Origin of the sequence: Nocardia sp. NBC_01499 (assembly GCF_045040275.1) — a bacterium.
Classification (GTDB): Bacteria; Actinomycetota; Actinomycetes; order Mycobacteriales; family Mycobacteriaceae; genus Nocardia.
This window is the reverse complement of sequence record NZ_CP109426.1, coordinates 6837615-6952957: the sequence shown is the minus strand read 5'-3', so window position 1 is coordinate 6952957 and position 115343 is coordinate 6837615. Positions and strand designations below refer to the sequence as shown.

General features: G+C 63.9%; 107 protein-coding genes and 2 pseudogenes (2 of these 109 cut by a window edge). 62 read left to right on the top strand and 47 right to left on the bottom strand.

Annotated elements, in window-relative coordinates:
- On the top strand, positions 1 to 1153 hold the 3' portion of the coding sequence (locus tag OG203_RS31820; protein WP_405160921.1) for an acetyl-CoA C-acetyltransferase. Its footprint begins 68 nt before the window's first position; 1153 of the gene's 1221 nt are visible here — the last part of the coding sequence; its start codon lies beyond the left edge, outside the window; its stop codon occupies positions 1151 to 1153.
- Between the two features lie 68 nt (positions 1154 to 1221).
- Here the strand turns inward: OG203_RS31820 and OG203_RS31815 are convergent, their stop codons facing one another.
- Both OG203_RS31815 and OG203_RS31810 read right to left on the bottom strand, forming a co-directional pair.
- Positions 1222 to 2082, bottom strand: a complete 861-nt coding sequence (locus tag OG203_RS31815; protein ID WP_405160920.1) for a Bax inhibitor-1/YccA family protein — start codon at positions 2080 to 2082, stop codon at positions 1222 to 1224.
- Between the two features lie 124 nt (positions 2083 to 2206).
- Positions 2207 to 3358, bottom strand: a complete 1152-nt coding sequence (locus OG203_RS31810) for a class I SAM-dependent methyltransferase (protein ID WP_405160919.1) — start codon at positions 3356 to 3358, stop codon at positions 2207 to 2209.
- A 264-nt stretch (positions 3359 to 3622) separates the two neighbouring features.
- Here OG203_RS31810 and OG203_RS31805 point away from each other — a divergent pair, with 264 nt between their 5' ends.
- The 4 genes from OG203_RS31805 to OG203_RS31790 all read left to right on the top strand — a co-directional run bounded on the left by OG203_RS31805 (position 3623) and on the right by OG203_RS31790 (position 6123).
- Positions 3623 to 4270, top strand: a complete 648-nt coding sequence (locus OG203_RS31805; protein ID WP_405160918.1) for a hypothetical protein — start codon at positions 3623 to 3625, stop codon at positions 4268 to 4270.
- Positions 4249 to 4833, top strand: a complete 585-nt coding sequence (locus OG203_RS31800) for a hypothetical protein (protein WP_405160917.1) — start codon at positions 4249 to 4251, stop codon at positions 4831 to 4833. Before OG203_RS31805 ends, OG203_RS31800 begins: the two co-directional genes overlap by 22 nt.
- Positions 4834 to 4893: 60 nt before the next feature.
- Positions 4894 to 5421, top strand: a complete 528-nt coding sequence (locus OG203_RS31795; protein ID WP_405160916.1) for a DUF6153 family protein — start codon at positions 4894 to 4896, stop codon at positions 5419 to 5421.
- Between the two features lie 84 nt (positions 5422 to 5505).
- Positions 5506 to 6123, top strand: coding sequence for a DUF305 domain-containing protein (locus OG203_RS31790; protein ID WP_405160915.1), 618 nt, complete (start codon positions 5506 to 5508; stop codon positions 6121 to 6123).
- Between the two features lie 75 nt (positions 6124 to 6198).
- On the opposite strand, the gene OG203_RS31785 is transcribed toward OG203_RS31790, so the two are convergent.
- The 5 genes from OG203_RS31785 to OG203_RS31765 form a co-directional block, all read right to left on the bottom strand.
- A complete protein-coding gene (locus OG203_RS31785) occupies positions 6199 to 6960 on the bottom strand; it encodes an alpha/beta fold hydrolase (protein ID WP_405160914.1) in 762 nt (253 codons plus the stop codon).
- Positions 6961 to 6991: 31 nt separating this feature from the next.
- Positions 6992 to 7429, bottom strand: a complete 438-nt coding sequence (locus OG203_RS31780; RefSeq protein ID WP_405160913.1) for a hypothetical protein — start codon at positions 7427 to 7429, stop codon at positions 6992 to 6994.
- 106 nt (positions 7430 to 7535) lie between these two features.
- Positions 7536 to 7853: a hypothetical protein gene (locus OG203_RS31775; protein WP_405160912.1), complete on the bottom strand. Its 318-nt coding sequence runs from the start codon at positions 7851 to 7853 to the stop codon at positions 7536 to 7538.
- Between the two features lie 23 nt (positions 7854 to 7876).
- Complete coding sequence (locus OG203_RS31770) at positions 7877 to 8212, bottom strand: hypothetical protein (RefSeq protein ID WP_405160911.1); 336 nt, start codon at positions 8210 to 8212, stop codon at positions 7877 to 7879.
- 135 nt (positions 8213 to 8347) lie between these two features.
- A complete protein-coding gene (locus OG203_RS31765; protein WP_405160910.1) occupies positions 8348 to 9769 on the bottom strand; it encodes a three-helix bundle dimerization domain-containing protein in 1422 nt (473 codons plus the stop codon).
- 388 nt (positions 9770 to 10157) lie between these two features.
- Between OG203_RS31765 and OG203_RS31760 the strand changes: the two genes are divergently transcribed.
- The gene (locus OG203_RS31760) at positions 10158 to 10961 is read left to right on the top strand and encodes an SDR family oxidoreductase (protein ID WP_405160909.1); all 804 of its coding nucleotides are present in this window, start codon (positions 10158 to 10160) and stop codon (positions 10959 to 10961) included.
- A gap of 151 nt (positions 10962 to 11112) precedes the next feature.
- Positions 11113 to 11937 carry a transglutaminase domain-containing protein gene (locus tag OG203_RS31755; protein WP_405160908.1) on the top strand — a complete coding sequence of 275 codons (825 nt, stop codon included), beginning with the start codon at positions 11113 to 11115 and terminating at the stop codon, positions 11935 to 11937.
- A gap of 39 nt (positions 11938 to 11976) precedes the next feature.
- Here the strand turns inward: OG203_RS31755 and OG203_RS31750 are convergent, their stop codons facing one another.
- Positions 11977 to 12927: an SDR family NAD(P)-dependent oxidoreductase gene (locus OG203_RS31750; protein WP_405160907.1), complete on the bottom strand. Its 951-nt coding sequence runs from the start codon at positions 12925 to 12927 to the stop codon at positions 11977 to 11979.
- 194 nt (positions 12928 to 13121) lie between these two features.
- On the opposite strand from OG203_RS31750, the gene OG203_RS31745 reads away from it, so the two are divergent.
- Complete coding sequence (locus tag OG203_RS31745) at positions 13122 to 13979, top strand: helix-turn-helix domain-containing protein (RefSeq protein ID WP_405160906.1); 858 nt, start codon at positions 13122 to 13124, stop codon at positions 13977 to 13979.
- On the opposite strand, the gene OG203_RS31740 is transcribed toward OG203_RS31745, so the two are convergent.
- The 3 genes from OG203_RS31740 to OG203_RS31730 form a co-directional block, all read right to left on the bottom strand.
- Positions 13976 to 15190 (bottom strand): alpha/beta fold hydrolase, encoded by a 1215-nt coding sequence (locus OG203_RS31740; protein ID WP_405160905.1) that lies wholly within the window; start codon positions 15188 to 15190, stop codon positions 13976 to 13978. The genes OG203_RS31745 and OG203_RS31740 overlap by 4 nt on opposite strands.
- Before the next feature lie 94 nt (positions 15191 to 15284).
- The gene (locus tag OG203_RS31735; RefSeq protein WP_405160904.1) at positions 15285 to 16907 is read right to left on the bottom strand and encodes a DUF885 family protein; all 1623 of its coding nucleotides are present in this window, start codon (positions 16905 to 16907) and stop codon (positions 15285 to 15287) included.
- Positions 16908 to 16967: 60 nt separating this feature from the next.
- Positions 16968 to 18032, bottom strand: coding sequence for a glycosyltransferase family 4 protein (locus OG203_RS31730; RefSeq protein ID WP_405160903.1), 1065 nt, complete (start codon positions 18030 to 18032; stop codon positions 16968 to 16970).
- A gap of 245 nt (positions 18033 to 18277) precedes the next feature.
- On the opposite strand from OG203_RS31730, the gene OG203_RS31725 reads away from it, so the two are divergent.
- From OG203_RS31725 to OG203_RS31705, 5 genes are all read left to right on the top strand, one after another.
- A complete protein-coding gene (locus OG203_RS31725) occupies positions 18278 to 19471 on the top strand; it encodes a glycosyltransferase (protein ID WP_405160902.1) in 1194 nt (397 codons plus the stop codon).
- Positions 19468 to 20478, top strand: a complete 1011-nt coding sequence (locus OG203_RS31720) for a glycosyltransferase (RefSeq protein ID WP_405160901.1) — start codon at positions 19468 to 19470, stop codon at positions 20476 to 20478. Before OG203_RS31725 ends, OG203_RS31720 begins: the two co-directional genes overlap by 4 nt.
- On the top strand, positions 20478 to 21791 hold the full coding sequence (locus OG203_RS31715) for a glycoside hydrolase family 130 protein (RefSeq protein WP_405160900.1): 1314 nt from the start codon (positions 20478 to 20480) through the stop codon (positions 21789 to 21791). The genes OG203_RS31720 and OG203_RS31715 overlap by 1 nt, the downstream gene beginning before the upstream one ends.
- 117 nt (positions 21792 to 21908) lie before the next feature.
- Complete coding sequence (locus tag OG203_RS31710) at positions 21909 to 23231, top strand: glycoside hydrolase family 1 protein (protein WP_405160899.1); 1323 nt, start codon at positions 21909 to 21911, stop codon at positions 23229 to 23231.
- Positions 23232 to 23245: 14 nt separating this feature from the next.
- Positions 23246 to 24187, top strand: a complete 942-nt coding sequence (locus OG203_RS31705; RefSeq protein WP_405160898.1) for an esterase/lipase family protein — start codon at positions 23246 to 23248, stop codon at positions 24185 to 24187.
- A gap of 52 nt (positions 24188 to 24239) precedes the next feature.
- Here the strand turns inward: OG203_RS31705 and OG203_RS31700 are convergent, their stop codons facing one another.
- Both OG203_RS31700 and OG203_RS31695 read right to left on the bottom strand, forming a co-directional pair.
- Entirely contained in the window at positions 24240 to 25859 is a 1620-nt protein-coding gene (locus OG203_RS31700) for an MDR family MFS transporter (RefSeq protein ID WP_405160897.1), read from the bottom strand.
- Positions 25860 to 25871: 12 nt separating this feature from the next.
- Positions 25872 to 26495: a TetR/AcrR family transcriptional regulator gene (locus tag OG203_RS31695; protein ID WP_405160896.1), complete on the bottom strand. Its 624-nt coding sequence runs from the start codon at positions 26493 to 26495 to the stop codon at positions 25872 to 25874.
- A 255-nt stretch (positions 26496 to 26750) separates the two neighbouring features.
- On the opposite strand from OG203_RS31695, the gene OG203_RS31690 reads away from it, so the two are divergent.
- Entirely contained in the window at positions 26751 to 27155 is a 405-nt protein-coding gene (locus OG203_RS31690) for a hypothetical protein (protein WP_405160895.1), read from the top strand.
- Between the two features lie 84 nt (positions 27156 to 27239).
- Entirely contained in the window at positions 27240 to 27794 is a 555-nt protein-coding gene (locus OG203_RS31685) for a hypothetical protein (RefSeq protein WP_405160894.1), read from the top strand.
- A gap of 12 nt (positions 27795 to 27806) precedes the next feature.
- Here the strand turns inward: OG203_RS31685 and OG203_RS31680 are convergent, their stop codons facing one another.
- Positions 27807 to 29141, bottom strand: coding sequence for an aspartate aminotransferase family protein (locus OG203_RS31680; protein WP_405160893.1), 1335 nt, complete (start codon positions 29139 to 29141; stop codon positions 27807 to 27809).
- 86 nt (positions 29142 to 29227) lie between these two features.
- On the opposite strand from OG203_RS31680, the gene OG203_RS31675 reads away from it, so the two are divergent.
- Together OG203_RS31675 and OG203_RS31670 are read left to right on the top strand one after the other, a co-directional pair.
- A complete protein-coding gene (locus tag OG203_RS31675) occupies positions 29228 to 30157 on the top strand; it encodes a LysR family transcriptional regulator (protein WP_405160892.1) in 930 nt (309 codons plus the stop codon).
- A 238-nt stretch (positions 30158 to 30395) separates the two neighbouring features.
- Positions 30396 to 31124: a C40 family peptidase gene (locus OG203_RS31670; RefSeq protein ID WP_405160891.1), complete on the top strand. Its 729-nt coding sequence runs from the start codon at positions 30396 to 30398 to the stop codon at positions 31122 to 31124.
- A 231-nt stretch (positions 31125 to 31355) separates the two neighbouring features.
- On the opposite strand, the gene OG203_RS31665 is transcribed toward OG203_RS31670, so the two are convergent.
- The gene (locus tag OG203_RS31665; RefSeq protein ID WP_405160890.1) at positions 31356 to 32099 is read right to left on the bottom strand and encodes a glutamine amidotransferase; all 744 of its coding nucleotides are present in this window, start codon (positions 32097 to 32099) and stop codon (positions 31356 to 31358) included.
- 263 nt (positions 32100 to 32362) lie between these two features.
- Entirely contained in the window at positions 32363 to 33118 is a 756-nt protein-coding gene (locus OG203_RS31660) for a serine hydrolase (RefSeq protein ID WP_405160889.1), read from the bottom strand.
- Positions 33119 to 33829: 711 nt separating this feature from the next.
- Here OG203_RS31660 and OG203_RS31655 point away from each other — a divergent pair.
- The gene (locus tag OG203_RS31655) at positions 33830 to 34279 is read left to right on the top strand and encodes a hypothetical protein (protein ID WP_405160888.1); all 450 of its coding nucleotides are present in this window, start codon (positions 33830 to 33832) and stop codon (positions 34277 to 34279) included.
- Between the two features lie 104 nt (positions 34280 to 34383).
- Here the strand turns inward: OG203_RS31655 and OG203_RS31650 are convergent, their stop codons facing one another.
- The 7 genes from OG203_RS31650 to OG203_RS31620 form a co-directional block, all read right to left on the bottom strand.
- Positions 34384 to 35673 carry a glycosyltransferase 87 family protein gene (locus OG203_RS31650; RefSeq protein WP_405160887.1) on the bottom strand — a complete coding sequence of 430 codons (1290 nt, stop codon included), beginning with the start codon at positions 35671 to 35673 and terminating at the stop codon, positions 34384 to 34386.
- Between the two features lie 105 nt (positions 35674 to 35778).
- A complete protein-coding gene (locus tag OG203_RS31645) occupies positions 35779 to 36825 on the bottom strand; it encodes an ABC transporter ATP-binding protein (RefSeq protein ID WP_405160886.1) in 1047 nt (348 codons plus the stop codon).
- Positions 36825 to 37904 (bottom strand): ABC transporter ATP-binding protein, encoded by a 1080-nt coding sequence (locus OG203_RS31640; RefSeq protein ID WP_405160885.1) that lies wholly within the window; start codon positions 37902 to 37904, stop codon positions 36825 to 36827. The genes OG203_RS31645 and OG203_RS31640 overlap by 1 nt, the downstream gene beginning before the upstream one ends.
- Positions 37901 to 38881, bottom strand: coding sequence for an ABC transporter permease (locus tag OG203_RS31635; RefSeq protein WP_405160884.1), 981 nt, complete (start codon positions 38879 to 38881; stop codon positions 37901 to 37903). Before OG203_RS31635 ends, OG203_RS31640 begins: the two co-directional genes overlap by 4 nt.
- An 85-nt stretch (positions 38882 to 38966) precedes the next feature.
- Complete coding sequence (locus tag OG203_RS31630) at positions 38967 to 40742, bottom strand: ABC transporter substrate-binding protein (RefSeq protein WP_405160883.1); 1776 nt, start codon at positions 40740 to 40742, stop codon at positions 38967 to 38969.
- A gap of 47 nt (positions 40743 to 40789) precedes the next feature.
- A complete protein-coding gene (locus OG203_RS31625; protein WP_405160882.1) occupies positions 40790 to 41797 on the bottom strand; it encodes an ABC transporter permease in 1008 nt (335 codons plus the stop codon).
- A gap of 378 nt (positions 41798 to 42175) precedes the next feature.
- The gene (locus OG203_RS31620) at positions 42176 to 42478 is read right to left on the bottom strand and encodes a hypothetical protein (protein ID WP_405160881.1); all 303 of its coding nucleotides are present in this window, start codon (positions 42476 to 42478) and stop codon (positions 42176 to 42178) included.
- Between the two features lie 44 nt (positions 42479 to 42522).
- Between OG203_RS31620 and OG203_RS31615 the strand changes: the two genes are divergently transcribed.
- Positions 42523 to 42696 carry a hypothetical protein gene (locus tag OG203_RS31615; RefSeq protein ID WP_405160880.1) on the top strand — a complete coding sequence of 58 codons (174 nt, stop codon included), beginning with the start codon at positions 42523 to 42525 and terminating at the stop codon, positions 42694 to 42696.
- Positions 42697 to 42755: 59 nt separating this feature from the next.
- Here OG203_RS31615 and OG203_RS31610 read toward each other — a convergent pair whose 3' ends face one another.
- From OG203_RS31610 to OG203_RS31600, 3 genes are all read right to left on the bottom strand, one after another.
- Positions 42756 to 43979: a glutamate ABC transporter substrate-binding protein gene (locus OG203_RS31610; RefSeq protein WP_405160879.1), complete on the bottom strand. Its 1224-nt coding sequence runs from the start codon at positions 43977 to 43979 to the stop codon at positions 42756 to 42758.
- Between the two features lie 195 nt (positions 43980 to 44174).
- Positions 44175 to 44942: a hypothetical protein gene (locus tag OG203_RS31605; protein ID WP_405160878.1), complete on the bottom strand. Its 768-nt coding sequence runs from the start codon at positions 44940 to 44942 to the stop codon at positions 44175 to 44177.
- An 18-nt stretch (positions 44943 to 44960) separates the two neighbouring features.
- The gene (locus tag OG203_RS31600) at positions 44961 to 46274 is read right to left on the bottom strand and encodes an urea ABC transporter substrate-binding protein (protein WP_405160877.1); all 1314 of its coding nucleotides are present in this window, start codon (positions 46272 to 46274) and stop codon (positions 44961 to 44963) included.
- A 256-nt stretch (positions 46275 to 46530) separates the two neighbouring features.
- Here OG203_RS31600 and arfB point away from each other — a divergent pair, with 256 nt between their 5' ends.
- Positions 46531 to 46959: an alternative ribosome rescue aminoacyl-tRNA hydrolase ArfB gene (gene arfB, locus OG203_RS31595; protein WP_405160876.1), complete on the top strand. Its 429-nt coding sequence runs from the start codon at positions 46531 to 46533 to the stop codon at positions 46957 to 46959.
- Between the two features lies 1 nt (position 46960).
- Here arfB and OG203_RS31590 read toward each other — a convergent pair whose 3' ends face one another.
- Complete coding sequence (locus tag OG203_RS31590) at positions 46961 to 48049, bottom strand: NADH:flavin oxidoreductase/NADH oxidase (protein ID WP_405160875.1); 1089 nt, start codon at positions 48047 to 48049, stop codon at positions 46961 to 46963.
- A complete protein-coding gene (locus OG203_RS31585) occupies positions 48046 to 48855 on the bottom strand; it encodes an alpha/beta fold hydrolase (protein WP_405160874.1) in 810 nt (269 codons plus the stop codon). Before OG203_RS31585 ends, OG203_RS31590 begins: the two co-directional genes overlap by 4 nt.
- Positions 48856 to 48953: 98 nt before the next feature.
- Between OG203_RS31585 and OG203_RS31580 the strand changes: the two genes are divergently transcribed.
- From OG203_RS31580 to OG203_RS31565, 4 genes are all read left to right on the top strand, one after another.
- The gene (locus tag OG203_RS31580; protein ID WP_405160873.1) at positions 48954 to 49526 is read left to right on the top strand and encodes a TetR/AcrR family transcriptional regulator C-terminal ligand-binding domain-containing protein; all 573 of its coding nucleotides are present in this window, start codon (positions 48954 to 48956) and stop codon (positions 49524 to 49526) included.
- Between the two features lie 626 nt (positions 49527 to 50152).
- Complete coding sequence (locus tag OG203_RS31575) at positions 50153 to 51259, top strand: ABC-three component system protein (RefSeq protein WP_405160872.1); 1107 nt, start codon at positions 50153 to 50155, stop codon at positions 51257 to 51259.
- The gene (locus OG203_RS31570; RefSeq protein WP_405160871.1) at positions 51256 to 51732 is read left to right on the top strand and encodes an ABC-three component system middle component 2; all 477 of its coding nucleotides are present in this window, start codon (positions 51256 to 51258) and stop codon (positions 51730 to 51732) included. The genes OG203_RS31575 and OG203_RS31570 overlap by 4 nt, the downstream gene beginning before the upstream one ends.
- A gap of 8 nt (positions 51733 to 51740) precedes the next feature.
- The gene (locus tag OG203_RS31565) at positions 51741 to 53597 is read left to right on the top strand and encodes a hypothetical protein (protein ID WP_405160870.1); all 1857 of its coding nucleotides are present in this window, start codon (positions 51741 to 51743) and stop codon (positions 53595 to 53597) included.
- Between the two features lie 67 nt (positions 53598 to 53664).
- On the opposite strand, the gene OG203_RS31560 is transcribed toward OG203_RS31565, so the two are convergent.
- Genes OG203_RS31560 through OG203_RS31545 form a run of 4 tightly spaced genes read right to left on the bottom strand, consistent with a single transcriptional unit; the run spans position 53665 to position 61385 of the window.
- A complete protein-coding gene (locus tag OG203_RS31560) occupies positions 53665 to 54405 on the bottom strand; it encodes a M48 family metallopeptidase (RefSeq protein WP_405160869.1) in 741 nt (246 codons plus the stop codon).
- A 5-nt stretch (positions 54406 to 54410) separates the two neighbouring features.
- A complete protein-coding gene (locus tag OG203_RS31555) occupies positions 54411 to 57728 on the bottom strand; it encodes a type I restriction endonuclease subunit R (protein WP_405160868.1) in 3318 nt (1105 codons plus the stop codon).
- Positions 57729 to 57742: 14 nt separating this feature from the next.
- Positions 57743 to 58942, bottom strand: coding sequence for a restriction endonuclease subunit S (locus OG203_RS31550; protein ID WP_405160867.1), 1200 nt, complete (start codon positions 58940 to 58942; stop codon positions 57743 to 57745).
- A complete protein-coding gene (locus OG203_RS31545; RefSeq protein ID WP_405160866.1) occupies positions 58935 to 61385 on the bottom strand; it encodes an N-6 DNA methylase in 2451 nt (816 codons plus the stop codon). The genes OG203_RS31550 and OG203_RS31545 overlap by 8 nt, the downstream gene beginning before the upstream one ends.
- Positions 61386 to 61851: 466 nt before the next feature.
- Between OG203_RS31545 and OG203_RS31540 the strand changes: the two are divergent.
- Positions 61852 to 62206, top strand: a pseudogene (locus OG203_RS31540) (ATP-binding protein); the annotation flags it as partial.
- Complete coding sequence (locus OG203_RS31535; protein ID WP_405160865.1) at positions 62203 to 62403, top strand: hypothetical protein; 201 nt, start codon at positions 62203 to 62205, stop codon at positions 62401 to 62403. The pseudogene OG203_RS31540 and the gene OG203_RS31535, both read left to right, overlap by 4 nt.
- Before the next feature lie 23 nt (positions 62404 to 62426).
- Here the strand turns inward: OG203_RS31535 and OG203_RS31530 are convergent, their stop codons facing one another.
- Complete coding sequence (locus OG203_RS31530) at positions 62427 to 62816, bottom strand: hypothetical protein (protein ID WP_405160864.1); 390 nt, start codon at positions 62814 to 62816, stop codon at positions 62427 to 62429.
- Positions 62813 to 62959 carry a hypothetical protein gene (locus OG203_RS31525; RefSeq protein ID WP_405160863.1) on the bottom strand — a complete coding sequence of 49 codons (147 nt, stop codon included), beginning with the start codon at positions 62957 to 62959 and terminating at the stop codon, positions 62813 to 62815. Before OG203_RS31525 ends, OG203_RS31530 begins: the two co-directional genes overlap by 4 nt.
- Before the next feature lie 1075 nt (positions 62960 to 64034).
- Here OG203_RS31525 and OG203_RS31520 point away from each other — a divergent pair.
- From OG203_RS31520 to OG203_RS31455, 14 genes are all read left to right on the top strand, one after another.
- Positions 64035 to 64928, top strand: coding sequence for a BTAD domain-containing putative transcriptional regulator (locus OG203_RS31520; protein ID WP_405160862.1), 894 nt, complete (start codon positions 64035 to 64037; stop codon positions 64926 to 64928).
- 92 nt (positions 64929 to 65020) lie between these two features.
- Entirely contained in the window at positions 65021 to 65884 is an 864-nt protein-coding gene (locus tag OG203_RS31515) for a phytanoyl-CoA dioxygenase family protein (protein WP_405160861.1), read from the top strand.
- Entirely contained in the window at positions 65881 to 66660 is a 780-nt protein-coding gene (locus OG203_RS31510; RefSeq protein WP_405160860.1) for a transketolase, read from the top strand. The genes OG203_RS31515 and OG203_RS31510 overlap by 4 nt, the downstream gene beginning before the upstream one ends.
- Positions 66657 to 67619, top strand: coding sequence for a transketolase family protein (locus tag OG203_RS31505; RefSeq protein WP_405160859.1), 963 nt, complete (start codon positions 66657 to 66659; stop codon positions 67617 to 67619). Before OG203_RS31510 ends, OG203_RS31505 begins: the two co-directional genes overlap by 4 nt.
- Before the next feature lie 41 nt (positions 67620 to 67660).
- On the top strand, positions 67661 to 68689 hold the full coding sequence (locus OG203_RS31500) for an inositol-3-phosphate synthase (protein WP_405160858.1): 1029 nt from the start codon (positions 67661 to 67663) through the stop codon (positions 68687 to 68689).
- Positions 68686 to 69474: an HAD family hydrolase gene (locus OG203_RS31495; protein ID WP_405160857.1), complete on the top strand. Its 789-nt coding sequence runs from the start codon at positions 68686 to 68688 to the stop codon at positions 69472 to 69474. Before OG203_RS31500 ends, OG203_RS31495 begins: the two co-directional genes overlap by 4 nt.
- 4 nt (positions 69475 to 69478) lie before the next feature.
- Complete coding sequence (locus tag OG203_RS31490; RefSeq protein WP_405160856.1) at positions 69479 to 70594, top strand: nucleotidyltransferase family protein; 1116 nt, start codon at positions 69479 to 69481, stop codon at positions 70592 to 70594.
- Between the two features lie 62 nt (positions 70595 to 70656).
- Positions 70657 to 71649: a hypothetical protein gene (locus OG203_RS31485; RefSeq protein WP_405160855.1), complete on the top strand. Its 993-nt coding sequence runs from the start codon at positions 70657 to 70659 to the stop codon at positions 71647 to 71649.
- Positions 71646 to 72434: an SDR family NAD(P)-dependent oxidoreductase gene (locus tag OG203_RS31480; protein ID WP_405160854.1), complete on the top strand. Its 789-nt coding sequence runs from the start codon at positions 71646 to 71648 to the stop codon at positions 72432 to 72434. The genes OG203_RS31485 and OG203_RS31480 overlap by 4 nt, the downstream gene beginning before the upstream one ends.
- A 34-nt stretch (positions 72435 to 72468) precedes the next feature.
- Entirely contained in the window at positions 72469 to 73608 is a 1140-nt protein-coding gene (locus OG203_RS31475) for a hypothetical protein (protein WP_405160853.1), read from the top strand.
- 3 nt (positions 73609 to 73611) lie between these two features.
- Positions 73612 to 74715, top strand: a complete 1104-nt coding sequence (locus OG203_RS31470) for a hypothetical protein (RefSeq protein ID WP_405160852.1) — start codon at positions 73612 to 73614, stop codon at positions 74713 to 74715.
- Complete coding sequence (gene asnB / locus OG203_RS31465) at positions 74664 to 76448, top strand: asparagine synthase (glutamine-hydrolyzing) (RefSeq protein ID WP_405160851.1); 1785 nt, start codon at positions 74664 to 74666, stop codon at positions 76446 to 76448. Before OG203_RS31470 ends, asnB begins: the two co-directional genes overlap by 52 nt.
- Before the next feature lie 260 nt (positions 76449 to 76708).
- Positions 76709 to 76984, top strand: coding sequence for a histidine phosphatase family protein (locus OG203_RS31460; protein WP_405160850.1), 276 nt, complete (start codon positions 76709 to 76711; stop codon positions 76982 to 76984).
- The gene (locus OG203_RS31455) at positions 76917 to 77192 is read left to right on the top strand and encodes a hypothetical protein (protein ID WP_405168203.1); all 276 of its coding nucleotides are present in this window, start codon (positions 76917 to 76919) and stop codon (positions 77190 to 77192) included. The genes OG203_RS31460 and OG203_RS31455 overlap by 68 nt, the downstream gene beginning before the upstream one ends.
- On the opposite strand, the gene OG203_RS31450 is transcribed toward OG203_RS31455, so the two are convergent.
- The 4 genes from OG203_RS31450 to OG203_RS31435 all read right to left on the bottom strand — a co-directional run bounded on the left by OG203_RS31450 (position 77189) and on the right by OG203_RS31435 (position 81062).
- Entirely contained in the window at positions 77189 to 78163 is a 975-nt protein-coding gene (locus tag OG203_RS31450) for an aminoglycoside phosphotransferase family protein (protein WP_405160849.1), read from the bottom strand. The two genes, OG203_RS31455 and OG203_RS31450, sit on opposite strands and share 4 nt — an antisense overlap.
- Positions 78160 to 78795, bottom strand: a complete 636-nt coding sequence (locus tag OG203_RS31445) for an AAA family ATPase (RefSeq protein WP_405160848.1) — start codon at positions 78793 to 78795, stop codon at positions 78160 to 78162. The genes OG203_RS31450 and OG203_RS31445 overlap by 4 nt, the downstream gene beginning before the upstream one ends.
- Positions 78796 to 78797: 2 nt before the next feature.
- Positions 78798 to 79748, bottom strand: a complete 951-nt coding sequence (locus tag OG203_RS31440; protein WP_405160847.1) for a hypothetical protein — start codon at positions 79746 to 79748, stop codon at positions 78798 to 78800.
- Positions 79749 to 79832: 84 nt separating this feature from the next.
- Entirely contained in the window at positions 79833 to 81062 is a 1230-nt protein-coding gene (locus tag OG203_RS31435) for a methionine adenosyltransferase (protein WP_405160846.1), read from the bottom strand.
- 380 nt (positions 81063 to 81442) lie between these two features.
- Between OG203_RS31435 and OG203_RS31430 the strand changes: the two genes are divergently transcribed.
- The 5 genes from OG203_RS31430 (at position 81443) to OG203_RS31410 (ending at position 86325) form a co-directional block, all read left to right on the top strand.
- The gene (locus OG203_RS31430; protein WP_405160845.1) at positions 81443 to 82900 is read left to right on the top strand and encodes a class I adenylate-forming enzyme family protein; all 1458 of its coding nucleotides are present in this window, start codon (positions 81443 to 81445) and stop codon (positions 82898 to 82900) included.
- Positions 82893 to 84131, top strand: coding sequence for a type III PLP-dependent enzyme (locus OG203_RS31425; RefSeq protein WP_405160844.1), 1239 nt, complete (start codon positions 82893 to 82895; stop codon positions 84129 to 84131). The genes OG203_RS31430 and OG203_RS31425 overlap by 8 nt, the downstream gene beginning before the upstream one ends.
- Complete coding sequence (locus OG203_RS31420; protein WP_405160843.1) at positions 84128 to 85330, top strand: acyl-CoA dehydrogenase family protein; 1203 nt, start codon at positions 84128 to 84130, stop codon at positions 85328 to 85330. Before OG203_RS31425 ends, OG203_RS31420 begins: the two co-directional genes overlap by 4 nt.
- Before the next feature lie 79 nt (positions 85331 to 85409).
- Positions 85410 to 85676 (top strand): phosphopantetheine-binding protein, encoded by a 267-nt coding sequence (locus OG203_RS31415; RefSeq protein ID WP_405160842.1) that lies wholly within the window; start codon positions 85410 to 85412, stop codon positions 85674 to 85676.
- Between the two features lie 133 nt (positions 85677 to 85809).
- A complete protein-coding gene (locus OG203_RS31410; protein WP_405160841.1) occupies positions 85810 to 86325 on the top strand; it encodes a response regulator transcription factor in 516 nt (171 codons plus the stop codon).
- Positions 86326 to 86735: 410 nt separating this feature from the next.
- Here OG203_RS31410 and OG203_RS31405 read toward each other — a convergent pair whose 3' ends face one another.
- The 3 genes and pseudogenes from OG203_RS31405 to OG203_RS31395 form a co-directional block, all read right to left on the bottom strand.
- Entirely contained in the window at positions 86736 to 86972 is a 237-nt protein-coding gene (locus OG203_RS31405; RefSeq protein ID WP_405160840.1) for a glycosyltransferase family 87 protein, read from the bottom strand.
- Between the two features lie 46 nt (positions 86973 to 87018).
- Positions 87019 to 87138, bottom strand: a pseudogene (locus tag OG203_RS31400) (hypothetical protein); the annotation flags it as partial.
- A 255-nt stretch (positions 87139 to 87393) separates the two neighbouring features.
- Positions 87394 to 88188: a histidinol-phosphatase gene (locus tag OG203_RS31395; protein WP_405160839.1), complete on the bottom strand. Its 795-nt coding sequence runs from the start codon at positions 88186 to 88188 to the stop codon at positions 87394 to 87396.
- 201 nt (positions 88189 to 88389) lie between these two features.
- Between OG203_RS31395 and OG203_RS31390 the strand changes: the two genes are divergently transcribed.
- The 8 genes from OG203_RS31390 to istB all read left to right on the top strand — a co-directional run bounded on the left by OG203_RS31390 (position 88390) and on the right by istB (position 97891).
- On the top strand, positions 88390 to 90189 hold the full coding sequence (locus tag OG203_RS31390) for an ABC transporter ATP-binding protein (protein WP_405160838.1): 1800 nt from the start codon (positions 88390 to 88392) through the stop codon (positions 90187 to 90189).
- Entirely contained in the window at positions 90186 to 92024 is a 1839-nt protein-coding gene (locus tag OG203_RS31385; protein ID WP_405160837.1) for an ABC transporter ATP-binding protein, read from the top strand. Before OG203_RS31390 ends, OG203_RS31385 begins: the two co-directional genes overlap by 4 nt.
- Positions 92024 to 92761: an SDR family NAD(P)-dependent oxidoreductase gene (locus OG203_RS31380; protein WP_405168065.1), complete on the top strand. Its 738-nt coding sequence runs from the start codon at positions 92024 to 92026 to the stop codon at positions 92759 to 92761. Before OG203_RS31385 ends, OG203_RS31380 begins: the two co-directional genes overlap by 1 nt.
- A 305-nt stretch (positions 92762 to 93066) precedes the next feature.
- Positions 93067 to 93684 carry a histidine phosphatase family protein gene (locus tag OG203_RS31375; protein WP_405168064.1) on the top strand — a complete coding sequence of 206 codons (618 nt, stop codon included), beginning with the start codon at positions 93067 to 93069 and terminating at the stop codon, positions 93682 to 93684.
- A complete protein-coding gene (locus OG203_RS31370) occupies positions 93617 to 94063 on the top strand; it encodes a phosphotransferase (RefSeq protein ID WP_405160836.1) in 447 nt (148 codons plus the stop codon). The genes OG203_RS31375 and OG203_RS31370 overlap by 68 nt, the downstream gene beginning before the upstream one ends.
- A 133-nt stretch (positions 94064 to 94196) precedes the next feature.
- On the top strand, positions 94197 to 95054 hold the full coding sequence (locus tag OG203_RS31365) for an aldo/keto reductase (protein ID WP_405160835.1): 858 nt from the start codon (positions 94197 to 94199) through the stop codon (positions 95052 to 95054).
- Positions 95055 to 95529: 475 nt separating this feature from the next.
- On the top strand, positions 95530 to 97071 hold the full coding sequence (gene istA / locus OG203_RS31360; protein ID WP_405159507.1) for an IS21 family transposase: 1542 nt from the start codon (positions 95530 to 95532) through the stop codon (positions 97069 to 97071).
- 64 nt (positions 97072 to 97135) lie between these two features.
- On the top strand, positions 97136 to 97891 hold the full coding sequence (istB, locus tag OG203_RS31355) for an IS21-like element helper ATPase IstB (RefSeq protein ID WP_405159506.1): 756 nt from the start codon (positions 97136 to 97138) through the stop codon (positions 97889 to 97891).
- Between the two features lie 40 nt (positions 97892 to 97931).
- On the opposite strand, the gene OG203_RS31350 is transcribed toward istB, so the two are convergent.
- On the bottom strand, positions 97932 to 98069 hold the full coding sequence (locus tag OG203_RS31350) for a hypothetical protein (protein WP_405160834.1): 138 nt from the start codon (positions 98067 to 98069) through the stop codon (positions 97932 to 97934).
- Positions 98070 to 98593: 524 nt separating this feature from the next.
- Between OG203_RS31350 and OG203_RS31345 the strand changes: the two genes are divergently transcribed.
- Positions 98594 to 100060, top strand: coding sequence for a condensation domain-containing protein (locus tag OG203_RS31345; protein WP_405160833.1), 1467 nt, complete (start codon positions 98594 to 98596; stop codon positions 100058 to 100060).
- Positions 100061 to 101531: 1471 nt separating this feature from the next.
- Here OG203_RS31345 and OG203_RS31340 read toward each other — a convergent pair.
- From OG203_RS31340 to OG203_RS31320, 5 genes are all read right to left on the bottom strand, one after another.
- Complete coding sequence (locus OG203_RS31340) at positions 101532 to 101801, bottom strand: integrase core domain-containing protein (protein WP_405168063.1); 270 nt, start codon at positions 101799 to 101801, stop codon at positions 101532 to 101534.
- A 181-nt stretch (positions 101802 to 101982) separates the two neighbouring features.
- Positions 101983 to 103014, bottom strand: a complete 1032-nt coding sequence (locus OG203_RS31335; RefSeq protein WP_405160832.1) for a tyrosine-type recombinase/integrase — start codon at positions 103012 to 103014, stop codon at positions 101983 to 101985.
- Positions 103011 to 104237: a tyrosine-type recombinase/integrase gene (locus tag OG203_RS31330; protein ID WP_405160831.1), complete on the bottom strand. Its 1227-nt coding sequence runs from the start codon at positions 104235 to 104237 to the stop codon at positions 103011 to 103013. Before OG203_RS31330 ends, OG203_RS31335 begins: the two co-directional genes overlap by 4 nt.
- An 84-nt stretch (positions 104238 to 104321) precedes the next feature.
- Positions 104322 to 104963 carry a DDE-type integrase/transposase/recombinase gene (locus OG203_RS31325; protein ID WP_405160830.1) on the bottom strand — a complete coding sequence of 214 codons (642 nt, stop codon included), beginning with the start codon at positions 104961 to 104963 and terminating at the stop codon, positions 104322 to 104324.
- A complete protein-coding gene (locus OG203_RS31320) occupies positions 104960 to 105256 on the bottom strand; it encodes a transposase (protein WP_405160829.1) in 297 nt (98 codons plus the stop codon). Before OG203_RS31320 ends, OG203_RS31325 begins: the two co-directional genes overlap by 4 nt.
- Before the next feature lie 130 nt (positions 105257 to 105386).
- Between OG203_RS31320 and OG203_RS31315 the strand changes: the two genes are divergently transcribed.
- The 8 genes from OG203_RS31315 to OG203_RS31280 form a co-directional block, all read left to right on the top strand.
- Positions 105387 to 106277 (top strand): TauD/TfdA dioxygenase family protein, encoded by an 891-nt coding sequence (locus OG203_RS31315; protein ID WP_405160828.1) that lies wholly within the window; start codon positions 105387 to 105389, stop codon positions 106275 to 106277.
- Positions 106274 to 106945 carry an FcoT family thioesterase gene (locus tag OG203_RS31310; protein WP_405160827.1) on the top strand — a complete coding sequence of 224 codons (672 nt, stop codon included), beginning with the start codon at positions 106274 to 106276 and terminating at the stop codon, positions 106943 to 106945. The genes OG203_RS31315 and OG203_RS31310 overlap by 4 nt, the downstream gene beginning before the upstream one ends.
- On the top strand, positions 106882 to 108480 hold the full coding sequence (locus OG203_RS31305) for a long-chain-fatty-acid--CoA ligase (RefSeq protein ID WP_405160826.1): 1599 nt from the start codon (positions 106882 to 106884) through the stop codon (positions 108478 to 108480). Before OG203_RS31310 ends, OG203_RS31305 begins: the two co-directional genes overlap by 64 nt.
- Positions 108481 to 108485: 5 nt before the next feature.
- The gene (locus OG203_RS31300) at positions 108486 to 108725 is read left to right on the top strand and encodes a phosphopantetheine-binding protein (RefSeq protein ID WP_405160825.1); all 240 of its coding nucleotides are present in this window, start codon (positions 108486 to 108488) and stop codon (positions 108723 to 108725) included.
- Positions 108692 to 110515 carry a condensation domain-containing protein gene (locus tag OG203_RS31295; protein ID WP_405160824.1) on the top strand — a complete coding sequence of 608 codons (1824 nt, stop codon included), beginning with the start codon at positions 108692 to 108694 and terminating at the stop codon, positions 110513 to 110515. Before OG203_RS31300 ends, OG203_RS31295 begins: the two co-directional genes overlap by 34 nt.
- A complete protein-coding gene (locus OG203_RS31290; protein ID WP_405160823.1) occupies positions 110460 to 113117 on the top strand; it encodes a thioester reductase domain-containing protein in 2658 nt (885 codons plus the stop codon). The genes OG203_RS31295 and OG203_RS31290 overlap by 56 nt, the downstream gene beginning before the upstream one ends.
- 74 nt (positions 113118 to 113191) lie before the next feature.
- Positions 113192 to 114169, top strand: coding sequence for an ABC transporter substrate-binding protein (locus tag OG203_RS31285; protein ID WP_405160822.1), 978 nt, complete (start codon positions 113192 to 113194; stop codon positions 114167 to 114169).
- A 675-nt stretch (positions 114170 to 114844) separates the two neighbouring features.
- A protein-coding gene (locus OG203_RS31280; RefSeq protein ID WP_405160821.1) for a transposase crosses the window boundary here: on the top strand, positions 114845 to 115343 show its 5' portion. The gene runs 14 nt beyond the window's last position; the window shows 499 of its 513 coding nt (coding positions 1-499); its start codon is at positions 114845 to 114847; the stop codon falls past the right edge of the window.

The window sequence follows — 115343 nt, the reverse complement described above, 5'->3', positions numbered from 1 at the left end:
CGACATGCGGCCCGACGACCTGACCACCCAGATCGTCCGCGCGGCGCTCGACAAGGTGCCCGCCCTTGACCCCGCCCAGATCGATGACCTGATTCTCGGCTGCGGTTCCCCCGGTGGCGAGTCGGGCTTCAATATCGCCCGCATCGTCGCGGTCCAGCTCGGCTACGACTTCGTGCCAGGCACCACGGTGCACCGCTACTGCGCGTCGTCGCTGCAGTCCACCCGGATGGCCTTCCACGCGATCAAGGCCGGCGAGGGTCACGCGTTCATCTCCGCGGGCGTCGAGACGGTGTCCCGGTACAAGAACGGTTCCGCCGACAGCTGGCCGAACACCCAGAACGAGCTGTTCGCCGAGGCGCAGGCGCGCACCGCGAAGGCCGCCGAGGGCGGCGCCGGCATCTGGCACGACCCGCGCGAAGACAACGTGGTCCCCGACGCCTACATCGCGATGGGCCAGACCGCGGAGAACGTCGCGAGCTTCACCGGCATCACCCGCGAGGAGCAGGACCGCTGGGGCGTCCGGTCGCAGAACCGGGCCGAGGAAGCGATCGAGAACGGCTTCTTCGAGCGCGAGATCACCCCTGTCACGCTGCCCGACGGCTCGGTGGTGTCCAAGGACGACGGCCCGCGCGCCGGCGTCACCTACGAGGCGGTCAGCAAGCTGAAGCCGGTGTTCCGTCCCGACGGCACCGTCACCGCAGGCAACTGCTGTCCGCTCAACGACGGCGCCGCCGCGCTGGTCGTCATGAGCGACACCAAGGCCAAGGAGCTCGGCCTCACCCCGCTGGCCCGCATCGTGTCCACCGGTGTCTCTGGCCTGTCCCCGGAGATCATGGGCCTCGGCCCGATCGAGGCGTGCAAGCGCGCCCTCGCGCTGGCCGGCAAGTCGATCGACGATATCGACCTGGTCGAGATCAACGAGGCGTTCGCGGTGCAGGTGCTCGGCTCGGCCCGCGAGCTGAAGATCGACGAGGACAAGCTGAACGTCTCCGGCGGCGCCATTGCGCTCGGCCACCCGTTCGGCATGACCGGTGCTCGCATCACCACCACGCTGATCAACAACCTGCAGACCTACGACAAGCAGTTCGGTCTGGAGACCATGTGTGTCGGCGGCGGCCAGGGCATGGCGATGGTTATCGAGCGCCTGAGCTGAGATAAGCAATACGCAGGGCGGTCACCGGGCTTCCGGTGACCGCCCTTTCTCGTCGAAACCCGTTGCGCTTAATCGTTGTTGAAGTAGCTCAGCAGTCGAAGGATCTCGACGTACAGCCACACCAGGGTGACGGTCAGGCCGAGCGCGACGCCCCAGGCCGCCTTCTCCGGCGCCTGTGCGCGGATCAGCTGATCGGCGGCGTCGAAGTCGAGCAGGAAGCTGAACGCGGCGATCGCGATGACCACCAGGCTGAAGACGATCGCGAGCGGGCCACCGTCGCGCAGGCCGAGGCCGCCGGAGATGAAGAAGCTGGCGATCACGTTGCCGATGACGAGGACGAGCACGCCGATCATGGCGCCGACAACCATCCTGGTGAAGCGCGGCGTGACGCGGATCGCGCCGGTCTTGTAGACGACCAGCATGCCGGCGAACACACCGAATGTGCCGAGCACGGCCTGCGCGATCATCGCGCTGCCGCCGACCCCGCCGAACGAGATGTTGGTGAACATGAACGACAGCGCACCGACGAACAGGCCCTCGAACACCGCGTACGAGAGCACGATGACCGGGTTGTCCATCCGCCTGGTGAACGTGGCGAACAGCACGAGCCCCAGGCCGATCAGGCCGCCGCCGAGGACGAACAGCGTGGCCAGCGAGTGGTTCGCGTTGGTAAGGCCGTAGGAGATGATCGCCGACAGCGCGAGCACACCCAGCGTGACGGCCGTCTTGGTCACCACGTCGTCGATGGTCATCGCGCGGGTGTCGGTGGGCTGCTGGTATGGCTGCGGCTGCTGGTATTGCTGGCCGTATTGATTACCGAACTGCTGGCCCATCTGGCCAGCACCGGTCACGCCTGACCCGAAGTTGGCGTAGCCACTACCCTCTTGCCGAGGCAAGTTTCGGAAAACCGGATTGCTTGTGCTACGCACTTGCGTCCCTTTCTGGTCGGTGCCGCTGTTCATCGAGTTCTCACTCGAGAACCAACTGCTAGGTCCAACGTGTGCTGCCCGGCGCTAGTTCCCGAGGGCCGCGCCGACGCGGACAATTCGGACTCTACCGCTGCTGCGCGTCGTGCAGACCACGCACGGATCGAGTGACCGTGAATTTACGGTTGCGGCCGACCACGTCGGTGCGGCCGACCATCCGCTCGATCACGCCACGGTAGTTCAGATGTGAATTGAATACCGTCCACAGTTCACCACCGGGGCGAAGCACCCGGCCGGTCTCGGCGAACATCTTGATCGCCGACCCGGTGTGCACGGCGGCGCCGACATGGAAGGGCGGATTGCACAGCACCAGGTCGGCGCTGTTGTCGGCGGCCGAGGACATGGCGTCGTCGCGCACCACCGTCACCCGGTCGGCCACCCCGTTGACGGCAACCGTCGCCCTGGCCGAGGCCACCGCGGCCGCCGACTGATCGGTGCCGAGCACCCGCAGCGCGGGCCTGGCCTTGGCCAAGGCGACGGCCAGTAGCCCGGTGCCGCAGCCGAGGTCGACGGCTTCGCGGGCATCGGGTTTCATCCACTTCAGGTGCTCGAGCAGGAACCGGGTGCCGATGTCGAGCCTGGCGCCGGAGAAGGCGGCGCCGTGCGCGACCACGTCGAGGCCGAGGTCGTCGAGCCGGTCGCGCACCGGGAACGGTGGCTCGCCGACCGGTTTCGGCCCGCTGACCAGCAGCGTGCGCGATTTCTGTCGGCCGCGGCTTGCCCTGACCTCGGAAAACGATTGCGCCAGAATGTCGTTCATCGATTTCGTCAGGTACTTGTCCCGGCCGCCCGCGAACACCACCACCTCGGGATCGGCGTAGCGGGCGATGGCGTCGGCGACCTCGGACAGCCCGGCCAGGGCCTTCGGCAACCGCAGCAGCACCACGCGGACGCCGTCGAGCAGCTCGCGGCCGAGCGGGTACGCGGTGTAGCGGTCGGTGAATCCGAGCGCGCGGGCATTGTTGGCCAGGGCGAGTTCGCCGGTCAGCAGATCCTGATACGTGCGGACGCCGCGCAGGTCGTGCGCCGCGACCGCGCCGATGGTCAGCGCACCGTACGCGTCGCCGAGGATAGCTACCTTTCCGCTATCTATGTTGGCGAGCGCGTCATCGGCGACGTCGAGGATCAGCCGATCGGCGGCATCCACAGCGTAGAGGTTTAAGGCCTCCACATCTGGATAGCGCCGCAGTCGGCTCAGTACGTCCTCGATATCTGCCACGCCTCAAGTGTGCTAGATCGTTGCCCCACGGTCGCAACGGGCCCGGCAAACCGGCGCCAGCAAACCGCACAGTCTCATCTGGATTGTTCCAAATAGCCTGCGCCACAATGGATTCAGCCTAACTGGCACCTGCTTCTCGGCCCGCGAACCGCACCGCGTGCCCGACTCCACCCACTCCTGGACCGAGCGGACTCCCGCTGTCCGGCCCTTGCCGAAGCGATAGATGGGCCAGCCCGCGATGGTGATTTGGCCTGCGCCATCAGCATGTTCGACGAAGCCGACGAGTTGGGGATCAACGCCCGTCCCGAACCCGGCTCGCCACGCCGCGCGATCCGCGGTGGCCACATCGCGCCACAGTCACCGACGCACTTAGACCCGGACGGCGTCGCGGTGCCATTTATCGAACCGGTACGGCGCGCGGTTCGTGGCCGGAACGTATTGTCCGACAGCGCTATTGTTCGCGATGCAGAGCTGAAAGACATCAGTGCCGGTCGGCGCAGCGCCGATGGAGATATCGGCCTGTCCCGCGTCTCGGCGGGCGCCTGGCCCTGCGACGCCGCCAGTGGAGGCCCCACCTCGCCCGCGACCAAGGTCGAGACCGCCGAGGCCGGCGCCGCCGAGAGCGCGAGCGTCAGCGCTTCCGCACTCACTCAGCAAACCGCCGAGAATCACCGAGATACCGGCGAATGGCATCTTGGCTCGCCGGAAGTGCTTGGTCGACAGCAATTCTCAGATCCGCCGGATCGATCGATGACGCGCGATTCGCGTCCGGTCATCGACGGCAACGAGGCAGACCGCCGACCGGCTCACCCGACTGGACATCCGATGGCAAACATCGAGAAACCCGTAAATCCCGCGAGATGCCCCGGTCGACGTTTACCATCAGCCCCATGCGTAACAGGATGGTGTTGACCATCGCCGCCGTGACGGCACTGCTCGCGGGCTGCGGCGACGACGGCTCCAGCACGAGCACCCCTGTCGCCACCCCCGTAACCCCCTCGACCACCGGCACCCTGGCCGAGGCGCCGAACGCCCCGCGCGACGCCATGCCCAAGCGCGGCACGGCATCCGGCGACGCGGGCCTGACCGTCACCAACATCCGGATCGGCCACCAGCCCGGCTTCGATCGCGTGGTCTACGACCTCGGCGGCACGGGCACCCCCGGCTGGATCGTGCAATACGCCGACCGGGCCGTGCAGGACGGCAGCGGCAAACCGATCGACGTGGCCGGGAAGTCGATCCTGGAGGTGCAGATCCTCGGCTCGGCCTACCCGTTCGACAGTGCGGTGGCGCCGTACGCGGGGCCCGATCCCGCGACCGAGCCGAGCGCCCCCGGCATCGCGGGTGTCTATCGGAACACCGTGTTCGAAGGCACCACACAGTCGTTCATCGGCGTCAATGCCGACCGGCCAGGGTTCATCGTCACCACGCTGAACAATCCGACCCGACTGGTCATCGACGTCGCCACCCCGTAGGTACCCGTACCGCCAGGGGGTATCTGAAACTGGCCGGACCGCCGTCACTACACTGGCCGCGTGGTCGAACAGCACCTGCCGCTCCGCGCAACCGGGCTCGCCCGCGCGCTCGGCCTGCTGGTACTGCTCGCCGGAATCGTGGCGATGCACTCGGCGGTGTTCGCGATGCATGGCCACGCGGCCGCTTCCGATCATGGCGCGATGGCGAGAGCGGGCGGCACCGTTCGGATGCCCGTCGTCTCGACCGGCACCAACCCGATGACGATGCCTGTCGGCCACGGTATCGACGCTGACACAACCGCCCAACTTCCGATGGCGACCGGTATCACCGCGGCCCTGCCCGATCATGGTGCGCCAGACCAGGATTGCGCGGGCGACGGATGCGGCGGCAGACACGGCGCGATGCACGGCTGCGTGTTCATCCTTGCCGCCGCCACCCTGTTGTTCGCGCTGGTGCTGCTGTATCGGATGACCGTCGATCGGCCGGGCAATGGTGTTGCGCGGCTGCGTCATCGGCGGCCACAGCGAGAACGGTCGCCACCGTGGACCGTGCTCTCACTGGCCGAATTGTCGATTCTGCGGATCTGACAGGCATGCGGCGACCCGCTCGACGGTCGCCGGAGTTCGCCGTGCCTGAAACCCAGTAGTCCGCAATTCACAAGGAGCACAACCATGTTCATCACCCGTACCCGCGTCACGTCCGTCATCGCGGCGAGCACAGCGGCCGCCGCCCTCGTTCTCGCGGGCTGTAGCGACAACGACGCCATGTCCGGCATGGAGCACGGCACGTCGAGCACGCCTGCCGCATCGAGCACGCCGGCGGCCCGCACCGACTTCAACGACGCCGATGTCACCTTCCTGCAGATGATGTACCCGCACCACGCGCAGGCGGTCGACATGGCGAAGCTGGTGCCGGGCCACAGCCAGAACCAGCAGCTGCTGACCCTGGCCGCGAACGTGGAGCAGGCCCAGGCACCGGAGATGCAGCAGATGAGCACGCTGCTGCAAAGCTTCGGCAAGCCCGCTCCGACCGCGAGCGGACACGAAGGGCACACCATGCCGGGCATGATGAGCGCCGACCAGATGAACGCTCTGCAGGCCGCGTCCGGCCCCGACTTCGACCGGCAGTGGCTGACCATGATGATCGAGCACCACACCGGCGCGCTCGACATGGCCGAGCCCGAGCTCGCCAACGGCACCAACGCCGAGTCGAAGGCGTTGGCCCGCAGCATCATCGACAGCCAGCGCGCGGAAATCGACACCATGCGCGCCATGCTCGGCCAGAGCTGATCCGAGGTCCTGTCGCACCGGGATACCCCTCCGGCCTCGGTGCGACAGGGACCGATCGCCGTGGCCGAGCGGGTGTTAAGGCATACCGCCGCGCTCGAAGAACTGCGTCAACAGCGCGTTGAACGGCGCACCGGTGTCCGGCACCAAGTGACCCATCCCCGCACACACCGCGCGTTCGGCACCGGTCTGTTCGGCGATGGCGTCACAGATGATCTCGTCCGACTCCCCGTGCCCACCGGAGATCACCAATATGGGAAAGCCCGCCGCCCGCAGCCGATCCAAGGGCGGCGCCGCCTCATCCGGCGGTCGCGCACCCTGTAGCCGCCGCATCCCGTCGACCAGCACCGGCGGTATCGCGTCGCCGAGGGTGACGGGTGCCCCGACGACGTCGAAGAATCGGGGCAATGCCACTTCCGGCGGCAGTTCGACGGCCTCGATCAGCGCACGCGTCGCGGCGGCCACCGTGTCGACAACCGGGTTTCCCCTGGCGATCCGGTACAGCGGTGGCTCGACGATGGTGAGCGATCGAACGTGCTCGGGTCGCTGCGCGGCGGCGTACATCGACACGATCGCGCCGTAGGACAGCCCGACGAGGTGAACCGGCTGGTCGAGCAGCTGATCGGCGATCAGCCGCGCGTCCTCCTCGAAATCCTGGCGCGCCGTGGCCGGTGTGCCGCCGTGGCCTGGGCGGTCCGGCGCGAGTACGGTCCACCGGTCGGTCAGCGGGCGTTGCGCGCGCCAGGCTTCGCGGCCGCCGAGGATCCCGCCGTGCACCAGCACGACCGGCGGCCCGGCACCCCACCGGTGCACATGCAGCCGGACATCGGAATTCGTCATCGATCTCCTTCTCGACCGGATCTGTTGACCGTTACCGAGGCGCGGTAGGCGGTCCGCACTTCTCCATGTTCACCTGGGTCATGTGCAGGCTTGCCTGCGCGATGTCGGGACCGACGGTGTCGATCGTGCCCTGTCCCTTCGAGATTGCCCGGTAACCCGCGCTGATCTTCTCGATGTCGCCGGTCACCTCGGGTGGCGCGATGGTCTTCACCTGGTCGAACTGGTCGGCCGTCTTGGCGTAGTCGGCCGGGGTGATATCGGACTTCGAGCTCAGTTCGCGTGTGCTGCGCGACAATTGGAGCATCGACTGGCAGTAGTCGCCCGGCGCGGCGGGTCCCTGCGCCGCCGCCGCGGCGGAGTTGCTGGTCGCGGGGGTGGCCGCGCTGTCGCTCTTGTTGTCGGAGCAGGCCGCGCCCGCGGTCGCGACGAGGGCGGTCAGCGCGATCGTGCAGAGTGTTCGGCGATTCATGGACGGTTCCTCCGAGTGTTGATGACCTGTGCTGCCGTCGATACTTCGGGGTGGACGTCTCACCGGCCTTTCACCCGCGTCTCGAGGACCTACCGCTGCCGGTAGATCACCGATCGAGCACGCGTCGCAGCACCTGAATGAGCTCATCCGTCGGATCAGCACCGATCGTCGGCGCCCGCCAGACGATAACCTGGTCGGGGCGTACAAGCACGGCGCCATCGGTGTCGATGCCGACCCGCCCCTGCCACTCGGGTGCGTCGATCACGGTGGCCGCGAGCGGGATTCCCAGCCGCGCCGCCGCTTCATCGGCCGCACGCACCCATGCCGCGCCGCCTGGACCGGCCAGCACCGCGAACTCCGATCGCACGAGATCGAGGGGTGAACAGGCCGACCGCCTCGGCTGTGTGCTCGACGGAATCGCCACGCGCGCAGTGGGAATCGGCTAGCTCACTCGCCGGGACGTTCGATGACCTGCCAGGCGGGTGCGTCCGCCGAGGCCGGAATGGTTCGCGCGCGCTTGCGCACCTGCTCGAGCACGACGAGCGCCGCGCCCGCGAGCAGTATCAGTACGGCGAAGATCGTCACGACCAAAGCCGCGGCGCCGAACCCCCACATCGCCACCACCGCGGCGGCACCGGCGACGACCACGCCGATGAACAGCAAGCCGAACCCGGCCCAGTTCCGGGTGTCCGCCATTGTCTCGCCCTGCTGCGGCTCCGTAATGCGGGTGATGTCCGGGGCGTCATCGAGCGGCGGAATCTCGTACGGACCATCCACTGTCATGCTGCTTACCTCACGCCGCGATACCGGCTGGTCGGCCGGTGCCTGATGCGACAAGTATGCCCCGATTGCCTCATCCGAAACTCGGTGCCGCGACCCTCGTTGGCGGGCAGGGCGTTTCGCCGTGCGGCGGCACAATCAATTGTAGGACTTGCCGACTCCGTCGAGCAGTCGCTCCAGCGTGTCGAAGGTGGGGGTGGTGATCACGTCGATGAGATCGGCGGCGACCGGGATCTTGTGGTCGGTGGTCACCGCGGCGAACTGGGTGGCGTCGTTGGTACGGAAACCGTGCACCGCGGCGAGGCGTTGCAGGTCGGGGTCGGTGGACAGCAGGCGGCCGATCCGGTCGCCCGCCTCGCCCAACGGGACAAGCGTGTGCCGGGACAGAATGGTCGGCGACGGGTACAGCAGCGTCATATCGGGCTTGATCTGGCCGCGCACGGTGGCGTCGACGAACTGCGACTCATAGATCCAGACCAACGGCGTCGGGCCCATGCCCGAGGCGAGGTAGGCGTCGAACGGACCCTCGCTGCTGCTCTGGGTGTAGCCCTGCCCGACGAAAAGCCTTGACACCGTGGGGATTACATCCTGTTCGGCGGAGGTTCCCTGCACGATCGTGTTGTTGTTCGCGACATAGCCCGCGATGGCAAGATACATCGCCGCCGAGTTCGAGCTGCGTGGGTCGGTCGTGGAGATCAGCACATTCTTGCGAACCGGATACGCGGTGTTGTCGCCGAGCTGGTCCCACCGCGTGTTGTTGCCGACCATCCGCAGATAGGGCGCCATATCGAAGGTCGATACCGGACCCCGGTGCACCACACCGGCTTTGGCGAGCAGGTCGGCGATCGGCGTGAACGTGGCGATCGCCATCGGCGACGAGAACGGAATGTATTTCGCACTCACGTTGCGCTGCCGCTGAATTCGCTCGGCCGCCTGCTCACTCGACGGAAACGCGAAATCATACTTCCCGAGATCCACCGAGGTCGCGATCTCCCGCGACCCCGCCGAATCGACCTCGACCTTCACCCCACTGCGCGCAAGCACCTCGGCGACCTTCGGATCCTGGAAGAACGACATTTTCTCGGATCCGACCACGCCACGCACCAGCGCGAGCGACGAAACCCCCGGCGCCTCGGTCGGTGCGGCGCTCGGCCGGCGCACCGCGAGCGCCACCGTAACAACGGTCACCACAACCAAAGCCGCCACCACCGCGGCGACGGCCGCCGAAACCAGACGCTTATTCGTCAGCCACGTTTCCCGCAGCGCCCCCGGCAACCGACCGTCCCCCGAATCGGCCTTGTGCTTCGCGACCCGACGCGTTCTCCCGGTATCCGGCTGCGTGACCGCGGCCGCCGCGTCCGAACGCTCCAGTTCCCGACGAGCCGACCGCTCCACCAGAATCGGCACGAACTGCCGAACCGGATGCCCCTCGAACCGCCTGCGCGCCCGTCCCACCACCGCGTCGATGTGCTGCACGGAGTAGCTGCCGCCAAAGTTTTCGACCAACCGCTCCGTCAGCTGACGAATCGCCTGTTCCTCACGAACAGTGTCGACAACCACAACATTCTCCTCGGCATCAGGCGCCCAACAAGTCCCAACGACAGCACTCCAACCCCATCGCGCCCGGCCACCCTAGCCCCATCCCACCCACCCCGACACCCACCCAAAAACCACCCCTGACCACACATCTCCCGCCCCCCACACCACCCGCCGGCGCCCCAACACGGAGTCACCCCAGATCAGAGCACCGCTCCCCACCCACCGCCGAAAATGACCAGCACCACCACCCACTGACCAGCCCACCCACCCCACCCACAGAATTCAATACAACCTCGCCAACCCGCCACCCCCCGTTGCGCTGACGTTTGCCCCCGCCAAAATGCTCGGCTTCATAGACGGTGATTGAAAGGGCTATGGTCGGCTGGAGTCGCTGACTAAGGAGATGGTTATGCCGCGCACTGCTGTTGTTACCGGTGCTTCGTCCGGGATCGGGAAGGCGACGGCCGCGGCGTTGGTGGCGCGGGGGTATCGGGTGATCGGGACTAGCCGGAAGCCTGAGGGGGTTGGTGACGAGGCGCGGGTGGCGGGGGTGGAGTATCGGGCGCTCGATTTGACCGAGGCCGGGTCGATCGACGCGTTCGTTGCCGGGCTCGGGGACGTCGACGTGCTGGTCAACAATGCCGGTGAGAGTCAGGCGGGGCCGTTGGCGGAACTGCCGACGGATGCGATCGAGCGACTGTTCCGGCTGAATGTGCTCGGGCCGGTCACGCTCACCCAGGCGGTGTTGCCGGGTATGCGGGAGCGCGGGTTCGGCCGGGTGGTGATGGTGGGGTCGATGATCGCCAGCTTCCCGATGCCGTACCGGTCGTCGTATGGGGCGACCAAGGCCGCACTGAAAGGCTTCGCGGTGGCGGCGCGATTCGAGGAATCACCGTTCGGGGTGTGGATCAGCACCGTAGAGCCGGGCCAGATCAACACAGGCCTGCGCGAACGCCGGACAAAATACCTGACCGAAGGCTCGCCCCACACCACCGACTTCACCACATTCATCGCGAAATTGGATGAGGCACAAGGAAAAGGCATCACTGCCGAACGAGTTGCCGACACCATCGTCAACGCCATCGAAGCCGACCGCCCCCGCCCCCTCTACGCCGTCGGCAGCAACGCCCCCCTCATGTTCGCAGTACGCAGACTACTGCCCCGCACCATGATGGAACGCCTCATCGCCCGCGCCCACGGCCTCTCGCGATAGCACCCAGCCCGTCCCAACCTGCCCCCGCCACATCCAATGCGGCTCAACTTGTCCATCTCGCCGGGAGTTGTTCGCACCATCTACAAAGCTGTTGAACAGTGAGCAAGAATCACCTACGAAACGTCGTTGATGGTTGCTTACGATCGACGGCATGGCTGTGGCGATCGACTACAAGGTTTCGGGGCCGTTGACAGGCCTGAGTGAGGTCAATCCGGTAGCGGTGGAGGGGGTTCCGGGGGATGTTGTCGGGATCTGTCGTCTTGCGCCGGGGCTGGTCATTCAGCCCGGGGATGCGCGGAGGCTCGGGTTGCCTGCGGATCGGTTGTCGGAGAATCAGATTCGTCCGGTCGGCGGGCTGGTCGAGGCGATTCTGGCGCTGAATCCGGCACCTTTGAGTGTTGGTAGGGAGCCGGAGCAGCGGGTGATCGGCACGTGTCGTCATTTCGCGGTGATCAGCTGTGCGTTGCTGCGCTATCGGGGGATCGCGGCGCGAGTTCGGTGTGGGTTCGCTACCTACTTTCAGCGTGGGCAGGGGCTTGATCACTGGATCACCGAGTATTGGCATGCGGATGAGGGGCGGTGGGTGCGGATCGACTCCGAGATACTCGGTCAATCGACGCTGGAGTGTCCCGAGGACCTCAGGGCCGGTGAGTTTCTCAGCGGTGGCGAGGCATGGATCGCGTTCCGGGAGGGGCGCATCGACGCCGATTCGTTCGGTGTATACGGGACCGAGAATTGGGGACCGGCCGAGATTCGGGGGAACGCGGTGAAGGATCTCGCCGCGTTGAACAAGGTCGAGATGTTGCCGTGGGACGTGTGGGGGCGGATGGAAGCGGCCTACAACGGCCAGACCGGTGCGGACTATGACGAGCTTCTCGACACCGTCGCCACCACCACCGCCGGTGATGATCTCGCCGCCATCGCCGAGCTCTACGCGCACGACGAGTTACGGGTGCCGCCCGAGCTCATCCGCTGACGGGATCGAACGCGCAGCGGCGCAAAGCAACTGGCGCACTCAGGGTTTGCGGCCGGCGCCCGCCAGGAGGCGCTCGCTCAGCGACCACAATCGATCGGCGCGGTCGGGGTCGACGGCGTAGGGCAGATAGTGGCCGGGTGGTGGATTGCCGTCCTCGGTCCACGGGGTGGCGACGGCGCAGTCTTCGAGGTAGTTGCCGCCGATCAGCTCTGGCGCCACGGCAGCGAACACTGAAGTCGCGGCACCCTGCTCGGGAGTTCGCCACCCGGGCGGGATGGCGCCGCGGCGGCGCAGCGCGGGCCAGCCAGACGCGGCGAGTTGCTCAGGGTCGAGGTGACGCTGCAGGCCGGTCACGATCCCGCCGGGCATCACGGCGTTCGCGGTAATACCCTCGGCGCCGTAGCGAGCGTGCAGGCCGACCGCGAGCAGCGCGCACGCCGTCTTAGACTGCCCGTACGCCTGCCACGGATCATAGTGGCGGTGCAGGTAATTGGGGTCCGCGAAGTCGATATCGCCGCGGCGGTGGGCGCGTGAGGTCAGTGACACCACCCGCGCCGATCCTGCCGCGCGCAGCGAGGGAAGCAGGCCCATCGTGAAGGCGAAATGGCCGAGATAGTTGACGGCCAAGTGGGATTCGAAACCGTCGACGGTGCGCCGCAGCGGTATCGCCATGATTCCGGCGTTGAGAACCAGGATGTGCAGGGGCTTTCCGGTGGCCGCATGCTTGTCCGCCCACGTCGTCACCGACTCCATCGATGCCAGGTCCAACGGGCGAAACACGATGCGGTCGTTGCTCGTTGCCGCCCGCAGCGCGGCGACGGCGGCCTTCCCGGCGACCCGGTCCCGACTCGCGAGCACCACCCGCGCACCCGCCGCGGCGAGCGCCCGCGCGGTCTCGAACCCGAGCCCGGCGGCACCGCCGGTCACGATGGCTTCCTTCCCGGTCAGGTCATGACAGGCGACCACCTCGAGCGCTGTCGGCATCGTCATCGGGTCAACCACCTTGCAAATCGTGCGATGGGCGAAGGCATTTCGGTCCGCGCCGGGACCGTTCGGGATGTCATCATGTCCCGAGCCTGCTGCTCGACATGCCCACGGAGAAGGTGGCATCACTGCTGGTAGTGCGTTGCCTAGCAGTGACACGACCACCCACGACCGCGACACCCGGTGACACACTGAATGCCATGGCGCAGGCACCCTTCGATGGCACACCGCTCGGCGAATTCCTGCGAGCCCGCCGCGCTTTACAGCACCCCACCGATCTCGGTCTGCCCGCTGGCACCGGACAGCGCCGCACCCCCGGCCTGCGGCGCGAGGAATTGGCCGCGCTAACCGGTATCAGCATCGATTACTACATCCGCCTCGAACAGGGCAGGGAAACCAATCCGAGCCCGGCGGTCCTCGACGCACTCGCCCGCGCACTGCGCTTGGACGACGAATTGACCACGCACCTGTTCGCCCTCGCCGACCACGCGGCGGGCCGCGGCCGACGGTACCGGGCCGAACCGGCGGTACGACCGGGCATCGCGATGCTGCTGGAAACCGTGCGCCCCTGCCCCGCCTACGTCCGCAACCGCACCAACGACATCATCGCCAGCAACCCCGAGGGCCTGGCCCTGCTCGCCGGGATCGATCAATGGCCGCCGAAGCAACGCAACACCACCCGCTACACGTTCCTGCATCCGGCCGCCCGAATCCTGTACGACAACTGGGATTACGCCGCAGCCGCCAGCGTCGCCCAGCTGCGCGCCGCGGTCGCCGCCGACCCGGCCGACCCGCGCCTCACCGAACTGGTCACCGAACTCACCACGGCGAGCGCGGAATTCACCGCGCTATGGTCCCGCCACGATGTTCGCCGCCGATACACCGACCGAAAGACGTTCCACCACCCCGACATCGGCACGATCACCTTCGTCTACGAGACACTCGACCTCGGCACCGACGGCCACCGCCTCGCGCTGTATCAAACCGCGCCGGGTACTCCGGATCATGAGGCCATGCGCCTGCTCGCCCTCTCGGCACGCACCGACGAGTCGAGTTAGCTGGCGGGCACCTGCTGCTGGAACCAGGCCAGCACCTGCGGCACGGCAACGCGACCGGACGTGGTGTGGTCGATAGTGCCGAGGTTCTGCAGGGTGGCATTGTCGCTGTGCAGGGCTTGCAGGCAGTGCTCGGCATTGGCGTAGGGCACGTTGCGATCGGCGGTGGCTGCGTAGAGGTGGACCGGAACGCGCGGGGTCCAGTCACAGGTCCCGTCGCTGTCGGTCATTGCCTTCAGCGCCGCGCCGGTGGGGTGGGTGGCCAACTCGATGAACCGCGGCGTCAACAGCAGATCGGGGGTGATGGGCAGCTTGGTGGCGATGGTGAGTTCGTTGCGGGTGCCGTCGAAGAGTCCCTCGATCTTCCCGGCGTACGGCTCACGGAAGGCTTCGGCGGGGTCGTCATAGAGGTGGTAGATCCGGTTCATCGCGGTCAGCCAGTACGCGAAGTAGAACACCGCGGGACCCGGCGCGACCCGCCCATCGAGACCCGCGGGGGTCTCGACGTCCCGGAGCGCGTAGGGCCCGCTGACCGGCGCCAGCGCGGCGAGACCGAAACCAGGCACCTCCCCCGCCTGCAACGCCTTGCCGAATGCCATTGCGGCATGGCCTCCTTGCGAGAAGCCGGATACGAGCAGGTCGCCGTCGAGTTCTCGATGCTGTTGCGAGGCAATGGTTTTGGCGGCGAACAGCAGATCGGCCGATGCGCTCACTTCGGTCGGCGCGTGCGTGTACGGATGACTCCCCGGCCCGTCACCGAGCCCGAGATAGTCCGGGGCGATCGCCGCATACCCGGCTGCGGCGAACATGACGGTGCGCGCCTGATCGGGTCGGCTGTCGCTATTCACCGACGGCGCATCGCTTTTCAGCGTCAGCGTGCCGTGCTCGAAGGCGACCGTGCGTAACCGAGGCGACGCCGTGCGCGGCAGCACGACCAGCCCGCTCGCGGTGGTCGACTCGCCTTTCGCCCCGATGGTGCGGTAGTCGACGCGATAGGCGTCGACGCCGTTGCGCACGGGAGTATCGAAGCTTTCCTTGGCGAGATAGGCCACGGTCGCCTCGGCCGACAACTGCGCGACCGGCGTCGTGGACACCACCGTGCCCCGTTCGCCTTCCCCTGGCGCGCTGACCTGCTTCGTCTCGGCCGCACAGGCACTGGCCCCGCACAGCAGGACGAGCACACCGACCATGGCGAAACGTCGCGTCGTGAACATGCGGTACCGGCTCCTTCGCTGGCGCGCACCGCGGCTACTGACGACACGCTGCGGCACGTTCTCCCCACTATGCCCGCGATCTCCGCGACAGGGCTTATCCGGCGAGCCGGTCCGCCTCGTCGAGGTGGTCGCGCAGGCCGAGCAGTTCCCAGCGCTGCAACGACAGCGGCACATTGCCTTCGCGCCACAGCCGGTCGTTGAACTCCTTCAGGTCGAACTTCTCCCCGAGTTCGCGCACGGCCGTGCCGAGCAGATCCTGGATCTGCAACTTGCCGATCTGGTAGCTCAACGCCTGCCCGGGATTGCCCGCGAAGAACACCGCTTCCTCCCACGCCGTCTCGCGGTCCATCGGCACGGCGACCGCAAGCCGATCGGTGGCCTCGTCGATGGAGAGTTCGCCGAGCGCGAGCGCGATATCCACCTCGACGCGTAAAGCCCGCAGCCGCATGGCATTTGCCACGAAGATCGCACTGGCCGGTGCCTCGTCGAACAATCCGGCGTGCAGCATCAACTCCTCGTAGTTGAACGCGATCCCCTCGTTGGGCACCGAGTCATAGAACCGGCGCCGCGCGGGATTGTCGTGATGCCAGCCGATCGCGACCTGCTGGGCATGTACTCCCTCGTGCACGATCGCGGTACGCGCGTCGAACGCGGCGGCACGATCGAAGTACGGCAGATCCGGGTGCGGGGTCGGGACATACCGAGTGGCGTCCTCGTCCATCCGGGACGGGCCGGTCAGATCATCGGTCACCCCGAGCCAGGTCAACGGCTCGAGATAGGGCGGACGAGGCGCGAATCGATAGTGCCGCAAGCTCTCCGGCTGACTCAGCAAGCCGCGCTCGTCGGCGAACTCACGCACCGCGCGCTCATCGACGGCTTGGCGCCGCACATGCTCGCCCACATCGGCGGGCAGCGGCGGCGCGGGCGCATCTCGATGTCTGGTGCGCAGCTGGGTCTCAAGTGCGACGGCCCGATGCCACTCCTGACGCCCCATCTCGCGCAACCGCTGTGCCGAATAAGGCAGCAGCGCAACGCGATGCAGGAAGTAGGCCAGCGATTCCGGTCCGACGGGCTCGACCTCGCCCAGTGACGGCAGCTGCTCGTCCAGCCAATCCCGGTACGCCGCAACGGCATCGGCGGCAACCCGGGTCGCCGCGGGCAACTCGGCCGCGTACTCGTCCGGCAGGAACGGAACAAGCGCCGTCATCGCGGATTCGAGCGATCCTGCCGTCTCGTTCAACAGCCGCAGTGTGCTGCGCGCGAACGGTGCGCCCGCATGGCCGGTGAGATTCTCTCTCGCCTGCTCGAGTACGAGCGGAACATGCCGCAACAGCGCGCTGACCTTCGCGGCCCGCGCGGTGTCGAACGGCGACGATACGAGCAGTTCGATATAGATCGGGCCGAGGCTCTGTTGAACATAGAACCCGGGATCGCGCTCCCAGGCCCGGATCAGCTCGAGCTCCCAGCGAACCTTGGCGAGCGCCGAGCCGAGCAGCCTACCGTCGACCCGCACCGCGACCGGCTCGTCGGACAGGTCGAGCTCGCGGTGCCTGCGGGTCAGCTCGGCGAGCACCTCCCTGCGCTCCGCGATCGCCTTCGGCGACCAATCGGGCAGCCAGCCGTCCGGCCGCTGTACCCGTGGCAGATCGTCGCTGGAGTCCGGCAGTGTAGCCAGCCGCCAGTTCCAGAACTCTTCGGCAAGCTTCGCTAGACCCATGCCCGCACAATACAATTCGCGCCAGCGACCGGCCAGCCGTTAGATGCTGGGGAAGGCCTATTACAGCCCGGCGTGTGAGAACAACCCGGGCGAGCCGATGCCCTGCTGCTGCGGTGTCGCGGGCACGATGGTCTCGAACAGCGCGAGGTAGTCGTCGATCATTCGGTCGGCGCTGAACCGCGCGTCCACGTCGTCGCGGGCGGCACGCCGGTCGAGCTGATCGATCTTGGCCAGCGCGGCGACCGCGCCGTCGACATCGGTGACGAGGAATCCGGTGACACCGTCGCGAATGATCTCCGGCATCGATCCCAACGGCGTTGCGATGACCGGTGTTCCGGTCGCGAGGGCCTCGACCACCGCGAGACCGAACGGTTCGGCGAAACCGATCAGATGCAGCAGCGCGCGAGCGCCGCCGAGCAGTTCGTCCCTGCGCTGCGGGCCGACCGGGCCGACGTAGGTCACGCCGGGGTCGGCGAGGTGCGGCTCGACCGCCGTGCGGAAGTACTCCTCGTCCTGAATCACGCCGGCGATGATCAACGGCAGCCCGGTGAGCCTGGCCACCTCGATTGCCAGGTGCGTCCCCTTGTCGGGGTGAATTCGGCCGAGAAAGAGCAGATATTCACCATGCTCGGGCCGAAATGTGAACTGCGTTGTGTCGATACCGTGATGAATTGTCGCCGCATAGCGCAGCGCCGGGTGCCGGTCGGCATCGCTGATCGCCACATAGTGGGCGATATCATCGAATGCCTTATATACGGGCACAATTTTCGGCGAGGAAAAGCCGTGGATCGTGGTTACCATCGGGGTCGACACAAGGCGGCTGTAGGTCAGCGGCATGAAGTCGAAGTGGTTGGCCAGCACGTCGAACTCGCCAGCATGCCCGAATGCGGTCGAATTGTGCAGCGCCTCAGCGACTTTCGCGTCAGCGTCGGCCGTCTCCTCGTAGCCCGACGGCACCGGCGCGACCAGCCGCGCCGACGTCTCGGAGTCCCCGGTGGCGAACAGTGTGACGTCGTGTCCCCGCGCGACGAATCCCTCGGCCAGGGTTGAGGCGATGTGCTCCCACGGTCCATAGTTCTTCGGTGGCGTGCGATGGGCTACCGACGCGATTACGCCGATCTTCATAAAATCCTCGATTACTGGCGAATTAACCGCCGAGAGCCGCCTCCGATCGGGCGGACTTGATGCAACGACCATATCACATCGACCCCGCGTGACCTGGGTGTTACTATCGAGGCCTAGTGGTCGATCCGCCCGTGTCGTGCTCCGGAGTGGATTCTCAAGCGCTTCAGCGCGACACGATTCAGCCAATTGAGTGGCTGCAGACAGCGGCACCGTCGGCGCTGGCTCGAATCAGAAAGGCTGACGTTGTGTCAGTTCGGTCTTACGGCGTTCTGAGCACCTATCCACCGACCCAGTGCGGGTTGGCCACTTTCACCGACTCGCTGGTCGGCGCGCTGGCCATGCCCACCGAAACCGGTTTTGCGACGGTCGATTTCGGTCAGGGTGGCACTGCCGCGCGCACCGTGGGCGTTGTCGCCGTTGTCGACAGCCCCGAGCCTGGCCTGCCGTCGCTGGTGACCCATCAGTGGGAACGCAGTGACCGCCGTGGCGCCGTCACCGCGGCCGCCGCCCTCAACCGCTTCGATGTCGCGATCATCCAGCACGAATACGGTATCTACAGCGGGCGTGACGGCGTCGACATACTAGAAGTCGTTCGCGCTCTTCGAGTTCCGGCCATCGCGGTACTACACACCGTACTCGTCACCCCGACCGCGCAACAGCGGATGATCCTGGAAGAGCTGGCCCGCCGCTGCGCCGCGCTCGTCACCATGACCGAGACGGCCCGCCAGCGCCTGATCGAGCACTACGCGGTCGACCAGTCCAAGGTCCGGGTGATCCCGCACGGCGCCACCGAGCATCGCCCCGGGCCGCACAGCCTCCGGCATCAGCCGATCTCGCGTACCCCGGTCATCCTGACCTGGGGCCTGCTCGGCGAGGGCAAGGGCATCGAATGGGGCATCGACGCGATGGCCCACCTGGCCGATCTGCGCCCGGCCGCGCACTACCGGGTGGTCGGGCAGACCCACCCCAGGGTGCTCGCCCGGCACGGCGAGTCCTATCGCACCGGCCTGGTCAGCCGGGCCGCGCGGCGCGGTGTCGCCAATGCCGTGCACTTCGACGCCCGCTACCTGTCCAGCGACGAGCTGCACCGGCTGATCCAGCAGGCCGATGTCGTGCTGTTGCCGTACGACTCGCGCGAACAGGTGACATCGGGAGTTCTGATAGAAGCCGTCGCAGCGGGTAAACCAGTGGTATCGACGGATTTTCCGCACGCGCGGGAACTGCTGTCGAGCGGCGCCGGTCTCCTTGTCGATCGCGAATCACCGACCGCCATCGCGTCCGCGCTGCGCAAGGTGTTCACCGAGCCCGGCTTGGCGGCCCGCATGAGCGCCGAAGCGAAACGCATTGCACCAGACCTACTCTGGCCAGCAGTGAGCAGGAAATACCATGCGCTTGCCGCAGAGACGCTGCAAGCCGATGCGAAGTTGGCGACAGCATGAGTGAGACCATCACCATCTCGTACGCGCACCTGGTGCGACTCAGCGATGAAGTCGGGATCTTCGAGCACGCGAAGTTCACCACGCCGCGCCTGGAAAACGGTTACTGCGTAGACGATGTCGCGCGTGCGCTCGTCGTCGTCGTCCGTGAGCCGGAGCCGACCGAGGAGCTTGACCGGCTCGTCCAGATATACGCGCGCTTCCTCTTCGACGCGCTCACCGAGGACGGCCGCTGCCACAATCGTCGCGGCACGGATCGGAACTGGCAGGACGAACCGAGCATCGAGGATCACTGGGGCCGCGCCCTCTGGGCGCTCGGCACCCTCGCCGCCCGCAGGCCGGACCTGGCCGAAAAGGCGTTGGCGCACTTCACCATCGGCGCCAAACAGCGCTCCCAGTTCCCGAGGGCGATGGCCTTCGCCGCACTCGGCGCGGCCGAGGTCGTGCGCGCCGATCCCGGAAACCTCACGGCCCAAGCGCTATTGGCCGACGCCGCCAAGCTGATCGGCCCGCCGACCCGTCGTCTCGACTGGCGCTGGCCCGAGCCGCGGCTGCACTACGCCAATGCCGTGCTTGCCGAAGCCCTTCTGGTCGCCGGTGCCGCGCCGGGCCAGGGCCGCACGCACGCCGACGGACTCGCGATGCTGCGCTGGCTGCTCGAGACCGAGACCGCAGGCGACCATCTGTCGGTCACCCCGGTCGACGGCTGGGCGACCGGGGAGAAGCGGCCCGGTTTCGACCAGCAGCCGATCGAGGTCGCGACCCTGGCCGACGCCTGCGCCCGCGCCTACGACGACACCAAGGACTATCACTGGAAGGACGCGGTCATGCTCTGCGAGGCCTGGTTCCGCGGCTCCAACGATGTCTCGACACCGCTCATCGACCCGGTCAGCGGCGGCTGCTGCGACGGACTGGAGCCGACCGGAAGAAACGAGAACCAAGGCGCCGAGTCGACCCTCGCGCTGATCTCGACGATGCAACAGGCCCGTCGCCTGCAACAGGCGGCCTAGTGACCGACACCTCGGCGGTAACCTCAGCTGACCTGGCCCGCCGGGGTGGTCAGGCGCTGTTCCCCGATGGGAGCCGGGTCTTGGCCAGGCTGTTCCAACCCGGCCAAGAGCTACTCGGACATGGCATTTCGCGCGCGGAGGCGATCATCGCGCGGGTGCTGCGGCTGACCGACGCGGACGTGTCGAGCACCCTGACGTCCGCGCTGCGCCGGTTCGGCAACCGGCACCGTGACATCAACGCGATCTTCGCCGCGCACTGCGCGATCGTCGAGCATCTGCTGCCCGAGGGGATCACCCCGGAACGGCGCCTGCTCGTCGGCGCGTGCTTCACCCAGGAGTACGCGGTCGAGGCGGCGGCGCTGTTCAATCCGTCGATGGTCGCGCACCCGGACCAGACCGGGCTCGCCCCAGGCGAATTGCGCTTCGTCATGAGCGTGCGCGCCCTCGGCGAGGGACATATCTCGAGCATCGAGTTCCGCACCGGCGTGCTCGCGCACGGTGATTCGATCCGGGTGAACACGCCGACACCGTTCCTGGCGACCGGCCGGATCACCCTGTCGACGGCCGGAAACTACACGGTGACCTTCCCCGCCGACCGCCCGATGTCGGAGCGGATCCTCTTTCCGGCCAGCCCCGACGAAAGCCACGGCATCGAGGACGCGCGCTTCACCCGGTTCACCGAAAGCGACGGGACGGCAACGTATTACGCCACCTACACCGCGTTCGACGGCGGCCGGGTGGCCGGGCGACTGCTGCACACCAACGATTTCGTCACCTTCGACAGCATCCGGCTCGACGGTGCGGGAGCCACCGACAAGGGCATGGCGCTGTTCCCGCGGCAGGTCGACGGCCGCTATCTGATGCTGTCGCGCTGGGATCGGGAAAACATCAGCGTGGTCAGCTCGCCGGACGCGCTCGCGTGGCGCGACCCGGTCACCATCTATCGGCCGACCAAGCCCTGGGAGCTGATCCAGCTCGGCAATTGCGGGCCGCCGATCGAAACACCCGGCGGCTGGCTGGTTTTGACGCACGGCGTCGGACCGATGCGCACCTACGGGATCGGCGCGATCCTGCTCGACCTCGACGACCCGACCCGGGTGATCGGCGCACTACGTCAGCCGCTGCTGGCACCGACAGAGGGGGAACGCGACGGATACGTGCCCAATGTCGTGTACTCCTGCGGCGCGCTGGTCCACCAGGGCACCCTCGTCCTGCCCTACGGCTGCAGCGACTCGGCCATCAGGTTCGCGTTCGTTGACATGTCGGCGCTGCTCGAGCGACTGACGCACGAGGGCCCGCCGACGAGCTGGTAACCGCCGGTGTGGCTCGGCGGCCGAGGTGGCCGGGGTAGCCGCGATGTACGGTTTTCCTTCGGGGCCGACCGTGCCGTGGTCCCCGCTTGTCACCACAACGAACGGGAGCACCACCCGATGCGACTCCGTCTCCGCGGCCTCGGCCTGGCCGCCCTCGCGGCCGTCACGGTCCTGACCGGGCTGTCGGCCTCGGCCGCCGCCCGCCCGGAACCGCCCGCGCAGGTCGCGCCGCTCGGTTCGGACTTCCTGTGGGGTGTCGCCGCATCGGGGTATCAGTCGGAAGGGCATGCGCCGGACAGCAACTGGAGCCGCTACGGCGCCGCGGGCAAAACCGATGACCCGTACCGTGATTCGGTCGACTTCTACAACCGCTACGCCTCCGACATCGACCTGGCGGCCGGGCTCGGCGTCAAGGTGTACCGGATCAGCGTCGAGTGGGCGCGGGTGCAACCACAGCCCGGCGTGTGGTCAGCGGAGGGATTCCGCTTCTACGACAACGTGCTCGCCAAGATCACCGCCGCCGGGATGCGGCCGATGATCACCCTGGACCACTGGGTGTTCCCCGGCTGGGAGGTCGACCGAGGCGGCTGGCACAACCCGGACATGGTCGAGGACTGGCTGGCCAACGCGCGCACCGTGGTCGACCGCTACGCGGCCGCCGACCCGCTCTGGGTGACCTTCAACGAGCCGACCTTCTACGGCCTCAACGAGCTGCGCCACGGCGGCCTCCCGGCCACCGACGTGCCAGGCATGCAGGACCGACTCGCCCAGGCGCACAACGCCATCTACGACCACATCCACCAGGTGCAGCCCGGCGCGATGGTGACAAGCAATGTCGCCTACATCCCCAGCGGTGAGGACGCGATCAATAAGCCGTTCGTCGACAAGATCGCCGCACGGCTCGACTACATCGGCATCGACTACTACTACGGCATGTCGCCCGACACCGCGACCTCGATGGTGCAGAACTTCAGCCAGCTCTGGAACAACCCGCTGCAGCCGGAGGGTATCTACTATGCCCTGCAACACTATTCGCGCGAGTTCCCGGGCAAGCCGCTCTACATCGTCGAGAACGGCATGCCGACCGAGAACGGCAAGCCACGCGCCGACGGCTACACCCGCGGCGACGACCTGCGCGACACGATCTACTGGATCCAGCGCGCGAAGGCCGACGGCATGAACGTGATCGGCTACAACTACTGGAGCCTCACCGACAACTACGAATGGGGCAGCTACACACCGCGCTTCGGCCTGTTCACCGTCGACGTGCTGACCGATCCGAACCTCACCCGTCGGCCCACCGACGCCGTCGGCGCCTACACCGACATCACGCATTCCGGTGGCGTCGCGGCCGGCTACCGTCCCACCAAGGCACCACAGCCTTGCTCCCTGGTCGATGCCGCAGCCAGCTGCCTCGACCCGCTGACCGTGCCGCGCTGATCAGAAGGATGTCGATGGATACGAAATGGCGTCGTCTGACGGCGGCAGGCGTGGCGGCGGGCATATTGACCGGAATCTGCGCCCCGACGGCGCAAGCGGAAGCTTCCGACCAGACTCCGAACCAATCGACAACGGCCGCAAGCGATATCGCCGGGGGCAAGGATCCGGACGGCAGCGTCCCGCCCGCAGGCTCCGACGACTGGACCTGCCAGCCGACCGCCGCACACCCGCGACCCGTCGTACTGGTCCACGGCACCTGGGCCAATCAGAACGACTGGAACATGCTCGCCCCGCAGCTGAAAAGCGAAGGCTACTGCGTCTTCTCGCTGAACTACGGCCGCGATACCTCGAGCGTGCTCGGCACGATCCCCGGCATGTACGGGGTCGCCGACATCCGCGTCTCCGCCAAGGAACTCGCCGCCTTCGTCGACCGGGTGCGCGCCGCGACCCATGCGGCGAAGGTCGATCTCGTCGGACATTCCCAGGGCGCGTTGATGTCTCGCCAGTATCTGCGCTTCGAGGGCGGCGCCGACAAGGTCGGCCGCCTGATCTCGCTCGCGGGCACCAACCACGGTTCCGCCATGCGTGGCGTTGCGGGTCTGCTCCCCGCCGGCAGCGCGTACTCGGGTTTCTCCGCCGGACTAGCCGGGATCGCCGGAACCGCGGCCGCGCAGCAGCTCGTCGGCAGCGACTTCTTGCAGGCCATCAATGCCGCCGGTGACACCGACCCCGGCGTCTCCTACACCGTGCTAGCCAGCACCTTCGACGATGCCTCCACCCCGCCGCAAGCCACCTTCCTGCAAGCGGGCCCCGGCGCGACGGTGGACAACGTGTGGGTCCAAGACTTCTGCCGCACAGACACTTTCGAGCACGCCACCCTCCCGCAATCCCCCACCGTCGCCTACATCATCAAGAAGGCACTCGACCCGGCATACACCGGCATACCCTGCCCCTGATACACCGCCGGGCGGTAAGGCTGTTGCCCTACCGCCCGAATGTGCTTGGTACTCAGCTGTGTTCGGTGACGAGCCGAGGATCCGGCTCATCGCCCTTGCCCAGCGTCGTCTCCTCCAGCACCGCTTCGCCGCGGGCCACCATGCCCGCCTCGTCGGAGAGCTTCAACTGCGGAATGAACAGCGCGAGCACGAAGATGATGATCGCGCCGGGGATCAGGTACCAGAAGCCGGGCACCAGCGCGTGCACGTAGGCGCCGACGATCGCGTCGTGCAGTTCCGTCGGCAGGTTCTTCACCACCGACGGCACCAGCGCGCCAGGGTCGAGCTTCGCGGCCGCCACCTGCGGCATATGCGACAGGAACGCGTCGGTGAGCCCCTCGGTCAGTCGGCTGGTGAAGATCGAGCCGAAGATCGCGACACCGATCGCGCCACCCATCTCACGGAAGTAGTTGTTGGCGCTGGTCGCGGTCCCGATCTGGTTGGGCGCCACGGCATTCTGCACGACGAGCACGATGATCTGCATGATCAGGCCGAGGCCGCCGCCGATCACGAACAGCATCGCCGAGACCACCCACATCGGGGTGTGCGCGCTGAGCTGGGTCAACCACAGCAGGCCTGCCAGCATGAGCAGCGCGCCGATCGGCGGATACATCCGGTAGCGGCCGGTCTTGGTGATGGTGGTCATCGACCCCATCAGCGTGATCATCATGCCCGCCATCATCGGGATCAGCAGCAGGCCGGAGACTGAGGCGGATGCGCCGGTTGCCATCTGCAGGTAGGTCGGGATGAATCCGATCGCGGCGAACATGACCAACCCGACGAGCAGACCGATCGCCGAGGTCAGCACGAAGGTGCGATTACGGAACAACCACAGCGGCAGCATCGGCTCCTCGGCGCGCGATTCCACCATGACGAAGGCGGCAACCACGACAACCAGCGCGGCGATCATCGCCACAATCGTCGCCGAACCCCACGCGTACTGCTTGCCACCCCAGTCGGTGATCAGGATCAATAACGTTGTCGCGGAAGACATCAGCAGCACACCGAGGTAGTCCGGCTTGGTCTTGGGCCGATGGCTCGGCACGCTCAGGTAGCGGAAGGCGACGAACAGCGCGGCGATACCGATCGGCACGTTGATCCAGAAGCACCAGCGCCAGCCGAGCGTGTCGGCGAAGAAGCCGCCGAGCAGCGGTCCGGCGACCGAGGTGATACCGAAGACGGCACCCATCGGCGCCATGTACTTGCCGCGATCCTTCGCGGGCACCACATCGGCGATGATGGCCTGCGCCAGGATCATCAGGCCACCGCCGCCGACGCCCTGCAGACCGCGGAAGACGATGAACTCCCAGAAGCTGGTCGACGCGGCGGCACCGACGGACGCGGCGGTGAAGGCGGTCACCGCGAACAGGAAAAGCCAACGCCTGCCGAACATGTCGCCGAATTTGCCGTAGATCGGCATCACGATGGTGGTGGCGAGCAGGTATGACGTCGCGGTCCACGCCATGTGCGAGACGCCGCCGAGTTCGCCGACGATAGTCGGCATCGCGGTGCCGACGATCATCTGGTCGAGGCTGGCCAGGAACATGCCGGCGATCAGCGCGGAGAAGATGAGCCAGATACGTTTCTGGGTCAGGACAATGGGGGTGGGCGGCGAGTCAGCCGTCGTGGTCATCGGGCATGTCTCCTATTTCTCGGCAGGCTTGTCGAACAGCCGGGCGGCCATCGCGCAGTGCTCGTGTATCGCCGCGGTCAGCGACCTGGTCGTGTCCTCGGTCACGGAGACGACCGCGCGGGTGGTGAGGGTGGTCATGACTCCCGTTGCGAGCGAGGTGAATTCGGGGGAAACCGGCGCACCTGCCCGCGCGGACAGCAGCTCGCCGATGACGGCTTCCTGCCTGACGCCTGCGGCCATGAAGGCCGCGAGCACCCGAGGTTCGGTTTTGATGAGCTCGACTACCAGCGAAATGGCCTCGCGCACTTCCTTTTCCGGCTCGAAGGCGGAGGAGAACATCCGGGTGAGGTCTTCCATCAGGATGCCGCTCGGCCCACCGGCGATGAACTCTTCGCGCGATTGCGGTGTGCCGATCTCCTCGATCGGGCCGACCACCGCGTCCAGCTTGGTGTCGTAGTAGTTGAAGAACGTGCGCGGCGAGACCCCGACGACCTTGGCGATGTCCTCGATGGTCGTCGCGTCGATCCCGCGCTCGACCGCCAACCGCCGCGCGGCCATACACAGGTCGAGCAGGGTTTGGCGCTTTTTCTGGGCGCGGAGACCGGTCGGCGACTCCCCGCGCGTGGATGCTGGCATGGCAAGAATTTAACACAAACTGCAAAATTTCAGGCAGTGCAATTTTCTGTGATGGTGCTCACCCGGCAGCCCGATCGGGTAACCGGCCCGAGCCGAGACGGCCAGCATCTACTACCGACATGCGTGACTCAGCTCACCAATGCCAGCACATATCCTCTAATAAGCAGCTTCTCAGGTTCGTAACCTACTGTTCATCTCAGTAGATGAGCCGGTTCAGATCACCTGAGCTCATCAGACCAGAGAGGCAATGAGGCCATGGCGCGACGTGTATTTCCCGTGCAATCACTCAGCACCGGCGGCTACCGCCGTTCGATCGCAGCGTTCGCGCTGATCCTCGGCGGCGTCGTCGCCGCGACGGCGCTCACCTCCGGTGTCGCGATCGCGGACCCCGGCGGACGCTCGGACCACGCACCCGGACGCGGCACCCGAGGGGACACCACCGGCGCGCACCACATCGACCCCTCCGGCTATCACCACACCGATGCCAACCCGCTGCGGCAGAACGAGCATCAGAACTCCTTGCGCGACTACCGAAGTCAGCAGAACCCGGCCGAGTCCACGGCGAACCGCGGCAACGGCGATGCCACGACCTGGACCGCCGTGCCGCGAGCCGATGGCGACGGCTGGGTTGTCTGCCGCGCCAATGCCAGCTGGTGCTGACGACTCCGAATCTGCTGCAGCACTTCGTATTACGGCTCGATCGCCGATGGACGCGATCGGCCGGAGATGGAAAGAGAGACGTCGATGAGAACTGTCAACGGCCCCGGGACCACCACGCGCAGCGCGCGGACGAAAGCACTCACCCTGCTCTCGATCGCCGCGATAACCGGCGGCATCACCTTCGGTGCCGGAACGGCAGCCGCCAGTGATGCCCGAACGACTGCGGCAGGCACTGGCGCGCAATGTCTTTGGGCGGCCTCCGCGCATCCGCAGGGCTCGACGGTCACCGCAGGCGGCCAGACCTACCAGTGCACGACCGACCGCGGCGCACCGTATTGGCGGCAAGGACCGGCGGCGAGCCGCTCGAGCACCGTGCCAAACCCCGGCTCGTACACCAATCCGACGGGCCAGTTCAGCGCGGGCGCGCGGCAACCGGGAACGGAATACAACGACTACTGCGTCGGTGGCCAGCTCATCGAAGGCAACGAGGACGTCTACCAGGTGGTCGCGGACCGTTCCGGCACGCTGTACTGGAAGGCGGCCGCACCGATCTCCCAGTGGGCCTTCGACTCCGATGCGGCTCGTCCCGGCCCGTCCTCGCGCTCCGCGAGCCTGTGCATCGACGGCAACCTGACCTGATTCAGGCCGCCGTCACAGTCGCCCGGCCGCGTCGCCGATCGCCTCATCGAGGATGGCCAGGCCGAGAGCGAGTTCGTCTTCGGTGGCGGTCAGCGGCGGGGCGATGCGGAAAACGCCACCCATGCCGGGCAGCTGCACGATATTCATGTGCAGGCCCAACTCCAGGCAGCGGCGGGTGACCTGCGCGCCGAGTTCGTCGGAACTCCGCTTGGTCTCGCGGTCGACGACCAGCTCGAGTCCGGCGAGCAGGCCGCGACCGCGGATGTCTCCGACGACGTTGTGCCGCTCGGCAATTCGCTCCAGACCGTGCCTCAGGTAGGCGCCGAGTTCGGCGGCACGTACCTCGAGACGGTCGCGGATGAGCACGTCGAGCACGGTGTTGCCGACCGCGGCGACCAGCGGGTCGGCGACATGCGTTGTCAGGAAAAGGAACCCGCGATCGTGCGCCTCCTGCTCGATCTCGGCGCTGGTCAGCACGGCCGCCAGCGGCAGTCCGGCACCGAGCGTCTTGGACAGGGTGAGGATGTCGGGCACGATGCCGTCGCGCTCGAACGCGTACCAGGATCCGGTGCGGCACAGGCCGGTCTGCGCTTCATCGAGGATGAGCAGCATGCCGCGTTCGTGGCACCTCTGCCGCAGTGCGGCGAAGTAGCCCGGCGGCGGTTCGATGACCCCGCCGGAGCTGAGAATCGGCTCGACGATGCAGGCCGCCAGGCTGCCGACCGATTGCGCGTCGATCAGGTCGAAGGCGAAGTCCAGCTGGCGGCGCCAGTCGAGTTCGCCGGTGGCCGTTGTGAAATCGGGACGGTAGGAGTGCGGCGCCGGGATGGCGAAGTTACCCGGTGCGGCCGGGCCATAACCTTTGCGGCCCGCACTGTAGGTCGCGCCCGCCGCGGCCTGGGTCATGCCGTGCCAGGAGCGGGCGAACGAGACGATCTCGTGTTTACCGGTGACCAGCTTGGCCATCCGGATCGCCGCCTCGTTCGACTCGGCGCCGGTGGTCAGCAACAACGCCTTGTCCAGCGGAGCGGGCAAGGTGCCTGCCAGCCTGCGGGCCAGGTCGACGACCGGGCGGCTGAGCATGCCGCTGAACAGGTGGTCGAGTTCACCGACCTGGCGGCGGACCGTCGCGACGATGTCCGGGTGCGAGTGCCCGAGGATCGCGCTCATCTGACCGGACGTGAAATCCAGTATCTCCCTGCCGCTTTCGGTGTACACGAAGCTACCCGCGGCGCGGGTGATGATCTCGGGGGTGAAGGTGCCCGCGCCCGCGTAGCGCACGAGGTGGCGGTCGGTGTCGGCCCAGAAGTCGTCGGTGGACCGCGCCGTGAAAGTGGGGGAAGCCATGTTTCGACGGTAAGTGCGGCGCGAGCGACACGTCCATCTCACAATTCCGGCTGTGCTGTTCGGCTCAGCCGTACAACAATCGAGAGATGCTGAACCCTTGGCGGCTGCGTCTGCTCAGCCAGCTCGATTCCCTCGGCACCGTCCGCGCAGTGGCGCAGGCGGCGAACCTGAGCGCGTCCAGCGTGTCCCAGCAGCTCGCGGTGCTTGAGGCGGAAACCCGCACGCAGCTGCTGGAACGCACCGGCCGCCGGGTCCGGCTCACCCCCGCCGGGCTGATCCTGGCCCGCCGCGCCAGAGCCATCCTCGACCACATGGGCACCGTCGAAGCCGAGCTGCGCGGCCTCGGCGCCGAACCGGCAGGGCTGGTCCGGCTCGGCGCCTTTCAAAGCGCCATCCACTCACTGTGTGTGCCAGCGGTGACGCGGCTCGCGCGGACCCATCCGCACCTCGCGATCGAGCTGCACGAGCTGGAACCGCACGAGAGCATGCGCGCGCTGCGGGTCGGTGACGCCGACATCATCATCACCACCACCGATTTCGTGGAGCAGCCGCTCGGCTCCGACATCGATATCGTGCCGCTGGCCGCCGACCCGATCGTGCTCGTGCTGCCGCCAGGCCGGGCCGCCCGCGGACCGGCCGACCTCGCCGCGTACGCCGACGAGCCGTGGGTATTCGATACGCCGAAGTCCTATATGGCGAAGCTGGCGACCCGGCTCTGCCGCGAATCGGGATTCGAGCCGAGAATCATCTGCCGCTTCAGCAACTACATGATGACGCTGCAACATGTCGAGGCCGGACTGTCGATCGCGCTGCTGCCCGCGCTCGCCGTCGATCCGCGCTATCGCGTCGCGACCAGGGAGCTGGCGAGTCCGGTCACCCGGACGATTACCGCCGTAATTCGGCGCGGCACACCCCCGCGTGCGGCCGTCAATGTGGTGCTCGATGCCCTGCGCGGACACGGCGATCTACCGGGCACGACCGGGCCTATCGACGGCCGAAAACGATCTAACGAATAGCGCTTTCCAATAACGATTGGATATATAGTTACCGTTTCGTTATTACTTTTCAGTGTGTCAGAATTTTGTTCGAACACGCTTGTGTCGAAGGATGGAAATCGGATCCGCTTGGACTGACAGATCACCGTGATGTTCTCGAATCGTATTCGGAGACTTTGGTGAAGTCCGGTACGCCAGTATGTGCGGCGCTGCATGGCCGAGCCAAGGCCTCCGAAATGACCATCGGAGGACCTGAATCATGGCATCGAAGACCGACGACGACGTCCGAAGTACCCGCTCGCTGCGGCGGGTGTTCTGGTGGACACTCGCGGCAGGCGCGGCATTCTCCGGCGCACTCCTCTTCTCCGCCGCGGAAGCATCGGCCCAAACCGTGACCGTTCCCGGCATCGGAAGTTTCGACGTTCCGAACGAAATCTCCGTTCCCCCTGGCATTCCCGGCATCCAGATCTCGGTGCCGCCGCAGGAGAGCGCGCCATCCGCTGCTCCCTCCCGAGCCGAGTTCTCCGCTCCCGGAAACGGATTCGCCCTCCCCGACATTCCGGGCCTCGAATACTCCGGCCTGGCAGGCATTCCCGGCATCAAGGCGCCGAACACGTTGCACCCGCAGGTCGCACCGATGAAGACGACCGGCGATGTCGCCGTCGAAGCGGCCCGCGCCAAGATCGGCTCCAGCTACGGGACCTCCGCCGGGCCTGATGTTTTCGACTGCTCGGGTCTGGTGCAGTGGTCCTACCAGCAGGCCGGTGTCTCGGTCCCGCGCACCAGCTACGACCAGCTCGCCGCCGGAACCCCGGTGGCCAAGGACGATCTGCGCCCCGGCGATCTGGTGTCGTTCTACGGCGGCGAACACTCCGCGCTCTACGCGGGCGACGGCAAGGTCATCCACGCCTCGACCTACGGCACCGGCGTCGTGGAATCCCCGATGTCGTCGATGCCGTACGCGGGGGCCTGCCGATTCCGCAGCTAGTCTTTCGGCTCGTCCGCGGGTGCGGACGGGGCCGGAGCAGCGGCTATCCGAATGACACCGGCATCGAGGTCGAGTGCGAGCCGGGGACTGTGTGACTGTCCATCACTGTCCTCGCTGCCCTCGTCGCCCAGCTTCTGACCCGGAAATAGTTCGCCCATGACGCCCATAACTCCACCATAGACCCGCCAGATAACGACGGTCCTGCTATGCCAGGCATTCAACCGCGAGCGACTAGCGCGGATCGCTCCGATACCTGGCGACGAATCGGCGCAATATCTCTTTAGGGCTGATGATCGCTTCCCGGTGGCCGAGCGCGGTGAGGTAATCCGCCTCATCCGGGTCGAAATAGCCTGCGTGCCGGTAGGTTTCGATGCGCAGCGCGAGTCCGTCGCCGTCGAGCTCTGGGTGAAACTGGGTGGCGTAGACGTGCTGGCCGACCCGAATCATCTGCACCAGGCAGTCGGCGGAGGTGGCGAGCAGCACCGCGTTCGGCGGAACCTCTTGACACGCTTCCTTGTGCCCGACGAACGCCCGGAACGACTGCGGAATCCCATGCAGCAGCGGATCTTCGGCCGCTTGGTCGGTCAGTTCGATGGTCTGCGCGCCCGGTGACTCGGCGTATCGTTCGCCGCTGACCGTGCCGCCGAGCGCGTCCGCCAGAATGCTCAATCCGTAGCAGGCACCCAGATACGGGAAGTCCCTTGCGACAATCTCGATGAGCAGCTTCTTCAGTCCTGGCTCGAATCGCTGCTGGTAACCGTATTTCTCGGTCTCCGGGCGGCCGACATTACTCGGCCCGCCGCCAACGATCACCGCCGAGAAATCATCGAGCGACAAGTCGGGAAGTCCCTGGTCCATCTGCACCCGCACCACGTCGGCGACGTCGAGCTCGCCCGCCCGCAGCACAGCGTGATATTCGTCATCCGCCGCGGGGCGCTCGGGCCGCAACTGGAGCAAAAGGCAGGGCTTGGGCATGCACAGATTGTGCAAGATCGGCACCCACCGCAGGGAGAGTTACGTCGACCGAGGGCGAGTCAAGGCTGTCGATCGTTTGAATGTCGGTCATATAACCGATACCCGAGACCCGCCGCGACTGACAGGATCATCGAGTACGACGAATTCTCTCTACGCGACTGAAGCCGGGTACCGAGGGGTTTCATCGGCATCAGTGCGGCAGCCGCAACCCCTGAGCCCTGCGGCTGCCGCTCTGCCGCTTGGTGTGGTTCCGGTTTACCGTCTCAGAGTCCGGGCTGGTCGATCGTGCCGCGCAAGACGCCGATTCCGGCGGTCAAGGCGGAACCTCCTGTGGTCCAATCTATTCCGGCGGGCTGCGAGGTCAGTACGACCACCACGTATGGCAATTGCTGGGTCGAGGGTGGGCCGACCAGGCCGGTGGTGTCCAGGGTTGTCGAGGCGTCCAGCGCCATCCAGCCCTGCTTTACCGCCCAGTTGTCGTCGGTCAAGCCATCCGGGATGCCGAAGTACTGGTCGGTGCCGTCCGCGGCGATCTCGCTGGTGGCGCGCAGCGCACCGATGACAAGAGACCGGGACGGCTCGGGGACGCTGGTGGTGAGGTAGCGGTAGATGGTGACGACATCGCGTGCGGTGGTCAGTGTCTCGCCCCACTGCTCCGGGTCGTCGGGCGGCTGAGTTCCTGGCAGGCCGATCAGGTCGATCATCCGGCTGACGATCGCGTCGCCGCCGTTGTCGTCCCACAGGTCGTCGGCGATGTTGTCGTCGCTGGCGGACAACATCGTGCGCAGCTGTGCCGCGGTATCCGAATCCGGTTGCCAGCCTTGTTGGTTCAGCGCGTCGAGCGCGATCAGCAGCTTGACCACCGATGCGGTGTAGAACTGCTGATCGAGGTTCTGGCCGACAAGCACTGCGCCGGAACTGATGTCGGCCACATCGATGCCGACCTGCGTGCCCGGTGAGACGGCCTGAATCGCCGATTGCATCCGCTGTGCCAGCGCCGCGGACGACGCGGACGACACGACCGGCTGCGTGTAGGTGGCGGGCGAGGCGTGCTGAGCCGGTGTCCCGCTAACCGGCGTCAGCGCGGCCGTCGGGGTGCCTCCGGCTGGCGCCGTTGCCGCCGGGAGCGCCCGGTCTTGTGCACCGGCTACGGCCAGCGGGGCTGCTACTAACGCCGATATCGCAACTGCCGCTACACATCCGGCGGTTAGCGGCACCCGCCCCCAGTTCGATCCCATATCTATTTAGACCATGCCGGGCTGGTGAAACCTCGAGGGGCCCTTGGCAATTAGCTGTGACCCAGTGCCGTCACACGGAACGGTCCGCGCCGCTCATCGATATCGGCTCTCTCGAACCCCATCAGCACACCGTCGGCTAACCGCACCGAGCGGCGACCACTCGAGGTCGAAACGCGAATCCCCATGTCCGCAGCCAGAGGTATCGACTCAGGGTCGAGTCCGTCCAAAGGATGACACCGACAGCGACCACGGGGCGATGCCACGGGCGGGCGAACCGCGCAGAATCGCTGGTGCGGCTCGCGATCACAAGGTTCCTGTAGGGAAACCCTTAGCCGCAGCGGATTTGATGCACAGGTGCGGATGTACGGTTGTCCGTCAACCGCGGCCGAGTCTCGACGATACGGCCCGAAACGCCCGCACAGCGATGCGATAGCTCGATCTACATGGTGAATGGAGAAGACAGTGCCCGCGACGTTTCCGAGGTCCGTCACCGTGGCGACACCTGACGAAGTGCAGGACTACCGCCGCCGCGGGTGGACCGTCGCCGAAACCACCAACGGCGTATGCCTGATCACCGACGAGCAGGTAGCGGCCGTCGAGCTCACCGGGGACCTGGCCGCCGGCGTGCGCCGATACCTGCGGGCGAACAACCTGTCCGGCCCGGTCATCGAGATTCCGGGCGCACAGCGCCGCGAGATTCACCTGGTCGTCGGCGTCGCCAAGGCGGCGATGGCGATCGAGGCGCTACGCGGCGCTGGCGCGACCGTGCACACCGACGGCGCGAGCATCCCGCTGCCGCCGACCAGGCTGTCGACCGGCTCGGCGCGCTGGGATATCTCCCCCGCTGAAGCCCGCTGGGTGCCACCGGTCGTCGCGCTCGCCGCCGCGCTGCGCGCCACTGCCCCGAGCCGCACCGCTCGCCTCACCGAGGTGGCCTGCTGACAGCAGGCGAGAACTCAGCTGCGGCAGTGCTTCTCGTCCGCGGCCGACATCGCGGTCGTCCGGTGGAGGATCAGTCCCGATCGAGACATGAGTCGCACCAGCGACTAGACCTGTGCGTCGGCCACGTCGGGTGACGGCTCGCGGGTCGTCGATCTGCGTAGGGCTATCGCGGTCGCCGCGAGCAGGGCGACGGTGAGCCAGATGTAGGCGTTGCGATAGAGCGTCGTCGGATGGTTGTTGTTGGCGAAGTCGAAGACGCTGACCAGCGTGGGATCGAAAAAGGCAAGGACACCGCTGGATACGACGAGCGCGGTCGCCAGGAAACCGAGCGGTGCGACGAGACCACCGCGGCGCAGTGCCAGATCGCCGAGGCAGATCAGCAGCGGTGCGAGGAAAACCCAATGGTGCACCCAGCTGAAGGGTGAGACCGCCGTCATGGTGACACCAACGCACACCACCGCGGCCAGTTCACGCCCGGTCTGCGACAAGCGCCGCGCGAGATACAGGCAGACCGCCGCCATGAGCCCGGCACCGGCCAGCCAAATCAGTTGGTGCGCACCACCGACGCCGACCAACCGCGCAATCATGCCGCGCAATGATTCGTTCGACAGGTTGTCCGGGATGCCGACGCGTTCCGGGTCGATGAAGGCGCCGCTCCAGAACGTCAGCGAATCCTTCGGCAGCACTGCGAAACCGATGACCAGTGTCGCGGCGAATCCGCCGACCGCCATGCCCGCGGCCCGGTAGCGCCGGGTAACAAGCAGGTAGAGCACGAAGAACGCCGGTGTCAGTTTGATGCCCGCCGCGACGCCGGTCAGCACGCCTTTCCACCGCGACGTGTCCGGCAGTGCCATATCGGCGATGACGATCAGCAGCAGGAAGATATTGACCTGACCGAAGGCCATCGTCATGCGGATCGGCTCGCACCACAGCAGCAGTCCGGCAATCGCGACGGCCGCTATCGCCAGTCGCCGATCACGCCGGTAGCCGAGCATCGACAGCGCCACCAAGCACGAGACGACCAGCATGACGAAATTGCCGAAGCCGCCGACGAAGGTGTACAGATCACCGTGTATCCAGCGCAGTGGGACGAACAGCATCGCGGAGAACGGTGTGTAGACGAACTCCCAGACGCCTCGGGTGTTGCCGAGTAGCGGAGTGTCATAGACCGAAACATGATGGCTCACCCGGTCTCCGGCGATCTGATAAACGCTCAGATCGATCAGATGCAGCAGCACCTGCCGATGCTCGACCACCTGCACCAGGTAGTACACGCCGGCAACGACTCCAGCTACCACGATCGACCAGAACGCCAGCGGCGCGATAGTGCGGGGTACCGGGGCTTTCGGCGCGGCGGAGGACGCTTCGGTGCTCTCGACCGTCGTTATCGACAAACTAACTCCCAAGCAATCGGACTCCGTTCGCGCCACCCCACGCTAGCGGCACCTTCGCGCGCACACCACCCACCGCCGGAACTGGGTATACCCCCACCCACCAGATCAGGCGACCACGTGGCGTGGTTCGGGGAAGTGGCAGGCCGCTTGGTGGCCCTCGGTGGAATTGGCTAGTTGGATCAGCGGGGGTTCTTGTTCGGCGCAGATGTTTTCGGCCTTCCAGCAGCGGGTGCGGAAGCGGCAGCCGGATGGGGGGTTGATGGGGGAAGGGACGTCGCCGGTGAGGCGGATGCGGTCGCGCTGTTTGGCGCTGTCGGGATCGGCCTCGGGCACCGAGGACAGCAGTGCCTGGGTGTAGGGGTGGTGCGGGCGGTCGTAGAGGTCGGCGCGGTCGGCGATCTCCACGATCTTGCCCAGGTACATGACCGCGATGCGCTCGCTGAAGTGGCGCACCACGGCCAGGTCGTGCGCGATGAAGACGAAGGCGATGCCGAGCTCGCGCTGCAGCCGCTGCAGCAGGTTCACCACCTGTGCCTGGATGGAAACGTCCAGCGCGGACACCGGTTCGTCGGCGATGATCAACTTGGGGTCGAGCGCCAGCGCGCGGGCGACGCCGATGCGCTGGCGCTGCCCGCCCGAGAACTCGTGCGGAAAGCGGTTGTAGTGCTCGGGATTCAGGCCGACCGTCTCCAGTAGTTCCCGCACCCGGTTGCGTCGCCCGCCGGGCGGGTTGATGCCGTTGATCTCCATCGGCCCGGCAATGATCCTGCCCACCGTCTGCCTCGGGTTCAGCGAGGAGTACGGATCCTGGAAGATCATCTGGATCTCGGACCGGATGGGCGCGAGCTCGTGCCGAGACCGGTGGGTGATGTCCTGACCGCGGTAGGTGATGGAGCCTGCCGTCGGCTCCAACAGCCGGGCCAGCGCCCGCCCGGTGGTCGACTTGCCACAACCGGACTCGCCGACCAGCCCGAACGCCTCGCCAGCGGACACGCTCAGGTCGATGCCGTCCACCGCGCGAACCACCTCGGTGGTCCGTTTGAACAGGAATCCGGAGCGGATGGGGAAATACATTTGCAGCCCGGTGGCCGTCAGCAAGGGTCCGTCGCCCGTGGGCCGCGACGTCGGCAGGTGCAGAGTCTGTTCGGTCATCATGCCTTTCCGATCCCGAGCGTCGGCTGGACCACGTCGAGGAAGACGCGGTCGGATTCCTCGGTGGTCAGGTGGCAGGCCGAGCCGCGTCCCGTGGCCGAGCCGAGCTCGGGCCGTTCGCTCGTGCAGCGCCCGTCTGCCACGCGGTCCACGTAATCGCACCGAGGATGGAACGGGCATCCGGACGGCACGTCGATCAGGCTCGGCGGCGTGCCGCGCACCGGAGTCAGCGGCGTGTCCACGTCCCCGCCCAGGTGCGGGATCGAGGACAGCAGGCCCCAGCTGTACGGATGCCGTGGTCGTTGGAGCACCTCGCGTACGGTGCCCCGCTCGACGCACCGGCCCGCGTACATCACGAGCACGTCGTCGGCCATCTGCGCGACAACGCCCATATCGTGGGTGATCAGGATGATCGCCGTGTTGAACTCGGCCTGCAATTCCCGCAGCAGGTCCAGGATCTGCGCCTGCACCGTCACGTCGAGCGCAGTCGTCGGCTCGTCCGCGATCAGCAGGTCCGGGTCACAGCAGAGCGCGATGGCGATCATCACCCGCTGCCGCATGCCGCCGGAGAACTGGTGCGGGTACTCGTCCACTCGACGCTGCGGCTGCGGTATGCCGACCTTGGTCAGCATCTCGATGGCCCGCGCCCGCGCCCGCTTCTTGGTCGCGCCGGTGTGCCTGCGGTATGTCTCCATGATCTGATCGCCGACCGTGTAGTACGGCGACAGCGCGGTCAACGGATCTTGGAAGATCATCGAGATCCGCTTGCCACGGAACCGCCGCATGGTTCGCTCGTCCGCCCCGGCCAGGTCGGTCCCCTCGAACAGGATCTGCCCGCCGATCGTCGCCCGCTCCCGGTTGTGCAGGCCGAGGATGGCCATGGTCGACACGCTCTTGCCCGAGCCGGACTCGCCGACGATGCCGAGGGTCTTCCCCCTGGCGAGGTCGTAGGACAGCCCGTCCACCGCCTTGACCATGCCGTCCTCGGTGCGAAAGTGCACGAGCAGATCCCGCACCGACAGAATGGTGTCTTGGCTGGACATGTCACGCTCCAGATTCGTTTCGACGGTCGCGGTCATGACAGCCGCACCCTCGGGTCGATGAACGCGTACACAACGTCCACCACGATGTTGGCGACCACGACGGCGGTCGCGGCAAGCAGCACAACGGCCATCATCACCGGAAGGTCGGAGTCCTGCACGGAGTTGACCGCCAGCTGACCGATCCCGGGCAGATTGAACACCGTCTCGGTGACCAGGGCCCCGCCGAGCAGTACGGCGATGTCAAGTCCGAGCAGGGTGGCGATCGGGCTCATGGTGCCGCGAAAGGCGTGCTTCAGATAGAGATTCGCGCTGCCCATGCCCTTGGCACGCACCGTGCGGATGTAGTCCTCGTTCATCACCTCGACCATGGAGGAGCGGGTGAACCGCGCGTAGGCCGCGGCGGTGATGATGGCCAGGCAGACCCAAGGCAGGAACAGCCCGGTCGCCCATTTCACCGGATTGTCGAAGAACGAGGTGTAGGCGGGCACCTTCATGAGGTGCGTCGAATACACGAAAATGAATAACAGAAACGGTCCGAGTACGAAGATCTGCTGCGCGCCGCCGACCACCGCGAAGCCCATGGCGGCCTTGTCGGTGAACTTCCCTTTGCGCAGCGCGGCCAACAGGCCGAGGCCGATACCGACGACAAGGAACATCACGACCGCGCCGACGGTCAGCGAGAACGTGACCGGGATCCGGTCGAGGATGGTGTCGAGCACCGGTCGGTGATTGTGGAACGAGTAGCCGAGGCACGGAGCCGAGCACTGGGTGTCGGCGATGGTGCGGCCCGCGAAGATCCCGGCGAGGTAGATAAGGAACTGCTGCCAGACCGGTTTGTCCACGCCCAACTGGTGTGCGACGGCGGCGATGAGCTCGGGCGAGCAGGTCTTTCCACAGGCCAGCCTGGCGACATTGTTGCCGGGGGCCACGTAGAACATCATGAAGGTGACCGCGCAAATGATCAGCAGGATCACAATGCCGCCGAGGATCCGGCGAGTGAGGAAGGCCAGCATGCGGACGTGTCTCTCTGGAGGGGGTGGCGGCCGAGCCGGGTGACGGGCAGTCCATCACCCGGCTCAGGACCTCATCAGTCGTGCGCTACTTCTTGAGGTAAACGTTCAACAGGTCGAGGCTGGAGCTGAGCGCGTCCATCCGCGCCCCTCCGACCTTCGAGCCGAACATCACCTGCTTGCGCGCGTACACCACCGGAATCGCTGCCGCATAATCCTTTTGGATCATCTGGTCCAGCGGCATGTACTGCTTGCCCTGTTCGTTGATGTCCTGGATCGACTGGACTCGGTTGATCTCGTCGTCGACCTTCGGTTCCTTGAGCTGGGCTACGTTGTTGCCACCCTCGGTGGCCGCCCCGCTGTAGTACAGAGCGCTGTACACGGTCCGGTTGGTCGGCCAGTCCGGGCTCCACTGGTACCAGATCAGGTCGTACGGGTTGGCCAGGTGCCGGACGGCGTCGTAGAAGCCCTTGTCCGGCACCGGGTTCAGATTGACCTTGAATCCGGCGGCCTCGAGCGCACGCTTGATCGGGGAGCCGATCCGGTCGGCGGTCGGGGTGGTATCCCAGGCCACGTTGATCGGGGTGCCGAGTTTGCCTGCGGCGGTGAGGATCTGCTTCGCCTTCTCCGGATCGCCGTTATCGCCGGCGCCGAACGGGTTCGGCTGCGGCGAATAGCCGACCGAGGTGCGCGGACTGAGCGTGGTGGCGACATTGCCGTAGAAGGGGCCACCCTGCGTGGTGATCATGTCCTGCTTCGGGAACGCGATGGCAAGGGCCTTGCGCACGTCCAGGTCGGTGACCCGGGCGTTGTTGATCATGAAGGCCACCACCGCGCCGGTCTCGTTGTCCATCACGCGCTGCTTCAGGTTCGGATCCTGCATGATCGCCTGAACCTGGTCGGGGTCGACGCCGCCGTAATAAGCGGCCGCGTTCGGGTCGGTGTCCGCCTTCAGCTGATCGGTCTCCTGCTTGGCCTTGACGCCGAACTGGAAGTGGATCTGGTCAACGTACTGATGCCGGACCGGGTCGGTCTTCGGATCCCAGTTCGGGTTCTGCACCAGGGTCAGCGTCTTGTCGACCTCGTGGCCGCCGATCTTGTACGGCCCGGTTGCCATATCGCCGAGCCCGTTGACGTCGAGGTCGTCCGGTTTGGCGTCCAGTTCTTTGCGCACCGGGACGGTCTGGCCCATGGACGCGGCGAACGGGAAGTCCGACTGCGGCGCGGCCAGGTGGAAGATGATGGTCTTGGCGTCCGGCGTCTCGATCTTGTCGGGTCCGAGTTCCTGGCCACCGGAGTACGGACCGGGGTAGACCGAGTGGAAGTCGTCTTTGCCCGCCAGCCAGAGCTGGACCCACTGCGGTCCGGTGGCGAACTTCGTGTCGAAGGTGCGCTCGACGGCGTACTTGATGTCCTGGGACTTGATCGGCACGCCGTCGGCGTACTTCATGCCGTCCTTCAGCGTGTACTTCCAGGTCTTGCCGCCGTCGGAGGCCTCGCCGGTATTGGTGGCCAGGTCGCCCACCAGCGCCATCGTGCCGTCGTCGTTCTGCTTCAACATGGTGAGGCGTCGGTTCATCAGCCGGAACGCCTCGTCATCCGGCGCGGTGTAGATCTTGGCCGGGTCGTAGTCCGGGAAGTCGGCGCGCCACGTCAGGTTGAGCGTGCCACCCTTCTGGGCTCCCGCGACCTCTGCGGCCGGGCCGTTGGACTGCTGGCCGCTCGCGTCGAGGGTGAGCTTGTTCTGCGTGGCCTTCGGCTGGTCACCGCTACCGACATTGGTGCCGCCTGCCGAGCAGCCTGCCGCGGCCAGCACGGCGGCCGTGGCCACCGCGGCGGCCTGCGCGAGATACTTTCTCTTCATTCCAGTTCCTGCCTCTTCCTGACGCCGTGAACCGGCGACCCAACGGGTTATCGGCTTCCCTTCGGGTCAAGGGCGTCGCGCACCGAGTCCCCGAGCAAGTTGAACGCGAGCACAAAAAGCATCATCCCGAGACCGGGGAAGACCAGATAGGTGATGTCCGAGGAGATCAGACCGGCTCCGTTTTGGACCATCACACCCCAGTCGGGCGTCGGATCCTTGATGCCGACGCCGAGAAAGGACAGCGCCGCCTCCGCCGTGACGTACCCGGGCAGGTCCAGCGTCGCGAGCACCAGGATCGGGGTCCACAGATTCGGTAGCAGTTCCCTGAAGATGATGCGTCCTGGACTGGCCCCGGTCACCTTGGCCGCCTCGACGAACTCCCGCTCGCGCAGCGAGAACACCTGCCCGCGCAGCAGCCGGGCGTTGCGAGTCCAGCCGAACAAGGTCAGCAGCCCGATCAAGCTGCCGGCCCGCACCCAGAGCGGAACCTCCTGCCCGGTGGCCAAATAACCGGCCCAGGCGACGGGCATGAAAGCGAGCATGAACAGGGTCGACGGAACCGACAGCAGGGTGTCGGTGATCCGACTGATGATGTAATCGGTCCGGCCGCCCACGTACCCGGCGGTGACCCCGAGCACCGTGCCGATGATGGCCGTCAGCAACACCACGGCCAACGAGATCAGCAGGGAGGTACGGATTCCGTACACCAGCACGATGAGCACGTCACGGCCGGTGTGCGGTTCGATGCCGAACCAGAATTGGCTGTCGATGCCGCCGTTGGGCTTGATCGGGAAGCCGGTGTCGGTGAGCAACCCGTTGCCCGGCGTGGCATACGGGGTGTACGGGTCCTTGCCGTAGAGCCAGGAGATCAGCGGCGCGCCGAGACCGACGGCGAAGAAGAACAGCACGACGATGCCCGCCACCACGCCGGTTTTGTCCCGCTTGAACCGAAGCCAGGCGAGTTGACCGGGAGACCGGCCGAGCGGGCCCTTCCGGTCCACCTTGGCAGTAGTTACCGCATCCGGTGGATTCTCGTCCGTGAGCAAGGTCGCCATTTACATCCCCTTGATCACCACGAGCCAGCAACAATGGGCGAAACGTACGGCCCGTGACCCGTCATCGTCAACCCCCACTCACCTTTACTTAACAAAATGTGCACATAGATCGGGCACTCGGTTTGTGAACACCACAATCAGGCCACCATTGCGTCGGTTTTTGTACCAGAGGCCAAGCCGTCCGAGTACCCTAGCGCCACCGCTGCGCCCAAATCACCTGACCCTCAACAGATCTCACCGTCGGGTGACGGCCGCGGTCCGGCAGCGTCAACTGGGGACTTCCCCAGTCCCGAGGGTTGCGCGGCGAGCGCGAATACGTTACCGCCCACAAGTGCCAGCCGGCTTCGGAATTCGCATCGGATACTCGAGGGCCGAGGTTTATCGCCCCACGATCCAGTGCAGCAGTCGGGTGAGGTCGGCGCGGTGGGTTTGCGCCAGGCCCAGGTCGGGGCTGGCCAACAATGGCAACCGCAGGCCTGCGACAGTCGCGTGCAGTAGGACGGCGGACGAAGCGGCACCTACCTCGGTGAGCAGGTCGGCGATGATCTCGCGGATCTCATCCACCCACAGTGTCGCGACGGTGGCCAGTTCGGGCTGGCGCACGATCTCCAGATAGCAGCTCAGCAGCGGTATCGCCTGGCATCGACCGCCATCGGCCGACCTCAGCAACCAATCGGCCAACTGGTCGACCGGAACGGTTCGCGGATTCCGCGCTGCTGGACGAGGTGGCCACCGTTGGTGCGCAACCGGAGGCGGCCGCGCAATTCGTGGATCCCGCGCAGTACGGGCTGCAGATTCGGCATCAGGTCACCGCGGCGACACTGGACACGAAACTGACCCTCGCCACGGCGGCAGGCAATACCGAACGCACGGTCTACAGCGATCCGATCCCGCTGTAGCGATGATCCGACGGGCGGATCCGTGCTCGGACCCGCCCGTCGACCGTGATACTCCTAGATCAGGATTCGACGAAGTCGGCGTTTACCGCGCACAGCATCCATGTGCCGTCCCTGCGGGACAGGGTGTTGGTGAAGTCGATGTCCTTGAAGTACTGCTTGTACTTGTCGGGCACGTTCGTGTACGTGATATGAGCCAAGAGGGTTGCCGAATCGGGGCTGGTTTGGCTCAAGCCGGTACTGGTGGCGTCGTAACTGACGTCCTTGACCTCGGGGCCGAGATTCGTATCGTTCTGCGGGACCAACTGGGCGACATTCCCGCGGAGCGTCTCTTGCGCCTCGGGGCAGGAGACCGCTGCCAAACTTGTCCAGTCCTTCGCATTGACCATGGTGATCATATCGTTCCCGGTCTTGACCAGGTTCGGGTCGAGCTTGGTCGAATCTCCGGCGGCGATCGGTGCGTCGGGAGCGTTGAATACCGGCGGGGCAGGCAGCGGCTGGTATCCGCCGCGCTTCAAGTTGGCATCCACCGAACGCTGCCACGAACCGTCGGCGATCATCGCCTGGATCGCGCCGGTGATCCGAGTCTGCAGATCGATATTGCCCTTCTTCACACCGACGCCATAGCGCTCCTTGGTAAACGGATGGCCGACCACCCGCAACTGGTCCGGATGCGTGGCGGCATAACCCGCGAGGATCACACCGTCGGTGCTCACCGCGTCCACAGTGCCGGCGAGCAGATCATCGACGCACTGGGAATACGTATCACGAGCAGTCAAATTGACATCGGCGGCGAAGTCTTTCTTGATCTTATCCGCTGACGTGGAACCCTTTGCGCTACAGACACTTCGACCACCGAGCGCCTCGGGACGATCGATGCCGGTTTCCCCTTGACGCACCAGCAGATCCTGACCGGTCATCAGATATGGACCAGCGAAAGACACCTGCTTCTGCCGAGCCGCCGAAATCGAATACGAGGCGACGACGAAATCGACCGCACCCGAGCTCAACATGTCTTCCCGCTGCTCGGTGCGCGCTTCCTTCCAGGTGATGTGATCGGGCTGCACGCCAAGGTTATTGGCGATGTAGGCGGCGGTATCGACATCGAAACCCCGCGGCTTCCCGTCCGCTCCCATCACCGACATTCCCGGCTGGTCGTATTTGATGCCGATGGTGAAAGACGGTGACTTGTCCGCGGCGGACGACGACTGGTCGTTGTCCTTGGAACATGCGGCACCCGATATCAGGGTGGCCGCGAGTGTCACGGTGAGGACGACACGCTTCATTGAGGGCGTAACCTCCATACTTTGTTAGGGACGTGTGTATGCGTGTAGCGGCCCCAGAATCGGCGACCGAGTGCGCGATCCAGGGTTCTCATGCAGGCCTTTACCGGCCGATCTATACCGCGAGAGCAGGCCGATCCCAGACGAATGCCGTGCAATTAGAGCACATCGCTCTAGCTCACGGCCGCAACGAATCGGTCAGTATTCGAGCTGCTGCATATGGTTCAGCACATACCGGAACGGCTCGGCCGAGATCGGCAATCTGCTGCCGAAAGGACTGTCGAGCACACCGACCAGAAATAGCCCGAAGGAGATGACGACGGCCAGAAACGCCAGCAGAATCCGGTGCAAGGTAAGGCTTTTCATCTCGTACAGACACGCAAGGGCCATCGTCGCCACCGCGCCGGTGTAGAGCAGAATGACGATGAGCTCCGGCACGCCGGAGGTGCCGGCGAGCAGCCGAAGCCGCCGTGCGTCACCGACCTCGTTGAGTCGCGTGATCGACTGGGAGTACAGCGGATTGGCGCGCTCCTCCGGCGACACATCGGTATAGATGTGCCATAGCTCGATCAGGCTCGCGTCAGCGCGAACACTGGATTCGTCCTTCGCCAGCAACGGCCATTCCTCGTCGATGGTCAATCGCAGATACGTCCTTGTCGAATCCTGTACGTCACGTTGCACCGGCAGCGAGAACCCGCGCGACATTCGCTCCAGGTTGGCGACCGCGTTCGCCTCCCGTGCCACCCCGGCCTGTGTATCGGAATAGTTGTGCCAGACAACGGAAATGGTGAAGGAAAGAAACAGCGCGTAGGCGCCGCCGACGGTGCCGAGCGCCGCACTGATCATGGCGTTATCGATGGCACGCCCAGCGTCCACCCGCCGGAATTTGTGCACGACGGTCAACACGAGCTGAGCTAATGTCGCCGCGGCGACGACCATCAGCAATCCCCCGAACCAGGTCGGCATCGGTGTCTTCGCCTCCGTTCAGCCGGCCGGGGCCGACCAGTCGCCACCCCACATCCGGAACAATTCGCTCACCATGTCCTCCCACGCCTGCTTGGTCCGAAAGATGCTGTACGGCATCGGATGCACGAGGGCTTCGGATGCCCAGATGATGTCGACCTGCCCGTCCGCGCGAATTCGTCCGATCCGCGGCGTCTTCCACGTGTGCAAGTTTTCCTCGTCCACGTAGACGCGTCCCTGCGGTGCGTTCATCCCCATCCCCCGAATGGCCCGCAATACCCGCTGCGGGTCGGCGGAGCCGGCCGATCGCACCGCTTGCGCCCACAGATGCACACTCGCGTAGGCGGCCTCCATCTGATCGGAGACAACGGTGTCGGGTCCATACCGACGCTTCACCTCGGCGACAAAGCGATGATTATCGGCCGTGTCGATGCTCTGAAAGTAGGTTTGCGCGACGTAATCGCCTGCCATGGTTGCCGTTTCCAGCGATTGCAGCTCCGTCTCGCCCAGTGCGAGCGACAATGTGGGAATGGTTTTGGGCGTGATTCCCGCCGCCCGCAGGTCTCGAAAGAATGGGATGTTCGTATCGCCGACCACTGTGCTGACGATGACTTCGGGCTGAGTTTCCTTGATAGCCTGCAAGATCGGCGCCGTTTCCGACGAGCCCAGTGGCAGATACTTCTCGCCGACCACGGTGCCGCCCAGGTATTCGGCCTGCGCCTTGATCACCGCGTTGGCGGCGCGTGGCCAAATGTAATCGGAGCCGACCAGGAAGATGCGCTTGCCGCGATTTTCCATGAACCACTTCACCGCGGGAATGATGTACTGATTCGGCGTCGCACCGGTGTACACGACGTTCGGGGAGCTCTCGACCCCTTCGTAAAACGTCGGATAGAACAACGCGTTGTGATGGCGTTCGAAGATCGGCACCACGGTACGGCGACTCGCCGAGGTGTAGCACCCGAACACCGCCTCGACGTGTTCCTCGCCGATCAGCCGCTCCGCCTCGGCAGCGAAAGTCGGCCAGTCCGAACGCCCGTCGACGATGATCGGCTCCACCCGCCGCCCGAGCAGACCACCGCTTGCGTTGATCTCCTCGATGGCGAGCAGGGTGGTCTCGTTGATGGGACGCTCAGCGATCGCCACCGAACCGGTCAGCGAATGCAGGATGCCGACCCTGATCGGCTCGGCCTGCGCACTGACCGTCGGCCACCCCGCGGCAGGCACGACGCCAACCCATCCGAACAGCACGACGGTGACCAGCGCGCGCACTGCCGTGCGTGCGACACGGGACCGCGCGCCGACTTCGGCGAACCGCTGTTGCACAGTACTCACCCGCGGGATCTCCCGGAAGATTGGTCGGCGTGGAAAGCGAAGGCAACTCGGATCGCTGAGACGTTGCGGAGATTAGCACCGAACCACAGACAACCGACCCAACCGGCGCACCCCGCCGCGCCGGGCTCGACGAGCTGGCCTGCTTGGTACCCGTCGACAAGGTCGTCGCTATCGTGAACGGCAAGGTCGCCATTCAGTCGTAACCAGACCGACGTGGCCTAGTCGACTCGCGGATCGGAGAGAACGGCATCGGATCATGGCGGAGGACCTGACCGTGACTCGAACGCTGGTGATACCAGCGTCCGAGTTACACGAGCGGTTCTCGCGGTCGTCCGGTCCGGGCGGGCAGCACGTCAATACCACCGACAGCCGGGTAGAGCTGTCGTTCGATCTCGCCAACTCGCCCTCCGTGCCGGAGTGGCTGCGCACCAGGATGCTCGACCGCCTGGCCACCCGCCTGGTCAACGGGGTGCTCACGATCGCAGCATCGGAGCAACGCGCACAGCTGCAGAACCGCGCAGCCGCCCGCGAACGCCTGGCCTCGTTACTGCGTGACGCCGCTGCCGCCCCGCCACCCGTTCGCCGCGCCACCAAGCCCTCGCGCGGAGCAAAGGAACGTCGCATCGCCGCGAAAAAGCGACGCGGTGTCACCAAACGCAACCGCCGCGCCTCCCCCGACGACTAGCTCAAAGAGCGCGTTGATACTGGTCGGGCCACGCTTCTTTATCCGCCGGGCGCTGGCGTAAAGCGAAATACGGGTCGCGGAGCAGCGGGCGCCCCATCATCGCGGCGTCCAGCTGGCCGTTCGCCACCAGTTCGCCGATCAGCGACACGTCGTCGATTTGTCCGACCGCGGTGACCGCGAGTCCCGTCGCGTTCTTGAGTATTGCCGCGAACTCGACGTGGACTCCGGCCCGGATCGGCGGGCGGGCCTCTTGGTCCCGCACCACCAGTCCGGATGTGATGTCGAGGAGATCGATCCCCACGACCGCGAGTTCCTTGGCGAACAGCACCGAGTCGTCGATGGTGAGGCCGCCCTCGATCCAGTCCGTGGCGGTGATCCGGACGGAGACCGGGTTGTCGGCCGGGAAGGCATCCCGGACGGCGCGGGCCACCTGCAGCGCGAGACGCATCCGGTTCTGCGGACTACCGCCGTATTCGTCGGTCCGGCGATTGGACAGCGGTGAGAGGAACTGGTGCAGAAGGTATCCGTGCGAGGCCTGGATCTCGACCACTTGGTATCCGGCCAGGTCGGCCATGCGGGCAGCATGGGCGAAAGCCGCGACCACTTCATCGATGTCGGCGTGGTCGGCTTCCCGGGGTGTGGCCAAGTCGCCGAACGGAATTGGCGAGGGGCCGAACGTCTGCCAGCCGCCGCCAGCCGCGCGCACGGAACCGTTCTGCCCGGCACCCACCCAGGGCAGCTGATGCGACCCTTTTCGGCCAGCGGCCTGCAATTGAATCCCGGGAACCGTGCCGCGCTCGCGGATGAACGAGGTCAGGCGCCGGTGCACGGCGGCCTGATCCTCGTTCCAGATACCGAGGTCCGCGGTGGTGGTCCGGTGCAGCGGGCCAACGGCACTGGCCTCGACCATGATCAGACCGACCGCGCCGACCGCGCGGGCGCCATAGTGCACGAGATGCCAGTCGTTCGGTTTTCCGTCCTGGCCCGCGGCGTACTGGGCCATCGGGGACATCCACACCCGATTGGGCAAAGTGACTTCCCGCAGTCGCAGCGGGCTCATCTCGGGTCTGGTGAATTCTGGGCTGGTCACAGCCGAACCCTCGTCCGCACGCTGGCCAACAGCTTCGCCGTGCCTTCGGGGGCCTCTACCGGAAAGTGGTGGCTGCCCAGGTCGATGAGCACGATGTCGAGGCGGTCCGCGTAGCGGTCGATCGCTTCTTGGCTTACCAGGTCACGGATCGCGAAGACGGTGATCGGCGGCTTCGTTTCGCGCAGCGCCGCGTCCATGTCCCAGCGGATCAGGCCCTCGATGGCCCGCAGACCGGCGGGTTGCCGCACCGCGACCATCTTTTCGAAGTACGCGTCCTGGAGAGCCTGATCTGTTCCAGCCGGCGAACCTCCCTCGACGAGACCGCGCACCGCACCGGCGAAGTCCGCACCGAACATGTGCACCATCGCCTCGGTCTGCTGTTCGTCCAACGCGGGGAACAGCGACAGATAGTGCAGCGCGTCGAGAGCGACCACCTGCGAAACCAGGTCGGGGAACAATCGGCCGACCTCGACGGCGACCGCGCCACCGTGCGAGTGTCCCGCCACGATCACCGCGTTCGCCGACTCGGCTTGCAGTACCGCGGCCACGTCGCGAGCGAACTCTTCGATGGTCCAGACGTCCCGAGTCGACCGCGACTCGCCGTGCTCGGCGAGGTCGATCGCGAGGACCCGGTAGTTCTCGGGCAGATGGTCGGTCACCGCATCGAAATCGCTGCGATCGCACGCCCAGCCGTGGATGAGAGCCAGGGTCGGACCGCCCGCCGGACCGCTGGCCGTGTACCGGATCGTCGTGTGGTCGGATCGCTGAACCTCGAGGTTCCGCTTGGTCCTACCTGAAGTCGTCATACAAACCTCGCAGTGATCGTTGCGTTAGTGACTCCACCGTAGAGCAAACGCACCGATCACTGCAATAAAAAAGCAATGATCGGTGCAATAATGGACGCATGTCGGTGCCGAACCCCTCTCCGCCCCACGCAGGCAGCAGACCTGGGGGGCGGTCCGCCCGAGTCCGCGCGGCCGTACACCGGGCGGCCGAAGAGTTGATCACCAGTGAGGTCACCGAACAATTGACCATCCCCGTCGTAGCCGCCCGCGCAGGCGTCCACGCCACCACCGTCTACCGCCGCTGGGGCTCGGTCGGCGAGCTGCTCGCAGACGTCGCGACCAGCCGCTTTTCCGGCGACATCGTGGTGCCGGACACCGGAACCCTGCGCGGCGACCTGGAGCGCTACGCATGCGACCTGGCCAGGGACCTCTGCGACCCGGACACCCTCGCCCTGGTCCGCGCCACCATCGGCATCGGCGGAGAACAAGGCGCCGCCGCCTGCCGCGGCGAACGCCAACAGCAACTCGAAGCCATCCTCGAACGCGAACAGACCCGGGGAAACCAGCCCCCCACCCTGGAACGCACCACGGATGCGGTGCTCGCTCCCCTCTACTACCGGGCCGTCTTCACCAACGACCCACTCACCCCCGAGTGGGCGCGCTCCCTCGTGACACACCTATTGCCGGACTGACACCTCGGCCACGTCGGTCCGGCTGATGGCCTGCTTGCCGAAGACCTCTCGTGCCCCCAGTCCGGCTCCACCCAGAAGCACATCGTTTGCGGAGACGGGAACCTGGCGACGGCCGGGCAACTGAAGCCCTTGACTGTCCAGACGCGGGTTCAGTTGCCACCGCGTTCGGGCGGGCGTGCCCGGACGAATCCCCAAGCCACGCCGAACTAGCGACCAGTCTCCGATCGAACGCCACGGGGCAGCGCTCCGCCGCGTACACACATTCGCACGCAGGCCGTGAAACTGGCGATTTCCGCCGATGTTCGCGGTGGCCAGATGGTATAAGCGCCGCCAAAGCAGGTTGGCCGATCTGCGAAGATTTAGCTGTCGGATCGGGTGGCGCGCTGGGCTACAGGTTTGTGGTCGCGGATTCGCGTCCTTGGCGCAGCCAGACCCCCGCTCGATGGGCACCCGGTCTGTTCACGAAATGATGGTGTGCTCGTCGTAGGAGCCGGGCGACAGGGTGGAGCGATGTTCGGAGCTTGCTGGCTTCGTAACATAAATGGATGCAGCGAACGACGTAGGGAACATAGAGTTTGGCCTGGCTGCAGGTACCTTGAATTAGGGGACAGGGGAGGTGTTGTGTGGTGTCAGTCGGCGCTAGTGACTCCACGGCGCTCAGCGACTTGACGGCGCCGTCGATGCCGGTGCCGTCGACGCTCGCGGGGCCGCCTGTTCCGCCAAAGCAACGGATCTTCTTCTACGAATCTAGCGAGTGGGAGGAGTTCATCCTCGAATGGGCAGAGGGGCTCAAGGAGGACGATCAGGGGAACGCGTATGCCCAGTTGAAGCGACTCGGCGGTGCAGGCGACGGCGGCATCGACGTCGCGGCTTTCAAGTCTGCGCAACAGCTGGAGGGCCCGTGGGACTGTTTTCAGGGCAAACACTATGCCGTCGGATTGACCTTCTCTGACGCCGCCAAGGAGATGCTGAAGGTCTTCCGACATGCGGTAGCAGGTGACTATCTGCTCCCGGACCGCTACCTGTTCATGGCTCCGCAGGGGGCTACGACGAGCCTGAACCGCTTACTGAGCACACCTGGCAAGTTGCGCTCGATGTTTCTGGAGAATCTTGAGTCGGGGAAGGCTCTTGTTAAGGGTCTCACTTCGCAGGAGATCGAAGCTGTGCATGTACGAGCCGCTCGCGTCGACTTTTCGATGTTCCAAGCGGTCCAGTTGCACGAGATGCTGGATGTTCACCGCAGAACTCCGTACCACGCCGCAAGGTTCGGTACCCCGCTACCTCGACGGACCGTTCCAGCTGAACCGCCGGAACTGATCGCCGAGATCGAGGCCCAGTATATTTCCGAGCTGCGGCAGGTATACGTCGAGAAGGATCCCGAAGGGGTCGACGATTCCACAGTGCTGAGTGAGCATCCTGACTATGGGAGCCATTTTCAGCGTCAGCGGGTGAGTTTCTACAAGGCCGAGTCCCTCCGTATGGATGCGCGAGACGCTGTTCCAGATGGCACGTTCGACGCGCTACAAGGAGATGTTTACGACGGTGTGATCGACGTTGTTGAGGCAAATCACCCAAGCGGCTTGGATCGCCTCACAGCTGTTCTGACTCATGCGACGGCATTGAACCTGGGCCAGCATGCGCTGGTTTCAATCACCAAACCCGACGACGTCAAGGGGATCTGCCACCAGTTGGCCAATGAGTCTCGCCTCTCCTGGACGAAAGGCAGGACGTGAATCCACTTAATAGCCCCCTTGAGACCGGTGTCCGTGTGCTGATGGTTCTCACCTCAGCCTTCCCGGAGCATCTTGGTCTGAACCAGCTCGTGCTGCTGGACCACGGCCTGCTCCACAGCGCAGACCTAGGCGGACCGCCGAGTCTGCATCCGCCGATCCCGATCCGGGCCAGTGGTCTCGGCGTCCGGCGCGCGACTATCGAATCCGGGCTCGATGTGCTGATTCGTTCAGATCTGGCCCACGCGGGTCTGGGCGCTGACGGGATTGAGTACTGGGCCGGAGAACGCGCCGACGGGTTCATCAGGCTCCTCGAATCCGCCTACGCTGCCGAGCTCCAGAAACGAGCTGCCTGGGTCGTTGGGCGGTATGAGGGACTCGATGACGTGGCCCTTCGCCGAGAGTTCAACACTGCGGTGCGCCACTGGGCTGAAGAGTTCCACTACCCGGCCGTTTCATCCGAGGGAACGGGATAGGTCCTGGCATGCGATTGACTTTGACCCATTTGACTTTTCTTGGTGCGGACCGCGAGCCCGCCATCGTGAGGTTTGGCCCCGCGGTGACCGTGATCCGTGGACCTTCCGACACCGGAAAGTCGTTCGTCGTGGACGCGATCGACTTCATGCTCGGTGCCAAACGGCTCAAAGAAATACCCGAGCGCGAGGGCTACACATCCATACTGCTGGGCCTGATTCTGCCTGACGGTTCGCCGGTGACACTGAGCCGCTCGGTCAATGGCGGCAACTTCGGACTCTATCGTGAAAGACTTCATAACCACCCGAACGAGCAACTGCCACCGCCACCGGAAACACTGTCCCAACAACACAACGCCAACAGCGACGGCAACCTGTCGATGTATCTACTCAAGGAGATCGGACTCGACGGGCGATGGATCCGTAAGAATCTGCACAACGCCACTGACTCCCTCAGCTTCCGGAACATCGCTCACCTGTGTGTAGTCGACGAGACCCAGATGCAGTCCGAGGTTCCGCCCGCGCTCACCGGCAACTACGTGACTCGGACCAAGGAAGTTTCGGTCCTCAAGCTGTTGTTGCAGGACGAAGATGACTCCGGTCTCCTTGAAGTGCCGTCGTCCAAAGACAAAAAGATCTCCACCGCAAAGGTCGATATCATCGATCGGCTGGTCGGCGACCTGGAGACGCAGCTGGCCGATGTACCCGAACCATCGCTGCTTCGGGAGCAGGCAGCCAGGCTGGCGTCGTCGATCGATGGGCTCAGCAGTTCAGTCGGGAATCTGGTAGACGAACGCGGCCGCGTTATGCAAGCCATCCGCAAAGCACAGACCTTGGTTGGCGACGCGCGCACCGAGCAAGGAGACCTCCGAGCCCTGCGCGGTCGCTTCCGCCTGCTGCAGTCCCAATACGCCTCCGACATAGAGCGACTGGTCATGGTCCGCGAGGCTGGCAATCTACTGAACTACTTCCGGCGCGGAACTTGCCCATTCTGCGGCGCAGAGCCCGAAAACCAGCACTTGAATACCGAGTGCGACGGCGACACAACGGCGTTCGGCGAAGCAATCGAGTCACAGCTGCGACGCACGCAAGGACTCGCACAGGACCTGGCCGCGACTATCAATGAGGTCACCCAGCGAAGCTCCACGCTGCAAACCGAACTTACGAGCACGCTGAGCGAACTCGACACCCACCGGCAGCGGTTGACGGAACTTGACACCGCAGTCGCAGATCACAACCGCGATTTGCGTGAGCTTTTCGATACACGGTCGAACGTTGAGCGCAACCTGGGACTCTACGATCAGATCGCCACGTTGGAAAAGATGAAGCAAGTAGTCGCCGACGAGGCTGCTGCAGCGACCTCGGCCAGCGGCACCGGGATAGGCCTTCGAGCCCAGCGAGAGTTCTCCGCCGCGTTGGCCACGCGGCTAGCCGCGTGGCGGTTCCCTGAGCCCGAGAGCGTTCGCTACGACACCTCTGAACAGGATATTGTCGCCGACGATCAACTGCGTTCAGCCCACGGCAAAGGCGTTCGCGCAATCCTCCACGCAGCATTCACCCTTGCACTTGCGCAATACTGCCTCGATCGCGACCTCCCACACCCCGGCTTCGTCATCCTCGACTCCCCACTGGTTACGTACCGACCACCTGATGGAGGCAACACCCCGACCGACAATCCATCGGGCACAGAAGACGAGATCCCGGCAGACATCGCCGGGGCGTTCTACGAAGATATCCAGCGCCACTTCACCGGGCAGGTGATTGTCTTCGAGAACACGGACCCGCCTAACGAGCTGGATAACCAGACCGTCGATGTTGTCTTCACCAAGAACGCGTCGGCGGGACGTTACGGGTTCTTCCCTTACTAATAGCCTGTCCCACGGGAATCTTAACGTTTCAACCATGCCCGGCGGAAGGATTCTCTCGCCCTCATTCTCACTGCTGTGCCCCCTCGGGAAGCCAGAGGTGGGCGCCGAGGCGGTCCAACCGGGCACGGCGCTGCTGATAGTCGGGCATTGCACGGGCAACAGCAGCCCAGAATTCGGCCGAGTGATCCTGCCTGTGCAAGTGAGCAAGCTCGTGCACCAGAACATAATCGACGAGATGCGCCGGAAGCTGCATGGTTGCCCAGTGGATGTTCACGCCACCGTTCTGGTTACACGAGCCCCATCGGTAACCAAGCCTGCGTACAGCGACGTTCTCCAGCGGAGCCTGCATGCGCTGCGCCCATGATTCAGCTCGTTTCGGAAGCCAGCTACCACCGCGATGTCGATACCAGGCGATGAGCTCTTCTTGCGCCCGGTCCAGACAGTCCCGCCGCAAAAGTATCCGACCGCGTACCAAGCCCACGGGAACCGGCACTTCGTCCACGATCCTCAGCCGATAATTGCGCCCCAAATAGAGAAATCCTTCGCCAGTCACAAACTGCTTCACCGGACGGAGCGCCGCGTCCTCCACACGGACTTCTAGCTTGTCGTAGATCCACCGGCTTCGTCTCTTAACGACGTGCACCAAAAGCGCGCTGTCCATGCCTGCAGGGACAATCGCAGTGATGCGAGCATCACGCTCCACTGTCAGCCGTACGCTGCCGCGCTCCGGAACCACCACGACGTCGATCTCCAGGTTGCCGACCTGCATCGGGCCCGGACGGACCGGACCCGACGGCTTCACAGCCACGGCTATCACGTCGCCTTCCTCTGAAGGGTGTGGCGATGGTGGTGGATGATCGCGACGAGCCCATCGGCAACATGGCGGGCGGCCCGCGGCTCAGTCACCTGATACTTAATGAGCAGCCGGACGATGGCCTTGCGTAGGTCGTCCTGGTGGACGTCATTGATCCAGAAATCCTTCTTGCGGGATTCCTGGACCGTCGTCTCCTCGATCTTCCGAGTGACAGAGAGGAGGTAGTCACGGGTCTCGTCCAGCACGACCGCGTCCGTGATCGTTGTGTCGATCAGCATTTTGTACAGAGCAAGCTCCATACGACTCAGGCTCGACAACTTCTCATCGGCCTGCTCACTGGTGCCCTCATGTACGTCGACCGTCTCTTCCACAAGTTGCCGGAATAGCGACACTTGCTGCTCCCATTGCTGGGCGTAGTCCCGGAGAATCTCCTCCAGCCGTTCACGCAACTTGCGATACTCGGCAGGGTCTTCGTTGAAATGCACCTCGATGTGGCGCCGGATGGCGTGCTCCATCGTTGATGCCTGAGCCTTGGCACCCGGCAACGTCTCGACCTTGGCTTTGAAATCGTCGGCGGTGATCTGACTGGGCGGTATGACCTGCCGAACATCCAGGGCCGTGATGTGCCGATCTATGAGGTCACGGACCTTCTCGCCGTAGAGCGAAGCATCGAAATCGCTCTGCTCCTCGTAGCGGGACCGCGCCCACGTACTGATAAGCGCATACAGTCGTGCATCGCCCAGGAAGGGCTTGGCATCCTCTCGCGGCATCACGAGATCGACAGTGGCAAGGAGCTTTCGTAGGGCACTGTCGAACTGCGCGCGGAGCTCGTCGACCTCGAGGAGCTGCACACACCCCTCGATGGCCTCACGGGTGTCGGCTGGGGTAACGCCACCTTCCGTAAATAACATCCGCAGCCGGTCGCGGCGCGGCTCCAACCTTGCGATCTCAGCGGACAGGTCGGTGGGGGCTCCCTCGGCGTCGTCGGCCGCGTACGCCTTCATCGCGGCCGACAGATGCCTGGAGACCCCCGCATAGTCGACGACGAATCCGGCTCTCTTACCGTCGGCCGTGCGATTGACGCGGGCGATGGCCTGCAACAGATCGGCCTCCTTGATCCGTCGATCCAGATACATCACCTGCTCGAGGGGTGCGTCGAACCCCGTCAGCAACATGGTTCGCACGATCAACACCGCGACTGGCTTCTCACCCTCGTTTGGCTCTAGCGGGAACGGCCGACGAAATTCCTCGATAACCTCTTTATGGTTGTTCTCATCCGTCCAACGCGCCGTGTCCTGGTCATCGTTGTTATCACCGGAGATGACCGGCACGAAGTCTATAGCTTTGAGCAGCTCCCTCTGCCTATGTGCGGCGCGAACCACGGCCTGCCTGGCGGTCAGCTGCTCGGCTGGCTTCTCGAGTACAGACATGGGAAGCCTCTCCGCCTCAGCGACGAGTTCGTCTCGCGCCTTGATCAACGCATCCCGATACCGCACTGCGATCTTCCGAGAGTAAGCAACAACCTGCGCCTTGAAGCCGTTCGGCATTACGTTGGCGACGTAGTGCCGCAGCATATCTCGGGCCTTCTTAAGGATCAGGCTGTCTGCACTGAGCACGTCGGCTCTCGTGGCGTACTTCTTCTGGAGCTCCTCGTACTGCTCGTCGGTCAGCTCCGGAAACTCCTCGGCAAACGCCTCGTCTAGGTCCTCGGCATCCACGAGCGCGCTCTTGGCGATACGCCCCTCATAGATGATCGGGACGATTGCACCGTCCTCCTCGGCCTCGGCCAGACGGTACTTGTCGATGAACTCACCAAAGATTCCCGTGGTGCGGTTCTTCTCCCGCATAATGATCGGGGTCCCTGTGAAGCCGATGCGCGCGGCGTTGGGCAGAGACTCCATCAGGTTCAGGTGCAGCTTGGAGCCATGGGAGCGGTGTGCTTCGTCCACCAGGATCAGTACGGAATCACTATCATTGAGCAGCCCCCAGCCGGGCGCCCGGTCGTGCGCCAGCGTGTCCGACACTTCGGCCTGCTTCACCTTCTGCGGATCCACCTGCTTGTGGATCATGACGAAGACAAGGCCCGCCCCCTCCTTGGCGAGCGCAGCCGGCACGCCCTTCGAACGTTTGACCTCGACCGGCTTCTCGCCCGTGAGAGCGGCGGTTTCCGCCAGTTGCTCCTGCAGTTGCTTCCGGTCAGTGACGACGACGATCCTGAATTGACTTAGGCCCGGCGTCGACCGCATCTTGCGCACCAGAAAGACCATGGTCAGAGACTTACCCGACCCCTGCGTGTGCCATACAATGCCGCCACGACGGTCTGTCCTACCGTCCTGGTTCTTGGTCTCACCATTCTTGAGACGATCCACAGCGCGGCAAACGGCGCGGTACTGCTGATAGCGCGGGGCGATCTTTACTCGTCGGGTGCCACCGTCGGCTGTGTCAATCTCCATGAAGACAACGAAGTTCCTTACGATGTCGAGGAGTTGAGCTGGCCGCAGCATGCCCGCCACAAGGACCTCCTGCGCGGTCACGGCATCCGCGCTCTTGCCGAGATCGGTGGCCAGCTCGCCATGGGTCTGAGGATGAGGATCGCGCCATACCGCGTAGTGGTCAGGACCTGCGGTGTACGTCCCATACATCGCCCGGTCGCCTGTAGTTGCGATGGTGAGCTGGGTCGTCCGGAATAGCGCTTCATTACCCTCGGGTGTGACTGCGCCCCGCTGGTTCGCATACCTCCGCAGCTGGCGGATTGCCTGACTAATCTTCCCCTGTTGATGCGCTGGCTTCTTGCACTCGATCACCACCAACGGAATCCCATTGACAAAGAGCACCAGGTCCGGCACGACGTACTTCGCACCTGACGTGCCAGGCACATCCATTCGAAACTGTGAGATGACGAGAAACTCGTTGCGCTCCGGCCGCTCCCAGTCGATGAAGTTGACGCGCTGCTCACGCCCGCTATCCCAGCCGGCCCGGCCCGCTACCGTTACCCCGGAAACTAGACGTTCAGTCGCGGCAGAATTCGCCTCAAGGAGGGAAGATGCGCCGATCCGCGTGACCTGGTTGACGACCTGCACAATCCGCGGTTCGTCCAGCCACTCATTGCCGTTCGGGTCGAGATTCAGCCTGCGCAGCTGCCGCCTTAAGTTCTCCTCCAGCACCGGCTCGGCGAATGACTTGCGGAACGAACGTTCGGGACTCGTCGGCACCGCAGCACCGGGAACGCTCCCACGTACATGCCGCCACCTCATCGACTCCAGCTGCGCAATCAGTGGCTGCTCAACCAGAACGTACTCGTAGCCAGATTCCGACACGTATCTACACTCCCCTAAGATCCGAACCCAACCGGCATGCGCACACGACCAGTCAGCAGGTCATCCATGAGACCCTGCTTCAACGTGCGCAACTTGGTCAGCTCACTATCAAGTGACTCTAGTCTTGCGTGATTCGCTTGGACAACCTCAAGAATCTTCAACTGCTCAGCCTTGTTTGGCATGGGTACACGAATCTTCTTAAGCACGGAAATCGACACTTCCGCCCGGGTTGATCCAACAACAGAGTCCTGCAGTCTCCGCTTGATCGATTGAGTCCCCAAGAGCCATTTCAGGAATCGAGGATCATGTTCGGGTGAAACACGAATCCTCGCAAGGTCGCGACTGATATTTCCGTGAAAACCCTCCGGAACAACCGCTACCCGTCCGATCGTCGCCTTGATCGACAACAGAACATCGCCAGCAGTGATACGGCTTCGTGAATAGGAGGCATCGATTGAGGGACTAGTTCGACTAAGGGAAACGAAATCGCCCGCCAGATCCCTGATCATAACTACAGGCACGCCATCGGGATCGTAGGGACCGGCCTGCACAATTCCATAGCAGATTGGAGTTCCCTCAGCGACCTGCTCCAGCGGAGTCAAAGACCAGCCATTCCTTGGGTCGATCCCTGAATTCCAACCAAGAAGGTCTGAATCAACCCCCTGGGCTATCGCTGAGACTTTGTCCAACCCCAGGTTGACAGCATGGATCTGCTCATCAATGTCGTCGAGGACCTCAGCAATACGACACTGCTCTGCAATACTCTCCGGCGTCGGAATAAGGAGTTTTCGAAGCTTGTCTAGGTTGAGGGTATTTCCCTTCACCGCCACTTCCGAGACTGCTCTCGCTGCAACCCGAGGTACCGCATGGTAAAGCCAGCGCGAGTCTGCACGCCCCTTCACCGCCTCCAAGGCAACAATCGCTTCGTTTGTTAGTACAGGAATCCGTGGAATCGTCACTTTTCCCAAACTAAGCTTAAAACTCATGATAGGCGTTCCCGGCTCGACATACTTGAGTCGCGCGGCCCGCCTTCCCTCATCTGTAACCGTTTCTGCTGTTTTCTCAATGAATTTTTTACGAATATCACTAATCGACACCCATGGGGCTCCCGCTTGTTCGTGGGCCCAGTATGAAGGCTCATTTCGGGAAGGAGTTCCTCCCATTCTCAAATTTGCCAGTGATTTCAGCGGAACGAGGCCATAATTGTCATGCATAGCCAAGGTCCTCCAGGTAACCTTCCAGCCGCTTTGCCGCCGCTTCGCGTTGGGCCTCCAGATCCATCAGCGTCACTGCATACTTCTCGCCCCACGTCCGGTATGCCTGAACCAGCCCCCGCCGTCCCGCCTTGACGAACTGATCCATGCGGGCACGAAGGTCGTCGTTTAGGAAATGCAACACCGACTCCCGTGCCTCCGTGTCCGACAGCGCTTCCGCAGCCTTCCTCAGCTCGTCGACGAATGCGGCACGCAACTCCCTGACCCTCGCCCTGGCGGCCCTCAGTTCTGCCCTCAGATTACTCAACTGTTTCGGACTCAGTATCTCCTCCGGGTCCTGGTCCACTTCCTCGTCGTCATCGCCAGGCGTCGTCTTAGGGGTGCCCGCCTTGATCTTCGCGTCCAACTCAGCAACCAGCGCTTCAGCTTTCTCAAGCTGCTCCACATACGTAGGGATCAGCGCCGGCACAAGTCGATGACCGCGGGCCTTGCGCTGGTCAGCACGCAGGCGTGCCAGGGTCTTTGAGTCCGCGTCTTCAGGCTCCTCAAAGGCCGACTCAATGTTGGCGACCCACCGTTCAATAACGCCCGGGAAACCCTGCTGCACCAGACTCTTGAGGTCGTACTGCGCATTGAACCACCATGCTGCTACCGACCCAGCAAGGTGGAAGCGGTTAAGCACACCTACTGCCAACAGATCCTCCGCGAAGGTCTCCAACAGCTCGTTCCGCGTCTTCATCAGCTGCTTGTCGTTCGGCAGGTCGATGATCCGGTGGACGTGCTTGGCCCACCAAGTGTCATACACGTCCGCAAGATCGCGTTCCATCGGCGCTGCGAGTTCCGGGATACGGGCTGCCACAGCTTCGTATCCGCCAGCCGGGAAGTCGTAGTAGTCGACATCCCGCTCCGCGAACAGAGTCGTCACATCGATGCCGTACATGGCGAACTGCTCCAGTCTCACCGCCACCTCCGCCCTCGACACCCCGCCGTGCAGATGTGCCCGTACGTCCTGCGGCTCGGGCAGTGGCGTGTTGTCCACGTAGCGGCGGATATTGAGGTTGTAGTCGTTCTCCGCCAACTCCGCGAAAGAGACAACCCGGGCGAAACCGTCCATCGTCTTACGCTCCAGAAAGGCGGTCACAATCTTCTCGTCGTGCTGTGGCTCGACGAGATTCTGGGCGCGGCCAACCGTAAACTCCTGGTCGGCATTGATGAACAGCACACCGTCGTCCCTGCCCGCGGGCAAACCGTTGGAGCCGCGCAGCACCAGGATGCAGGCTGGGATGCCGGTGCCATAGAAGACGTTCGGCCCGACTCCGATCACCGCCTCCAGACGACGGTTCTTGATGATCTCTTCCCGGATCTTCCTTTCTTCGCCTCCCCGGAAGAGCACGCCGTGTGGCATGACCGACGCCGCCCTACCGCCCGGTTCAAGCACGGCCAACACGTGCTGGATGAACATCAGGTCGGCCTTCTTACCCGACTCTGGGACCCACCCGTAGGTCATGCGCTCAGGATGAGCCATACCTCGGCGCTTGTAGTTCTGGGCGAAGGGTGGGTTGGTGAGGACACGGTCGAAACGGCGCAACTCACCGCTTTCATCCTCGTGGCCTGGTGCGGCGAGGGTGTCGCCGTGGACGATGCCACTACCGGTGATGCCGTGGAGGACCATGTTCATCCGGGCCATCGCCCAGGCACTGCCGTTCTCTTCCTGACCGTAGGCCGCAACTGTGGCTGCATCATGACCGTGCTCCTCGACGTGCTCCTTCGCGAGGATCAGCATGCCGCCCGAGCCGCAACATGGGTCGTAGACAGACTGCCCTTCCTGCGGATCGACGAGGCGGACCATCATACGGATCACCGAGCGGGGGGTGTAGAACTGGCCGCCTTTCTTGCCGCCTTCGTCGGCGAACTCACCAATCAGGTATTCGTAGGCGTGGCCGAGCAGGTCAGGGAACTCGAAGTCCTCGTTGCGAAGCCGGTAGCGGTTGAAATGGTCGATCAAGTCCCGGATCGCAGTGGCGCTGAGTGCAGAGTTACCGACCTTGCGAGTGAAGTCGATGTGCTCCAGTACGCCGTCGAGGGCGGGCGAGTTGGCGTCCTCCAGCGCACCGAGCGCCCTGTTGATCAGGTCACCAGGGTTCGCTTCGCGCGCGTGATCAACCAGCTGTGACCAGCGAGCGGCTTCCGGGACATAGAACTGGCCACTCTCGTACATCTCCTGCATCTCGGCGATGTCTTTGGCCTGGGCTAGAGCGTTTCCGTCAATGACCAGCTCGTCGATGAGCTTCGACCGTACAGCGTCGAACTGGTCGGAGGCGCGCTTGAGAAACAGCATCCCAAAGATGAACTCTTGGTATTGTGCTGCATCCATTTTGCCCCGCAGGATGTCCGCCGCCGCAAACAGATGCCGCTCCAACTGGGGCAGAGTCAGCCGTGTCACCCGCACCTACTTTCATCATTGAGTCCACAAACCGGAGGCCAGGAGGCTGCAGGTTCTTGTCCGCTCTGTATGGTCGCGTCCGTCATACCGCATCGCACTGACAGCATCGGGGATATCATCCCGCAGCAGGGCGTCAAATACGTCACTTACCAGATCTGGTCCCGGTCGCAGGCGAACTTGCGAGGAAGCCAGCGGCGCCGGATAGGCGACTTCCTCAACACCTGTTGTGTTCCATTGGAGCAAGACGGTGAGCGTGGTCCGAGATCCGCGCGGCGGATACTGCTTGCGCGGCTGCGGCGACAGTGGCCACGTCGTGCCACCGACCCTCACCAGTGACGTCGAGATTCGTAAACATCACCCATGACCATCGCCCGGTGTCCACATCGCCTGCAGGGCTCGCGACGTGATCACGGTTGGGGTGACGATTGCGGAGACGTTGTCCCCATCACCCCTGTCTCCGGGCATGTCCCTGGCCACGAAGCTGGTCAACGAGCTGGTCGAGGCCGCCGACGACAAACAGCTGACCAAGACCATCGCCCGCTACGGGCGGGTGGATCTGCTCTGCATCGATGAGCTGGGCTACATGGAGCTCGACAAGCGCGGCGCCGAGCTGTTGTTCCAGGTGCTGACCGAGCGCGAGGAGAAGAACTCGGTCGCGATCGCCTCCAACGACAGATGGGTGGACGAAAACCTTCACCGATGCCCGGCTCTGCGCCGCGATCGTCGATCGACTCACCTTCGGCGGCAACATCATCGAGACCGGCACCGATTCCTACCGGCTCGCTCACACCAAAGCCGCCACGGCCACCAAACCGAAATGACCAACCGGCCCGACCCTGCTGAGCTCGACCCCATCGAGCTCGGCGAGTTGCTGCTGCTCGTCCACGACTGGATCAGTGCTGATCAGGCTGCCCGCATCAGCTTCAACCAGTTCCTGACCACCGGCACCTACACCGCCGATGACCTCCGCTCGGACCTGCTCCGCCACATCGTGCTGCTCGGCATCGACATCGGATAGAAGCCCACAGACCACGCTGACATTCACCAGCAATTTGGCACCCGAACGACGCCAACCACGCTGAAATTCACCAGGAAACCGCGCTGAAATTCACCGGGAAAGCCATGTATGCCAGCGCGAAGTCGAGGATCAGCGCTTCGGAGCAGCTTTTCGGTTTTGGTTGCGGCGTCGGTGCGTGCTCGGCGATGGCAGTCGAGCAGTGTGTTCGTTAGCTGTGTGCTCGGCCATCGCATCGCTCCAGGGGCGATTTGCAGGCTGGTGATGTCGCCTGCGGTGTTGACCTCGATCGTGACCCCGTGGGCGTCGCTGCGGCCTCGGATAGCGGCCATGGCGGTGTTGAGTTTCGCTGTGATGCTGCGTATTTCGTCGAGGTCGCGTTCGAGCTTTTGCTCCCATTCCTGTAGGTAGGTCATGGGGTGTCCTGGTCGAGGGGATCGGCGAACACCGCCTTGATGAGGGGCTTGTTGTCCACCATCGCGACACGATCCAGCGGTGAGTCTCCCCGGAGATTCGAGATTGTCGGGTCGCCGCCGCGGTCGCGCAGCAGCTGCACCACTTGCGGGCTGGTCCATGGGCTGCTCCCGCGACAGCCTGGAGCTGGCGATCATTGCGCCTTGCCACGCCACCGTCGAGACGCGTTCGAGCGCCAAATTACTACTTATCACCATGAGATAGATGCCCCGCAATGCGCGAAATCCGCTGCTGCCAAGGCTAACCCGACCTAGTTATCTGAAACGTACCGACGAGCATGCCGTTTCCATTCAGAAATATCCAGAGAACGCAGGGTGAACGCTAGAACAATTTTGCGGCCGGCTGCTTACGGCGACTGGCCGCGGTCGGAATGCAGGATCGTGCCCCCGGACACCGGCCGTCGCTGGCGGCGGCGGGCGCGCCTCGATGGCTTCTGACCTGGTCGTCAGCAGGATCATCAGCCAAGCTGCACGTTCGCGTGGAGTGTGATGAATTCACGCCAGTTGACCGGTAGGAAGTGTCCGCTCATCGGACACTTCCTCCGCTGCGTCGGTCCGGTCAGGTCATCCGGTGATGGGGTGATCGGTTTGAACTGCCATCGACTTGTGTCGTAGGCTGGCCACGCAGACTTCGGTCGCCCCTAAGGGGCGACCGAAGTCTGCGTGGTTCCGTGATCGCGGTATGTGGGAGGGAAGGCGTGCGTGAATCCCGTAGTGGGCAGGGGTGTTTGGGTAAGGTACCGCGAAAGACGTTCAGTAGAGGCCGCGCCGAGGGGCAGATTCTATTCTGAGGCTGAGCCGGACCGTCGGTGTGCAGTGTTCGGGCGAAGAAGCCATTCTTTCTGACGTCGGAATGCCCATATGTGAATATGCCAACGGGTAGAACGTCATCGCGCGTGATCGCGGTCGGGCGCTGAAACGCCTTCGGGGCCGATCCTGCCTTACGGATATCTAACATTGGACGATCACTATTACGGTGTCTTGAGATGTCGGCGTTGCAATTTGATGGCTCACATCTGATCGTCGGAAATTTTCCCAGCCATTGTGTGGCCACGCTTGCAGAAATTGCTCGACAGTACTCAAGACTGGATGCGGCTGTCGTCGATTCTTGAGGAGCGCGAAGCGGATTTTGATGCAACGCCAGTCAGGTAGGAGGCACTCGTGAACTTTGAACAATCGCGGTCATCGGGAATTGGCGGCGCTGGTGTTCCTCTGAACGAGTCCGACTTGCCGTACTCGTACAGGATCCTCGGTGTACTGGAAGTGCGACGGTATGGAAGGCGGCTCGACATTCCCAATGGAAACACCTTGAACGTGCTCGCCACCCTGCTGCTGAATGCGAACTCATCGGTAACCGGTGACATGCTGATCGAGCGCATCTGGGGAGACAGACCACCCAAGACGGCCCGGGCGGTGTTGCAGAATTGCGTTTCACGGCTTCGGTCGCTCACTGACCAGGCCCGCGGTGCCCGGGCGGTTTCCATGCCGATCGTCACAGAACGCAACGGCTACTCGATCCGCGTCCAAGATGGAGTGCTCGACCTGCATCGATTCGACCGCATGGTGGCAGATGCCGAGGCTGCTTGTACCGAAGGACGACTGCGGGGCGCCGCAGACCTGTTCCATCAGGCGCTGTCGATCTCGCACAACGATCTACTGCCCGATATCACGGCGCCCGGGCTGCGTCAGATCGAGATCCGGCAACTATGCGAGCGTCGAGCTGCCGTTCTGGACCGTTGGGCGGACCTTGAACTCGGCTCAGGACAGGCGTACCGGGTCATTCCCGAACTGCGTGCTGCCATCACAGCTATGCCTACCGCGGAACGACTGCGCTACCAGCTTGTCCGCGCTCTGGTCGACAACCAGCAGATTGGGGAAGCAAGCCAGCTTCTCCGAGGGACAGAGGCGATGCTGCGTGAGCGGTACGGACTTGAGACGTGGCCAGTGCTCGAGCGTTGGTGGAGACAGCTCGTCATCCATGCCCCTGGCGACAGTGAGTGCTTGCCGCAGATCGTCAATCCTGACAGCGCGCAAGGTGCGCGCCTGGCGTGGTAGGTCGACGAATTGTCAGCCCGTCCCGAAACAGGGACGTCGACTGACCTCCAGACGATAGGGATTAATAAGCTGTGTGAAGGAAAGTTAACGAGATGAATCAGTATGTTCGCGCCTTCGTGGAGCAGGGATTCGCTCTTCTACCAGAAGTGCTCGACGAACCGACTCGCAAACGCTGGCTCGCCGCGGTGGATCGAACCGCCGCGACGGTGCGGGCCGCGCCCGAGGCCTATGAGAGTCGGTACACCCTGCGAACTGAGCACGAGACCGACACCTGGGGCGTTAGCCATATCTTCGACCCCTCCCTGTACGACCCTGTGTTCGCAGAGATCTTCGAGCATCCGGAGGTGATGGGCTTCGTCCGCGCGGTGCTGGGCGAGCAGCTGCGGTTCTGGACCGCACACGCTCTGTGGGAGCCGTCCTCGGTGGACTACGAGCTGAACTGGCACAAGGACAATATGGAGACCGACCGATATGCCCCTGACGGTCGCAGCACCCACGTGCAGTTCAACGTCTGTCTCACGGGCGACGACTGTTTCCGTGTCGTGCCCGGTTCACACCGGCGACCTTTGACCGGCAGGGAACGGACCCAGGTCGACGCGAACGGCATAGGTCCGCTGCCTGGGGAACTGACGATGCGGTGCCTGCCGGGTGATGTGTTGTTCATGAACCACCATGCCTTGCATCGAGGCTCCGGTGCCGCCGGTGTCGTGCGCCGGACCTTGCACGTGAATCTGCAGGCGGCGGACGAGCCGACCGGTGGTCACACCTCGTGGCGGTATATGCGACAGGAAGGCTATCTCCACCGCATGTCTACCACTGTGCGTGAGTTGATGGCGAACACGATCGCTTGGGACGATGCGCACCCACTGCCAGTCTCCGAGGTTATGCGCCGACGCCGGGCCAGCCGAGATATCAAGAAGCACGAGGCCGGAGCACACGGAGGAACGTATCGATGACCACTCCACAGCAGTTGCGGCGAGATGCGATCCGGATGACTGCTCAGGCCGTGACGGGACACATCCCGTCGAACCTCTCGGCGATCGAGATCATTTACACCCTGTACATGCGAGTCCTGAGACTGGACCCCTCACATCCGGACTGGCCGGACCGGGATCGCTTCATCGCAAGCAAGGGCCACTGCGCGGCCGCAATCTACCTTGCGATGTCCGCCGCTGGGATCATCGACCGGCGGCGGCTGGACGACTTCAACGTCGACGGCGGCGAGGTGCCGGCGATTCTGGCCCGATACGGCCTGCCTGGGTTGGAGGCAGATGGTGGGCCGCTCGGCCGGGGCCCATCGATCGGCATCGGCGTCGCGCTGTCGGCCAAGCATGATGGCCGGGACTATCACACGTACGTGCTCGTCGGGGACGGTGAATGCCAGGAGGGTCAGATATGGGAGGCGGCGATGCTAGCGCCCACACTGGGCCTGGACAACCTTGTGGTGATCGTCGATAACAACCGGCTGCAGGGCGCGTTCGAGACCGTCAGTGTGGTCGCCACCGATCTGGGTGATCGGTTCAACGCTTTCGGCTGGCAGTGCCATCAGGTCGACGGCCACTCGGTCCTGGAGCTGGAGGCGGCGCTGCGGGCCCCGCAAGACCGGCCGAAGGTCGTCATTGCGAACACGATCAAGGGAAAGGGGGTGTCCATGATGGAGAACGAGGCTGGATGGCATCACCGGAGGCTCACGTTCGGTGAGCTGGTAGAGAGTCTGCGGGAGCTCCGATGACCACGGTAGGGGAAGCGGTCGGCGCGCTGCTGATGCGTGAGGGGCGTCGTGCAGGCGACACGTATCTCATCGTCGCCGACGGTAACCTGAACGGCACCGAACCATTCGTGGCGACGTATCCCGATCGGTTCCTGAACGTGGGCATCGCTGAGCAGAACGCCGTATCGATCGCCTCGGGACTCGCACTCAACGGCAAGACGGTCTACCTCTGGAACTGCAGCACCTTTCTGCTCTACCGGCCGTTCGATCAGATCCGGGTGGACGCTGCCTTTGCGCGGACGCGGCTACGGTTGATCGGCACGAGCACCGGGCTGACTCGTAGCGCATCCGGCATCACGCACATCGCAATCGAGGACATTGCAGTGATGCGGGCTCTTCCGAACATGACCATCGTCTGTCCTGGCGATCTCCTGGAGGCGCGTCAGCTGCTGGAGCAGTGCCATGATCTCGACGGGCCGGTCTACGTGCGTTTTCCGTTGGAGAACCAGGACCTGCCCGAGATCCACGCGCCAGGCACTCGGGTCGCGCTGGGTCGCGCCGTCACGGTAACCGACGGCGATGACGCAGCGCTGATTGCCACCGGGAGCATGCTGGTGGTGGCTCGGGGATGGGTCGACGAATTTGCCGAGGCGGGGATGCGTGTGCGGTTGGTGAGCATGCCGAGTATCAAACCGTTCGACACCTCGGCGGTGGCGGCGTTGGTAGCCGAGCGACTGCCGATCATCACGCTGGAGGACCATTCCGTCATCGGCGGGCTGGGCAGCGCGGTTGCCGAGGCAATCGCTGATACTGGGCGCGGTGTCCCGTTCCGCCGTGTCGGCGTGCCCGATCGATATCCGTACGTCGTCGGCAGCCCTGACTATCTCAACAATCACTTCGGCATCCCCGGGTTTCCAGAACTGCTGGCCTGGATCAGCGACCACGCCGCATCTCACCCGCAGGAGTACGTCATACCGTGAATAAGTCTCTCGCAGTTGCTGTCGCAGGAGTCGGATCCTGTATGTCCAGTCTTGTGCAAGTGGTCGCCCTGGCCCGACAGAGTTCGACGCCGTTGGCTGGCATCATGCACGAGCGCATCGGTGGCTACGCACTCGACGACATCGAGTTCGTCGCAGCCTTCGACGTCGATGCCGGAAAAGTCGGGCTGGACCTGAGCAAGGCCATCTTCCAGTCATCCAACGCCGCCAACGCACACGTCTCTGTGGACCCAGTCGGTGTGGTGGTGGAGGCGGGACCGCTGCTCGATGGGGTTACCGGGCCGCTGAGCCGAATTATCACCACCCACGAGGACAGTGCGGGGCTGGATCCGGACATCATCCGCAGGCGACTGGTCGAGACCGGCGCCGAGGTGTTGGTCTGTCTGCTTCCCACCGGTTCGACCGAGGCGGTGCAGACGTACGCCCGGGCGGCTGCGTTAGCGGGAGTGCCGTTCGTCAACGCGACCCCCGAGCCGGTCGCCCACGATGCCGATCTGGTGGCGTTGTTTGAGAGCAGGGGTGTTCCCCTGCTCGGCGACGACCTGCGGAGTCATTTGGGCGCCACTACCCTGCATACCGCGCTACTCGACCTCCTACACTCGCGCGGGTTGCGGGTGATCAACACGTATCAGCTCAATGTGGGCGGCAACATGGACTTCCTCAACCTCGCCGACCCAGGTCGTTCGGCGAGCAAGCAGCGCTCCAAACGGCGCGCACTCTCTGCCGCCGGGATCGACGCGAGCAATGTCGCAGCGGGCCCCAACGGTTTCGTGCCGCATCTGGGCGACACCAAGATCGGGTTCCTGCGCATCGAGGCGGACTCCGTGCTGGACACACCGCTGTCGCTGGAGATCCGGATGGAGGTCGAGGACAGTCCGAATGCCGCAGGCGTGCTCGCCAACGCCGTTCGAGTGGCAGCAGCGGCCAAAGCAGGCGGGATTTCGGGTGTGGTCGACGATGTGTGTGCCTTCTTGTTCAAGAGCCCGCGACAGGCCGCCACCGAGGCCGTCGGACTGCGCGACTTCCAGGCTTTCGTCGCAGCGTTGCCATGACCATCCGATACGCCGCGCTGGATCTAGATGGGACGCTGATAGATGCCGCCGACCAGCCCTATGAGGGAGTGGTAGCGGGGCTCGAAGCGTTGAGGGAACACGGGGTGGTGCCGCTGCTGGTGACCGGTCGTTCGGCGAGTTCGTTCCGCGGTCTGCGCCACCTGGATGATCTCTTCGCGCAGATGGACGACGAGGTGCTGTTGAGTGAGGGCAATGTCAGGCTTGCCCGTGCCGCGGATGCGCTGACGTTCCTGAGGACCTGCCCGCCCCAGGTGTTGTGCCGCTTGAGCGACGATCCTGGCATCGATCTGGTTGCGGAGTGGTCGGGGGAGCTCCACGCAACTACCGCCCGCGCCGCGACGCAGTTCGCAATGGCCTACCGCGTGCCACGGCATCACATCGCTGTGACCGTCCCGGTCACCGCGCCCACCACCCTGCCAACAGCGGTGACGGTGTTCCGCAGCCGCACCCATGTTTCGGAACTGGTGTCGGACCTGGACTGCGAGATCGTGTCGATCCGGCCTTTCGGTGCGCAGGTTGTCAGACCGCGCGGCACCTGTAAGGCAGCCGCACTCGTGCGGCACATGCGGTGGCGGTTCGGGGAACCGGATCTCAGCCGCACGCTGGCTGTCGGTGATGGTACAGCTGACGCGGCGATGCTAAGAGCCTGCGCAATGAGCGCCGCAACCCAGGGCGCCGACGCGGCGGCGGTTGCGGCCGCCGCCTGGCAGCTTCGGAGCGACCTTGCTTCATTCCTGCACGACTTCCGCCCGAAGGGAGGGTAAGACTGTGACCGAAACGGTTTCCCAGGAGATCGAACTAGTTCTCCTGCTGTCATTGCCGGATCCGCGTCCCGACGAGGTCGACGCGATGCTTGAGCTGTTGAATACATCACTGGACTGGAACCAGGTGCTCGGGATGCTTACAGTCCACCGGGTCATTGGTGTGGCCTGGCACAACATCGTCCTGTACGCGATCGAGCAGCGACAGACGTTGCGATCGGCGTACTTCCTCAAATCGCTGAAAGTGACTGCAGGCGGCCAGCGGGTGATGGCCGAGGAACAGACGTCACGCACCGCGCAGGTACAACGAACCCTGAACCGGGCCGGGGTGCGCAGCGCAGTCCTCAAAGGTGGCGCCGTGGCCGCGATGGCGTTTCCAGATCCGGGCATGCGGATGTTCAGTGACAACGACCTGCTCGTGGACCGGGAGCGACTCCCCGACGCAACAGCGGCACTGCAGGATGACGGCTACGCGCAGGGAAGCTGGGACTACGCCACCGACTCCGTACGTCCCGCGCCGCGACGGCAGGTGTTGCACATGGCCATGCACTCCCATCAGACGTACTCGTACATGAAACCGACACCCGATGCCTTGCTCCTGGAGTGTCATCGACTCGATGTGCACTTCTCGATCGACCTGATGACCGGAAACCGTAGTGACAGTGCGGTGTCGGCTCTGCTCGACGACCGCACCGAGCTCGACGGGATGACCACGATCTCGGCGACCGACATGCTCATCTTCACCTGCTTGCATCTCGCCAGGGAGGCCATGCACCGCAATGAGGTGCTGGCGCTCAAGGATCTGGTGCTGTACAAGCTCGTGGACGTCCTGGCACTGATCACGGACCGCGACTTCGACGATCTGCCTGCGCGAGCCGAGCGACTCGGCTTCGTCCAGGAGGTCTACCTCGGACTGCATTACACCGACGCGGTGTTCCCAGGCCGGGTGCCCGTCGGCTTGCTCGACCGGCTGCGGCCGAACGATCTCAGCTATTTGCGCGAGGTGAGTGATGGCAAGACGGTAGTCCATCGATGGCGCGGGCCGGTCGTGGCGCGGATGTTCGACATCCATCGGCTCCGTGAACTCGATGGTGATCTGAGTATCGCGGTAATGGGTGGATAGAGGAGCGGTGTGATAACTGAACTGATCGAGACGGGTGCCACTTCATGATAGCGAGCGGAGATGTGCGCACCCTCATCGCTGACGTGCATCGAACCGGATGTCGCCGGGACACCGATACTCAGCGACGGCCGGAAATGGACGGCGGCACTCATTTCGTGACTCTAGTGAAGCCGGAGGTTCTGCGGACCTCCAGCGCGGCCGACGCGATGGTGGAGGTCGCGCGGGTGCTCGGCGAAGCCGATGTGACCATCCTCCGCTGTGCTCTCATGCTGGCCAAGGACTTTGGCGAGCTCGGGTTTCTGATCCAGCACTATCCCCGTCTGCACCGCATCGCCGTCGACGGAGCCCTGGGATTGTGTTCGGATGCGCGCCGGGAGCTCGCCTCTTTGCTGGACCGGACGGGGGCCATGGTCGCTGTGGGGGCGTTTGAGGTCGGCGCTCACGACACGGCGCTGTCCTCGGCGACGTTGGAGGCGCGTTGCCGACAGGCGGGAATCCACAAACTGGGGTCCGGCTCGTACGCCTCGGTGGTAGAGCTGAACAGGCATCCCGTCGCGGTGCTGAACGGGTTCGTGCCAGCCCTAGCATCGAGCTACTGTGACCCCACAGCATTGGTCGGCCTTATCGAGTGCCACAGCTACCGGGAGATCGCCGATCTGCGCACCCAGGTCCTCGGCGCCCTCGACCCATCTGCTGCGTCGCCGACCTCATTGCGTGGCGCGCTGGGGACGTTGGTCGGGCACCACGGAATCACGTTGTCGGCGGGCTGCAACGGGGTGCATCTGTCGGCAGGCCACCTTGAAGGGATGTTCCAGTCATGGCGGTACTTCGCCGCGGCCGATGGGCACGGCCTGGACCGCACTGCACTAGGCCGTTCGCTGGCTGGTCGCGGTGTTGCTATGGAGGCCGCGGCGGCACTAGCAGCCGATCACAACATTACCGAGGACTCCGGAAAGACGGTGACGCCGCATGGCGTTACCGAAAATCTCAGTCGCGAGGCGGTCATCGACCGTGTGTGGCAATGGACTGACACATTGAGAGGTTCCAACGCATGACCAGTGTTCCGAGCGGATTTGCCGGTCGCACCGCAGTGGTAACAGGTGGGGCGCAAGGCATCGGGGCCGCGGTGGTCGAGCGGCTGTGCCTCGAAGGCTGCCGCGTTATCATCTACGACAAAAGTGCCGATCATGGCCGTGCCAAGGTGGACGAGTTGGGGCAGCGCGGTCTTCCGACGCACCTGGCGGTCGGCGATGTGACCGATTTAGCTGCAGTGGAGGCGGCTTTCGCGGGTGTGCCATCGGACTGGTTGACGCCGACTCTTCTGGTGAACTGCGCCGCTGGCTTCGTCTTCGAGGGCATCGGAGCGACTACGGAGCAGTGGCGTTCTGCCCTCGATCCCACCATCATCGGCCTCTCCATGGTCACGCGGAGGTTCGTAGACGGCTTGCCGGAGCACACTCCCGACGCCGCGATCGTGAATATGGCGTCGATCTCGGCACATATTGCTCAGGAGGGCTACCTGACGTACAACACGAGCAAGGCGGCGGTGCTCGGATTCACCCGCTGCGTGGCGCAAGAGCTTGCGCCCCGGGGTATCCGGGTCAACTCGGTGAGTCCCGGAACGGTGTGGAACGCCAACAACGAGCGCTATCACCGTGAGGTTCTCGGCCTCGATCGGGCGGCGGCCGAGGCAGCCCCCGAGCACGGAGGCAAGTTCCTACTCAGGCGATTCGCGGACCCGGCAGAGGTCGCGTCGCCGATCGCGTTCCTACTGTCGCCCGAGGCAAGTTTCATCACAGGCGTCGATCTTCCGGTCGACGGCGGATATCTGGCGGTGTGACATGCAGGAACGGACGGATACAGGGGAGATACCAGTGCATGTCAGCCGACTCGCAGCAGCGAGCCCCGTCGGCGCGAACACCCGGCGGCTACAAATACGCGATCACCGGGTCACCGTCGTCACAGCTTCGGCCGGAGCCGCGGGGCTGGTTTCCGAAACCTTCTACCCGGAGGGGATGTTGAGCGTCTTCGGAACCGAGGAGACGCACGAGTCTGACCTGACGATCGTCGACCTGACTTGCGACCATGCCGAGATTCGCGAGCTGCTTCAGGCGGTGGCCACCACAACCCAAGGCGAATACGAACTCACCAGGAACTATCGACTGCCGCGGTTCGATTGCGGCAGCCACACGGTTTTCAGGCTCCAGGACGTGAACTCCGATGAGGTGGCCGCGCTCATCCGCACCGATCGTCGCGTGACCATTGTGCGTCCCCCAACGGATCTCGGTGATAGGTGGCTCACACGCATCATCCGCGACGTGGCAACCAGATACGCCAAGGCCGACGGGTCGCTGATCCTGCACTCCTCGGCGTTCGTCTTCGATGGCGGCGCATATCTGGTGATCGGTGACTCAGGAGCGGGCAAGTCCACGACGGCCATTGCGCTTGCCCGGTTGCTGGCCTCCGGCGGGTGGATGGGCAACGATCGTATCCACCTCGATTCGAATGGTCCGCGCTACCAGGTGACAGCGTGTCCGCTTCCCTTGGCGGTCAACAAAGGGTCGCTCGACGTCATGGGCGTTACCGGGTTTCAGAATTGGCCCGTGCGTGCAGGCATCCCAGGGCCCGGGTCGGACTGGGACCGGTTTCAGGGCGAGGACAAGCTGAAGCTGAGTTCCCGAGAAGTCAATCGCTACCTCGGCGTCCGTGTCGTGCCCGAGGCGGTCCTCGCTGGCGTGATCCTTCCCGCGGTCGACCGCGAGGCGGAGTTCTTCTGCGAACTTGCGAAACCCGACCACGCCGCTGCCGTCATCACACGGAATTGTTTATCTCTCGACGACAATCTCTACGGTGAGGACTGGCTAGAGGTGACAGTCCGCAGGCGTGGCGCGTCCCCATCGCTTGACGGTTTCCTCGACCACATCGCGAATCTTCCCGTGCTGAGCTGCTCCGTTGGTAACGCGGCCGATGTAGCCAGGCTGATGGTCGACTTCCAGCATGCCGTGGGGGTATGAACGATGCCCTCCTTCCGCCGACACATCGCCGACATCCGGGGCATGGACGACTTCGACGAGGATGCCGTGCTCGCGAAGACACATCTCGTCGACGGTGACATCTTGATGCTCTCCGGCTCTTTGGTCGACGGCTCGGGCACGCCGTCGTCGGATTTCGATTTCTGCGTCATCGCCCAGTCGGAGGACGAGCGGTTTGACCGGGCCACCTTCCCTCGTGAAGACCACATGAGGTACTACACGAGCGGTGACCGGGTCAAGGCCAGCTTCGACTACCTGCCGGACAGTCTGCTCGGAGTGGACGTCGAGTACTGGACGGTCCAGAGCATCTCGGACATGCTCGCCGCCCACAGACGGCTGTACGGCCACATGACAAGTCGTGCCCGCAAGTCGTCCAGTTTCGCTTCGTCGGCCGTAGACTTCCGGCTGCTGTCCCGTCTGACGTACGGTGTTGCACTCACGAACGATGCCGAGTTCCGCAGGATCACGAGCGACCTGGTCTCTGGTGAAGTCGCATACACGGCATTCCGCACCGCTATTGGCAGCTACCCGGACTTCCGCGATCTGGCCGGAATGTGGGTGCAGGGTGACTACGAGTCCGCGCTGGTGGCGGCTCGCAAGCTCGGCGTCGACACGTTTCGCGGCCTGACCCACGCCTACGGAAACACGAATCGCAACCCGAAGTACCTTGGCCGTTTCCTGTCCCGACTTCCTGAATCACTGTCCGGGTTGTCCGAAAGGTTCCGACGGCTGAACGCCTATGGCGTGCCAGATGCGGCCGATGCACCCGATGCGATCCTCACCTGGCTTGACCTCATCGACCTGGCATTCGCCGAGATCCGACTGGTGCGCGACGACGTCGAGGCGTTTGTCAGCCGGCTGGACTTCCTCAACCTCCTGAAGGAGGAGCTCCACGAGACTATGAGCTGGAACCCGGAGATCTCGAACGAGTACTGCTTCCGTTCCCGCGAGGCGAGCGACGATGTTCCCCCGCTCCGTGAACTATTGGCAGCCATGGAGAAGCGTAGCGCGGTCGAGCACGCGCTACCGCTGCACCGGTGGGCGGCAGGTCGGCCCGCGCCTGCTGGCGAGAACAACAAGTCCGTCTGATGTGCCGAATCCACGGCTATTTCGGACGAGAGTTCGATGGGTCTCTGCTGGGCGCAGCACGGGATGCTCAGCTGTCAGGCGGGCCGGATCACCAGCACCACGTCACGGGCGACGACTGGGGCCTGGGGTGCAATCGTCTTGCCATCCAGGATCCTGACAGCGGATTTCAGCCCTTCACCAACGCAGACCGCTCTGCACACCTGGTCTTCAACGGGGAGATCTACAACTTTCGCGCCATCAGGAACGAGCTCGCGCGGCACGGCGTGCATGTCGACGGCGACTCCGACGGCTCGATCCTGCTGCCGTATTACGAACTACACGGTGACCGTTTCGTAGATCGGCTCGAGGGGATGTTCGCCATCGCGTTGGTGGACTTGCGTTTCGGACCTCGGCTGAAGCTGTGGTGCGATTCCCTTGCCATCAAGAGCGTGTACTACGCAGTCACCGACGGCGGCGTAGCCTTCGCGTCCGAGCTGCGGGGCCTGGCCGCCCTGCTGCAACGACCGCTCAACGTGGACACTTTTGCCGTTGACGACTACCTGAACTGGCAGTGTCTGCACGGCGCGACGTCGCTGTACGACGGGGTGTCTGCGCTGCTTCCGGGTGAGTATCTGGTCTGTGACGGCAAGACTGTCGTCGAACAACGTCCACAGGAGCTAGGCGCGCCGGACGACGACTACACACCGAGTCGGCTGCGCGCACTGTTGTCCGGGGAGGTGGCGCGTATGACACTGCAGGACGCCCCTATAGCTGTTCAGCTCTCGGGTGGGCTCGACTCAAGCATCCTCGCGACGTTGCTCAGTGAGTGTCGCGATGACGTCACCGGCTTTCACGTTACCCATCAGGGCAGCCACTCGTCCGACGAACTGGTCTTTGCCCGTGCCGCCGCAGCGCACGCCCGCATTCCGCTCCAGGTCGTCGAAGTCCGGCAGGCCGAGCTGCCGGACATGATCCCGGCCATGGTGACGGCACTCGGCGCACCGAATGCGACTCCGCACGCACTCAGCGCGTTCATGCTGTTCCGGGAGATCTCGCACAGCAGATTGCGGGTCTGCTTTGTGGGGGACGGGGCAGACGAACAGTTCGGCGGCTACCGTCGGTACAGCACTGCGCTTGCCGCGGGCGACGACGATTGGCAGTCTCGCTATCTCGATCGGCTGTCACTGGTCCCCCATGCGGAGTATCGGCAGCTCTACACTCCCGAGTACCGCGATCTGATCGACTCGGGTGTGAGCAGCCGACAGCGTTCCCTGGAACGGCTTAGCCGCCGGGCTACGTCACGTCTGGAGCAGATTCTGACCCACGATCGGCTGCACAAGCTGCCGAGCCTTAACCTGCGCAAGCTCGATCATCTGTCTATGGCGCACGCGGTCGAAGGTCGTGTTCCCTACTGCCAGCCGGGCGTCACCAGATTCGCGCGGCATACTGCCGATGCGCTGAAGGTCGACGGATCGCGTCGTAAGCAGATCCTATGGGACGCAGGCGAAGGTTTGGTTCCAGCGGAGGTCCAGGGCCGACACAAACAGCCGTTTACGTTCCCTGTCAGCGCCTTCATGACACCGCCCACCAAATTGTGGGACTTCGTTGTCGACGTCCTGTCGCGGCCGCGGCTCTGTTCCTCGGGCTTTCTGGACAAGGCTGCGGTACGGAATTTGATCGCGGAACACACATCAGGTAGGGACCACTCGCGGTTGCTGTGGGGTCTGATGGTTCTGGAGTTATCGCTTCCATAGCTCTCTTCACCAACCCTACAAGGGAGGTACGCAAACAGTGCGAAATATCTATATCGTCACGCACCTGGAGGCGACGCATCACGTCCAGAAGATGGTCGGCGGGTGGGCGTGATGCGCATCTCAACCCCGCCGGCGTCGACCGCTGTCAACGGCACGCGAATCATGGATCTGGCACAAATTGTGCAAACCGTGCCAGATCTTTTTCACGTGCTGCCGACAACCGCGCGGCGGTCTCCATCGCGGAGGCATTGAGGGCCGCGATGCCCGACTCAGCCGAGGGGCAACTGGACTCGTCGGACTTGCAGCGCACTCGGCAGACGGCCGTAGCAGTGAGTGACCGGTTCGGCGTGCAGCCGATCCTGGATCGCAGGCTGCGCGAGAAGTCCTACGGAGAGGCCGAAGGCAGGCCGCAAGCCTGGTTGGACCAGTGGTTTGTTCCGCCGCCGGTCGCCGGGGATCGGATGGGACATGACGAAGGTGTCAGGTGTCGAGACCAAGGCAGTGTTCGCGCGCCGCGTCTACCTGGCTATGGATGAGATTCTGAGCCGTTTCTGCGCGTATCAGACTATCGTGGACCCACGGTTCCGCCCTGACGTTCATCATCGCGGCCTGGATCAAGATGCCTATCGAGTCAGTCGACTATGCCAATTCCGAGCACCCTCCGGCAGCATCACGACGCTGCGCGAAGAGAACTTCTTTCACAACCGCCAGGTCGTCAGTCTCGGTGACACCCGTCTTCTCTAGCGCACGCCCTGATCAAGTGCTGCCGCGACCTCTGCGACTAGGCCCAGATTGTGTTGGAACCGCGACCAGAAGCGGGAGACCCAGCCGAGATACCACAATACGAGATCCGGGTCGCGCTGCTTGAGCAGCGCGACGTGGCTATACCTCGGCAGGAACCAGACCGCCCCGAGCTTCGCCAGGTCGCTCGCGCTCGCGTACGGGACGTGCAACCGTGCGTGCATTCGTTCGAGGAAGTGACGGACAACTGGCGGGTGCAACACGAAGTCGCCGCGTCCCCGGCGGCACGTGAGCCACAGTGTCTTGCCAGCATCGGCCGGCCGACGAGAGAAACCAGTTTCATCCCAGTCGATAACGGTGGCCTGCCGAGATTCGTTGAAGATCAGGTTTTGGCCATGCAGATCGCCGTGATAGATGACGACGCCGTCTAGGCGAGTCAAACGCGCAGCACTTGCCAGAAGGCCGACGATGTGATGGTCCATTGCCTGTGCGAGGCCGGACCACTCGCCGACCAGCATCGGAGCCGCCAGTCTGCGCTCCCGCTGCCAACCGGACAGCCACGGCGACGCGTAGTCCCCGATCAGGTCCTCCGCGACCTCGATGCCTGCGTCATGTGCGGCCAGGTCGCCGAGAACATCGGCGACCTCGACGATGTGGTGCTGTATGTCATCCGATGAGGCTCCGCTCGCGAACGGCCGGATCACCACCAGAACGGGGTGTTCCGATCCGTGGAACCCTATATCGGTCACCGGCGGATACCAGAGCGTCCCTCGGAGCATTGCATCGACGTGCAATATCCGTTGCAACTCGACCTCGGAGGACCGACTTCTGCAATGAACCTTCACCGCGAGCGGGCGGTCCCCGTCTGTGACCCGATAGGATAAGTTGACGCCTCTGCCATCGAAAATCTCGGCGTCGCCACGCGCGACAACATCCATAGCATGTTGGACCTCGAACAGTGACACCTTGGTCACGAGTTACGATTGTCGCAGGACACGTCGTTCCTGAGCCAATCGGTGACCGCGCTGATTAGCTCAGGCACCGATTCTGCGCTGTCTAGCCGCAGCACCGGGCACGGCAGCTCCGTCAGCCACCGCTCATGTTGGGCTCGGCTGCGCCCGGAGAAATTCGCGTCGTCATAGCCGCGCGCCCAATCCATGAACTCGTGGTGGGCGGCTTCATTGAATCCGCCTTGTTCGATCGTGTCGCCGTACCTGAGGACTTCACGGTTCATCAACCGATCCATGCGCGCGTGCGGATCGACGGTGAGAAATACGACGCCATCGAACATCTTGATGAGGCTGTCGCCCCAGCCCATCAAGGAGCCCGAGAGGATCCAGGCATCGCGTGGCAGAAACAGCGAATTCATCAGGGCCAGCCGGTCTTCGATCGGGCGTTTGTATGTGTACGGCGGGGAGGTCGCTATCCAGAAGTAGTCGTCGACATCCGCGTGAGGTACTGACTGCAGGGAGGCGAGTGCGCGGCCCAGTGTCGTCGTCCCGACTCCGCTTGCCCCGGTGACGAGTAATCGATGCGAGTGAATGGTGTCATCTTTCCTGTCGATCTCTTGTGGCCATGGTGCCTGCACGCCCGAGGCATTCGCCATTGCTAGACCTTTTCGGATAGGTAGTCGGCGAGCCGATCGACCTCCTGGTGGACATTGCGGAAGTCGTATCGGAAGCGGAACGAAGGCAACGCGGTCAACGCGTTACGCGTGCGCTCGAAACTTCCGGGAGACGGCTCGTGGCCGAAGATGTTGAGATGCTTGTTCGGTAGTTCCAGGATGTGTTTCCCCAACAGTTCACTGCTGGCGAGGGGCGACACCGCAGCCAACTCGATCTCTGACGGGTCATTGGCCAGACTCAAGTAGACGAGCGCGTCGACCCTGGTTGACTGTCCGATCTTCGTCTGGAAAACGTCGGCGTATTCCCACGGATAGAGGAGTGCCGTCCCGTGCGGTTCGACTCCTGATTCGCGAAGACTCATCAGAGTCTGGTTGGCGGGGTGCGACAGCGATGACCGGATGGCCTCTGCCTCGTCCCGGCCGAATAGAAGCTCCAAGGTGTCCAACCGCACCGAGATGGATCGCGGCCATCCGACGCCGGTGACACCGTCCTGGCCGGGCAGTGCCGTCATACTCACATCGTCATTGCAGACCATGACGCCGGACCTGTTCAGGACGCTGGCCATGATGAACGAGGTCTTGCCTGCTCGGCTACCGCCGACCAGCGCCACTCCGATGCCGTTCAGTTCCACAAGTCCTGCGTGCAGGAACAGCACACCCTGCCGACTCGCCGCTGAGCGGTGCATTGCTCGGGTGGCCCGAAGGGCGGACTGGGTGACCCACGGGTAGCTGCGGGGCGCGATGTGGAAAAGGGTCTTCTCGGCATAGTCGACCGCGTAGTCCACGGCCACTTCGCCTTGTGCCGTGACTGACTCCGCTTCGGCGCCATCCGGGGGCGCCACCGCGTCCGCGACCACCTGCCATTCTCCCGGCTCTGACGGGCCCGCGTCTATAGCTAGATAGGGCGCCGCGAGGCGATGGACATGCTTGGCCACTGCCACCGTGCAGGTTAGGCCGGTGCATGTGAAGCATGAACGAACCGTGTACCGACGCATCGAACTGCTATGCATAGCCGGGCGTCACCACATCACGATGCCGGTGCTGACCAGTTGCGTAGTGATCCCGGAAACGTCGGCGAGGGATCGCTCCACGATCTCGCGGAGCCGCGCCTCCTCCTCGGCGTCTGGCTCCCACCCGAGCACCCGGACGATGACCTCGTCGGGGGCGCCGAGCGGGGCTTCCTTCGATGTGAACACGTGCGTCTCGACCGGCAGGCCCGTCTCCCGGTGGATCTCGTCTGCGAGATCACGGGCAAGCACACCGTACAACTTGCCGGTGTGATCCAGGGGGTTCTTGCCCGCGGGGGCCTCGATGCTCATCGAACGCATGGGCGTGATCAATCCGTTTATCCGGTTGCCTCGTCCCACCACGCCCACATCACCGGTGTCCGCGACAGATCCGAGTGCGGTCAGATAAGGTCGGCCATTGCGGTCGGTCGGGTTGACCAACAGCTTCGGTCGCGTGCCGAGGAGGCGTTCGCTGAACGCGCCGATGTGTTCCTCGCATTGCAGTTTGCGGGCGAAGTAGTGTTCCAGCGAGCTGATTTGTGCCGCCAGGAAAGGCATGTTGACGATCAGTTTAAAGTCTTCGCCGAACCGGCTCCCGAACACCTTGACGTCCCAGCCGGTGTCCGGGTTCGACCCCTTGAACTCGGCACCGTTGATGTACTGTTCGACGCCGAGCACCAATTGCTCCAGGCGGCTCAGCGGAGCATAGCCATGTAACAGGTTGCAGTCGTTGGATACCAGTCGCGGATCGCCGATCTCGATCAGGTCGTCGAGAACCTGTGGCCGATACCGTGAGTGGCCCCGGCCAGCGCCTTGGTGGTCGACGATCTCGCACTGCACGGTTAGGTGCCGCTTAGGATCGAAGCCTGTGGTCACCTCCGACAGGACCTCAGCTGCGGCTTCGAAGAGCAGCTCGCGCAGCGGAATCGGCTGATCGCCGAATGTGTAGGCACCCTTGCCTGCGAACAGAATGGTGTAGGGCTTGGTCAGATCTCCGCGGCCGTAGTCGATGTCGGCCTCACCGCCGAAGAGCATCACCTTGTCGAACCAGTGGTGCGCGACTCGGCCGAATTGCTTCTGGCAATATTCTGAATAGCGACGCGAGGCTCGTTCCGCAATGGCGTCGCACATCGTGTCCGGATGTCCGATCCCCTTACGCTCCACGAGCTCGTAGGGCAAGTCCTCGATGTCCGCGGAGGTGTCGGGCAGAATACGAACAGTGCTGAGGTGTTCGGCGGTCATTCGGTCCTCACTCTTTTGTGTGCTGCGGTACGGCAGCCTGCCGTGTCTCGGCAGTCAACAGTCGAAGAAGCCCATTATGAGCGCGATCGCGACAGTCTCTTCGGTCGAGGGCTTCGGATCGCTGCGACTTCGCCAGGGCGTGGCGCATCCCGATCTCATAATACGGGGCCATATCGTGACATGCGTAAAAACAAACCTGTTTCTAAATAAAGTCTAATCGCCTTCTAACGCCGCTCTAATTCTCTCATCGTGCAGCTGTTGTCGTTGTTGGGTGAGTCTTCCCATGCGTTCCAATCAAGGGTTAAAACCGAGTCGGTTCCGTTGACGTCCAGCTCGGCGCTCTGTACGTTTTCGAGCATCACGGGGAGGTTGAGGAATATATGTGCGGCGAATCGAAACCGCTTTTTATTCACGAGCTCGTTGCGAACGCCGCCGCACGAAGTCCGGATACGGTTGCGGTCGTCGATCTCAACGGTTCGTGGACCTATGCGGAGCTGAACAGGTACACGAAGGAATACGCATCAGGCATCGCTGCGGCAGGTGTCCGCGCCGGTGACCGGATCCTTATCCGTGCCGCCGCTGAGCGCTGGGTCCTCGCCGCGATCTACGCCTGCTCCCGCATCGGCGCAATAGCTGTGCCGCTCAGCCCCGATCTTCGACCGGGGCAATGGGAGCAGATCAGTGGCGACGCGGAACCGGCACTCGCGCTGAACGAATCGCCGCCGGCTGTTGGCCCGGCGACGAACTGGGAGCCGCCATCGGCGATTGACGCCGGTCCCGGCGACGCAGTGCTCTTCCTCTATACCTCGGGCAGCACTGCTGCGCCCAAGGCTGTCGTGTGTACGCACGGCCCGGTACTGTTCGCGACGACTGCGATCGCCGCTCGGCTGAACTACCGATCCGACGACGTGGTGTTGTGCCGACTCCCGCTCTCCTTCGACTACGGCCTATACCAAGCGTTTCTGACGGCTCTCTGCGGGGCGACGTTGGTGCTGTCCGGAGCAGGCGGCGACGGCGGCTTGCTTGTGACCATTCGCCGGTACGGCGTAACCGTGGTGCCAGTGGTGCCCTCGCTCGCGACTATGCTCGTCCGGCTTGCGGCACGCGGAACGGCCGACACGATTCGCCTGTTCACAAACACCGGCCAGGAGCTGACGGCGCTACAGATCGATGCCCTGCGCCGAACTTTCCCGTCCGCAGCCGTCCAGCTGATGTACGGCACCACCGAATGCAAACGGATCACAATCGAGGAACCTGACGGCGACCTGGCCCGACCCGGTTCGGTGGGGTCGCCGCTGCCCGGCACGACCGTCCAGATCGTCGACCAGGAAGGCCGCCCGCTGCCGCCTGGTGTGGAAGGCCAGATCACGGTTGCCGGACCACATCTAATGAACGGTTACTGGCGGGACGACGAGCTCACCGCGCGGACTTACACCAGCGACTCTGTCACCGGCGAAAGGGTGCTTTACACCGGCGATTACGGTCGCTTCGACGGGGACGGCAACCTGTACTTCCACGGTCGTCGCGACCAGCTGTTCAAGCATCGAGGTATACGCACGAGCGTCGCTGAGATCGAGGCGGCGGCGCGCGCGGTGCCAGATGTCGACGATGTCGCCGTGCTGCCGCCACGTGGTGAAGACGGGGCGGTGCTGGTCGCCGTCACCGATCTGACATCCGCTGAGGTCTTGCGGCGGCTCCGTGAGCGGCTGGAGCCGATCAAAGTGCCTGCGCGTTGCCAGGTGTTAGCGAAACTTCCGCTCGGGACCACGGGTAAGACCGACCTTGCGGCGTTAGCAGCCATGGTTTACGGCGAGAATGTGCAGGCCATTCGTGTCTGACATCGCCACGCTGACCCGGAAGTACGGGAGCCCGCTCTACGTCTACCAACTCGACGCGGTAGTGCGGGCAATCGCAGATCTGCGGGCCGCTCTGCCCACGCAGTCAGTTGTCTACTACTCGCTTAAGGCGAACCCGCACATGGCGGTAGCCCAGGAGCTGCAAAGGTCTGGCTGTAGGGCGGAGGTCAGCTCACCCGGTGAGCTGGCGACCGCCTTGAAGGCGGGCTTCCTCGGCGAGGACTGTCTCTATACCGGACCAGGCAAGACCGACGTGGAGATCGATGTCGCGCTCGCCTGCGGGGTGCGTCGGTTCTCCGCCGAATCCGCCGGTGAAATCGGCCGAATCGGTCGGGCTGCGCGGGCGCACGATACCGAGGCGACGATCCTGTTGCGCGTCAACGGCAGTTCCGCTGGAGCGACCGGGCTTCGGATGACCGGGGCAGAGACCCAGTTCGGGGTGGACGAAGGGCAGGTCATCGCGGATCCTGCGCACTTCACGGAGGTCCCCGGTGCCCGCCTGGTGGGTTTGCATCTGTTCCCGCTCAGCAATGCCCGCGACGAGAGCAGTCTGATCTCGGCTTTCCGGGCGAACATCGCCCTCGCGGCACGGTTGCGCGATCAGGCTGGACTGCCGCTGCACGTGATCGACCTAGGTGGCGGATTTGCTACGCCCTACGCCCGGCCGGGCCGGCGGCCGACCTATCCCGGTCTGCTGGAGGCCTTGAACGCCTCGCTGGACGAAGGTCTGCCCGGCTGGCGGCACCGCGATGTCGAGGTGGCCTTCGAGTCGGGCCGGTACTTGGTCGGTGACAGCGGCCGCCTCGTCACAACCGTTCAGGACGTCAAGACCCGCGGGAATCGCACTTTCGTCGTGCTGGACGCCGGGATCAACCACCTCGGTGGCATGAGTGGGCTGGGAAGGCTGGTCCGACCGGCGGCCACCCCAGACCACACCGGCGGTGAGACCTCGACAGTGACGCTGGTCGGACCGCTGTGCACCCCTGCCGACGTGCTCGGTCGCGACGTCGAAGTGCCCGCTCCGGCTCCAGGTGATCTGCTGGTCGTGCCAAATGTGGGCGCGTACGGACTGAGTGCCAGCCTTGTGGCGTTCCTTGGACGGCCTGCACCGACGGAGGTGGTGCTTGCGCACGATGAGGTGGTCGACGCGAGCCGGTTACACCTGGCCTACGAAAACGTTCCCGCCGCGAAACTCACCCCGGAGGTGTCGTGACGAAGGCCGCTGTGATCGCCGCCGAGCTGGCTCCAGTGCTGGCGCGGCATGCGGCGAAGGCTGACGCCGACGCCGAATTCCCGCACGATAGCATCCAGGCTCTGCGTGCGGCCGGTCTCTTTGGGCTGTTGGTCCCTGCCCAGTACGGCGGCATGGGCGGTGACCTCGGAGACATGATCGACGCGGCGGTGGTGTTGGCTGGTGGGTGCCTGTCCACTGCGATGATCTGGGCGATGCACTGCCAGCAGATCGACACCGTCGTGCGTCACGCAGGTGACCGACTGCTCGCGGACCTACTTCCGCGTGTCGCTGCGGAGGGGTACTACCTCGCCTCGATAACCACCGAACCTGGCAAAGGGGCACACCTGCTGACTGCGAGCTCCGCGATTGTCACAGCAGACGAGCAGCTGTTGGTGCGACGTAACGCGCCGGTTGTGACCGGCGGTGAGTTCGCTGACGGATTTCTGGTCACGATGCGTGCGAGCGCTGACGAACCGCCGAATCGGGTCAGTCTCGTGTATTTGGACCGCAGCCAGGTTGAGGCCGAAACCGTGCGTGACTGGAACGCAATGGGCATGCGCGGCACACGAAGCGTCGCAATGGTGCTGTCCGGCACTGCCTCCGCCGACCAGCTGATCGGGGCAGCGGGTGGGTTTCGAGCGGTGGCTGTGGACAGCATGATACCGGCAGGTCATCTGGCTTGGTCGGCGTGCTGGCTCGGTGCGGCACGGGCGGCCCTGGACTCGCTGGTTTCCCTCATCAGATCCGCGGACCGGCCAGCCAGTATCAACACCGACAGCGATCTCGTCCGGCACCGTCTCGCCCGTGCCCGGGTGGAGCTTGAGCTCTGCGGTGGCTACCTGCTGCACATCCGCAACGAAGTGCTGCACCGCAGGCATGCCGGGCAGGGGATGGACGACTACGCCTTTCAGATCAAACTGGACACACTCAAAGTAGCCTGCTCCGAGTTGACGTTCTCGGCGGTGGACCGCCTGGTCCAGCTGGGTGGCGCGATGACCGGCTACCAGCGAGATGCGCCAGTGCCGTTGGAGCGGCATTTCCGTGATCTGCGATCGGCGAGCCTCAACTATGCCAACGACCGCCTGCTTACCACGATCGGCGCGCTGACCTTGCTGGACGGTGCAGGCCGCCTCGCTGAAGTTCCAAAGACGGTCCCGGGTCCGTGCCATGCGGAGTGAGAAGAGGGATTCGACATGAAGAGTTCCGACCGCACCGTTCCAACTGTGGCCGATCCAAATCCCGGCAAGAGGAGTTCACATGACCCGGCAAACGTGGGCCGAATCGTTCGAGAAGACGTTGCGTACCTATCTACCTCTCCTGTCGGCCGATCAGGAGGTGACTCCGGATCTGAATCTCGCCGATCACGGTCTCGACTCGTTGGCCACTGTGAGTCTCCTGCTCGATCTCGAGGAGACATTCGTCGTAACGATCCCCGATCATCTGCTCTCCGTGACCACCTTCGCGACGCCTGCCGGGCTTTGGGAGGTCATCGACAGTCTTCGGGACACGGAGACGATCCAGTGACCGCGTCGACTGTCTCACGCCTATGACCTTCGGGACAGCTTCCGCTGTTCGACAAGCGGCGACGGGAGCCTGTGCGTTGATTCGGGTCGCGATCGTACTGCCGCACCCGTTGGTCCGGTTGGGGATCGAGCATGTGCTCGCCACAGACGGACGTTTGTGGGTGGTTGGCTCGGCCGACACCGCTGATCCCGTCGACATGACGGCATGGAAGGCCGACCTCGTTGTGTGCGGGCCCGACCTCTTGTCCGTGCTCGGCGGTGGCTGCCCAACTGTGGTGATCACGCCTGAAATCGCGCAGGCCCCCGCCGAGGCCGCGGCGGTAATCGGGTGGCGGGCGAACCCCGACCAGCTCATGACTGCCGTGCTCCGGGCGGCGACCGGTCGACCACAAAGCGTCGGTCTCGCTCCAGAGAAGGGCAAGGGGCAGCTCGGTAAGCGAGAGATCGAGGCCTTGCGGTGGGTTGCTCGCGGCCTGACCCACCGGCAGGTCGGACGCCGGATGGGGCTGACCGAAGAGACAGTGAACACCTACATAAAGCGCATTCGCTCCAAGCTCGACGCCCACAACAAGGCTGCACTGACCCGACGCGCCATCGAACTGGGCTACCTGGCCGGTCATGAGGCGTTCACCTCGGAGTCTGCTGAGTAGTCCGCAGACGGCAGGTCATGACACGCCGCTCGAAATCGGAACGAGGCCGCCACCAGCCACACTGCGATGATGAGAGCGACGATTGCGAAACTGGCCGCGTACAACTGCTCGACCATACTCATGTGTAGCTGCTTGGTCGACTGTTGGGGAACTCCCCACCAGAACAGTCTTGTGGCGAACACGCCGCAACAAAACACGACGACCACAGCAGCCGCGACTGCTGAGCGCGACCGCCAGGCCACCGTACCGACCGCGATCAGCGTCGGCACGATCCAGACCCAGTGGTTTTCCCAAGATATCGGTGAGACCAGCAGCGCGGTCAGTGCACACAGGCATGCCCCGGCCCACTGGTGCACCGCGCCGGTACACCAGCACGGCCGCACCGAGACGGCGAACAGGTCCTGCCGAATTCACCCGGTGCACACGAGATACACCACGAAGATCAGTGGGATTAGTTTCAGTCCTGCGGCCAGTCCGATCGCAATGCCCTGGCCTCGTGCGTCGGAACGAAAAAGGTCCCACGCTACGAGGAGCATCAGCACGATGTTGACCTGGCCGGTCAACATGTAGACGTCTACCGGGGTGAGTGGCAGTAGGAGCACGGTGAGCCCCAGCGTGCCGGCGCGGAGTCGGCCCCTGCCGGTCACGCCGCAGGCACAGCCAGATGGTCGCGATGAGGCAGGCCGCTTCAACCGCGCTCCACGCCACCATCGCAACGGACAAGGAGGGCAAAGACAGGACCCCGAAAACCAGGGCCGCGAAGAATGGATAGATGAACGGCAGCACTCCCACCGGGGGAACGTAGATGCTCATTCCATGCCGGACAGCACCACCTGCGGCACGGTACGCAGCCAGATCCACGGCCCACAGGTTCCAGTGGTGGTGTACCGCGAGCTTGGCGACAGCGATACCCCCTGCTACCAGCAAACAAGCTCCGACGACCATCCAACGGCGCAACCGCGCGACAGCCGGCCTCGCTACCGATACCAGTCGCTGGTGTAGGTCATCAGACCACCGTCCCCATTCATACCATTCCCCCACGGCATTTCCCCTCACAAAAACACGGCCCTACAACGGACGGCGATGGCGAACGCGATCACGGAATACATACCAGTCTCGGTAGCCCAGTTCGTACAGATGATTACGGACTGCCTCGAAGTCATCACCGATCCTGTCTGGCCGGTGAGCATCCGATCCGAATGTCACTTTCACGCCATAGAAGGCGGCTCGCTCCAGTACATCCGGCGACGGATACCATCCGCCGACTTGCTTTGTGCTACCGGAGGTGTTGATCTCCATGACCACGTCCGACTCAGCGATGTCACGCAGCATTCGATCCACGGCGGGTGTACGAATCTCCGCGATCTCCGGACAGTCACCTTTGATAGCGTCGACGTGCCCAAGGATGTCGAACAACCCGCTGCGCGCGGAGCGGCCTACAGCGGCGCAGTAGCTTTCTTTCTGTTCGAGCAGATCCGCTTCGATCCAACGTGCCGGGTCGAAGATATCGCGATCCCCTAGCACGTGCACCGAGCCGATGATGTAGTCCAACGGGTAGTGCGAATATATTTGCCGATACAGATCACAGTGGTCGTCGAAGAAGTCGGATTCCACTCCGACCAGTACCGTGATCCGTTCCCGGTACTCGGCGCGGAGCGCCACGGCCTCGGTCACGTATTTAGGGAATTCCGACTTGGCCATAGCTACCCAGGGTTTGAAGTGGTCGACTGGCTCGGCGAAAAACGGCGAGTGGTCGGATAACCCAATGGTGTCCAGGCCGGCTTCGATCGCGGCTTCGATCATTTGCCGAAGGGTGCCTTCGCCGTGGCCGCATCGGTTGTGATGGGTATGCAGATCGAACATGGCTCCAGTCCTGTTGCTCATTGACACCCCAGATGATTGTCCGGCCGCGCAGTTGTGGCGTCGATGTCCCAGTTCTGGGACGGTGCCATGAATAGGGACGACCATCAATCCGACCGTTAACGTGGATGCACCATGACAAACACCCGTTCCGCCGAAGTTAGCCGACTGTCGAATGCCGTTGCACTCCCTCGGGATCGGGTCATGCTGCTTGCTGAACTGCGCCACGGCGGCCCGGTGGCGGTCGGAACCCTTGTAACCGTGCAGCTGGCGAGCAGCTCTGTGCCAGCGCTGACAGCGCTGGCGATGGAGAATCTGGTCAGTCGTCTGCTCAGCGGTGTGTCGACGGTGTCGGCCTTCTTGATGCTCGGTGCGGTCGTCCTGGTCGGACGGCTTGCCCAAACCATGTCGACGCCGACGAACTATCTGGTGACGCAACGCATCGACGCCGCTCGTCGAGCCGCACTGACCGGACTCGCGGCATCGAGCGCGGAGATCGGAATGCTGGAGCAGCCTCGGGTGCACGAGCTGCTCCGGGTTGCTCGCGCCGATCCGGAGTTCTGGGCCGAACGCACGCCTGGACAGGGGGCGACCGCTCAGCTCGACCTCATCATCCGGTGGGTTGGCGTGCTGCTCTCCGCCACGGTCCTGGCTGGCTTCGCCTGGTGGCTCGCTCCCTTGGTGATCGTCCCGGCGCTGGTGAGCCGCTCTATATGGCGGCGGCAGTTCATAGACCACATCGAAATCGAGCGAGCCGGTGTTCTCGCCGGGATAGCGGCGGACCAGTGGCGGCGGTTGGCGGTGGAGTGGACGGACGGCAAGGAGAGCCGCACCTTCGGGTTGCAGGACTGGGCGGTCGACCGTTGGAGAGAACAGCAGACGGTCATGCTGTCGCCGAAATGGAGCGCCGGTCTGCGCAGCGCGCTGGAGCAGTGGAAAATCGCTGCGGTTGTCGGTCCGCCGTTGATCACGGCGTTCGCGTTGATCGCGTGGCAGGCTGGTGAGCCCGGCGGGAGTGTGGCGGCCGCGGCCGCGGTGCTGGGCGCAGGGTGGGCGATCCTCAACCTGCTCGGCTTCGCTGACGCTCTCGAGATCGAAGGCGCTATCCCGGGCTGCAGGGCTTACGCGGACTTGCGTGCTGAGCTGGCCACAGCGGAGCACACCACCCGAGAATCGCTCTCGGAGCAGCCGGAGAACCGTGCAGCGCCGTTGGTGCGGTTCGAGGGAGTCTCGTTCGGCTATTCCGATTCGACACCCGTGGTGCTCGACCAGTTGGAACTTGAGATCCGGCCCGGCGAGCTGCTGGCGATCGTGGGTCTTAACGGCGCAGGCAAGTCTACTCTCATCAAACTGCTGGCTGGCCTGTACAAGCCGACTGCAGGGCGGATCACGGTGGACGGCGCTGACCTTGCGCACATCGACCGGCGGCAGTGGTATCGCCAGATCTCTATCGTGTTCCAGGATTTCGTCCGCTACCACCTGTCGGTGCTGGACAACGTCGCGCTCGGGTACGCGGCCGTGCCGGTGGACCGGGAGCGAGTCGAGTGTGCTGCCGCCGAGTCTGGACTGAACCGGATCGTGGCCGAACTGCCTCAGGGTTGGGACACGCCACTGGCCCGGTCTCGCACCGGTGGCACCGATTTGTCCGGCGGCGAGTGGCAGCAGGTCGTGTTGACCCGGGCCATATACGCGCTTCAGAGCGGCGCTCGTCTGCTGGTGCTGGACGAGCCAACAGCCCACCTCGACGTCGAATCGGAGTTCGAGGTGTTCCATCAACTGACCAGGCACAAGCGACATGCCGGGGTCGTGCTGATCTCGCATCGCCTGTCCACCGTGCGATTGGCGGACCGGATCGTCCTGCTCGACGGTGGCCGGATCGTGGAGTCCGGTGACCACGCCGAGCTGATGGAGCTCCACGGTATGTACGCCGAGCTCTTTACCACCCAAGCTGAACGGTTCAACCAGAGATTCGACGACCGCTTTGACGAGGGAGAAACGTTGTGACTCGCTACCTGCGCCTGTGGGGCGAGATACTCGGCATCTCGTGGCGTAACGCGCGCGGACTGACCGCCACGGTGTTTGCCACCGAGATCGGCTTGGTCGCCGCCAACGTCGGTATCGCGCTTGCGATGCGCTCCGCAGTGAACGACCTGGTCGCTCGGCATGTTGCAGCGGCCGTCGTGGCGGCGGCTGTCGCGGCTTCAGCGTGCACCTTGGCGCTCGTGCTCAACCGATTGCACGGACTCGTCGGGCTCTTCCTGGTCGTAGAGAAGGTTAGCGTGGTCATCGAAGACCGGCTGATGCGTGATATCGCCAAGCTGACGACGATCGAGCACCTGGAGCGCACCGACTACCTCGACCGGATCACCGTGCTCCGGGGGGCTCCGCGGCGGATTGTCGGCGGGATGTGGGCCGCAGTGCGTGCGTGTTTCACCATTCTCCAACTCGTTCTGACATTGCTGTTGCTCGGGACGGTCAGTCCCTGGCTCGTGATGCTGCTCGTCCTCGCGGTGGTTCCGTTGTGGTGTGACCGCAAGGGGCGTGAGCTGGAGAGCCGTGCCGAGACGGACACTGCCGAAGCGTTCCGGCTCCAGCGGCACCTGTTCGACATTGCCACCGATGCCGGTGCGGGGAAGGAGATCCGGACCGCGCAAGCGGGCGGAGTGGTGGCACGACTGCAAGCGGCGGCGATGAAAGATGCCACCGCTGGCCGATACACCTCCCGAGTACAGGCGGCCTGGTTACGTGCCTTGGGATGGACGGTGTTCGTTGTGGGTTTCACCGGATCGCTCGGTGTGGTGGCGCATCTGGCCAGTTCCGGTGCCGCGACTGCAGGCGATGTCGTCCTCGTCGTGACGCTCACCATCGCCTTGCAGCAGACAGTGCAGACAGCCGTGGGCCAGCTCACCACGACGATGGCCGCAGGCACCTTTCTGGAACCCTATCTGTGGCTCAGGTCGTACCTGGCAGCTGAGCAGCAGGTGCGATTCGGCGACAGGCTGCCTCCGGAGCGGTTGCAGACCGGAATCCGGTTCGAGCATGTCAGTTTCACCTATTCCGGTACCGACAAGCTCGTGCTGAACGATGTTAGCGTGCTGCTGCCCGCCAGCAGCGTGGTTGCGCTCGTCGGCGAGTTCGGCTCCGGCAAGTCGACACTTGTCAAGCTGCTCAGCAAGTTCTACGAACCCGTGTCCGGTGCCATCACCGTCGACGGCGTCGACCTATGCGACCTGAGGACCGAGGACTGGCGCCGCCGCACCAGCGCCGCCTATCAGGACTTCGGCCGGTACCCCCAGATGACCCTCGCTGAGGCGGTAGGGCTGGGTGACCTCGCCCATCTCGCCGACGAGGAGGCGCTGTCCCGGGCGATCAGCACAGCCGACGCCGAAGGTTTCGTCCGACGGCTACCCGAGGGAACGGCAACTCGCCTGTCTCCGATCTATGGTGGGGTCGAGCCGTCCGAGGGCCAGTGGCAGAAGACCGCGCTCGCACGTTCCAGCATGCGAACGGATCCGCTGCTGTTCATACTCGACGAGCCCACCGCGTCCCTCGACGCCCCTAGCGAGCACGCCATCTTCCAGAAGTATATGCAGCGTGCGCGCCGACTAGCAGAGCGGAATGGCGCGATCACACTGGTGGTATCGCACCGGTTGTCCACCGTCGTCGACGCTGATCTGGTGCTCGTGTTGGAACATGGACAGCTCGTCGAACAGGGCACTCACGAGCAACTCCTCGCAGCCAGCGGCAGGTACAGCAAACTGCACCGGTTGCAGGCTAATGCGTACAGCTTGCGTCCGGGTTTCATCCCACTCACCGGCGCGCACGCGGCGGCGCAGTGATGCCGCCGTTGCCGCCCCCATCTAGGGCCCGACGGTGTGCGTTGGTGACCGGGGTTTCACGCGGGTTCGGGTGGCACACCTGTCACGCGCTCAAGGCAGCCGGTTATCGCGTATTGGGAGTGGGCATGGCTCCCTCTCCGCAGAACGATGCACTTGACGACTACCAGGCGGTCGATCTGCGGGAGCCTGTCGCAGCCGACCTCTTCGCATCCGAAGAGGTCGACGTGCTCATCAACAATGCGGGTGTTTACCTCGACGACCCACGTAAAGGATACGGAGATCTGTTCGCGCTTCGCCTTGAGGACTTGAGAAATACCTTTGAGGTCAATCTCTTTGGCGCCGTACAAATGGTTCTCAGATACGCACCTCAGATGATCGCACGGACATCAGGCCGGATCGTGTGTGTCTCGTCCGGGATGGGCAGGCTCCAAGACGCCGACGGAGCGTCGTTCGCTTATCGTTCATCGAAGCTGGCAGTCAACTCCATGGCCCTGACGGTAGGTCGCCACTTTGAGTCCAGTCCTGGCGATCTTTCGGCCTTCTCCTACTGTCCGGGGTGGATTCGCACCGAGATGGGTATGGAATGCGCTCCTCATGATCCGGAGTCCGCAGCGGCTGACCTGGTCCGCTTGCTGGAGCTTTCCGCTGCTCAGTCCAACGGCAAATTTTTCCGTCGACTCAACGAATTAGGGTGGGACACCCGCAGCCCGACCGCGCGCAGTGGACCGGACTACTGACGGGTCGAGCGACGTCAATCAGCTCCAGGGTCAGATAGTCGGGGACTGACCATGCACGCAGAAAACTAGAAGCCGTAGTAGCCTATATCTGTTTCAATATAATCCAGGGTGGATGGTGTTGTATAGCTGTTTAGTAAAGCATTGCCTTAGTGGGTATCCGCGGTCGAGGTTCGCGATATGCTGTGCCCTCGGCAACCGGTCCGGATTTGGTCCGGTACCGATCGACGAATGTGTATGAATGATGCCCGGCCAGCGCGGCAAACTCCTGATCAAGAAGGAACTTACAAGTGCGAACTGTCTACGTCATCGCGCACCCGGAGTCGACCCACCACGTCGACGGACTGGTGGGTGGGTGGTACGACTCGCAGCTCACCACTGCGGGTTCACGCGCTGCGGCTTCGATTGCCCAGGCGCTGCGGGCAAAGATCCCCGAGCAGGCCGACGTGGAGTTGTTCTCATCGGATCTGCAACGCGCTTCGCAGGCCGCTACCGTCATAGGTGATGTGCTAGAAGTGAAGCCGGTCCTCGATCGAAGGTTGCGCGAGAAGTCCTACGGCGAGGCCGAAGGGAAGCCTCAGGAATGGCTGAACCAGCGGTTCGTACCCCCGCCTGCTGTTGGGGTGCGGATGCGACACGATGAAGGCGTGTCGGGATCGGAGACCATTGCCGCATTCGCGCACCGGGTCTATGCAGCAATGGACGCGATCGGGCAGAGTGCCTGCGAACATCAGATCATCGTGACCCACGGCGGTGCAATCACATTCGCCGTGGCATCGTGGGCTAGGTTGCCGGTCGAATCACTCGACTACGTCCGATTCCAAGCCGCTTCTGGAAGCATCACCGAACTCCGGGAGGATGACTATTTCCACAACCGGCAGGTCGTCAGCCTTGGCGACACCCGCCACCTCGTCGCGGAACCGTGATCGAGGAATAGCCTTCCAGGGCGTCTACCTACGCATGTGGTCCGGGACTCGTCCATCGAGCCTCGAGGGCAACTTCTGCGGCGTGGTCGACTTCGGCGACATGTGCGCAGGGGACCCGGCCTGTGACCTGGCTGCCTGCTGGATGCTGCTGCCCAACGGGGTCATCGACCGTTTCTATCAGAGCTACTCGCCAGCTGCTGACGCAGCGACCCAACGCCGCGCTCGCGGTTGGACGGTATGGAAGGCACTCGCCGGCCTACTCATCGGCGATAACGGAATCCACGGCCGCCCAGGTGGAAATGCTACGTGGGCACCGTCGGCAGGCGCAGCCTTGCAAAGCCTCAGTGCGACTCGACTCGAGGGCGTTCGTATCGAGTGAGCTGCGGGTCGATCATGAGGCGCGCGGCGGAACGCGAGGAGCGGAACCGGCTCCGGAAGCGGATCACCGAGCTTGCGCCGTTTCGGAGTCGGCTGGAATCGGCCGATTCGCCCTTTTACCGATTAGGAAACCCGTGCAGTACGTCACCCTCAACAACGGCATCGACATGCCGATGCTCGGTCTCGGCGTCTACCAGATCCCGCCCGAGCAGACCGAACAAGCCGTCACCGATGCCCTGACCGCCGGCTACCGACTACTCGACACTGCAGCCATCTACGACAACGAGGAGGCTGTCGGCCGTGCCATCAAGGCCAGCGGCATTCCACGCGAGGAACTGTTCGTCACCACCAAGCTGTGGGTCCAGGACCCGGGCGAGGACAACACCAAGCGCGCGTTCGACACCTCACTGCGCAAGCTCGGCCTGGACCACCTCGACCTCTACCTCATCCATCAGCCCTACGGCGACGTCTACAGCGAGTGGCGCGCGATGCAGGACCTCCATCGCGAGGGCCAAATCCGTGCTATAGGGGTCTCCAACTTCTTCCCGGATCGGCTCATCGATCTGATCGACAACAACGACATCGTGCCCGCCGTCAACCAGATCGAGACCCACCCGTTCTACCAGCGCTCCGCCGACCAGCAGTTCATGCACGAGCACGGCGTCCAGATCGGGTCCTGGGCCCCTCTCGCCGTCGGCCGGAACGACCTCTTCGCACACCCGGCTCTCACCCCCCTCGCCGAGGCTCACGACAAGTCCGTCGCCCAGATCGTCCTGCGCTGGCTCATTCAGCGCGAGGTCGTCGTCATCCCCAAGTCCGTACGCCCGGACCGCATGATCGAGAACCTCGATATCTTCGACTTCACCCTCACCGAAGAGGAGATGACCGCCATCACTGCCCTCGACACCGAAACGTCCCTGTTCCTCGACCATCGCGATCCCGCGATAGTCAGCGAGTTCGGAAGGTTCCGCGTCGAGAACGGGACTGTCTGATTTGTTTCGGACAGTCCGCCGGAACCGATGACGGCATCCGCTCACTGGAGTTCCGCACCGCTAGGTTCGGCAACACCGATCTCGACGAGAGCTTGACGATGGCCTTCACCGCCGGATGGGCGCTGCACGAACTGCCCCGCCGCCATGTCCCGCCACCGACACCGAAACCATCCAGACCGCCGCGAACCTGGCCAGCCGACTGCTGGAACGCGTCGCGGTCGCCACCTGCGGTCGCGACCGCGACGGCCGTGTCCGAGCGTGTCGTGTCAGCCGTCAAGTAATTCCCCCAGGTGAGGGGTAGTTCCGTCACGGAATTCCCCCACTGTCCGTCACTCAATTCCTCCACCGGCCGTCACGTAATTCCCCCACCTGGCGGTGTGTCGCCGGTCGGCGTGTCTCGCACACATGTTCGCTTGTCCTCGACGGTTGTTCCGGCGAGGAGAGCGAGAAAGAGATGGCGAGGAGGAGTTTCTCGATGTTCGATCTTGTCGAGCTCTACACCCACTGGCAGGCCGGTCGCGGACAACGCGAACTGGCGGCATCGCTGGGGATCGACCGGAAAACGATCCGGAAGTACGTCGCGCCAGCGGTTGCCGCTGGCATAACACCGGGCGCGAGCCCACCCCTTTCTGCTGAGCAGTGGGCCGAGCGAGTCGCGGAATGGTTTCCCGCACTGCATGATCCGGGCGCGCGGGCAGTGACATGGTCGTTGATCGACCCGCACGCTGAGCGGATCAAGTCCTGGCTGGGTCACCGTGTCACGGTCGCCACGATCGCGCAACGCTTACGCGACGACCACGGGGTGGACGTATCGGAATCATCTGTACGCCGTTGGATAGCAACACATTTCGCTGACGAGGCCGCCCGGGCCAAAGTGACGGTGATGCGCCCGCCGGTGCCACCGGGCAGCGAAGCCCAGATCGATTACGGCCGGCTCGGGTCGTGGTTCGATCCGACCTCGGGGCGGCGGGTGACGGTGCAGGCGTTCGTGATGGTGCTCTCGTGCTCGCGGATGCCGTTCCTGCAACCGGTGCTGTCGATGGATCAAACATCGTGGTGCGCTTCCCATGTCGCGGCATTCGAGTTCTTCGGCGGAGTCCCCGCCCGGCTCGTGATCGACAACCTACGCACCGGCGTCGACAAACCCGATCTCTACGACCCGAAACTCAACCGCACCTACGCCGAACTCGCCGTCCACTACCAGACGTTGATCGACCCGGCTCGGGTCCGCAAACCGAAGGATAAACCACGCGTCGAACGTCAAATGCAGTACATTCGCGATTCCTTCTGGCGTGGAAGGGAATTCAGCACCCTGGCCCAGATGCAAGGTGAAGCCATCCGGTGGTGCTGCGACGTCGCGGGGTTGCGGAATTCGCGGGCGCTCGACGGTGGGCAACCGTTGCCGGTGTTCGAAGCGACAGAACGCGACGCGCTGATGCCATTGCCGGCGGCGCCGTTCGTGTTGTCGGTGTGGTCGACCGGGAAAGTCGGGCTCGACACCCACATCAAGATCGGGAAAGCGTTGTATTCGGTGCCGTGGCGGCTGATCGGGCAAACCCTGCACGCCCGCACCAGCGGTGACATCGTGCAGATCTTCCGCGACCAGCACGTCGTCGCGACCCATGTCCGCCGCCTGGCGGGGCGGGCGACGAATATGGAGCACTATCCGCCCGAGACCATCGCGTTCCACCTGCAAGGCCCGACCTGGTGCCGCAAGATCGCCATCGATGTCGGCCCGGCTTGCGAGCTGGTGATCGGTGATCTGTTGTCACCCAACGCGATCCACCATCTACGCGCCGCGCAAGGCATCCTTCGGCTACGCGAGAAATACGGTCTCGACCGCCTCGAAGCGGCCTGCTCACGCGCGATCGAGGTCGGCGACCCGTCCTACCGCACCGTCAAAGGCATCCTCGCGGTCGGCACCGAGACCGAAGACCCATTCGGCGGCACCGCTACCAGCGATATCGCCGAGGTCCCGGCGTTCCTGCGCGGTCCCGACCAGTTCGCCAATAACTGACCCGCCCGCCACCCGGCCAACAATTCTTTCCTAATTCTTCACTCCAGCAAGGAAATACACACTCATGTCCATCAGCGACCCCGCCCTGCGCGATGTTCTACGCGCGCTGAAACTCACCGGCATGCTCGACACTCTCGACGCCCGCCTGGCCCAAACCCGCGACGGGAAACTCGGGCACCTCGAGTTCCTGCAGGTCCTCTGCGAAGACGAGATCGCCCGCCGCGAAACCAATGCCCTGACAAGGAGGATCCGGCGAGCGAAGTTCGAAGAACAAGCCACTTTCGAGGACTTCGACTTCGCCGCGAACCCGAAACTCCCCTCGGCGATGATCCGCGACCTGGCCGCGCTGCGCTGGCTCGATTCCGGGGAATCGGTCATCCTCTACGGCCCGGTCGGAGTCGGGAAAACCCATGTCGCACAAGCACTGGGCCATGCCGTCGCCCGCCGCGGCGGTGACGTCCGCTTCGCGAAGACCAGTCGCGTTCTGGCTGATCTGGCCGGTGGTCACGCGGATCGGTCCTGGGGCAAAAGGATTCGTGAATACACTCGCCCGCACGTGTTGATCCTCGACGACTTCGCGATGCGCGAGCACACCGCCCTGCACGCCGATGACCTCTACGAGTTGATCAGCGAACGCGCGCTCAGCGCCAAGCCGCTGATCTTGACCAGCAACCGCGCTCCGAAGGACTGGTATGCCCTGTTCCCGAACCCGGTCGTCGCCGAAAGCCTGCTCGACAGACTGATCAACACCAGCCATCAGGTCTTGATGGACGGACCCTCGTTCCGGCCCCGCAAACGGCCAGGCCGACCCGCCAGCTGACCACCTCGAAGCGGCTCGCTACGCTCGCAGCGAGGCACGTCTACTGGAGGAATTCCGTGACGGCAGCCTGGGGGAATTGCCTGACGGTCGACAGTCGTGCATGATTTTCTGTACCGGTTTCGAGGAAGCCGAAGAACATCACCCTCAGCGTGGTCGTCAGGTGCAGCGCGTCGTACATGAAGATCCACATGCCCTGCGACCTGACACTTGTCGCGATGAGTGCTGCCAGGAGCGTGCCCGCCGTCTCAGCCTGCCAACCGCGGTGGCGCGCGCAGCCGATGAGCCGACGGCTGCACCCGCAGGAAAGCCTTTCTCTTAGGCTGGAAACGTTGGCGCGATCGGAGAATTAGAGCGGTGTTAGATCCTGCTTAGACTTCGGTTAGTAAATGGTTTGTTTGGTTTCCGCCGTGTCCGGGCTCGATAGTCTGATTCGCATCGATTCAATATGTCGACCGAGATGCGGGTGATGAGATAATCCTGCGATGATGTATAGTTTTCTAGTTCTCTATCCGTAGTTCGTGACATGCGGTGCAGGGGCAAGTTTGATGAATGTGGGCGGCGACGTAAACCCTGACCGGTGGGTGGGTGGAGGCCTAAGCGCGGTTAACTTTCGAGCTTCTCGCCAGACATTTGCTCACGAGGACGCCGCCTTCACATTGGCGAACGTCGTCGGCAACCTGGAAGGATTGTAGTGATTTTGTAATGGGCGATATTTCAAGTATCGATGAATGCATTGTAAACCAACCCTCCATAACCACTGATGTGGTAATTAAGACTGCTCCCGCCACTCTCTGCCAACAGAGTCAGTGGTATGAACAGAGACTGTTTCCTCCTGCTTACTGGCCACACTGGAACGTTTCGTATATTTGGTATCCAAGTGAAGGTGTCCAGCGGAACCGGGCAATTGAGGCTATCTCCAATCTGGTCAATCGCCATGAGGGGCTGAGAACGACACTTCACGAGGGGAGACTCGGCGTGTTGACTCAACGAATCCACAAGTATCGCCAACCCGATGTCTTCGAAGTTGCTTCAGGTTCTTCTGAGGAAAGTTATTTGATCGATCGTCTCAACTCGGCCGGATTCGACCTTGAGCGTGATTATCCGATACGTTTCGGGATTGTGACTAGCGACGACAGGTCGGTTCGAGCAATTCACTGTGTTGGAAACCATATTGTGATCGATAATTGGACGCTCCGAATCCTTAAATTTGAGTTCCAGCATTTGCTGTCAGATGGAGCAGCGGCATCAGATGGAAATCGCGCTCAGGACATCTGGCAACCCAGCGATATCGCAAATATCGAGTGCTCGCCGGAGGGGGCGGGCCGGTCTGCCCGCGCGATATCCTACTGGAAGCGTCAACTCCAAGAGAGTCCCTCATCGTTGCTACCTGGCCTAGACACCGACATCACTGCGCGGATGGCGGACTGGCGCGAGCGGCATCTGATGGGCGTGATGCTGGAGTCGCCTTCGCTGTACAAGGCGGCAACGATACTTGCAGATTCGACTGGAATGTCAGTACAGGCATTTATGCTGTCTTCCTATGTGGCACTTCTTGCACGGTATTTTGGCCTTGATTCAATTCCGCTGAAGGTAATGGTCTCCAACCGGTTTGACAGGAGAACACACGATACGATTACCTGCCTTGCCCAGCCGGTCCTCGTCAACTGCCGAGTAGCTCAAGACCGATCCTTGTTAGGGTTGGCCCGGGATTGTTACTCGACTCTTCTAAAGAGTTACCGACATGGAAGCTACAATAGCGAGAAGATTGATCAACTGGTCATCGAGGAAAGTAGAGAACGGGAGGTTCCTGTCTATATTGAGCGCCTGTTTGATGTCGTCTGGGGCGGTACCGATGAGGCAACGACCGATCACCCGGTCGACGTCTCTGAGCTCGATATCGGATCTTCCGAGATGGAGATTGTGGGCGAATGTGTCGATCGGGGTCCAGAGCAATCATTGCGAGTGCGGGGTTATAATGGGCGATGCCGCGTGACATTGTGGGCCGACAGTGAGTGCATTCCGGAACCAGACATGCGGAGACTCTTATTTGGAATTGAGTCTATTGTCGTTGGCGCATATCTAGATAACGCGATCGATGATTCCGAGTGGCTGAGTGAAAGAATTATGAATTTTCCGAGTCGATTATCTTTGTCTGGCAATAGTGAATGAAGCTCAAGCTTAATAGTGCAGGTCCGATGCTCTGCAGCTAACGACGTTAGATGACGCTTCACGAAATGTGTCTATGGCCATCAATTGTTTCGGCGTCGAAACGACGTCGTCTACCGCTAAATGCAAAGAGGCTACATCTGCAGCTGCAGGTCAGCATTTCGGTTTCGTAGTACTCCGGTGAGGGAGTCCGCGTCCGCAGCCCTGGATTCGGCCGTCTCACAGCTCGTAGGAGTGACCGCCCAGGAGTTGGTCATGTTTGAAAGGCTTCAAGTTATCGGCGACGGTGAGCTCGAATCACTCCCCAAGTCACGCCGAATATTTCGAACGATGGTCTAGCATTGGATCGATGACTGGGATCTCCTGGTCGGCGTTGGCGGGGATGATGCTCGCTGAATCAGTGAGTGTCATCAGCGTTCCTGGTCGATGTCTAGTACATTCGACGATGTGGCGGACGTGTTGAGCCATTTGTCGGACACCAACGGTTCCAGCGTGTCCCATCCTAATTCATTGAGCCGCCGGAAGAATCTGCCGTTGGACTGCGCAGCGGGAAAATTTCAACTGCCGGATCAGGTCGGCCGCTGAGGTCTCGGGTTCATGACGGGCGGATTCCGTAACCAACTCGGTGCGAATCCACCCTGGGCGGTAGGAGAATTCGAACAAGTCCTCAGGATGGGATGCGAAAGTGGCAAGCTGCCGCAAGGACTATGGAATTGAGTGCTAGCTTCGATGAACGATAGGCGAACGACGCTCCGTCGGCGACTCGAAGCCTGCCATCTCGGACGAGACAAATAACTATCCGGCCCGATACCTGTGCGGTTATACCGACATGCGATCATCTGAGGCGCATATCTGAGAAACATCTGTGCGGCGCCCAGCGCCGCAGCTGCCACACGCTCACCAGGCTTCCCGGCCTGCCACACAACCAGCGCGAATGCCGTGATCAGCGGTGGACCGACGACCGCGGCGACTTTCCACTGTTCCAACACGCTTTGCACGCCAGCGCTCCACTTCGGTGACAACATGGCCATCAGTTGCTGTCTCCAGCGGTTGACTGGCCAGTCTTGCAAGCTGAAGGCGCGGCTCGCTTACTACCTGTCCACTCGACAGCCAACCGTCGCCAGTGGTCCGCTGCTATTCCTGCGAGGACACCGGCTCGCTCGATTTCGATGTACTCCATGGAACTGCCGCCTCCAAATAGAGCGGATCACCTGCGTTGTGACGATAAACCAGCAGGGTGAGTCACCATGCGAAACTGGCCAGGATCGCAGTGGAGCCGAGCGCGGCGACCCAATTGTGACAAGAGCTCCGACTGCTAACGGGCCACAGTGGCGCAGCTCAGCAATCAGCATTCGACTGGCGGCTGACCTCAGCCGAACGGATGTTTTGTCATGGTGTATCCACGTTAACGCGCAGAGAGATAACCGTATATGACGGGGCTTGTTGTCAATCCCCTCGAAGCGTGGAGGTTCCTTTATGCGGCCTCGTCTCGTGACCAGGTCGCAGCGGCCGCCGCGCGGACGGCGGCCATATGGATTTCGTAGTTGATCGGTGACAGCCCGCCGCACAACGAGTGCCGGCGGACTGGGTTGTAGAAGCCGGTAATCCAGGTGACAATCTTCAGTCTCGCTTCGGCGCGGGTGCGGAACCGGTGCCGGTGCACGAACTCGACTTTCAGCGTGGAGTTGAACGCCTCGGCGGGGCTGTTGTCCAGGGCCGATCCCACCCGGCCCATGGACTGCACCACACCCACAGCCCGGCAGAGCCGGTTGAACGCCGCAGCCGTGTATTCGCTGCCCCTATCCGTATTAAGCCGAATTCGGCTTAATACAGATTATGCCGAGGTTTTCGTTAAGCCGAGGAAGCGGTGTTGGTGCTGGTGGGCTGTGTGTTTCTGTCGGGTTCCTCGGCTTATCGATTCGGGGTTATCGCAGGCTGTGGAGGGCTTTCAGGGTGTCGTCGGTCAGGGGCGCTCCGGGAGGGATGGCGGTGGCGGAGTTGATGGCGGTGCGCATCATGTCGATGGTGGCGAATGCGTAGAAGGTGGCGGTGGTCGAGGCGTTTTCGTGGCCGAGGAGCCGCATGATGATCGGCAGTGGGATGCCGTGTTGGTAGAGGTCCATGGCCTTGGTTTTGCGCAGCATGTGGCAGTGGATTCTGGCTGGGACTGTGGGGCAGGTTTTTCGGGCGGTCGACGCGGCCTGTGTGAGGACGGCGGCGACGGTGTCGGCCGACAGGGCGGCGGGTTGCCCGCCGCGGAGGCTGTAGAACACCGGACGCGTTGCGGGCTGGCGGGCCGTGTTCGGGTGGAACTCGGTCAGGTAGACGCGCAGGTGCTCGATCGTCTTGTCGGTCAGGGGCACGATTCGTCTCTTGTCGCGTTTCCCTGTGAGGGTGAGGTGGCCGGGTTTGGTCAGCGACAGGTCAGCGAGGGTGAGGGCGGTGATTTCGCCGACCCGGGCGGCGGTGTCGTAGAGCAGGATCAGCAGCATTCGGTTGCGACGTGATTTGCCGGTGCGCCCGGCGTGCGCGGCCAGGACGGCCCGGATCTCGTCTTCGGTGAGGTATTCGATCGGCTTTCTCGGTGCGGCAGGAGCTTTGAGGGTTCGTGCCGCTTGGCTCAGCGCCATGAGACTGACGTCCTCGGCGGCGGCGTAGGCCAGAAACGTTTTGATGGCGCTGATCCGCAGGCCGATAGTTCGCGCGGAGTACTGCTTGTCGTCGGCGAGCCAGGCCATCCATGCTGTCAGGCGTGGTCGGTCGAAGTGGTCGAATCCGACCTGGGTGTGGTCGATGTGTTCGTGGTCGGCAAGGAAGGTGAGCAAGCATTCCAGGCTGATCCGGTAGGCCTCGACCGTTTTCGGTGAGAGCCTGCGGATCGTGGGCATGTAGGTGTGCAGGAAGCCACGCGCGAACGTGTAGAACTCCGGTGCGCCGGTGGTGGTGTCGTGTTTCATTCGAATCCGGCCTCCGGCAGCAGCGACCCGGTATCAGCGGTGATGTGTGAGTAGGCGTTCATGAAGCCAGGCGAGGTCATGTACTGCTTGGTCGATTCCTCGCTGGCGTGACCCAGCACCGCGGCGATGGTCGGCAACGGCGTCGCGGCCCGCAGCATTCGCGAGGCGGCGTTGTGCCGAAGAAGGCGGGTTCCGCCCTTGGCGTCGGTCACCCCGGCAGCGGTAAACACCGTCGCGGTCACCCGGTGGATCGCCGCGTGATCACCAAGGCGAACATGCGGCGCCACCCGGCGCACGAACAGGTGATCGCCGTCTGTGTCGGGCCGCTCGTGCAGGACATAGTCGGCCAGCGTCGAGGCCACAACGTCGATCATCGGCACCGTCAGTGGGTTGGCCGTCTTTTGCTGCACCAGCGAGATCGTCCGGCTTCGCCAGTCGATATCGCCGAGTCGCAGCCCGACGATGTCGCAGGCCCGCAACCCGGTCGACAGTGCCAGCAAGGTGATCGCGGCATCGCGAGCACACACCACACCGGACGCGCACGCGGCGATGATCCGCCGATGATCGCCTTCACCGAGAACCGGCACGATCGGATGAGATCGCCTCACCCCGGCCAGACTGACCGCATCGACCAGATCCACCCGGCCCGTGAACACCAGGAACGGGCGGAAATTCGACACCACCCAAAACAGCGAGGCCTTCGCCCACCGCGGCGACAACGAACCCAGGAACCCCACCACCGTGCCACCGTCGGCATCATCGAGATCGAGGATTCGGCTCGACTCGAGGAAGCACAGGTAGCCGCGGGCTACCCGCCCATAGGCCTCGCGCGTGGCCACCGCCAATCCGCGGTCGGCCATGTCCGTCTCCCACGAAACATCAAGCGCCACAAACCGGCCGGAGGTCGGCCGCGGGCCGCCCCCGCCGCGCTGACGCACCGCCAGGTCGACCCGCCCGGTCGTCACGTAGGAGTCGAACACAGCCACCAGCCGCCGATAGTCGAACCGGCGCTGCGCGCTGAACCGTCCCGTGCGCGGGCTGGTCGTCATCGACGCGAACCCCGCACCCAACGCCGGGGTGTAAACCTCCACACCACGCCGCTTCGCGTGCTCGGTGAGCGCCTTGATGCTCTTGCCGTACTGGCCGATCGTCGACTCCATGTAGCCGGCCGAACGCAGCTCGGCCACAACAACCGCGCCGATCCCGGTGATCGTCGTATCCATCGCCGTCTCCTTCCCATAGGGGGCGTGAACACGACAAACGCTAGCCAGACCACCAATCGTTAAACCGAAAAACTCTCCAGAACATCAAGGGGCACAAACACACTCAGGTTTCCTCGGCTTAACGAAAACCTCGGCACAATCGGAGTGGAAAATCACTCCATCGATATCGCCGCCACGAGTGGCGACTGCCATTCGCAGTGCGGCACAAGTCAATTCAGCGTCATGATGAGCGCTGGTGGCGTATCCGAGCAGGCGGCCCGAGAACCGCTCTTCCACCGACGCCAGATACAGTTTCCCCTCCTCGGTCGGTATTTCGGTGACGTCCCCGCACCACAGCACGTCCCGGGCCACGGCGGTGAATTGCCGGCGCACCAGATCTGGCGCCACGGGGCGTATCCCGGGCCTGGTGCACCCGCGTCTGTGTTTGACTTTCCGTGCCGCCCAGTTGTTTTCGGCCATGATCGCCGCGATGGTGTTATCGGACACCTGCCAGCCGTTGTCCCGCAACTCGTCGCCGATGCGGGGACTGCCATAGGTGTTGCCGGAGAATTCGAAGATCACCCGGATCGCCTCGGTCAGCTCCTCACGCCGCTGCTGCCGCGGTGTCGGCGGCCGGTCGTGCCACTTGTAGAACCACGACTCACTCACGTCCATGGCGCGGCAGGCCACAGCATGCGGGACGCCGTGTTCGGTCCTCTGGGAGGCGATGAACCGGGCCACGCTCACTTGGTCGCCTCCTTCACCCACAGGACCACTGATCGCTTGAGCACATCGCGCTCCATCGCCAGCTCGGCGTTCTCGCGCCGCAACCGCAGCAACTCCTCACGCTCGGACTCGCTCAACCGGTCACCGGCCGCGCCATCGCGCTGCTGCCGATCCCGCGCCACCCACGTAGTCAGCGTTCCCTCGTTCACTCCCAGCTCACGGGCGACCTGCGCTACCGGCCGCCCGGTCTCCCGCACGATCCGGACCGCTCCCTCACGGAAGTCCGCATCGAACTTGCGTCTCTTCTCCGCCATCTGGCCTTTCCTCTATGGTCCGGCCTCCACGATATGAGGGGAATCGCATTGTCCCGGAACTGGGACATTGACCACGGAAGCGAGTAGCTAGATCGTATGGGTGTCTAACGAACTAACTTAGATAGTCGGGATGGTCATGCAAGCAACCCAATCAGCAGCGGTGCGGATCAGCGCACAGGGAGCGTTCGGCGTCGTCGTCGAGGGGTTCGACCCCACTTCGTCCGCACACGTGGTCGAGGTCAGGCGCGCCGTGTATCGCGAACGGATCGCGGTCGTCAAAGGGCTGGATCTGGATCCGCACCAATTTGTAGCGCTGGGACGGCTTTTCGGCGAACCGAAACCCTACTACGAGCCGATCTATCACCACCCGGACGTCGCCGAGGTCTTCGTCTCGTCGAACCTCGACACCGGTGAACAACACATCGGTGTGCCCAAGACTGGGAAATTCTGGCATTCGGACTATCAGTTCATGCCACGCCCGTTCGACCTCACCCTTATTCACCCCCGGTTGGTGCCCTCGCGCGATCGCGGCACATTCTTCATTGATCTGGTACGTGAGTACCAGGCGCTCGATCCGGCCCTACAGCGAGCATTGAAGGGCACCACCGCGACACACAGCGTGCACCGCTATTTCAAGATCCGGCCGCACGATGTCTACAGACCGATCTCGGAGGTGCTTGACGATATCGCCACGACGACTCCGCCGGTGAACCTGCCCACCGTGCATGCGCATCCGCACACCGGCGAGCCGGTGGCCTACGTCAGCGAGGGATTCACCACCGGCATTACCGACGCCGATGGTGTCGAGCGCCCCGACTTACTTCACGAGCTACTCAGCGCCACTGGACAACTCGATAGCACCTTCGAGCATCCGGCGATCCGACTGCAGACCTACGACAAGGGCGACCTGCTGATCTGGGACAACCGCAGCTTGGTGCACCGGGCATTGCATTCGGCTAGTGATGAGCCAACGGTTTCGCACAGGGTCACTGTGTATGACGATGGAGGTCGTTCAGCATGAGCAACGAGACCGGAGGCGGTAGCTGGCGCGACCACAGACAGCCGTGCGAAGTTCGTCATGAACCCGGTGTGCCCACCGAAATCGTCCCGATGGCCGCCGAATTCGTGTCGGTGAGCGAGTCCTCACTAGTGACACGCGAGCACTTCCCACACGACGAGCAGTTGATGGCCGACGTGCTGCGCTGTTACAAGCCTCACTGTCGCTATCTGCGCAGGCTGGCGGTTGACACCGAAGGGCTGCGCGTGACCGGCACCGGGATGTTCGAGATCCCGGAATCCTGTTACATCGATGCCACTGGTCATCTAAATGCGGTCGAGATGAACATCTGTTATAACCAGATCATGTACCAGACCTTCGCGGTCTTGGTGCGGCACGAGGTGGGTCAGTACTTCGGTACGTGGACCATGGACGATTACTGGGAACGGCAATTGCCCGACATCCTCATCACGCGTTTTAACAGCACCTTTCACAGGCCGATCCACCCTCTCCGATTCCACGGGGAATTCACGCTTTCCGCTGTCGAGGAACGCTTCCGCAGCGATGATAGGGCCCCCTTCACAGCGCTGGACACCACCTTCCGATGCTGGGACGACCTGGGAGGGCAGTGTGCGGCGAGTGTGCGGCTGGCCATCGTATCCCCTCGGAGACGGCTGGAGCCGGTGACGTGACGCAGTCGACCATTACCTCGATGTTGGACGATCATGCGAGCAACCGTCCTGCTATCACGGCAATCGTCTGCGCCGGAATTGAACTCGACTACGCCACACTGCGCGCCGACAGCATCCGAATCGCTAACGGGTTGGCAGGCGCCGGTGTGACTACCGGCGTTCGGGTCGCCTATCTGGGCAAAGAATCGGTCGACTACTACCGGCTGGTGTTCGCCTGTGCTCGGCTCGGCGCGGTGCTGGTCCCGATCAACTTCCGCTTGGCCCCACCTGAGGTCGAGCACATCGTGCAGGATTCGGGCAGCACGCTGGTGTTGGTAGATGCCGAGACTGCCGACGTTGCGTGTTCCGCAGCACTGACGCAACGCATTTTGCGGATCGACGACACCGAATTCGTTGCTTGGCTCGGCTGCCCTGCCGAGCCAAGCACGCACGAAACACCATCCGGCCGTGCGGATCCGATGGTTCAGCTCTACACCAGCGGAACCACCGGACTGCCCAAGGGGGTGGTGCTCGCGCAGCACAGCTTCTTTGCCATCACAGACGCGCTCGCCGAGCATGGACTGGACTGGATCGACTTCCGTGTGGGCGATCGCAGCCTTATCGGCATTCCGGGTTTCCACGTTGGCGGAATCTGGTGGGCGATGCAGGGATTCGCGGCAGGCATCACCAATGTAGCGATGCCGCGATTTGACAGCAGAGACGCGGTGCGGCTGATCGAAGACACCGGAATCACTATCGTGTGCTTGGTGCCGTCGATGCTGCGGCTGCTCATCGACGAGCCACACGTCACTGCCGATACCTTCAGTTCACTACGCAAAGTCGTCTACGGCGGATCACCTATCTCCGAAACCCTGCTCCGCGAGGCAATGATGCTGTGCGGCGCCGAGTTCGCTCAGATCTACGGGCTCACCGAGACTGGTAACACCGCGATTTGCCTTCCGCCTGCCGATCATAAGTCGGGCAACTTGCGGCTCGCGGCGGCGGGCCGTCCTTATCCGGGAGTGACCGCGAAGATCATCGATGCGATGGGCAGACCACGGCCCAACGGCGAGGTGGGCGAGATCTGCCTGCACACGCCGGCGGCCATGCTCGGCTATTGGAACCTTCCCGACGCCACCGCACGAACACTGGTGGACGGCTGGATTCACACCGGCGACGCGGGCTTTCTCGATGACGAGGGGTACATCTATATCCGGGATCGCTTCAAAGACATGATCATTGTCGGTGGCGAGAATATCTATCCCACTGAGATCGAGCGCATCCTCGCGGAACATCCTGCCGTCGCGGATTCGGCTGTGATCGGCGTACCCGACGATGTGCTGGGCGAATTGGCGTACGCATTCGTCGCGTGCAGACCCGATCATCAGGTTCGCGCCCGCGAGCTGGTTCTGTTCTGCCGAGACCGCTTGGCACTGTTCAAGATTCCGGCCCGCTTCGAATTCGTCGACTCTATTCCACGCAATCCGAGCGGCAAGATCCTGCGTCGACAGCTGCGCGCGCGGTCGTGGGGCGACAGGGAAAGACAGGTCAACTGAATAACATGACCGGCACACTAACCTATGACGTCATCCGCACCCTAGTCGCCGAGTCGCTCTACCTGACATCGGACGAACTCGGCGATACCGACGACCTCTTTGCGGCTGGGCTAGACTCAGTGCGGTTGATCGGCCTGCTCACGCATTGGAAAACCTACGGTGTCGTAGTAGGTTTCGCCGATCTCGCCGAACGCCCTACGCTGCGGGACTGGTGGTTGCTGCTTATGTCACGGCCTACATCGTGACTGACAGCCTGAAGCGCCGCTCGGCGCCCCGCGGCAAACTTATCGGCATACCACTGACGGCGGCCCAGCTAGGCGTGTGGCTCGCCCAGCAGCTCGTTTCGGGCTCGGCAGTATTCAATATCGCCGAATACATGGATATTTCAGGGCCGCTCCAACTGGATGCGCTGGTCACTTCCATCCGGTCCGCTGTCGCCGAGGTGCCTGCGCTGAATGTGCGCTTTCGCGAGGACGAGGACGGGCCGCGGCAGTACACCGCCCCACTGGACTGGGACGTCGAGGTTGTTGACCTGGCAGACGATGCCGATCCGCTGGGCACGGCACTGGCCGCCATGGCCGATGAGGTTGAGCAGCCGCGTGATCTATTGACGGGAACATTGTTTGCGCACATCGTGTTCCGGCTAAGCGAGAGCCGCACCCTTTGGTACCACCGGGTGCATCACATCTTGCTCGACGGGTACGGAATGGCACTGCTCGCGCATCGAGTAGCCGATCGGTATACAGCGGCGGTCGCCAGTGTCGCACCCGCACCGGTCGCGTTCGGGTCGTGGTATGAGGTGATGGAGGCCGACGCGGAGTACTCCGGGTCCGCAGAGCAGGCCAGTGATCGCGCCTTCTGGATGGACTACTACCGCGGTCGTCCGGCGCCTGTGGCTCTGTCCGGCACCGCCGGAAGCGCTATCCCAGCGCGGGGACTGCGCGAATCCGCCCGGATACCGACCGATCTCGGCGTGCTGTTGCGCCGTACCGCCGAGGCCGCCCGCACCACGTGGACCGATGTGTTCTATGCGGCCGTCGCAGCCTACGTTCACCGCATCACTGGCGTTGACGAAGTCTGCCTGGCGCTGCCAGTGATGCTGCGCACCGGAACCCCCGCTCTGCGCGTTCCATGTATGACGCTCAACGGGATCCCGATGTGGACCGATTTGAGCGGGGCGCCTGCGCTGACGGACCTCGCTCAGCAGGTGGCTCGCCACCTGGTGCGAAGTCGGCGCCACCATCGCTACCGTGCCGAACACATCCGCCGTGATCTCGGGCTGGTTGGCAGTGATCGCCGCATGTATGGGCCGTCGGTGAATATCATGCTGTTCGACTACGACCTGCGGCTGGCCGATTGCACCAGCACCGCGCACAACGTGGCTGCGGGCATGCTCGATGACATCGTGTTCAACATCTACGACCGCGGCGACGGCACCGACGCCCTGCTCTGCCTCGACGGCCACCCAGACTCTTGTACCGCTGCCGAACTCGCTACGCACCTGCAGCGTTTCCTCGGCTTCCTGCGCACTGCGCTGGAGCGACCACATAAGCCAGTCTGGGACGCTGAGCTGTTCTTGCCCGGTGAACGCGCACTGTTGCTCGCTGCGGGCCGCGGCGCCGAGAATATCTGGCCGCACGAGACGATCGCTGAGATCTTTGCCGAGCGGATCAGACAAACTCCGCATGCGCCGGCACTGACCGCGACCACCATCGACCGCAGGCAGGTAACCCTGACTTTCGCCGAGATCGGCACGCACACAGCGGCTCTCAGCGGCCTGCTGCAATCCACCGGCGTGCGGCCCGGGTCGGTCGTTGCGGTCCTGCTGCCGCGGACGGTCGAGGCGGTAAGCGTAGTGTTCGCGATCCTCGACTGCGGCGCAACCTACGTCCCGCTCGAGGCCACTCAGCCCGCTGAGCGGATCGCTCTGCTGCTCGACGGGTTGGACGAACGCGCAGCCGTCGTTACTGTGCGCGCTGATGCACTCGATACCGAAGCGCTGGCACGACAACCTGACGGTCTTGGACGCCATTGACCCTCAGGCGCCGAGCCTGCCGCGTTTCGCCAGCATCCACCCCGACCAGGTCGCGTGGCTGATCCATACCTCAGGCACCACCGGCAGGCCGAAGCCAGTAGCGATCACCCATCGCAGCGCGGTGAATCTGTTCCATCACCATAGGATGCACCTGATCGAGCCCGCCGTGGCAGCGCACGGTGGCCGTCGGATGCGCGCGGCACTTACCGCGTCGATGTCGTTCGACACCTCGTGGGAGGGGCTGCTGTGGCTGCTGGCCGGGCACGAACTGCACCTCATCGATGACCGGCTGCGTCGCGACACCAACGAATTGCTGGCCTACATACGTGAGCAGCGCATCGACTTCCTCGACATCACACCGACTTTCGCCAGGGAATTGCATAACGCAGGACTGTTCGTCGAGCCGCAGCATCCGACGGTCATTGCCGTCGGCGGAGAGGCGATCGATGCGGCGCTGTGGACTGCACTGCGCGAGCAGCCGGGCGTTGCAGTCTACAACCTGTATGGCCCGACCGAATGCACGGTCGACGCCAGCTGGGCCAATGGCGATCGCACCCAGGCGCCCTCGATCGGCGTCCCAGTGACCAACGGGCGCTGCTATGTGCTCGATCGGACGCTGCGGCCGGTGCCTCCAGGAGTGGCCGGGGAGCTATATGTGGGTGGAACACCAGTGGGGCAGGGGTATTCGGGACATTCGTCGGCGACGGCGAGCCGTTTCGTCGCCGACCCGTTCGGCGTTCCCGGCACGCGCCTGTACCGGACCGGCGATCTTGTCCGCTGGACCACGCGCGGCGACCTGGACTATATCGGCCGCGTCGACAGCCAGATGTCGTTACGTGGCTACCGCATAGAGGTTGGCGAGGTAGAAACCACGCTCATCGCCCATCCTCGGGTCGCCGCCGCCGCCGTTCGCATGCACGGCGAGGTACTGGTGGCCTATGTGGTTGCGCACAGTGTGGTCATGGGTGCCGACGTGCCGCAGCCTGCCGCATTGCGCGCCCACGCCGCCGCATTTCTGCCCGACTACATGGTTCCCTCCGTATTCGTCTTCCTGGACCGTCTACCCTCGACCGTCAGCGGCAAGCTTGATCGTGGTGCGCTTCCCGCGCCACCGCCCGCGCTGGTCTCGGTGCGACCCGCCCGCACCGACTCCGAACGCACTCTTGCGCGCCTGTTCGCTGATGCACTAGAGCTGCCCGTCGTCGGGGTTGATGACGATTTCTTCGCTCTCGGCGGGCATTCGCTGCGCGCGGCGCGCGTGCTGAGCGGGATCCGGCAGGCCTTCGGCGTGCGGCTGGACCTGCGCGCGATCTTCGGCAACCCGACGATCGCCGGACTTTCAACGTTCCTCGACGCCGGCGAGTACAGCGGTGAATCAGGTAGTACCAATACCGATATCGCATCCGACATCGCACTTCCCGACGCGATCCAGGCAGGTCGCGCCCGACCCGCGCGGCCCCGTCCGCGCACTCTGCTGCTCACCGGCGCCACCGGGTTTCTTGGTGTCTTCCTACTTGCGGCCCTGATCGAACGCACCGACCTACACATCCACTGTCTGGTCCGTGCCGCCGACGACGCCGCAGCGCTCAAGCGGCTACGCGGCGCGCTCAAGGCACACCGTCTTGACACCGCCGCACTGCACTCCCGGATCACCGCCGTCGCAGGCGATCTTGGCAGTCCGCTACTGGGGACGTCGGCGCTGCGCTATCGGGAATTGTCAGAAACCGTCGACGTCATCGTGCACAACGGCGCCTGGGTCCACCACTTCGAAACCTACGATCGGCTGTATCAGGCCAATGTCCGTGGCACCGAACGTATTCTGCAGCTGGCCACCACCGGTGTGTTAAAGCCTGTGTTTTTCGTGTCCAGCTGCGACAGCGCCTATGCCGTCGACGGCAATCCGCCGATCGTGCCCGAGGGCCGGCGAGTATCCGCGACGTCGCTGGTGCCCAACGGTTATGTTCGCAGCAAGTGGGTGTCGGAGGGATTGGTGTTGCTCGCGGCGGAGCGCGGTGTGCCAGTCTCGGTGTATCGCCCCAGCCGGATCGGCTGCCATTCGGTGACCGGTAGTACCAGTCGCGACGATGCGTTCTGGAATCTGATCAGGGCCATGATCATCACTGGCGCCGCGCCAAGGGACCTGTACGACTGCGGTACGGTCGACCTGGTTCCGGTGGAATGGGTCGCCGCCGCCATCGCTCACCTCGTCACCCGGAAGCCCGTGGGGCACACGTATCACCTGACCAGCCCGCGCCCTCTGGCGTTCAGGGAGGTGATCGAGCAGCTGCGCGCACGCGGCTATCGGATCGCCACATTGTCAAGCCCACAGTGGCAGGCCCGCCTAACTGAGCTGGAGGATCGAGCTGCAGCCGACGGCGACCACACCCTCACCATTGCCCGCACCCACGCTGCCAATCTCGGACAACCGAGCACTCCGATCGTGTTTGACCGTACCAACATCCGGACCGCACTCGCCGATTCGCCGCTCCCACCGGCGGATTCCACCAACACCCTGCCCGCAGGGATCGATTTTCTCATCACGACCGGCTTCTTTCCTCGCCCCCCCAATCGCCATCTCATCGAAGGAAAACCTGTCTCGTGAAATGCGCTTTCGCCACGCTGGCCGTTGTCACAGCGCTTGCGGTGAGTACCCTTGCCGCCGGATGCACTACATCGGTGACTGAAACTTCCACGGGCACGATAACTGCCGCGCCAACGGAGGGCGAAATTCATTACCCTATCTCGATCGACAACTGCGGCAAGGGCTACACCTTCACCGAGATACCGAAACGGGTTGTCGTGATGAACGGAGGTTCCGTCGCCGAAGTGTCGTCGCTGGTCGCGCTAGGTGTCTCCGACCGCATCGTGGCTAACGCCCAGTCGTACGGTGCATCCGATGTGCCCGGCCGCGCCGTCGCGATCGATGCCCTTCCAACTGGTGGCATCATCCCCAACAGCGCGCAGGATATCCCCAGAGAGGCCATTCTCGCCCAGCGACCGGACTTTGTAATCTCCGACTACACGGGCGGGTTCTCTGCCGATGAGGGCTACGCCACCCGCAAGGAGCTGGCCGCTGCAGGTGCCAATACTTACGTGCCGCGCGGGTACTGCGGCGCCACCGGCAGTGTTGTGGGCACACCGTCAATCGAGGACAGCTACGCGCTGCTGCGCGATCTCGGTGCGATCTTCGATGTGCAGGGCCGGGCCGACAAGCTCATCGCCGACTCGGAAAGTAAGATAGCTGCCACGGCTGCGAAGGTGGCTGGGCGGCCGAAGAAAAATGTACTACTGGTGTTCGCCGGTATGGACATGGGTGCGGGGCCGGACCTTCCGTTGATTGGCGCGACAGGTATCTGGAACAAAATCATCAGTACCGCTGGCGCGGTGAACCCGTTCGAGCGGGCCGACGGCACCGCCTTCGTCGCGATCAGCTCAGAGCAGCTGGCGGTCACCCCGGTCGACGCGCTCGTCATAGTAAATTACCGCATTCCGGACATCGACTCCGTCGCCAAGCGCCTGCTCGCAAAGTTCCCACAGTGGGAGGCCACCAAGACCGGGAACTATGCGGTGCTGTCAGACTCGATCTATCTCGGCCCGAGCAACGACCTCGCAGTCGACAAGATCGCTCGACTCGTGCACCCGGAACAGTTCTGAATCATGACACCGCCAGCCATACCCCAGCATTCGACACCGTGTCGCGGCGAGGAGAAACCGCGCAACACCTGAAATCCTAGCGTCCTCCGGAACAAGGACAACAGCCGTCGAATAGTCGTCGTCCACTCGCGGCGACACCTGGTTTTGTCTGTGAATCACGACACCGTTGATCGGTGAATCTCGACACCACCCCTGCGGCGGAAGGTGTTGGTATCCGCCAATTTTGACACCGCCTGACGGGTTGCAGTGGCAAGATCAGCCTGCTATCAGACTGCAACGGCCCGTAGGAGTGGACCTGTGCCGCCGAACCAATCCAAGGCGCAGCTGTATTCGGCGATCCGCCGGGACTCGAGAGCGGGCATGTCTTCTCTGAACTACTCAATCCGTCGAAGTATGTAGCGTGCCAATGTAATTCGTGTCAGGTTCGGCGGCCGTAAAGCATAGGTGGTCGATCAGGTTGTTGGCATGGAAGGCGGGGTGGAGGCTGCCGCGTAACTCAAGGAACTTCTCCAGCAGTTCGGCGATCGGCAGCTCTCGGCAACGAAGGATTCATCGAGCACTGCGAGCAGTTCGGCCAGGTTCTGTGGTTGGTTGTAGCCGTGGGCTTCTGGTGTGGGCATCAGCAGCTCCGAGGTATGGCTGGGCGGTCCGTTAGCAGGACTGTGCAGCCAGGCGATGTCGCGGAAGGCCGGCTACGACGTGCACCATGCCCAGGTATTCGGGCACTGCGCGGCAAAGACCGGGATCGTGCCGTTCATGACCCTCGTCGAGAAGGTCATGACCAGCGAGCCCTACGCCTCGGCCAAGCGTGTGTTCTGGGTGGTCGACAACGGCTCGAGCCACCGAGGCAAAGCCGCCGCCGATCGGCTGGCCGCGCGGTTTCTCAACGCGGTCATGGTCCACACTCCGGTACACGCCTCCTGGTTGAACCAAGTGGAGATCTACTTCTCCATCGTGCAACGAAAGGTCGTGTCTCCCAACGATTTTACCAGACTTGACCAGGTCGAAGACCGGCTCACCGCCTTCGGGCGTCGCTACAACGAGACCGCCCGGCCCTTCGAATGGAAGTTCACCCAGGCCGACCTCGCCGACCTCTTGGCCCGGATCGAGCGACCCGAACAGAACGAGCACTCCCAACAGCCCACCGGCTGCGATCACCAGACTGCCGCATCAC

What these genes read in the sequence shown, in the direction of transcription:
- OG203_RS31435 (WP_405160846.1), bottom strand. Translation starts at nt 81,062, where the DNA reads ATGACCGCCGAACACCTCAGCACTGTTCGTATTCTGCCCGACACCTCC.
- OG203_RS31290 (WP_405160823.1), top strand. Translation starts at nt 110,460, where the DNA reads ATGCACTCGATACCGAAGCGCTGGCACGACAACCTGACGGTCTTGGAC.
- OG203_RS31645 (WP_405160886.1), bottom strand. Translation starts at nt 36,825, where the DNA reads ATGACCGAACAGACTCTGCACCTGCCGACGTCGCGGCCCACGGGCGAC.
- OG203_RS31500 (WP_405160858.1), top strand. Translation starts at nt 67,661, where the DNA reads ATGTCCAGTCTTGTGCAAGTGGTCGCCCTGGCCCGACAGAGTTCGACG.
- OG203_RS31770 (WP_405160911.1), bottom strand. Translation starts at nt 8,212, where the DNA reads ATGACAGTGGATGGTCCGTACGAGATTCCGCCGCTCGATGACGCCCCG.
- OG203_RS31685 (WP_405160894.1), top strand. Translation starts at nt 27,240, where the DNA reads ATGAGAACTGTCAACGGCCCCGGGACCACCACGCGCAGCGCGCGGACG.
- OG203_RS31695 (WP_405160896.1), bottom strand. Translation starts at nt 26,495, where the DNA reads ATGCCAGCATCCACGCGCGGGGAGTCGCCGACCGGTCTCCGCGCCCAG.
- OG203_RS31780 (WP_405160913.1), bottom strand. Translation starts at nt 7,429, where the DNA reads ATGAATCGCCGAACACTCTGCACGATCGCGCTGACCGCCCTCGTCGCG.
- istA (WP_405159507.1), top strand. Translation starts at nt 95,530, where the DNA reads ATGTTCGATCTTGTCGAGCTCTACACCCACTGGCAGGCCGGTCGCGGA.
- OG203_RS31785 (WP_405160914.1), bottom strand. Translation starts at nt 6,960, where the DNA reads ATGACGAATTCCGATGTCCGGCTGCATGTGCACCGGTGGGGTGCCGGG.
- OG203_RS31625 (WP_405160882.1), bottom strand. Translation starts at nt 41,797, where the DNA reads ATGGCGACCTTGCTCACGGACGAGAATCCACCGGATGCGGTAACTACT.
- OG203_RS31455 (WP_405168203.1), top strand. Translation starts at nt 76,917, where the DNA reads ATGACGAAGGTGTCAGGTGTCGAGACCAAGGCAGTGTTCGCGCGCCGC.
- OG203_RS31635 (WP_405160884.1), bottom strand. Translation starts at nt 38,881, where the DNA reads ATGCTGGCCTTCCTCACTCGCCGGATCCTCGGCGGCATTGTGATCCTG.
- OG203_RS31510 (WP_405160860.1), top strand. Translation starts at nt 65,881, where the DNA reads ATGACCACTCCACAGCAGTTGCGGCGAGATGCGATCCGGATGACTGCT.
- OG203_RS31565 (WP_405160870.1), top strand. Translation starts at nt 51,741, where the DNA reads ATGCGATTGACTTTGACCCATTTGACTTTTCTTGGTGCGGACCGCGAG.
- OG203_RS31350 (WP_405160834.1), bottom strand. Translation starts at nt 98,069, where the DNA reads ATGTACGACGCGCTGCACCTGACGACCACGCTGAGGGTGATGTTCTTC.
- OG203_RS31585 (WP_405160874.1), bottom strand. Translation starts at nt 48,855, where the DNA reads ATGACGACTTCAGGTAGGACCAAGCGGAACCTCGAGGTTCAGCGATCC.
- OG203_RS31740 (WP_405160905.1), bottom strand. Translation starts at nt 15,190, where the DNA reads ATGTTCACGACGCGACGTTTCGCCATGGTCGGTGTGCTCGTCCTGCTG.
- OG203_RS31745 (WP_405160906.1), top strand. Translation starts at nt 13,122, where the DNA reads ATGGCGCAGGCACCCTTCGATGGCACACCGCTCGGCGAATTCCTGCGA.
- OG203_RS31310 (WP_405160827.1), top strand. Translation starts at nt 106,274, where the DNA reads ATGAGCAACGAGACCGGAGGCGGTAGCTGGCGCGACCACAGACAGCCG.
- OG203_RS31610 (WP_405160879.1), bottom strand. Translation starts at nt 43,979, where the DNA reads ATGAAGCGTGTCGTCCTCACCGTGACACTCGCGGCCACCCTGATATCG.
- OG203_RS31760 (WP_405160909.1), top strand. Translation starts at nt 10,158, where the DNA reads ATGCCGCGCACTGCTGTTGTTACCGGTGCTTCGTCCGGGATCGGGAAG.
- OG203_RS31700 (WP_405160897.1), bottom strand. Translation starts at nt 25,859, where the DNA reads ATGACCACGACGGCTGACTCGCCGCCCACCCCCATTGTCCTGACCCAG.
- OG203_RS31550 (WP_405160867.1), bottom strand. Translation starts at nt 58,942, where the DNA reads ATGCATGACAATTATGGCCTCGTTCCGCTGAAATCACTGGCAAATTTG.
- OG203_RS31530 (WP_405160864.1), bottom strand. Translation starts at nt 62,816, where the DNA reads ATGACCTACCTACAGGAATGGGAGCAAAAGCTCGAACGCGACCTCGAC.
- OG203_RS31730 (WP_405160903.1), bottom strand. Translation starts at nt 18,032, where the DNA reads ATGAAGATCGGCGTAATCGCGTCGGTAGCCCATCGCACGCCACCGAAG.
- OG203_RS31390 (WP_405160838.1), top strand. Translation starts at nt 88,390, where the DNA reads ATGCTGCTTGCTGAACTGCGCCACGGCGGCCCGGTGGCGGTCGGAACC.
- OG203_RS31460 (WP_405160850.1), top strand. Translation starts at nt 76,709, where the DNA reads ATGCCCGACTCAGCCGAGGGGCAACTGGACTCGTCGGACTTGCAGCGC.
- OG203_RS31470 (WP_405160852.1), top strand. Translation starts at nt 73,612, where the DNA reads ATGCCCTCCTTCCGCCGACACATCGCCGACATCCGGGGCATGGACGAC.
- OG203_RS31480 (WP_405160854.1), top strand. Translation starts at nt 71,646, where the DNA reads ATGACCAGTGTTCCGAGCGGATTTGCCGGTCGCACCGCAGTGGTAACA.
- OG203_RS31535 (WP_405160865.1), top strand. Translation starts at nt 62,203, where the DNA reads ATGACCAACCGGCCCGACCCTGCTGAGCTCGACCCCATCGAGCTCGGC.
- OG203_RS31580 (WP_405160873.1), top strand. Translation starts at nt 48,954, where the DNA reads ATGTCGGTGCCGAACCCCTCTCCGCCCCACGCAGGCAGCAGACCTGGG.
- OG203_RS31495 (WP_405160857.1), top strand. Translation starts at nt 68,686, where the DNA reads ATGACCATCCGATACGCCGCGCTGGATCTAGATGGGACGCTGATAGAT.
- OG203_RS31665 (WP_405160890.1), bottom strand. Translation starts at nt 32,099, where the DNA reads ATGCCCAAGCCCTGCCTTTTGCTCCAGTTGCGGCCCGAGCGCCCCGCG.
- OG203_RS31445 (WP_405160848.1), bottom strand. Translation starts at nt 78,795, where the DNA reads ATGGCGAATGCCTCGGGCGTGCAGGCACCATGGCCACAAGAGATCGAC.
- OG203_RS31680 (WP_405160893.1), bottom strand. Translation starts at nt 29,141, where the DNA reads ATGGCTTCCCCCACTTTCACGGCGCGGTCCACCGACGACTTCTGGGCC.
- OG203_RS31320 (WP_405160829.1), bottom strand. Translation starts at nt 105,256, where the DNA reads ATGGCGGAGAAGAGACGCAAGTTCGATGCGGACTTCCGTGAGGGAGCG.
- OG203_RS31330 (WP_405160831.1), bottom strand. Translation starts at nt 104,237, where the DNA reads ATGGATACGACGATCACCGGGATCGGCGCGGTTGTTGTGGCCGAGCTG.
- OG203_RS31630 (WP_405160883.1), bottom strand. Translation starts at nt 40,742, where the DNA reads ATGAAGAGAAAGTATCTCGCGCAGGCCGCCGCGGTGGCCACGGCCGCC.
- OG203_RS31605 (WP_405160878.1), bottom strand. Translation starts at nt 44,942, where the DNA reads ATGCCGACCTGGTTCGGGGGATTGCTGATGGTCGTCGCCGCGGCGACA.
- OG203_RS31755 (WP_405160908.1), top strand. Translation starts at nt 11,113, where the DNA reads ATGGCTGTGGCGATCGACTACAAGGTTTCGGGGCCGTTGACAGGCCTG.
- OG203_RS31720 (WP_405160901.1), top strand. Translation starts at nt 19,468, where the DNA reads ATGAGTGAGACCATCACCATCTCGTACGCGCACCTGGTGCGACTCAGC.
- OG203_RS31345 (WP_405160833.1), top strand. Translation starts at nt 98,594, where the DNA reads ATGGGCGATATTTCAAGTATCGATGAATGCATTGTAAACCAACCCTCC.
- OG203_RS31750 (WP_405160907.1), bottom strand. Translation starts at nt 12,927, where the DNA reads ATGACGATGCCGACAGCGCTCGAGGTGGTCGCCTGTCATGACCTGACC.
- OG203_RS31705 (WP_405160898.1), top strand. Translation starts at nt 23,246, where the DNA reads ATGGATACGAAATGGCGTCGTCTGACGGCGGCAGGCGTGGCGGCGGGC.
- OG203_RS31415 (WP_405160842.1), top strand. Translation starts at nt 85,410, where the DNA reads ATGACCCGGCAAACGTGGGCCGAATCGTTCGAGAAGACGTTGCGTACC.
- OG203_RS31670 (WP_405160891.1), top strand. Translation starts at nt 30,396, where the DNA reads ATGGCATCGAAGACCGACGACGACGTCCGAAGTACCCGCTCGCTGCGG.
- OG203_RS31790 (WP_405160915.1), top strand. Translation starts at nt 5,506, where the DNA reads ATGTTCATCACCCGTACCCGCGTCACGTCCGTCATCGCGGCGAGCACA.
- OG203_RS31800 (WP_405160917.1), top strand. Translation starts at nt 4,249, where the DNA reads ATGCGTAACAGGATGGTGTTGACCATCGCCGCCGTGACGGCACTGCTC.
- OG203_RS31505 (WP_405160859.1), top strand. Translation starts at nt 66,657, where the DNA reads ATGACCACGGTAGGGGAAGCGGTCGGCGCGCTGCTGATGCGTGAGGGG.
- OG203_RS31710 (WP_405160899.1), top strand. Translation starts at nt 21,909, where the DNA reads ATGCGACTCCGTCTCCGCGGCCTCGGCCTGGCCGCCCTCGCGGCCGTC.
- OG203_RS31370 (WP_405160836.1), top strand. Translation starts at nt 93,617, where the DNA reads ATGACTATTTCCACAACCGGCAGGTCGTCAGCCTTGGCGACACCCGCC.
- OG203_RS31300 (WP_405160825.1), top strand. Translation starts at nt 108,486, where the DNA reads ATGACCGGCACACTAACCTATGACGTCATCCGCACCCTAGTCGCCGAG.
- OG203_RS31430 (WP_405160845.1), top strand. Translation starts at nt 81,443, where the DNA reads ATGTGCGGCGAATCGAAACCGCTTTTTATTCACGAGCTCGTTGCGAAC.
- OG203_RS31735 (WP_405160904.1), bottom strand. Translation starts at nt 16,907, where the DNA reads ATGGGTCTAGCGAAGCTTGCCGAAGAGTTCTGGAACTGGCGGCTGGCT.
- OG203_RS31380 (WP_405168065.1), top strand. Translation starts at nt 92,024, where the DNA reads ATGCCGCCGTTGCCGCCCCCATCTAGGGCCCGACGGTGTGCGTTGGTG.
- OG203_RS31805 (WP_405160918.1), top strand. Translation starts at nt 3,623, where the DNA reads ATGTTCGACGAAGCCGACGAGTTGGGGATCAACGCCCGTCCCGAACCC.
- OG203_RS31315 (WP_405160828.1), top strand. Translation starts at nt 105,387, where the DNA reads ATGGTCATGCAAGCAACCCAATCAGCAGCGGTGCGGATCAGCGCACAG.
- OG203_RS31675 (WP_405160892.1), top strand. Translation starts at nt 29,228, where the DNA reads ATGCTGAACCCTTGGCGGCTGCGTCTGCTCAGCCAGCTCGATTCCCTC.
- OG203_RS31640 (WP_405160885.1), bottom strand. Translation starts at nt 37,904, where the DNA reads ATGACCGCGACCGTCGAAACGAATCTGGAGCGTGACATGTCCAGCCAA.
- arfB (WP_405160876.1), top strand. Translation starts at nt 46,531, where the DNA reads ATGGCGGAGGACCTGACCGTGACTCGAACGCTGGTGATACCAGCGTCC.
- OG203_RS31515 (WP_405160861.1), top strand. Translation starts at nt 65,021, where the DNA reads ATGAATCAGTATGTTCGCGCCTTCGTGGAGCAGGGATTCGCTCTTCTA.
- OG203_RS31335 (WP_405160832.1), bottom strand. Translation starts at nt 103,014, where the DNA reads ATGAAACACGACACCACCACCGGCGCACCGGAGTTCTACACGTTCGCG.
- OG203_RS31395 (WP_405160839.1), bottom strand. Translation starts at nt 88,188, where the DNA reads ATGTTCGATCTGCATACCCATCACAACCGATGCGGCCACGGCGAAGGC.
- OG203_RS31690 (WP_405160895.1), top strand. Translation starts at nt 26,751, where the DNA reads ATGGCGCGACGTGTATTTCCCGTGCAATCACTCAGCACCGGCGGCTAC.
- istB (WP_405159506.1), top strand. Translation starts at nt 97,136, where the DNA reads ATGTCCATCAGCGACCCCGCCCTGCGCGATGTTCTACGCGCGCTGAAA.